The organism is Mesosutterella faecium (genome assembly GCF_022809315.2).
Taxonomy (GTDB): domain Bacteria; phylum Pseudomonadota; class Gammaproteobacteria; order Burkholderiales; family Burkholderiaceae_F; genus Mesosutterella; species Mesosutterella faecium.
Map to the genome: position 1 here is coordinate 337911 of NZ_JAKZJU020000001.1, position 110117 is coordinate 448027.

Annotated in this window: 114 protein-coding genes, 5 tRNA genes, 3 rRNA genes and 1 other RNA gene (2 of these 123 cut by a window edge); 20 read left to right on the plus strand and 103 right to left on the minus strand. The window is 60.1% G+C overall.

The genetic code is table 11. The features are described 5' to 3' along the window. From murD to rnpB, 8 genes are all read right to left on the minus strand, one after another. On the minus strand, positions 1–369 hold the 5' portion of the coding sequence (gene murD, locus MUN46_RS01560; protein WP_243375861.1) for a UDP-N-acetylmuramoyl-L-alanine--D-glutamate ligase. 1074 nt of this gene lie to the left of the window's left edge; 369 of the gene's 1443 nt are visible here — the first part of the coding sequence; its start codon is at positions 367–369; its stop codon lies off the left edge, out of view. Positions 370–404: 35 nt separating this feature from the next. Further along, a complete protein-coding gene (gene mraY / locus MUN46_RS01565) occupies positions 405–1559 on the minus strand; it encodes a phospho-N-acetylmuramoyl-pentapeptide-transferase (protein ID WP_237978988.1) in 1155 nt (384 codons plus the stop codon). Between the two features lie 8 nt (positions 1560–1567). Then, on the minus strand, positions 1568–2971 hold the full coding sequence (locus tag MUN46_RS01570) for a UDP-N-acetylmuramoyl-tripeptide--D-alanyl-D-alanine ligase (protein WP_243375863.1): 1404 nt from the start codon (positions 2969–2971) through the stop codon (positions 1568–1570). Continuing rightward, positions 2968–4485: a UDP-N-acetylmuramoyl-L-alanyl-D-glutamate--2,6-diaminopimelate ligase gene (locus tag MUN46_RS01575; RefSeq protein ID WP_243375865.1), complete on the minus strand. Its 1518-nt coding sequence runs from the start codon at positions 4483–4485 to the stop codon at positions 2968–2970. Before MUN46_RS01575 ends, MUN46_RS01570 begins: the two co-directional genes overlap by 4 nt. Positions 4486–4516: 31 nt before the next feature. Beyond that, positions 4517–6412 (minus strand): peptidoglycan D,D-transpeptidase FtsI family protein, encoded by a 1896-nt coding sequence (locus MUN46_RS01580; RefSeq protein ID WP_243375867.1) that lies wholly within the window; start codon positions 6410–6412, stop codon positions 4517–4519. Then, a complete protein-coding gene (locus MUN46_RS01585; protein ID WP_243375868.1) occupies positions 6405–6731 on the minus strand; it encodes a hypothetical protein in 327 nt (108 codons plus the stop codon). Before MUN46_RS01585 ends, MUN46_RS01580 begins: the two co-directional genes overlap by 8 nt. Then, positions 6728–7735, minus strand: coding sequence for a 16S rRNA (cytosine(1402)-N(4))-methyltransferase RsmH (gene rsmH, locus MUN46_RS01590; RefSeq protein WP_243375869.1), 1008 nt, complete (start codon positions 7733–7735; stop codon positions 6728–6730). The genes MUN46_RS01585 and rsmH overlap by 4 nt, the downstream gene beginning before the upstream one ends. Before the next feature lie 402 nt (positions 7736–8137). Beyond that, positions 8138–8448: RNase P RNA component class A (rnpB, locus tag MUN46_RS01595), an RNA gene on the minus strand. A 106-nt stretch (positions 8449–8554) separates the two neighbouring features. Between rnpB and MUN46_RS01600 the strand changes: the two genes are divergently transcribed. From MUN46_RS01600 to MUN46_RS01610, 3 genes are all read left to right on the plus strand, one after another. Continuing rightward, entirely contained in the window at positions 8555–9712 is a 1158-nt protein-coding gene (locus MUN46_RS01600; RefSeq protein WP_243375870.1) for a hypothetical protein, read from the plus strand. Between the two features lie 107 nt (positions 9713–9819). Beyond that, positions 9820–11109, plus strand: a complete 1290-nt coding sequence (gene hemL, locus MUN46_RS01605; RefSeq protein WP_243375871.1) for a glutamate-1-semialdehyde 2,1-aminomutase — start codon at positions 9820–9822, stop codon at positions 11107–11109. Positions 11110–11146: 37 nt separating this feature from the next. Continuing rightward, positions 11147–13309, plus strand: a complete 2163-nt coding sequence (locus MUN46_RS01610) for a protein-disulfide reductase DsbD family protein (protein WP_243375872.1) — start codon at positions 11147–11149, stop codon at positions 13307–13309. On the opposite strand, the gene dacB is transcribed toward MUN46_RS01610, so the two are convergent. Then, positions 13213–14724, minus strand: coding sequence for a D-alanyl-D-alanine carboxypeptidase/D-alanyl-D-alanine endopeptidase (gene dacB / locus MUN46_RS01615; protein ID WP_243375873.1), 1512 nt, complete (start codon positions 14722–14724; stop codon positions 13213–13215). The two genes, MUN46_RS01610 and dacB, sit on opposite strands and share 97 nt — an antisense overlap. A 215-nt stretch (positions 14725–14939) precedes the next feature. On the opposite strand from dacB, the gene MUN46_RS01620 reads away from it, so the two are divergent. After that, positions 14940–15227: a co-chaperone GroES gene (locus MUN46_RS01620; RefSeq protein WP_237978978.1), complete on the plus strand. Its 288-nt coding sequence runs from the start codon at positions 14940–14942 to the stop codon at positions 15225–15227. Between the two features lie 47 nt (positions 15228–15274). Continuing rightward, on the plus strand, positions 15275–16909 hold the full coding sequence (gene groL, locus MUN46_RS01625) for a chaperonin GroEL (protein ID WP_243375874.1): 1635 nt from the start codon (positions 15275–15277) through the stop codon (positions 16907–16909). 129 nt (positions 16910–17038) lie between these two features. Here groL and MUN46_RS01630 read toward each other — a convergent pair whose 3' ends face one another. Next, positions 17039–17632, minus strand: a complete 594-nt coding sequence (locus tag MUN46_RS01630) for a thioredoxin fold domain-containing protein (protein ID WP_243375875.1) — start codon at positions 17630–17632, stop codon at positions 17039–17041. Between the two features lie 162 nt (positions 17633–17794). Here MUN46_RS01630 and pyrF point away from each other — a divergent pair, with 162 nt between their 5' ends. Next, positions 17795–18622 (plus strand): orotidine-5'-phosphate decarboxylase, encoded by an 828-nt coding sequence (gene pyrF / locus MUN46_RS01635; protein ID WP_243375876.1) that lies wholly within the window; start codon positions 17795–17797, stop codon positions 18620–18622. 20 nt (positions 18623–18642) lie between these two features. Here the strand turns inward: pyrF and MUN46_RS01640 are convergent, their stop codons facing one another. The 12 genes from MUN46_RS01640 to tyrS form a co-directional block, all read right to left on the minus strand. Continuing rightward, a complete protein-coding gene (locus MUN46_RS01640) occupies positions 18643–19968 on the minus strand; it encodes a hemolysin family protein (RefSeq protein WP_243375877.1) in 1326 nt (441 codons plus the stop codon). Between the two features lie 43 nt (positions 19969–20011). Then, positions 20012–20521, minus strand: coding sequence for a CinA family protein (locus MUN46_RS01645; RefSeq protein WP_243375878.1), 510 nt, complete (start codon positions 20519–20521; stop codon positions 20012–20014). A gap of 32 nt (positions 20522–20553) precedes the next feature. Continuing rightward, positions 20554–21123: a phosphatidylglycerophosphatase A family protein gene (locus tag MUN46_RS01650; RefSeq protein ID WP_243375879.1), complete on the minus strand. Its 570-nt coding sequence runs from the start codon at positions 21121–21123 to the stop codon at positions 20554–20556. 26 nt (positions 21124–21149) lie between these two features. Then, on the minus strand, positions 21150–22166 hold the full coding sequence (gene thiL / locus MUN46_RS01655) for a thiamine-phosphate kinase (RefSeq protein ID WP_243375880.1): 1017 nt from the start codon (positions 22164–22166) through the stop codon (positions 21150–21152). 36 nt (positions 22167–22202) lie between these two features. Next, entirely contained in the window at positions 22203–22733 is a 531-nt protein-coding gene (nusB, locus tag MUN46_RS01660; protein WP_243375881.1) for a transcription antitermination factor NusB, read from the minus strand. A 2-nt stretch (positions 22734–22735) separates the two neighbouring features. Then, entirely contained in the window at positions 22736–23242 is a 507-nt protein-coding gene (gene ribH, locus MUN46_RS01665; protein WP_243375882.1) for a 6,7-dimethyl-8-ribityllumazine synthase, read from the minus strand. Between the two features lie 155 nt (positions 23243–23397). Further along, a complete protein-coding gene (locus tag MUN46_RS01670; RefSeq protein ID WP_243375883.1) occupies positions 23398–24015 on the minus strand; it encodes a riboflavin synthase in 618 nt (205 codons plus the stop codon). Next, positions 24015–25118 carry a bifunctional diaminohydroxyphosphoribosylaminopyrimidine deaminase/5-amino-6-(5-phosphoribosylamino)uracil reductase RibD gene (ribD, locus tag MUN46_RS01675; protein WP_243375884.1) on the minus strand — a complete coding sequence of 368 codons (1104 nt, stop codon included), beginning with the start codon at positions 25116–25118 and terminating at the stop codon, positions 24015–24017. The genes MUN46_RS01670 and ribD overlap by 1 nt, the downstream gene beginning before the upstream one ends. Next, complete coding sequence (nrdR, locus tag MUN46_RS01680; protein ID WP_243375885.1) at positions 25118–25585, minus strand: transcriptional regulator NrdR; 468 nt, start codon at positions 25583–25585, stop codon at positions 25118–25120. Before nrdR ends, ribD begins: the two co-directional genes overlap by 1 nt. Positions 25586–25744: 159 nt before the next feature. Then, the gene (gene glyA / locus MUN46_RS01685; RefSeq protein WP_243375886.1) at positions 25745–27004 is read right to left on the minus strand and encodes a serine hydroxymethyltransferase; all 1260 of its coding nucleotides are present in this window, start codon (positions 27002–27004) and stop codon (positions 25745–25747) included. Positions 27005–27138: 134 nt separating this feature from the next. Beyond that, entirely contained in the window at positions 27139–27585 is a 447-nt protein-coding gene (dtd, locus tag MUN46_RS01690) for a D-aminoacyl-tRNA deacylase (protein ID WP_243375887.1), read from the minus strand. A 24-nt stretch (positions 27586–27609) separates the two neighbouring features. Next, complete coding sequence (gene tyrS / locus MUN46_RS01695) at positions 27610–28875, minus strand: tyrosine--tRNA ligase (RefSeq protein WP_243375888.1); 1266 nt, start codon at positions 28873–28875, stop codon at positions 27610–27612. A 193-nt stretch (positions 28876–29068) separates the two neighbouring features. Here tyrS and MUN46_RS01700 point away from each other — a divergent pair, with 193 nt between their 5' ends. Then, positions 29069–30508: a M23 family metallopeptidase gene (locus MUN46_RS01700; protein ID WP_243375889.1), complete on the plus strand. Its 1440-nt coding sequence runs from the start codon at positions 29069–29071 to the stop codon at positions 30506–30508. Between the two features lie 115 nt (positions 30509–30623). Continuing rightward, entirely contained in the window at positions 30624–31769 is a 1146-nt protein-coding gene (locus MUN46_RS01705; RefSeq protein ID WP_243375890.1) for an anhydro-N-acetylmuramic acid kinase, read from the plus strand. Positions 31770–31814: 45 nt separating this feature from the next. Here MUN46_RS01705 and erpA read toward each other — a convergent pair whose 3' ends face one another. From erpA to MUN46_RS01725, 4 genes are all read right to left on the minus strand, one after another. Next, positions 31815–32204: an iron-sulfur cluster insertion protein ErpA gene (gene erpA, locus MUN46_RS01710; protein ID WP_237979084.1), complete on the minus strand. Its 390-nt coding sequence runs from the start codon at positions 32202–32204 to the stop codon at positions 31815–31817. A 282-nt stretch (positions 32205–32486) separates the two neighbouring features. After that, positions 32487–32879 (minus strand): 30S ribosomal protein S9, encoded by a 393-nt coding sequence (gene rpsI / locus MUN46_RS01715; protein WP_237978960.1) that lies wholly within the window; start codon positions 32877–32879, stop codon positions 32487–32489. 9 nt (positions 32880–32888) lie between these two features. Then, a complete protein-coding gene (gene rplM / locus MUN46_RS01720) occupies positions 32889–33317 on the minus strand; it encodes a 50S ribosomal protein L13 (protein WP_237978959.1) in 429 nt (142 codons plus the stop codon). A 280-nt stretch (positions 33318–33597) separates the two neighbouring features. Further along, complete coding sequence (locus tag MUN46_RS01725) at positions 33598–34200, minus strand: hypothetical protein (RefSeq protein ID WP_285230531.1); 603 nt, start codon at positions 34198–34200, stop codon at positions 33598–33600. 223 nt (positions 34201–34423) lie between these two features. Between MUN46_RS01725 and MUN46_RS01730 the strand changes: the two genes are divergently transcribed. Continuing rightward, positions 34424–34729, plus strand: coding sequence for an HPF/RaiA family ribosome-associated protein (locus tag MUN46_RS01730; protein WP_237978957.1), 306 nt, complete (start codon positions 34424–34426; stop codon positions 34727–34729). A gap of 139 nt (positions 34730–34868) precedes the next feature. Here MUN46_RS01730 and MUN46_RS01735 read toward each other — a convergent pair. The 3 genes from MUN46_RS01735 to MUN46_RS01745 form a co-directional block, all read right to left on the minus strand. Further along, positions 34869–34944, minus strand: a tRNA-Glu gene (locus tag MUN46_RS01735). 37 nt (positions 34945–34981) lie between these two features. Next, positions 34982–35057: transfer RNA gene (locus MUN46_RS01740), tRNA-Ala, on the minus strand. 119 nt (positions 35058–35176) lie between these two features. Then, positions 35177–35252, minus strand: a tRNA-Ala gene (locus tag MUN46_RS01745). Positions 35253–35564: 312 nt separating this feature from the next. Here MUN46_RS01745 and uvrA point away from each other — a divergent pair. After that, positions 35565–41225 (plus strand): excinuclease ABC subunit UvrA, encoded by a 5661-nt coding sequence (uvrA, locus tag MUN46_RS01750; RefSeq protein WP_243375892.1) that lies wholly within the window; start codon positions 35565–35567, stop codon positions 41223–41225. A 77-nt stretch (positions 41226–41302) separates the two neighbouring features. On the opposite strand, the gene MUN46_RS01755 is transcribed toward uvrA, so the two are convergent. From MUN46_RS01755 to trpE, 13 genes are all read right to left on the minus strand, one after another. Continuing rightward, on the minus strand, positions 41303–42727 hold the full coding sequence (locus MUN46_RS01755) for a mechanosensitive ion channel family protein (protein WP_243375893.1): 1425 nt from the start codon (positions 42725–42727) through the stop codon (positions 41303–41305). A 41-nt stretch (positions 42728–42768) separates the two neighbouring features. Next, the gene (lptG, locus tag MUN46_RS01760) at positions 42769–43908 is read right to left on the minus strand and encodes an LPS export ABC transporter permease LptG (protein ID WP_243375894.1); all 1140 of its coding nucleotides are present in this window, start codon (positions 43906–43908) and stop codon (positions 42769–42771) included. A 10-nt stretch (positions 43909–43918) separates the two neighbouring features. Continuing rightward, positions 43919–45037, minus strand: coding sequence for an LPS export ABC transporter permease LptF (lptF, locus tag MUN46_RS01765; protein ID WP_243375895.1), 1119 nt, complete (start codon positions 45035–45037; stop codon positions 43919–43921). A gap of 407 nt (positions 45038–45444) precedes the next feature. After that, positions 45445–45559, minus strand: a 5S ribosomal RNA gene (gene rrf, locus MUN46_RS01770). Positions 45560–45718: 159 nt separating this feature from the next. Beyond that, positions 45719–48604 (minus strand): 23S ribosomal RNA (locus tag MUN46_RS01775). A gap of 268 nt (positions 48605–48872) precedes the next feature. Then, positions 48873–50405, minus strand: a 16S ribosomal RNA gene (locus tag MUN46_RS01780). The 16S, 23S and 5S rRNA genes sit together here, the layout of an rRNA operon. Positions 50406–50605: 200 nt before the next feature. Then, on the minus strand, positions 50606–50731 hold the full coding sequence (locus MUN46_RS01785) for a hypothetical protein (RefSeq protein WP_285230532.1): 126 nt from the start codon (positions 50729–50731) through the stop codon (positions 50606–50608). Between the two features lie 29 nt (positions 50732–50760). Next, positions 50761–51456, minus strand: coding sequence for a uracil-DNA glycosylase (locus MUN46_RS01790; protein WP_243375987.1), 696 nt, complete (start codon positions 51454–51456; stop codon positions 50761–50763). Beyond that, positions 51443–52246, minus strand: a complete 804-nt coding sequence (trpC, locus tag MUN46_RS01795) for an indole-3-glycerol phosphate synthase TrpC (protein ID WP_243375988.1) — start codon at positions 52244–52246, stop codon at positions 51443–51445. The genes MUN46_RS01790 and trpC overlap by 14 nt, the downstream gene beginning before the upstream one ends. 30 nt (positions 52247–52276) lie before the next feature. After that, positions 52277–53329 (minus strand): anthranilate phosphoribosyltransferase, encoded by a 1053-nt coding sequence (gene trpD / locus MUN46_RS01800; protein ID WP_243375989.1) that lies wholly within the window; start codon positions 53327–53329, stop codon positions 52277–52279. Between the two features lie 28 nt (positions 53330–53357). Then, a complete protein-coding gene (locus tag MUN46_RS01805; RefSeq protein ID WP_237978716.1) occupies positions 53358–53819 on the minus strand; it encodes a lysozyme inhibitor LprI family protein in 462 nt (153 codons plus the stop codon). Between the two features lie 3 nt (positions 53820–53822). Further along, positions 53823–54392, minus strand: a complete 570-nt coding sequence (locus MUN46_RS01810) for an anthranilate synthase component II (RefSeq protein ID WP_243375990.1) — start codon at positions 54390–54392, stop codon at positions 53823–53825. Positions 54393–54401: 9 nt separating this feature from the next. Beyond that, complete coding sequence (gene trpE, locus MUN46_RS01815) at positions 54402–55895, minus strand: anthranilate synthase component I (RefSeq protein WP_243375991.1); 1494 nt, start codon at positions 55893–55895, stop codon at positions 54402–54404. A 507-nt stretch (positions 55896–56402) separates the two neighbouring features. On the opposite strand from trpE, the gene MUN46_RS01820 reads away from it, so the two are divergent. After that, positions 56403–57803: an ISNCY family transposase gene (locus tag MUN46_RS01820; protein ID WP_285230533.1), complete on the plus strand. Its 1401-nt coding sequence runs from the start codon at positions 56403–56405 to the stop codon at positions 57801–57803. A 189-nt stretch (positions 57804–57992) separates the two neighbouring features. On the opposite strand, the gene MUN46_RS01825 is transcribed toward MUN46_RS01820, so the two are convergent. Both MUN46_RS01825 and rpe read right to left on the minus strand, forming a co-directional pair. Next, entirely contained in the window at positions 57993–58691 is a 699-nt protein-coding gene (locus MUN46_RS01825) for an HAD-IA family hydrolase (protein WP_285230534.1), read from the minus strand. 3 nt (positions 58692–58694) lie between these two features. Beyond that, on the minus strand, positions 58695–59387 hold the full coding sequence (gene rpe, locus MUN46_RS01830; protein ID WP_243375993.1) for a ribulose-phosphate 3-epimerase: 693 nt from the start codon (positions 59385–59387) through the stop codon (positions 58695–58697). 98 nt (positions 59388–59485) lie between these two features. Between rpe and mltA the strand changes: the two genes are divergently transcribed. Both mltA and MUN46_RS01840 read left to right on the plus strand, forming a co-directional pair. Further along, positions 59486–60682, plus strand: a complete 1197-nt coding sequence (gene mltA / locus MUN46_RS01835; protein ID WP_243375994.1) for a murein transglycosylase A — start codon at positions 59486–59488, stop codon at positions 60680–60682. Positions 60683–60913: 231 nt separating this feature from the next. Beyond that, a tRNA-Phe gene (locus MUN46_RS01840) sits at positions 60914–60989 on the plus strand. Between the two features lie 98 nt (positions 60990–61087). Here the strand turns inward: MUN46_RS01840 and prmC are convergent. From prmC to MUN46_RS01885, 9 genes are all read right to left on the minus strand, one after another. Then, entirely contained in the window at positions 61088–61945 is an 858-nt protein-coding gene (gene prmC / locus MUN46_RS01845) for a peptide chain release factor N(5)-glutamine methyltransferase (RefSeq protein WP_243375995.1), read from the minus strand. 12 nt (positions 61946–61957) lie between these two features. Further along, on the minus strand, positions 61958–63043 hold the full coding sequence (gene prfA / locus MUN46_RS01850; protein WP_243376098.1) for a peptide chain release factor 1: 1086 nt from the start codon (positions 63041–63043) through the stop codon (positions 61958–61960). A gap of 51 nt (positions 63044–63094) precedes the next feature. Then, positions 63095–64396, minus strand: a complete 1302-nt coding sequence (hemA, locus tag MUN46_RS01855) for a glutamyl-tRNA reductase (RefSeq protein ID WP_243375996.1) — start codon at positions 64394–64396, stop codon at positions 63095–63097. Positions 64397–64630: 234 nt separating this feature from the next. Beyond that, entirely contained in the window at positions 64631–66118 is a 1488-nt protein-coding gene (locus tag MUN46_RS01860; protein ID WP_243375997.1) for a glutamate synthase subunit beta, read from the minus strand. A gap of 14 nt (positions 66119–66132) precedes the next feature. Next, positions 66133–70809, minus strand: coding sequence for a glutamate synthase-related protein (locus MUN46_RS01865; protein ID WP_243375998.1), 4677 nt, complete (start codon positions 70807–70809; stop codon positions 66133–66135). A 183-nt stretch (positions 70810–70992) separates the two neighbouring features. Continuing rightward, positions 70993–71679 (minus strand): transposase, encoded by a 687-nt coding sequence (locus MUN46_RS01870; protein WP_285230535.1) that lies wholly within the window; start codon positions 71677–71679, stop codon positions 70993–70995. A 113-nt stretch (positions 71680–71792) separates the two neighbouring features. Further along, positions 71793–71868: transfer RNA gene (locus MUN46_RS01875), tRNA-Thr, on the minus strand. A gap of 20 nt (positions 71869–71888) precedes the next feature. Next, the gene (locus MUN46_RS01880) at positions 71889–72290 is read right to left on the minus strand and encodes a stringent starvation protein B (RefSeq protein ID WP_243376000.1); all 402 of its coding nucleotides are present in this window, start codon (positions 72288–72290) and stop codon (positions 71889–71891) included. Between the two features lies 1 nt (position 72291). After that, a complete protein-coding gene (locus MUN46_RS01885; protein WP_243376001.1) occupies positions 72292–72897 on the minus strand; it encodes a glutathione S-transferase N-terminal domain-containing protein in 606 nt (201 codons plus the stop codon). A gap of 191 nt (positions 72898–73088) precedes the next feature. Between MUN46_RS01885 and mscL the strand changes: the two genes are divergently transcribed. Next, on the plus strand, positions 73089–73538 hold the full coding sequence (gene mscL, locus MUN46_RS01890) for a large conductance mechanosensitive channel protein MscL (RefSeq protein WP_243376002.1): 450 nt from the start codon (positions 73089–73091) through the stop codon (positions 73536–73538). A gap of 36 nt (positions 73539–73574) precedes the next feature. Here mscL and MUN46_RS01895 read toward each other — a convergent pair whose 3' ends face one another. Beyond that, a complete protein-coding gene (locus MUN46_RS01895) occupies positions 73575–74687 on the minus strand; it encodes a S1C family serine protease (protein WP_243376003.1) in 1113 nt (370 codons plus the stop codon). A 14-nt stretch (positions 74688–74701) separates the two neighbouring features. Here MUN46_RS01895 and MUN46_RS01900 point away from each other — a divergent pair, with 14 nt between their 5' ends. Continuing rightward, positions 74702–75451 (plus strand): Nif3-like dinuclear metal center hexameric protein, encoded by a 750-nt coding sequence (locus MUN46_RS01900; RefSeq protein WP_243376004.1) that lies wholly within the window; start codon positions 74702–74704, stop codon positions 75449–75451. A 49-nt stretch (positions 75452–75500) separates the two neighbouring features. On the opposite strand, the gene tatC is transcribed toward MUN46_RS01900, so the two are convergent. The 23 genes from tatC to MUN46_RS02015 all read right to left on the minus strand — a co-directional run bounded on the left by tatC (position 75501) and on the right by MUN46_RS02015 (position 91485). Then, positions 75501–76340, minus strand: coding sequence for a twin-arginine translocase subunit TatC (gene tatC, locus MUN46_RS01905; protein ID WP_243376005.1), 840 nt, complete (start codon positions 76338–76340; stop codon positions 75501–75503). Between the two features lie 9 nt (positions 76341–76349). Then, positions 76350–77000, minus strand: a complete 651-nt coding sequence (gene tatB, locus MUN46_RS01910) for a Sec-independent protein translocase protein TatB (RefSeq protein ID WP_243376006.1) — start codon at positions 76998–77000, stop codon at positions 76350–76352. Between the two features lie 85 nt (positions 77001–77085). Further along, entirely contained in the window at positions 77086–77334 is a 249-nt protein-coding gene (gene tatA, locus MUN46_RS01915; protein ID WP_243376007.1) for a Sec-independent protein translocase subunit TatA, read from the minus strand. A 12-nt stretch (positions 77335–77346) separates the two neighbouring features. Continuing rightward, a complete protein-coding gene (locus MUN46_RS01920) occupies positions 77347–77691 on the minus strand; it encodes a histidine triad nucleotide-binding protein (protein ID WP_243376008.1) in 345 nt (114 codons plus the stop codon). Positions 77692–77712: 21 nt separating this feature from the next. Next, a complete protein-coding gene (locus MUN46_RS01925) occupies positions 77713–78060 on the minus strand; it encodes a phosphoribosyl-ATP diphosphatase (protein WP_237978746.1) in 348 nt (115 codons plus the stop codon). 2 nt (positions 78061–78062) lie between these two features. After that, positions 78063–78473 carry a phosphoribosyl-AMP cyclohydrolase gene (gene hisI, locus MUN46_RS01930; protein WP_243376009.1) on the minus strand — a complete coding sequence of 137 codons (411 nt, stop codon included), beginning with the start codon at positions 78471–78473 and terminating at the stop codon, positions 78063–78065. After that, complete coding sequence (gene hisF / locus MUN46_RS01935) at positions 78470–79249, minus strand: imidazole glycerol phosphate synthase subunit HisF (RefSeq protein ID WP_243376010.1); 780 nt, start codon at positions 79247–79249, stop codon at positions 78470–78472. The genes hisI and hisF overlap by 4 nt, the downstream gene beginning before the upstream one ends. A 25-nt stretch (positions 79250–79274) precedes the next feature. Beyond that, the gene (gene hisA, locus MUN46_RS01940) at positions 79275–80051 is read right to left on the minus strand and encodes a 1-(5-phosphoribosyl)-5-[(5-phosphoribosylamino)methylideneamino]imidazole-4-carboxamide isomerase (RefSeq protein WP_285230536.1); all 777 of its coding nucleotides are present in this window, start codon (positions 80049–80051) and stop codon (positions 79275–79277) included. Between the two features lie 31 nt (positions 80052–80082). Continuing rightward, complete coding sequence (gene hisH / locus MUN46_RS01945; RefSeq protein ID WP_243376012.1) at positions 80083–80724, minus strand: imidazole glycerol phosphate synthase subunit HisH; 642 nt, start codon at positions 80722–80724, stop codon at positions 80083–80085. Further along, positions 80721–81317 carry an imidazoleglycerol-phosphate dehydratase HisB gene (gene hisB / locus MUN46_RS01950; protein WP_243376013.1) on the minus strand — a complete coding sequence of 199 codons (597 nt, stop codon included), beginning with the start codon at positions 81315–81317 and terminating at the stop codon, positions 80721–80723. The genes hisH and hisB overlap by 4 nt, the downstream gene beginning before the upstream one ends. A 78-nt stretch (positions 81318–81395) precedes the next feature. Continuing rightward, entirely contained in the window at positions 81396–82691 is a 1296-nt protein-coding gene (hisD, locus tag MUN46_RS01955; RefSeq protein WP_243376014.1) for a histidinol dehydrogenase, read from the minus strand. Further along, the gene (hisG, locus tag MUN46_RS01960) at positions 82684–83325 is read right to left on the minus strand and encodes an ATP phosphoribosyltransferase (RefSeq protein ID WP_243376015.1); all 642 of its coding nucleotides are present in this window, start codon (positions 83323–83325) and stop codon (positions 82684–82686) included. The genes hisD and hisG overlap by 8 nt, the downstream gene beginning before the upstream one ends. Then, the gene (murA, locus tag MUN46_RS01965; protein WP_243376016.1) at positions 83322–84575 is read right to left on the minus strand and encodes a UDP-N-acetylglucosamine 1-carboxyvinyltransferase; all 1254 of its coding nucleotides are present in this window, start codon (positions 84573–84575) and stop codon (positions 83322–83324) included. The genes hisG and murA overlap by 4 nt, the downstream gene beginning before the upstream one ends. Before the next feature lie 99 nt (positions 84576–84674). Next, positions 84675–84962 carry an STAS domain-containing protein gene (locus MUN46_RS01970; RefSeq protein ID WP_243376017.1) on the minus strand — a complete coding sequence of 96 codons (288 nt, stop codon included), beginning with the start codon at positions 84960–84962 and terminating at the stop codon, positions 84675–84677. Positions 84963–84970: 8 nt separating this feature from the next. Beyond that, entirely contained in the window at positions 84971–85606 is a 636-nt protein-coding gene (locus MUN46_RS01975) for an MlaC/ttg2D family ABC transporter substrate-binding protein (RefSeq protein ID WP_243376018.1), read from the minus strand. 27 nt (positions 85607–85633) lie between these two features. Further along, positions 85634–86410 carry an MlaA family lipoprotein gene (locus MUN46_RS01980; protein WP_243376019.1) on the minus strand — a complete coding sequence of 259 codons (777 nt, stop codon included), beginning with the start codon at positions 86408–86410 and terminating at the stop codon, positions 85634–85636. Continuing rightward, positions 86407–86901 carry an outer membrane lipid asymmetry maintenance protein MlaD gene (gene mlaD, locus MUN46_RS01985; RefSeq protein WP_243376020.1) on the minus strand — a complete coding sequence of 165 codons (495 nt, stop codon included), beginning with the start codon at positions 86899–86901 and terminating at the stop codon, positions 86407–86409. Before mlaD ends, MUN46_RS01980 begins: the two co-directional genes overlap by 4 nt. Positions 86902–86921: 20 nt before the next feature. Continuing rightward, the gene (gene mlaE / locus MUN46_RS01990) at positions 86922–87707 is read right to left on the minus strand and encodes a lipid asymmetry maintenance ABC transporter permease subunit MlaE (RefSeq protein ID WP_243376021.1); all 786 of its coding nucleotides are present in this window, start codon (positions 87705–87707) and stop codon (positions 86922–86924) included. Then, positions 87704–88504 (minus strand): ABC transporter ATP-binding protein, encoded by an 801-nt coding sequence (locus MUN46_RS01995; RefSeq protein WP_243376022.1) that lies wholly within the window; start codon positions 88502–88504, stop codon positions 87704–87706. The genes mlaE and MUN46_RS01995 overlap by 4 nt, the downstream gene beginning before the upstream one ends. A 136-nt stretch (positions 88505–88640) precedes the next feature. After that, positions 88641–89147, minus strand: coding sequence for an acyl-CoA thioesterase (locus MUN46_RS02000; RefSeq protein ID WP_243376023.1), 507 nt, complete (start codon positions 89145–89147; stop codon positions 88641–88643). A 17-nt stretch (positions 89148–89164) separates the two neighbouring features. Further along, the gene (locus MUN46_RS02005; RefSeq protein ID WP_243376024.1) at positions 89165–89854 is read right to left on the minus strand and encodes a transposase; all 690 of its coding nucleotides are present in this window, start codon (positions 89852–89854) and stop codon (positions 89165–89167) included. Positions 89855–89867: 13 nt separating this feature from the next. Next, positions 89868–90953, minus strand: coding sequence for a 3-dehydroquinate synthase (aroB, locus tag MUN46_RS02010; protein ID WP_243376025.1), 1086 nt, complete (start codon positions 90951–90953; stop codon positions 89868–89870). Next, entirely contained in the window at positions 90946–91485 is a 540-nt protein-coding gene (locus MUN46_RS02015; protein WP_243376026.1) for a shikimate kinase, read from the minus strand. The genes aroB and MUN46_RS02015 overlap by 8 nt, the downstream gene beginning before the upstream one ends. A gap of 239 nt (positions 91486–91724) precedes the next feature. Here MUN46_RS02015 and MUN46_RS02020 point away from each other — a divergent pair, with 239 nt between their 5' ends. Next, positions 91725–94067: a penicillin-binding protein 1A gene (locus tag MUN46_RS02020; RefSeq protein WP_243376027.1), complete on the plus strand. Its 2343-nt coding sequence runs from the start codon at positions 91725–91727 to the stop codon at positions 94065–94067. Here the strand turns inward: MUN46_RS02020 and cyaY are convergent. Continuing rightward, positions 94042–94380, minus strand: a complete 339-nt coding sequence (gene cyaY, locus MUN46_RS02025; RefSeq protein WP_285230537.1) for an iron donor protein CyaY — start codon at positions 94378–94380, stop codon at positions 94042–94044. The genes MUN46_RS02020 and cyaY overlap by 26 nt on opposite strands. A gap of 1 nt (position 94381) precedes the next feature. On the opposite strand from cyaY, the gene lptM reads away from it, so the two are divergent. The 4 genes from lptM (at position 94382) to hemB (ending at position 97702) form a co-directional block, all read left to right on the plus strand. Then, complete coding sequence (lptM, locus tag MUN46_RS11770; protein WP_422732588.1) at positions 94382–94612, plus strand: LPS translocon maturation chaperone LptM; 231 nt, start codon at positions 94382–94384, stop codon at positions 94610–94612. A gap of 19 nt (positions 94613–94631) precedes the next feature. Beyond that, positions 94632–95930: a diaminopimelate decarboxylase gene (gene lysA / locus MUN46_RS02030; RefSeq protein WP_243376029.1), complete on the plus strand. Its 1299-nt coding sequence runs from the start codon at positions 94632–94634 to the stop codon at positions 95928–95930. A 39-nt stretch (positions 95931–95969) separates the two neighbouring features. After that, complete coding sequence (yihA, locus tag MUN46_RS02035; RefSeq protein ID WP_243376030.1) at positions 95970–96602, plus strand: ribosome biogenesis GTP-binding protein YihA/YsxC; 633 nt, start codon at positions 95970–95972, stop codon at positions 96600–96602. An 86-nt stretch (positions 96603–96688) separates the two neighbouring features. Beyond that, on the plus strand, positions 96689–97702 hold the full coding sequence (hemB, locus tag MUN46_RS02040; RefSeq protein ID WP_243376031.1) for a porphobilinogen synthase: 1014 nt from the start codon (positions 96689–96691) through the stop codon (positions 97700–97702). 58 nt (positions 97703–97760) lie between these two features. Here the strand turns inward: hemB and MUN46_RS02045 are convergent, their stop codons facing one another. The 25 genes from MUN46_RS02045 to rplB all read right to left on the minus strand — a co-directional run. Beyond that, the gene (locus MUN46_RS02045) at positions 97761–98156 is read right to left on the minus strand and encodes an RNA-binding S4 domain-containing protein (RefSeq protein ID WP_243376032.1); all 396 of its coding nucleotides are present in this window, start codon (positions 98154–98156) and stop codon (positions 97761–97763) included. A gap of 105 nt (positions 98157–98261) precedes the next feature. Further along, on the minus strand, positions 98262–98672 hold the full coding sequence (rplQ, locus tag MUN46_RS02050) for a 50S ribosomal protein L17 (RefSeq protein WP_237978776.1): 411 nt from the start codon (positions 98670–98672) through the stop codon (positions 98262–98264). 157 nt (positions 98673–98829) lie between these two features. Beyond that, positions 98830–99837 (minus strand): DNA-directed RNA polymerase subunit alpha, encoded by a 1008-nt coding sequence (locus tag MUN46_RS02055; protein WP_243376033.1) that lies wholly within the window; start codon positions 99835–99837, stop codon positions 98830–98832. A 164-nt stretch (positions 99838–100001) separates the two neighbouring features. Beyond that, positions 100002–100628, minus strand: coding sequence for a 30S ribosomal protein S4 (rpsD, locus tag MUN46_RS02060; protein WP_237978778.1), 627 nt, complete (start codon positions 100626–100628; stop codon positions 100002–100004). Between the two features lie 90 nt (positions 100629–100718). Continuing rightward, entirely contained in the window at positions 100719–101141 is a 423-nt protein-coding gene (gene rpsK / locus MUN46_RS02065; RefSeq protein WP_237978779.1) for a 30S ribosomal protein S11, read from the minus strand. A gap of 14 nt (positions 101142–101155) precedes the next feature. Further along, positions 101156–101521, minus strand: a complete 366-nt coding sequence (rpsM, locus tag MUN46_RS02070) for a 30S ribosomal protein S13 (protein WP_237978780.1) — start codon at positions 101519–101521, stop codon at positions 101156–101158. Positions 101522–101538: 17 nt separating this feature from the next. Further along, positions 101539–101652, minus strand: coding sequence for a 50S ribosomal protein L36 (gene rpmJ, locus MUN46_RS02075; RefSeq protein WP_237978782.1), 114 nt, complete (start codon positions 101650–101652; stop codon positions 101539–101541). A 201-nt stretch (positions 101653–101853) separates the two neighbouring features. Next, entirely contained in the window at positions 101854–103179 is a 1326-nt protein-coding gene (gene secY, locus MUN46_RS02080) for a preprotein translocase subunit SecY (RefSeq protein WP_243376034.1), read from the minus strand. A 22-nt stretch (positions 103180–103201) separates the two neighbouring features. Then, positions 103202–103642, minus strand: coding sequence for a 50S ribosomal protein L15 (rplO, locus tag MUN46_RS02085; protein ID WP_237978784.1), 441 nt, complete (start codon positions 103640–103642; stop codon positions 103202–103204). A gap of 14 nt (positions 103643–103656) precedes the next feature. Further along, a complete protein-coding gene (gene rpmD, locus MUN46_RS02090; protein ID WP_237978785.1) occupies positions 103657–103839 on the minus strand; it encodes a 50S ribosomal protein L30 in 183 nt (60 codons plus the stop codon). Between the two features lie 16 nt (positions 103840–103855). After that, complete coding sequence (gene rpsE / locus MUN46_RS02095) at positions 103856–104368, minus strand: 30S ribosomal protein S5 (protein WP_237978787.1); 513 nt, start codon at positions 104366–104368, stop codon at positions 103856–103858. A 14-nt stretch (positions 104369–104382) separates the two neighbouring features. After that, positions 104383–104751: a 50S ribosomal protein L18 gene (gene rplR, locus MUN46_RS02100; RefSeq protein WP_237978789.1), complete on the minus strand. Its 369-nt coding sequence runs from the start codon at positions 104749–104751 to the stop codon at positions 104383–104385. An 11-nt stretch (positions 104752–104762) separates the two neighbouring features. Then, positions 104763–105296: a 50S ribosomal protein L6 gene (gene rplF / locus MUN46_RS02105; protein ID WP_243376035.1), complete on the minus strand. Its 534-nt coding sequence runs from the start codon at positions 105294–105296 to the stop codon at positions 104763–104765. Positions 105297–105309: 13 nt separating this feature from the next. Next, positions 105310–105705: a 30S ribosomal protein S8 gene (gene rpsH / locus MUN46_RS02110; RefSeq protein ID WP_243376036.1), complete on the minus strand. Its 396-nt coding sequence runs from the start codon at positions 105703–105705 to the stop codon at positions 105310–105312. Positions 105706–105721: 16 nt separating this feature from the next. After that, positions 105722–106027 carry a 30S ribosomal protein S14 gene (rpsN, locus tag MUN46_RS02115; RefSeq protein WP_237978794.1) on the minus strand — a complete coding sequence of 102 codons (306 nt, stop codon included), beginning with the start codon at positions 106025–106027 and terminating at the stop codon, positions 105722–105724. 12 nt (positions 106028–106039) lie between these two features. Next, positions 106040–106579, minus strand: a complete 540-nt coding sequence (rplE, locus tag MUN46_RS02120) for a 50S ribosomal protein L5 (protein ID WP_243376037.1) — start codon at positions 106577–106579, stop codon at positions 106040–106042. 9 nt (positions 106580–106588) lie between these two features. Continuing rightward, positions 106589–106906 carry a 50S ribosomal protein L24 gene (rplX, locus tag MUN46_RS02125; RefSeq protein WP_243376038.1) on the minus strand — a complete coding sequence of 106 codons (318 nt, stop codon included), beginning with the start codon at positions 106904–106906 and terminating at the stop codon, positions 106589–106591. A gap of 10 nt (positions 106907–106916) precedes the next feature. Beyond that, a complete protein-coding gene (gene rplN, locus MUN46_RS02130; protein WP_237978798.1) occupies positions 106917–107285 on the minus strand; it encodes a 50S ribosomal protein L14 in 369 nt (122 codons plus the stop codon). A gap of 495 nt (positions 107286–107780) precedes the next feature. Beyond that, positions 107781–108056: a 30S ribosomal protein S17 gene (gene rpsQ / locus MUN46_RS02135; RefSeq protein WP_243376039.1), complete on the minus strand. Its 276-nt coding sequence runs from the start codon at positions 108054–108056 to the stop codon at positions 107781–107783. Further along, the gene (gene rpmC, locus MUN46_RS02140) at positions 108056–108247 is read right to left on the minus strand and encodes a 50S ribosomal protein L29 (protein WP_243376040.1); all 192 of its coding nucleotides are present in this window, start codon (positions 108245–108247) and stop codon (positions 108056–108058) included. Before rpmC ends, rpsQ begins: the two co-directional genes overlap by 1 nt. Positions 108248–108257: 10 nt before the next feature. Further along, positions 108258–108674, minus strand: coding sequence for a 50S ribosomal protein L16 (gene rplP, locus MUN46_RS02145; RefSeq protein WP_237978803.1), 417 nt, complete (start codon positions 108672–108674; stop codon positions 108258–108260). 3 nt (positions 108675–108677) lie between these two features. Further along, entirely contained in the window at positions 108678–109451 is a 774-nt protein-coding gene (gene rpsC, locus MUN46_RS02150) for a 30S ribosomal protein S3 (RefSeq protein WP_237978804.1), read from the minus strand. Between the two features lie 9 nt (positions 109452–109460). After that, complete coding sequence (gene rplV, locus MUN46_RS02155; protein WP_237978805.1) at positions 109461–109802, minus strand: 50S ribosomal protein L22; 342 nt, start codon at positions 109800–109802, stop codon at positions 109461–109463. 10 nt (positions 109803–109812) lie between these two features. Then, entirely contained in the window at positions 109813–110094 is a 282-nt protein-coding gene (gene rpsS / locus MUN46_RS02160; protein ID WP_237978806.1) for a 30S ribosomal protein S19, read from the minus strand. 10 nt (positions 110095–110104) lie between these two features. Then, positions 110105–110117, minus strand: the final stretch of a protein-coding gene (rplB, locus tag MUN46_RS02165; protein ID WP_237978807.1) for a 50S ribosomal protein L2. It continues 815 nt past the right edge of the window; the window shows 13 of its 828 coding nt (coding positions 816–828); its start codon lies off the right edge, out of view; the stop codon is at positions 110105–110107.

A 110117-nucleotide genomic window follows, 5' to 3' on the forward strand; every position in this document is an offset into this window, starting at 1 on the left:
CGTCACGCCGATCACGCAGGGGCTGTAGCCGCGCTGCCCGCGCAGCCTCTCGAGCTCCCGGGCGAAAAGCTCGATCTCGCCCACGACCTCGATGCCGCGCTCCCGCGCAGCCTTCACCACGGGGGCCGCGGCGGAAAACCGCGGCGAGAGCCCGGGCGAAATCACGACGAGCTGCGCCCCGTCAAGGCCGGCCGGGTCCATCGGGCTTGAAAACTTCGCCGAGGGCGCCTCCGAGCGCAGCCTGTCGAGCAGCGGCGGCTGCCGCCTCGTGTCCTGCACCAGCACGTCAAAACCCCGCCCGGCCAGGTACAGGGCGGCGTTAAAGCCGGAGGAGCCCAGTCCGAAAACCACAGCCTTTTGAGTTGACATAGCCTTATCCCTTCATCAGATCCCGCTGCGGGAGATCAGCGGATTTTAAGCGTTGTGAGGCCGATCAGAACAAGAATGATCGTGATGATCCAGAAGCGCACCACCACCTGCGTTTCCGCCCAGCCCTTCAGCTCGAAGTGATGGTGCAGCGGGGCCATGAGGAACACCCGCTTGCCGTGCGTGAGCCTGAAGTACGTGGTCTGGATGATGACCGAGAGCGTCTCCACGACGAAAATCCCGCCCATGATCGCCAGCACCAGCTCCTGGCGCACGATCACCGCGATGCAGCCGAGAGCGCCGCCGAGCGCGAGCGCGCCCACGTCGCCCATGAACATCTGGGCCGGATGGGCGTTGAACCAGAGGAACGCGAGCCCCGCGCCGGCCATCGCCCCGCAGAAAACGACAAGCTCGCCGGCTCCCGGAATGTAGTGGAAAAGCAGGTACTCGGCGAAATCGGGCCGTCCCAGCGCATAGGCGAAGATGCCGAGCGCGCCGCCCACCATCACGCAGGGAAGGATCGCGAGGCCGTCAAGCCCGTCGGTCAGGTTCACGGCATTGCTCGTGCCCACGATGACGAAATACGTGAGCACGACGAAGCCGAACACGCCGAACGGGAAGGAGATCTGCTTGAAAAACGGAATCGTGAAGTCGAGCCTGCCGCTGTAGGGCAGCGTAAAGCCCGAGCGGAGCCAGTCCCAGAGCATCGAGAAGGCCGAGGAGCCCGAGGGGGCCTCGATCGCGAAGGCGAGGTAGACCGCCACGAGGATGCCGATGAGCGACTGCCAGCCGAACTTTTCCCGGGCGCTCATGCCGTGGGGATCGTGGTGCACCACCTTGCGGTAGTCGTCCGTCCAGCCGATCCAGCCGTAGCCGAGCGTCACGAGAAGCACCACCCAGATGTAGCGGTTCGACAGGTCAATCCACAGCAGCGTCGAAATGGTCATCGAGGCAAGGATCAGGATGCCGCCCATCGTGGGCGTCCCGTCCTTTTTCAGGTGGGTCTTCGGCCCGTCGGTGCGCACCGCCTGGCCGAAATGCAGCTTCTTGAGCTCGCGGATCGTGTAGGGGCCGAAGGCCAGCCCTATCGCGAGCGCCGTCAGCGTCGCGAGCACCGCCCTGAGCGACAGGTAGTCGAAGACTGCAAAGGCCCGGACGCTGCCGGAGAGCCAGTGGAAAAGGTAAAGAAGCATGTCAGAACTCAGTTCGTTGTTTGGTCAGAGCGGCATCCGCCTTCCTGCAGCGCCTTCACAATCCGGTCGAAGTGCATGAAATTGGACGCTTTCACGAGCACCGTGCCGCCCTTCATGGCGGAGACCTCCTCCTGCGCCTGCCGCTGCAGCTCGCCGAAGCCCGCGAAATGCCGCGCCCCGGGGCCGAAGGCCCGGGCCGCGCAGGCCATCAGCTCCCCGCAGCAGAGCATTTTCTGCACCCCGCTTTCTGCGGCGAAGCGCCCGATTTCCTCGTGGTACTCGGCGCCGCGGGAGCCCACCTCGCCCATGTCCCCCGCGATGAGCACGCGGGGAGCGGGAGCGCCGGCGAGCACGCGGATCGCCGCGCGCATCGAGTCGGGGTTCGCATTATAAGTGTCGTCGATCAGGAGCACTCCCGAGGGCAGCACCGTCCTCACGCCGCGGCGGGCGACGGGCCGGAACCGGCGCAGCCCCTCGGCCACCGCCTCCAGCGGAATGCCCGCGGCAAGCGCGCAGGCCGCGGCCGCGCAGGCGTTGCGGCCATTGTGCGCGCCCGCGATCGCGAGCCGCACCATCAGGTCGCCCGCGGGGGTTTTCATGCGCACCTCCGTGCTCGAGGCCATGGAGAAGACTTCCGCCGTCACGTCCGCCGCGACGCCGGGCTGGGTCGCGAAGGTCATCGTGCGCCGCCCCGCAGCGTCCCTGCACCAGATGCCGGCGCAGGCGTCGTCGGCCGGGAAGACCGCCACGCCGTCCTCCGGCAGGGCCTCGATCGCCCGGCCGTTCTCGACGGCCGTTGCCTCCACGTTCGGCAGAAACTCCTGATGCTCGCGCTGGGCGTTGTTGACCAGCGCGACCGTCGGGGCGATCTCCGCGGCGAGCTCGGCCATCTCGCCCACATGGCTCATCCCCGCCTCAACCACGGCGGCCCGGTGGGTGCGGCGCAGCCGCCACAGGGTGATCGGCACGCCCACGGCGTTGTTGAAGTTGCCCTCGGTGGCAAGGCTGCCCTGCGCGCCGAAAGCCGCGCGAAGGACAGAGGCGATCATCTGGGTCGTCGTGGTCTTGCCGTTGCTGCCCGACACGAGGATCACCGGAATCTGAAACCGGCGCCTCCAGGCCGCCGCCGACTCGGTGAAGGCGCGCCCGACGTCGGGCACGACGATCTGGGGCGCGTCCGAGCCCTGCACGGGGCGGGAGACCAGAACCGCGGCCGCGCCCCTGCCGAGCGCATCCCCCGCGAAGTCCGTGCCGTCGAAGCGCTCGCCGCGCAGCCCCGCGAAAAGTTCTCCGGGCCGCACTGTCCTCGCATCCGTCGAGACGCCCGTCACCCTGACCGAGCCGTCGCCCAGAAGCTTCGCGCCGGCGATCGTGGCCGCGATTTCCGCTGCCGAAATCAACTCTTCACTCATTTCTGTTCCTTGTTCCTGCGGGCGGTCCGGGCGCATTCCCCGAAGGCCCGTTCAAGCGCCTCCGCATCGGAGAAGTGATGCCTCACGCCCCGCACTTCCTGATAGGTTTCATGGCCCTTGCCCGCCACGAGGATCACATCCTCGGGGGCGGCCTCGGACACCGCCGTCTGAATCGCCTCCGCCCGGTCGAGGATGATGCGGGGGCCGCCCGCTCCGGCGGCCACGGCCTGCGCGATGGCCAGCGGGTCCTCAAAGCGCGGATTGTCCGTCGTGACGATGACCCGGTCGGCGCCGGCGGCCGCCGAGCGTCCCATGAGGGGGCGCTTGCCGTGGTCGCGGTTGCCGCCCGCGCCGACGACGATCCAGAGCCTGCCGCCGCGGGCGCGGGCCACCGGCCGCAGCGTCTCCAGGGCCTTGTCGATCGCGTCAGGCGTATGGCAGTAGTCGACCACGCCCAGCGGCATCCCCGGAGCGCACACCTGCTGCAGGCGCCCCGGCGGCGGCAGCAGCTCCCCGAGCAGCGCCGCGACCTGCTCCGCCCCGGCCGCTCCGGAGGCGAGCACCACGCCCGCGGCGCCCAGCAGGTTGTCCACGTTGAACAGGCCGAGCGCCCTCGCCTGCACCGGGTACTGCCTGCCCTTCCAGGCGAGGCGGAACGACACGCCCGAAGCCCCGACTTCAACGTCCCGGGCCTCCAGCGCCTCGCAGCCCTCGGGCACGGCCGTGCCCCGCGAGGTCGCCGCAATGGTGCGCACCCCGTGCGCGAGCGCCGTGCGGCACATCCGGGCCCCCGCCGGATCGTCGATGTTCACCACCGCGGCCTCCAGCTCCGGCCGCTCGAAAAGCAGCGCCTTCGCGTCCTCGTAGGCCTGCATGGTCTTGTGGTAATCGAGGTGGTCGCGGGTGAGATTGGTGAAAAGGGCCCAGCGGATCCGCGTCCCGTCCAGCCGTCCCTGCGCCAGGCCGATCGAGCTCGCCTCGATCGCAAAGGCCCGGGCCCCGTCGAGCGCGGCCGCATGGAGCAGGCGCTGGATGGTCACCGGGTCGGGCGTGGTGAGGGGCACCGCGGAATAGGAGCGCCCCGCCATGCTGCAGCCTATGGTGCCGAGCACCGCGCAGGGCTGTCCGAGCCGCGTGAAGAGCTCGCCCATCCACTGGCTCGTTGTCGTCTTGCCGTTGGTGCCGGTCACCGCCGCTCCCGAAAGGCGGCGCGAAGGCTCCCCGTAATAAGCCGAGGCGAACGCGCCCAGCGAGGCGGCCAGCCCCCTCACCGCGAGGCTGGGGACGGCATCGGGCGGCTGGAACCCCTGCGCGCCCTGCGAATCGTAGAGCACGGCGCCCGCGCCCGCGTCCGCCGCGGCCTGCATGAAGCGCCGGCCGTCGGCCGACAGCCCGGGAACCGCGAGGAACACGTCGCCCCTTGCGACGCGCCTTGAATCCAGCTCGAGCTGCGCGTCGGCGGCAGCCTTTTGCTTCAACCACTGAAGGGCTTCGCCCAGCGTTGCCTCAGACATTGGCTTTCTGAATCCTCTTGACTTTGACATTTCAGCGCGCAGACGGCGCCGCGCCGCCCTGGCGGGGCCTGCGGCCTCCGGCAAGCTCAACGCCGCGCCCGGAGTCTGCGTTTTTCGCGAACACGACCCCCTGAAGGGTGTCAGGCTGGTCGGGCGCCACGTGCAGCGTGGTGAGCACTCCCTCGGCGATCTGCGCGAACACAGGGCCCGCCACGACGCCGCCCACATGGCCGCCTTCCGTCGGATCATCGATCATGACGGCGATGATCACCCGCGGGTTGGAAGCCGGGACGATGCCGATGAAGTCGGAGACGTAGCGGTGCACGTACTGGCCGTTCTGAATCTTGTAGGCCGTCCCCGTCTTGCCTGCGACCGAGTAGCCCGGAACCCGGGCCCGGGTCGCGGTGCCGCCCGACTCGAGCACGCCCATCATCATGCCGCGCATCTGGTGCGCGGTCTTCGGCTTGTAGACCTGAACGCCCTCGGCCGCCCGCCCGGTCTTGAAGAGGGTGAGCGGAATCACGTCGCCGTTGCGGGCGAAGGCCGTGTAGGCCCGCACGAGCTGCACCAGGGAAACGGCCACGCCGTGGCCGTAGGAGATGGTCGCCTGCTCGATCGGCTGCCAGTTCCTGCCGTTGCGCAGAATGCCGGCGGCCGCGCCGGGGAAGCCCACGTCGGGCGCAGTGCCGAACCCGAGGTCGCGGTACATCTTGTACATCACCTCGCGGTTCACCTTGAACGAAATCTTGGTGGTGCCGATGTTGGAGGACTTCGCGATCACCTGCCGCACGGAAATCCGCCCGTAGTTGTGGGTGTCGCTGATCGTGCGGTTGCCGATCGTGAAGCGCCCGGGCGAGGTGTCGATGATCGTGTCGGGAGTGACCACGCCCATGTCGAGGCCCTTGGCGACCGCAAAGGGCTTCATCGTGGAGCCGGGCTCGAACACGTCGGTGAGCGCGCGGTTTCTCATGCGCTCGAAGGTGACCGTGCGGCGCTCGTTCGGATCGTAGGTCGGGATGTTGGCGAGGGCGAGGATCTCGCCCGTGCGCACGTCGGCCACTATCGCCGCCCCGGCCTTCGCCTTGTGGGCGGCCACCGACTTGGAAAGCGCATCAAACGTGAGGTACTGGATGCGCGAGTCAATCGACAGCTCAATGTCCTTGCCGGACACCGGCTCGCGCAGCCAGGCGTCCTCCACGACCCGGCCCAGGCGGTCGCGGATCACGCGCCGGCGGCCCGACTCTCCGGTGAGCACCTTGTCGCGCGCGAGCTCAATGCCCTCCTGGCCCTTCTCCTCCAGGTTGGTGTAGCCGACGACATGGGCGGAGACCTGCCCGTCGGGGTACTGGCGCCTCATCTCGTCGGACACGTGCACGCCGGGGATCCTGCATTCCTTCACCTGGTTGGCCACGCTCACGTCCACCTGCCGGTGCAGGTACACGAAGCTCTTGCTGCGCCGCACGGCAATCCTCGCCATGATCTCCGAGGGCTTCATGTCGAGCAGCTTCCCGAGCTTCGCAATCTGCTCCGGAGTGGCGGCCGCGGCCTCCGAGGGCACGACCCAGACCGACCGGGCGGGCATGGTCGAGGCGAGCACGATGCCGTTGCGGTCGAGGATCTGCCCTCTCGGCGCGGGCACGGACAGCGTCCGGGCGAACCGCACCTCGCCCTGCCGCAGCAGGAAGTCGGTCGAGATGCCGCCCTGGAGCCAGAACGCGCGCAGCACCAGCACGCACAGCGCCGCAGAAATGATGCCGAGCGCGATGTAGGAGCGCACCGGCTGGATCTGAACCGCAAGCAACGGATCCTGCCCGGGGGCGGCCCGCCGGCCCTTGATCGGAACGCCCTCCAGGCGCCACCAGCGCTTGAAGCGGACGATGAGCCGCCTGGCCAGGCGTCTCGCGGTTTTTCTGAGCCACTCATTCATGATTCAGCCCCCCGCTTTCCTTCACCGCCGGCAGCTCCTTGTACTCGAGCGTCACCGTGTTGCGGCTCGTCGCGGGCTGCAGCCCCGACTTCGCAGCCTCGGTGGCGATGTAGCCGGGCAGGGCCGCGCGCGAAATCTCCATATAAAGATCCGTCGCGTCGTCGTTGAGCCGCTTGCTCTCGTTTTGCAGCCGCTCGATCTGCGCGGTGAGCGACCGGACCCTGCTCTGGCTCGTGACAAGAGAGATGCCGCTCAGGAAGAGGACGGCGGCCCCCGCCAGCGTCACGACCGTGATGACCCTGAAGCGCCCTTCCCTCATCTGCTTCCTCCCGGCGCCTTCTCCGGATCCCTCCAGGGCTCGGCGCTGCGCTCGCCCACCCGCAGCGTCGCCGAGCGGGCCCGGGGGTTCGCCGCGCATTCGGCCTCGCCGGGACGGATGCGGCGCACCCGCTCGAACAGCGGACTCGGAAGGTCCGACTGCCGCAGCGGCAGCCTCGGGTCGAGCTCCCTTTCGGGATGCTCGGCCGCCTCGAAAAATCTTTTCACGATCCGGTCCTCGAGCGAGTGGAAGCTGATCACCGCGAGCCGCCCGCCCGGCGCGAGCAGCTCCCCGGCCTGCCGCAGCGCCTCGCTCAGCTCGTCAAGCTCTCCGTTGATCCTGATGCGTATCGCCTGGAAGGTCCGGGTGGCCGGATGCTGCGCGCTGTCGCTGCGGCTTCTCGGCACCGCCCCCTCCACGATCGAGGCGAGCCTGAAGGTCGTGTCGACGGGCGCCTTCGCGCGCTCGGCGACGATCGCGCGGGCGATGCGCCTCGCGTAGCGCTCCTCGCCGTAGCGGGAAATCGTCTCGGCAAGCTCCTGCTCCTTCACGCCGGCGAGCCACTGCGCCGCCGTCATGCCGCAGGAGGTGTCCATGCGCATGTCGAGGGGGCCGTCGCTGCGGAAGGAAAAACCGCGCGATGCGTCGTCGATCTGCGGAGAGGAAACCCCGATGTCCATCATGATGCCGCTCACGGAGCCGGGCGCAACGCCGCGGGCCGCCAGCTCGCCGCTCATGCGGGAAAAGGGGGCATGAATGATCCTGAAGCGGGGATCCGCGATCGAGGCGGCGGCTGCCACTGCCTCGGGGTCGCGGTCAAAGGCGAAAAGCCTGCCGGCAGGGGAAAGCCTCGCGAGAATGCGGCGCGTGTGCCCGCCGCGCCCGAAGGTGGCGTCCACATAAAGGCCGTCGGCCTTCCACACCAGCTCCCGCGGGGTTTCCTCCGCCAGGACCGGCCGATGGACGAACTCTTTCGAGCCTGCCTGATGAACTGCGCTTTCCAAAACCTGTCCCGCCTGTCTGTTAAAAAATGTCCGGGGGCGGCCGCGGGGGAGCGCCTTCCCCTTCAACGCCGGAAGGCTCCCTTGGCGCAACGTCCTGCGGCTGGAGCAAAATCGTACCGCGAATATTAAACGAGTTTGTCCAGTTGAAAAAGTTTAAATGAAAATATATCAGGAACCCGCTGAAAACGGGGGTTTGCCCGCCCCGGCGCTAATTCCCGGAGATTTTCCGCGCATGAGGAAAAACAGCGGGAAAAAGATTTTCACGAAGAGCCGAAAAGGCGGAAGCGCCATAAAATTTCATTTTAAAATCATTGGGATTTGATTTTATGGAAAATAGGCGGCCCTTTTCCCCCGTCGGCCAAAATATGAACGCCGCCGGGCCCGCCTCAGCGATGGATAAGAACACGGAGTTTCTCTATAAGCCGGATTTTGTTCCGGGTCGCCCCGGTGACGGCCATTCGTCTTGTCCCGGCCTCGCGGCCGGGCTCTAGCCACTTACCCGCAGCCTCGCCGGACAGGGTCACCGGCTGCCTATTTAGTGTTGCTTCCCGTAGAGATTGCCCGTTTCACCCGAACTGAATCGGCTCGTCTCTGCTGCTCTGATCCGCGCCTCGCGGCGGGCAGCCGTTAGCTGCTACGGTGTCCTGTGAAGTCCGGACTTTCCTCGGGCGGGGGCCGCTGGGCCGCCCGTCCACGGCCGTCCGAGAAACTCCGTGCGGAGGGACACTATAAGAAGAAATCCCAAAAGAAGCAACCGCTCCGCCGGGACGCTGGCATACAATACCTTTTTGATCTGCCGTTTGTCCTGTCTGCCAGCAAATGTTTCCAGCAAAAAAACTGATCCCTCTTGCCGTACTCTCCAGTCTGTGCGCGGCCGCTTCCGCCGAGGGCCTCGCGGCCAGGGCGCTGTCCGCGATCAGCGAAACCACGCCCGCCGGCCTTGTCGACGATTCCGAACGCGAGCCGGGAGCCGCCGGCTGGTTCAAATCCGTGGGCCGCGGCTTCGGCAGGCTCGTCGACCGGGGCGACACCCATCTCGTGCTGCCCCTGTACACGGAGCATCCGCGCTGGGACTACTCCAACCGCAGCCAGGAGAATGCCTATCCCTTCGGCGGCGGCTTCGCCCGCAGCATGATCGACAGCCGGGGCAACGAAAGGCTCGCCTACGCGATCGTCTTCTCCGACTCCCACTACAAGCCCGAGCCCTTCCTGGGCTACGCCTGGCTGTCCCGCTGGAACGTGGGCCGGACGGGGCTGCATGTCGGCGCGGGCTACCTCGCGGGGCTGACCTTCCGCGCGGACTACATGTGGCTGCCCATCCCCGCGCCCCTGCCCCTCGTCAACGTCGGCACGAAGAACGTCGGGGCCTACATGACCTACATCCCGTTCTCCAACGTCTTTTTCTTTTTCTCCACCATCGCGATCGACAGCCGCTCGTCCAGGGAGATGCCCCTCACGCCGAAAAGCGTCTGGTTCAACCGCAGCAACCTTGTTTACGGCGGCGCCTCCTGGGTGCACAACGACCTGGGCAGCCCGGACGGCATGACGATGAGCTCCGATGCGGGGTGGAACGCGGGCGTGCGCCACTACTTCGACCGCCACTGGGCGGCCGACCTCGGCGTGATACGGTCCCGGCACAACACTTACTGGTACGGCGACAAGCGCTACAAGTGGGACATGACCCAGGTCAATCTCTTCGGCCAGTACCACGCCGATGCCACTGACGCCCTGCGCGTCTTCGCCGGCCTGGGGCTCGGCTACGCCAGCCTGCACCGCGACGGGCTCACGAAACATTCCGTCCATCCGGCCATGCAGGTGGGATTTACGTGGGCCTTCAGCCGCGAGTTCCACCTGACCGGCAGCATGACGACCGCTTTCCCGCGCTTTCACCACATCGACGACGAGGTGGCCACAGGCAAGGCGACGGCCCGGCCCGCGCCGACCTCGTTCAATCTCTCGCTCGGGAAAACGTTCTGAGAGGCAGCCCCCGGGGCCTCGCGCTCCCGCCGGCTCTTTTATTAAAATACCGGGATCCCGGCTTGAGCCGGGATCCTTTTCTTTTTCTCACTCAGAAGACTATTTCCATGGATCGCAATGATGAGCTTTTCGAACGCGCGCAGCGTTCCATCCCCGGCGGCGTCAACTCGCCCGTCCGCGCCTTCCGCTCGGTAGGCGGCTCTCCGCGCTTTATGCAGAAGGCCTCCGGGCCCTTCATGTGGGATGTGACCGGAAAGAAGTACATCGACTACATCCTGTCCTGGGGCCCCATGATCCTCGGCCACGGCAACCCGGAGGTCCTGCGGGCGGTCCATGAGGCGTGCGACCGCGGGCTGACCTTCGGAACGGCGACGGAGCCCGAAATCCTGATCGCCGAGGAGATCCGCAAGCTCGTCCCCTCCATCGAGACCGTCCGCCTCGCCTCCTCCGGCACAGAGGCCGGCATGAGCGCCATCCGGCTCGCCTGCGGCTTCACGGGCCGCAGCAAGGTGATCAAGTTCGAGGGGTGCTACCACGGGCATTCCGACCGCCTGCTCGTCAAGGCGGGCAGCGGCATGCTCACCTTCGGGCACCCGAGCTCGGCCGGCATCCCCGCCGGGGTCACCGCCGACACGATCGTCCTCGAATACAACAATCCCCAGCAGCTCGAGGACACCTTCAGGAGCTGCGGCAGCGAGATCGCCTGCGTGATCGTCGAGGCCGTGGGCGGCAACATGAACATGGTGAAGGGCTCGCCCGAGTTCATCCATGCGATCCGCGACCTGTGCACCCGGTACGGCGCCGTGATGATCGTCGACGAGGTCATGACCGGATTCCGCGTCGCGCTGGGCGGCGCGCAGTCGGTCTACGGCGTGAAGCCCGACCTCACCATGCTGGGCAAGGTGGTGGGCGGCGGCATGCCCGTTTCCGCCTTCGGCGGGCGCCGGGACATCATGAACATGGTGGCCCCGCTCGGCCCCGTCTACCAGGCGGGCACGCTGTCCGGGAACCCGGTTGCCGTCGCGGCCGGCCTGGCCACGCTCAAGCTCGTCCAGGCCCCCGGCTTCTACGACCGGCTCACCTCCATTTCCCGCAGGCTCACCGAAGGCCTCACCGAGGCCGCGAGAAGCGAGGGCGTTCCGTTCTGCGCCGACTACTGCGGCGGCATGTTCGGCCTTTACTTCCTGCCGAAAGTGCCCACGCGCTTCTCTGAAGTCACCCGGGCCGACACCGCAGCCTTCGGCCGCTGGTTCCACCACATGCTCGACGCCGGCTGCTATTTCGCGCCCTCCACTTATGAAGCAGGCTTTGTCTCCATCGCCCACACGGACAAGGAGATCAGCCACACCATCGAGGCGGCCCGCGAGGCCTTCGCCGCGCTCAAGGCCGGCCGGTAAGCCGCCGGGCCGTCCCGGACGGGGAGGAAGACAGGAAATGAAGGGACTGCCCGCTGCCTTTGCCGCACTTGCGCTGGCCGCATCCTTGTCTGCCGCGGCCTCAGGCGTATTCCAGCACCAGCAGCCCGCCGCAGGCGCGCCGCCATCAGCCGCGGCGCAGGCGGCGCCTGCCGCCGCCCCGGAGGCGGCGGTCCGCGTGAGGCTGCTTGCGGACCGAACCGCGGCGCAGCCGGGCCGCCCCCTGCAGCTTGCCGTGGAGCTGCGGCACGCTCCGGGCTGGCACACCTACTGGAAAAACCCCGGCGAAGCAGGCGCCCCGACCGAGTTCGCCTGGAGCCTGCCCTCCGGGTGGCGCGTCTCCGGGCCCCGCTGGCCCGCTCCCGAGCCGCGCACGGACCAGGGCATCACGAGCTACACGGTCTCAGGTCGCGCGCTCTATCCGTTTGAGGCCTTCGTGCCGGCAGGCGCGGAGGGCCAGGCGAAGCTCTCCGTGCACGTGTCCTGGATCGCCTGCCGGGAGCAGTGCGTCCCGGGCGAAGCGAGCGCCTCGCTCACGCTGCCGCTGTCCGCCTCGGGCTCTGCCTCGGCAGACGCCCGCGCCATCGGGCAGGCGCTTGAAGCCTCGCCCCGCCCTCTGAAGGACGGCGTGAGCGCCGCCGCGGGACAAGGCGTCGTGCTTCTCACGGCGGAAAACGGCCTGCGGCCGCAGCAGTTCATTCCCGAGCAGCCGGGACTGCTCGACGAGACGAAGGCCCAGGTCAGGGACGCCGCCGGCGGAAAGGCCCGGCTCGCCCTCTGGCTGTCCCCGAAGCTCAAGAGCGGGCCCGGCCGCATCTCCGGCGTGCTCTTTGCCGAAGACAGCGAGGGCAGCCGCCGCCCCTTCGCCCTCGACGTCACGCCCGCGGCCCTGCCGCCCGGGGCGCAGCTGCCGAAGCCGGCGCCCGTCGTGCAGGCGCCCCCCGCAGGGGGCGCCCCCGGCGGGGAGGCCTCAAGGCTCACCCTCGCCTCCGCGGCCCTCTTCGCAGCCCTGGGCGGCCTCATTCTCAATCTGATGCCCTGCGTCTTTCCGGTCCTGTCGCTGAAGATGCTCGGCCTTGTCCGCGCCTCGGGCGAGCGCAGGCTCCTGCCCCACGGGCTCGCCTTCACCGCCGGGGTGCTGCTCTCCATGGCGGCGCTGTCGGCGCTGCTGCTTGCGCTCAAGGCCATGGGCTCGGAAATCGGCTGGGGCTTCCAGCTTCAGAACCCCCTGGTCGTGCTCCTGCTCGCCCTCCTTTTCTGGGCCATCACGCTCAATCTCGCCGGCCTTTACGAATTCACCTTCGGTTCCCGCGCGGCCGGCGCGGTGGCTTCGAAAGCCCCAGCGCGCGGCGTCGCGGGCAGCTTCTTCACCGGCATCCTCGCCGTGGTGGTCGCCAGCCCCTGCACGGCCCCGTTCATGGGGGCGGCGGTCGGCTTCGCGCTCGCCCAGCCGGGCGCGGTCTCGATCATCGTGTTTCTTTCCCTCGGGCTTGGCATGTCGCTGCCCTGGCTGCTGCTCACCCTTTTCCCCGGGTGGACGCGCCGGCTGCCGCGGCCCGGGGCCTGGATGGTAACGCTGCGCCGCGTGATGGCCGTCCCCGTCGGGCTGGCCGCCCTGTGGCTGCTGTGGGTGCTGAGCCGGCAGGTTTCCCTGACGGGGCTTGCCTGCGCTGCGGCGGCCCTGCTGCTTGCGGGGCTCGCGCTGCTGCTTCTGGGGCTTTCGCAGCGCGGCCGCAGGGGCGCCCGCTACTGGAGCACCTTCCCGCTGGCCGCCGCCGCGGCCCTGGTCGTTGCAGTCGGCGCCGGACGCTTCAACGCGGCCTCTTCCGAGGCCGCTCAGGGCTGGAAGGCCTGGTCGCCGGAGGCGGTGCAGGAGGCCCTCTCCTCGGGCTCGCCCGTCTTCGTCGACTTCACCGCCGCATGGTGCGTCACCTGCCAGGTGAACCAGGCGGCCGTCGTCAACACCCGCGAGGCCCGGCAGCTGTTCGCCCGCTACGGCTATGCGCGGCTGGCGGCGGACTGGACCAGCCGGGATGAGAAAATTTCGCGGGAGCTCAGCCGCTACGGGCGCAGCGGCGTTCCCCTTTATCTTGTTATTTCAAGAGACGGGCGGGTGGAGGTGCTGCCGGAGCTGCTCACCCCCGAGGCGCTCGCCGCCGCGCTGAAGCGGGGAGCCTCCTGATCGGCCCGCCCGCTGGCGAAATAGGCAAGGAAGGCGTCGATCGCGGGCTTTCCCGCCGCGGCCCGGGGCGAATCGATCACCGCGCAGAGCGCGTAGGGGATTCCGCCGCGCGAGCGCACGTATCCCGCCGCGCTCCGCACGCCGCTCAGGTACCCGGTCTTGATGCGCGCGGTGCCGGCGGGCACAGGCCGCCTTCTCATCGTGCCGTCCAGCCCCGCAATGGGCAGCGACGACAAAAACTCGGGCTCCCAGGGGGAGCGGTACGCCGCCGCGAGCGCCAGCGCGATCTGACGCGCTGAAGCCCGGGTCCGCCTCGACAGCCCCGAGCCGTTGTCCGGCACGAGCCCCGCAGTGTCGATGCCCAGCCCCTCAAGCCGGCCCAGCAGCCTCTGCCTCGAGGCCCTGAGGGTCGCGCCCCCGGGCTCGTCTGCGGACAGCAGTAGAAAGAGGCTTCTCGCCATCGGGTTGATGGAGCCCTTGTTCGTCGCCTTGATGAGATCGGCGAGGCTCTCCGAGGACAGGCTCAGCAGCTCCCGCTGCCCCTCGGGGATCCGCCCCGTTGACAGCCGCCCCGTCCAGCTCCCTCCCGCCTCGCTCCAGAGCGACCGGAAAAGCGCCTCGTCGAAACGATCCGCCGAAGCCTCCGGAAACGGCACCATGCTCCAGACCTGCGTCCCGCAGGCTGCAGGATAGGAGCCTTCAAAGCGCAGCTCCCCGCCGGCGGAGCGCGGCCGCAGGGCCGTGCCGATATTGGAAGGGCACGGGGCGTCCGCGTCAAGCGCCACGGCGGCCGGCGTGCTGTAGCCCGCCAGAGAAAAGTCCGCGATCACCCGGGCCTGCCCCGAGGCCGCGTCCGGGACGAACGTGAAGGAAAGCGACTGGAGCGCCAGCGCAAGGGCGTCGGGCCCCTGGTTGTAGGGCCGGTCCGGCCGGCCGTCGAAAGCCGAAGGATCGACGGGCGGCTCGGCGAAGACGGAACGGTCCACCACCACCGGTCCGTCGATGCTGCGCACCCCCAGCCGTCTCAGTTTCAGCAGAGCCTCCCTGAAGGCGGGAACCGGCAGCCACGGGGCTCCCGAGGCGCGGATGTAGAGCGCCCCCACGCTCCCCCGGCTGTCCGGCCCGGAGGGAGCGTAGAAAACGGTTTTCCAGGATGCGGCCGGCCCGTAGCGGTCCAGCGCCGCGGCCGTGGTGAGGATTTTGAAGACAGAGGCCGGCGGCACGGGCTGCCTGTCGTTCCACCCGAGCCCGCTGCCTCCCGGCCCGAGCGGCACCGCCGCCGCGTGGAATTCCTCCGGGCTCAGGCCGGCCCGCTGCACGGCCGCCCGCACCTCCGCGGGCAGCTCCTCCGCTGCCGCTCCGGCCAGGGCGAGGGACAGGAGAATCAGTGCGGATACTTTTTGTAACAATTTCATTTCCGGCTTCTTTTGCTCGAAAAATAAATAACTTACCCGCCACCCGCCGCAGCAGGGGGCTGGCATCAGTTTAACGGCGCGCCTTGAAATCGGCACCTCAGGCCCCATATAGGGGGATAAGCAGATCCGGTGCTGTCACGGCGCATGAATTCTGCTTCTTAATTTCGTAAGGGAGCGATCAGGCTCCTTTTCAAGTTTCAATGGAGAAAGTGAAAATGAACATCCGTCCTTTGCATGACCGCGTGATTGTCAAGCGCCTGCCTGCCGAGCGCACGACCGCTTCGGGCATCGTCATTCCTGACACGGCCGGTGACAAGCCCGACCAGGGCGAAGTGATCGCCGTCGGCCCCGGCCGCCGCGACGAGCAGGGCAAGATCATCCCGATGGGCGTGAAGGTTGGCGACACCGTGCTTTTCGGCAAGTACTCCGGCCAGTCCGTCAAAGTGGGCGGTGATGAGCTTCTCGTGATGCGCGAAGACGACATCATGGGCGTCATCGACTGATTTCATTTATTCCCTTTTCACAAAGTTTTTAACTGGAGATTCACGACATGGCTAAGAAAGTTTTGTTTGGGAATGACGCCCGCGCGCTGATGGTGCAGGGCATCAACACCCTTGCGAACGCTGTCAAGGTGACCCTCGGGCCGAAGGGCCGCAATGTGGTCCTCGAGCGCTCCTTCGGCGGCCCCACCGTCACGAAGGACGGCGTTTCCGTTGCGAAGGAGATCGAGCTTAAGGACAAGTTCGAGAACATGGGCGCCCAGATGGTGAAGGAAGTCGCCTCCAAGACCTCCGACAACGCCGGCGACGGCACCACCACCGCCACCGTTCTCGCCCAGTCGATCGTTGACGAGGGCATGAAGTATGTGGCTGCCGGCATGAACCCGATGGATCTGAAGCGCGGCATCGACAAGGCTGTGGCCGCGGCGATTGAAGCCCTCAAGGGAATCTCCCGTCCGACCACGACTTCCAAGGAAATCGCCCAGGTGGGCGCCATTTCCGCCAACTCCGACACGGAAATCGGCCAGATCATCGCTGAAGCGATGGACAAGGTCGGCAAGGAAGGCGTGATCACCGTTGAGGACGGCAAGTCCCTCAGCAACGAACTCGATGTCGTCGAAGGCATGCAGTTCGACCGCGGCTACCTGAGCCCCTACTTCATCAACAACCCCGACAAGCAGGCTGCGATTTTTGAGAACCCGTTCATCCTGCTGCACGACAAGAAGATCAGCAACATCCGCGAGCTTCTGCCGGTTCTCGAGCAGGTGGCCAAAGCCGGCCGTCCGCTCGTGATCATTGCCGAAGACGTGGACGGCGAGGCTCTGGCCACCCTGGTGGTCAACTCGCTGCGCGGCGTGCTGAAGGTTGCCGCCGTCAAGGCCCCGGGCTTCGGCGACCGCAGGAAGGCGATGCTCGAAGACATCGCCATCCTGACCGGCGGACAGGTCATCTCCTCCGAGCTCGGCCTGCAGCTTGAAAAGACCACGCTCGCCCAGCTCGGCTCCGCGAAGCGCGTCGAGATCAACAAGGAAAATACGACGATCATCGACGGCGCCGGCGCTGCCGACAAGATCGAGGAGCGCGTGAAGAACATCCGCACCCAGATCGATGCCGCCACTTCCGACTACGACCGCGAGAAGCTCCAGGAGCGCGTGGCCAAGCTCGCCGGCGGCGTTGCCCTGATCAAGGTCGGCGCTGCGACTGAAGTCGAAATGAAGGAAAAGAAGGCCCGCGTCGAAGACGCTCTGCATGCGACCCGCGCTGCCGTTGAGGAAGGCGTCGTGGCCGGCGGCGGCGTTGCGCTGATCCGCGCGAAGCAGGCGATCGCCGACAAGCTCACCGGCGACAACGACGAGCAGAATGCGGGCATCCGCATCGTGCTGCGCGCCATGGAAGAGCCGATGCGCCAGATCGTGGCGAACGCCGGCGAGGAGCCCTCTGTGGTCGTCAACAAGGTGGCTGACGGCAAGGGCAACTTCGGCTACAACGCCCAGACCGGCACCTACGGCGACATGATCGAAATGGGCGTGCTCGATCCGACGAAGGTGACCCGCACCGCCCTGCAGAACGCGGCTTCCGTCGCCTCCCTCATCCTCACGACCGACTGCATGGTCGCGGAGCTCCCGGAAGAAAAGCCGGCGGCCCCGGCTGCCGGCGGAATGGGCGGAATGGGCGGAATGATGTAATTCCGGCCTAGCCTCATTCAGGCAAGCCTCAGAAGACGAAGGCGGGGCTTCCCTTTCACAGGGAAGCCCCGCCTTTTTTCATCTGCGGCGGAGGCGCTGCGGCCCGGGGCGCCGCGCAGGGCTGCGCGGCTACAGATCGCAGACCTTCTTCAGGTCCTCCGTCGTCATGCCCGAATAGATGGCGCGGTACTCTCCGGCCCTGGTCTTGAACACGCCGTAAGGAACCGTCCTCGTGCCGTTGCGGCGGACGATCTTGGAGTTGTTCCAAACCTGCGCGCGGATCTTCTCCGGAAGCTTCCAGACCTCCTTCTGGTCCACCGGCAGCCCTCTGAATTCCTTGTCATGGAAATGCTCCTCGTGCTCGACGAACTTTTTCCATGGATCGGCGGCGGCGAGAATCATCGTGCCCTGGGGCTCCGAATTGATATTGAGAACCGCCACAGGGCACCAGACGAACTTGATGCGGTCATTGAGGGGGATGGTCGCGCGGTAGAGCTTTTCGCACCAGGGGCACTGGGAATCAAACGCGATATAGGCTGCGGGACGCCCTTCGGGGCCCGGAGAGACAGCGCCGCTGCCTTTTTCAGCCAGCTCGTTGAACATTCCCTCCCCGTACCATTCCAGCGGCACCTTGGGCCAGACTTTTTTCTTCTCCTCCGCGGCCATTGCGGCAGGAGCGGCGACGGCAAGGGCCGCGGCCGCGATGAATTCTCGACGCTGCATCTCTTTCTCCGTTTCTCTCTCGCAAAACCTGATGCTGAAAAACAAGGTCTGTTTTCAACTTTAACAGATATGCGCCGAGCGCAGATCCCCGTCTGCCGGCGTTGTAACATAACGCTACACAATCTAACTAACGCGGCTTTATCCGACTGACGAGTGCGAGAAATGAAATTCACCGAGATGCTTGAACAGCGCTGGCGCGATGCCGACTCCATGCTCTGCGTGGGGCTGGATCCCAACCCCGACCGCATGCCGGCCTCAGTGCAGGGCCGGGTCGGAGACTTCTGCCGGGCAATCGTCGAGGCCACCGCAGACCTCGTCTGCGCCTTCAAGCCCCAGATCGCCTATTTCGCCGCGATGCGGGCGCTGCCGGAGCTCGAGGAGCTGATCGCCTACATACATGAACGCCATCCGGGCATCCCCGTCATCCTCGATGCGAAGCGGGGGGACATTGGCTCGACGGCAAAGGCCTACGCGCGGGAGGCCTTCGAGATCTACGGCGCGGACGCCGTCACGGTCTCGCCCTACATGGGCTTCGACACGGTCGAGCCCTATCTGGAATACGAGGACCGCGGGGTGATCCTGCTTTGCCGGACTTCCAATCCCGGCGGGCGCGACATTGAAATGCTGCAGGCCGGCGGGCGCCGCGTCTTCGAGCACGTCGCCGCGATGGCCGCCCAGGCCTGGAAGGACCACGACCAGCTCGGTCTCGTGGTCGGCGCGACCTTTCCCGAAGAGATGGCCGGAGTCCGCGCGATTGCGCCGGGCATGCCCTTCCTCGTGCCCGGCATCGGGGCCCAGGGGGGAGACATTCTCGCCGCAGTCAGGGCGGGGCTCGACCGAAACGGCCGCGGAATGATCATCAACTCGAGCCGGGCGGTGATTTATGCCGGCAGCGGACCGGATTTCGCCCAGGCGGCCCGCCGCAAGGCGGCGGAAACCCGGGACGCCATCCGCAGGGCCCGGAGCGCGGTGCTCGGGACCCGGAGCTGAGCCTGCGCCTTGCGTCCCTCTCAGGCCGAGGGCGCGGGAGCCTGCCCGGCCCCCTTGCCCAGCGGCGTGGCGAGCACTTTGTCGATCCTTCGGCCGTCCATATCCACGACCTCAAGACGCCATCCCTCCCACTCGATGGCGTCGCCCACCTTCGGCAGCTTTCCCAGAAGCAGCATCACCATGCCGGCGAGCGTGCTGTAGCGGTCGTCGTCCTCCTCGGGCACGTCCTTCAGAGCGAGCCGGTCCTTCAGGTCCGGGATGGAAATGATCCCGTCGAGCAGCCACGACCCGTCCGGCCTTTCCACCGCCCACTGGTCGTCCGTCTTCTCCGGCTTGAACTGCCCGGCTATCGCCTCCAGAACATCGCGGGGCGTCACGATGCCCTGGATCTCGCCGTATTCGTTCACCACGAGGGAGAGCGGCGCATCCGTCCTGCGGAACTGCTCGAGCAGCTCCTTGCCGGTCAGCGTCTCCGGCACGTAGTTGGCCGGGACCAGCGCCTCGCTGAAATTGAGCCTGCCCGTCTGCAGAATCTGCTTCATCAGCTTCGGAGTCGAGCAGATGCCCTTCACGTCGTCAAGTGACCCGCTGGCCACCACCAGCCTCGAGCGCTGGGAGGTCAGAATTTTGTCGATGTTCATCTGCTGGGGATCTTCGAGATTAATCCACTCGATTTCGCTGCGGGGGGTCATGAGCGAGTTCACCTGCCTGTCGTCGAGGCGAAACACGTTGATCACCATGTCGCGCTCCTGCTGGTCGATCACCCCTGTCTGCTGGCCCTGCTCGATCACGGCGTTGATCTCGTCCTCGGTCACCGAGGGGGCGGCAGCCCGGTTGCCAAGCAGATGGCGCAGCAGCCAGTTGGTGGTGGCGGCCAGCAGCTTAATGAAGGGGGCGCCTATGATTTCATGAGCGCGCAGAATGCCGACCGACTTCTCCATGATGAGCTCGGGGGCCATCTGCCCGATCCGCTTGGGGAAAAGCTCGCCGAAGATGATGGAAAAATACGTGATGAGGGCCACCGCTATGACCAGGCTCACCCAGCGGGAATAAGCCGCGTCCAGCCCCAGATAGGTCAGAACCGAGGCTATGGGGCCTGCCACGGCGGACTCGCCGATGATGCCCAGGAGAATGCCGATCACCGTAATGCCGGCCTGCATCGTCGACAGGGCCACGGTGGGGTTGTCCAGCATCCGGAGCGTGTCCGCGGCCTTTTTGTCGCCGTCCTCAGCAAGAGGCTCGAGCCTGGCCCGGCGGCATGCGACCAGCGCAGTTTCCGTCATGGCGTAAAAGCCGTTCAAAAGAATCAGAATGCACAGTAATACGATGCTGATGAAGTCTGACATAGATCCCTGCCGGGGGATCTCCCCGGTCCGGTGAATTCCAAAATCAACGTTCCCCGCGGCCCTTCAGGAGTGCGATCAGTCCTGCGATGGCCGCCTCAACGGTCTGCAGCCGCACCGACTCGCGCCCCCCGTCAAAATGACGGGTCTCGGTCCGAACGACGATGTGCCCCTGCTCGCGAAGGCCCCATCCGAAGCATACGGTTCCAACGGGCCTGCCGGGCTCGGCTCCTCCCGGGCCGGCGATGCCGGTGACCGCGGCGGAGCAGTCCGCTCCGCTTTTTGCCACGGCTCCGCGGGCCATCGCCGCGGCCACCGCCTCGGAGACCACGCCTTCGCGCTGCACAAGCTCCGGCTCTACGCCCAGCATCTCGTGCTTGGCGCGCACAGAGTACGTCACATACCCGCGGTCCAGCCACTCGCTCGATCCGGCCACCTCGGTGATGGCGTAAGCAATGCCGCCCGCCGTGCAGGACTCTGCCGTCGCGATCTTGACCCCGGCGGCCCTGGCGGCCCGGCCCAGTTCCTGCGCGAGGCCGTAAATTTTCTGATTCATGGTCTGCTCCCTCTTTTTCCCGGCCGCTTTGCTTAACCCGAAGCCGTCCATCTCAGGCAGAATTCTCCCCAGCCCAGCCAGGACAAGGCCTGCAGGGCGGCCAGCGCCCACAGGGCGGCGAAAACGTCGTCCAGCATGACGCCAAGCCCGGAATGCATGCGACGGTCAATGCCGGAGGCCGGGGGGAGCTTCACAATGTCAAAAACGCGAAAGGCAAGGAAACCGGCCAGCGTCCAGAAAATTCCCGCCGGCAGGACTGCGAGCAGCAGCCACACTGCGGCAACCTCATCGATCACGATGGCCCCCGCATCCTGAACGCCGAGATCCTCGCCGGTGCGGCCGGCCGCCCACACGCCGCAGAAAAAAGCCGCCGCGCCAGGCAGCAGGAGCCCCGCCCCTGACAGCAGGCCTTCAAAGCAAAAGAAGCTCAGGGCCGCAGCGAGGGATCCCCAGGTGCCGGGACCGGGCCTCATGACGCCCGCGCCGAAAAAAAGCGCAATGGCGTGCGCAGGCGAAGAAAAGCAGAACCGCAGGCCCGGACGAACCCGGTAAGCCGGGTTCGAGTCCGAATATTTCCTAAAAATGCGCGGAGGGTTTCTCATACGGGAAATCGTCTCTGGCGTTCCTGTCAGGCAAAGTGGTCAAATCCCGCGCTTTTCAACACGACGGCCCGCCGGTGGCCGTCATAGACGGTCAAAGCGCCGTCGCCCTGCTGAGACTCGGCAAGGATCCTGCCGACCCGGGTGACCAGGGTGTCGGAGCGGATGCCTGCCTCGAAGATTTCGCGGCGCCGGTCCGCAGGAGCCGTGAACACCAGCTCGTAGTCATCCCCTCCGGACAGAGCCGCCTCCTGCTGCTGCTCGAGCGGCAGCGACTGGAGGGCTTCCGAGCGGGGCAGGCTGTCCCACTCGATTTCAGCCTTCACGTGCGAGCGCTCGAGAATATGGGAAAGGTCCTGCTCGAAGCCGTCTGAAACGTCGATCGCCGCAGTCGCTATCGGCAGCAGCAGCCTGCCCAGCGCATTGCGGGGCTCGGGCCGCTCCATCCTCCGGCGCATAAGCTTGAAGGCTGCGGGTGCCGCAGCCCAGTGGCCCCAGCGGTATTTAAGAGCCGCATAGGCGTCTCCCAAAGTGCCGGAGACCCAGATGTCGTCGCCCGGCCTTGCCCCGCCCCGCGTCAGTCCCATGCCCGGGGGCAGCTCCCCAAGGGCGGTCACGGAAAAAACGGCCGGTGAATGCGCGGTGGCGGAGGGGTTTTGCAGCGGAGTGCGCACGGTGTCCCCGCCCAGCAGGGCGCAGCCGCTCGCCTCGGACAGCTCCCTCAGACCGGAGGAAAAAGCCTCGAGCCATTTCTCGTCTTTGTCCGGCAGCCCGATGGACAGGAAAAAAGCTCTGGGCACGGCGCCTGCGGCTGCAAGGTCCGACAGGTTGACGGCAAGCGTCTTATAGCCTATGTCCCTGGGATCCGCATCCGGCAGGAAATGGGTTCCCACCGCAAGCATGTCCATCGTGACGGCGATCCGGCTCGTGCCCAGGTCGATGATGGCGCAGTCATCCCCCACGCCCTTGCAGAACCAGGGGCCGTTCGCGCTTCCCTGGGAGAAAAAACGGTCAATGATGGAAAACTCTCCATCAGGCGATGGCATCTGAAATACACCTCCTCAAAGGCGCAGTCCGCCTCTTCAGGATTCCGGCCTGCGGCCATCGCGGCCGCGGGCCGTCTCGTCCGGACGAATCTCCCGCGCCACTTTGTCAAGCACGCCGTTGACGAACTTATAGCCGCCCTCGGCTGAGCCGAACTGCTTGGCGAGTTCGACCATTTCATTAATAACGACCATATAGGCGGTTTCCGGATGGTGGGCGAGCTCCGCCGTCCCCAGCAGGAGAATGGCGTGCTCCACGGTGCTCACCTGCTTGAGGGGCCGGCTGATGTGGCGGGAAATAATCTTCTCAAGCCCCTCGCGGTCCGAAATCGCATCCTTCAGCAGCGAACGGAAAAGCTCCTGATCGCAGGCGTCGAATTCCTCGGGGGTGAGGTCGCCGCTTTCCGTGTCTTCCTGGTTGATGAGTGACGGCACGACCAGCGCAACCGCTTCCGGAGAACTCAGCGGGTTCACGATCCATTCATAGAGACCGAGCAGGGCGAAGCGCCTGGCGAAGCTTCTCGCCCGCATGCCGCCCTGGCCCGCAGGGGCCTGTTTATTCTTTTCCATATTCACTCTTCCGGGGCGGCTTCAGTCTTGGCTTCATCCCCTTCCGTAACCTCGGGGAACTCTGCCGCCAGATTCGCCATCTCAACCGCAACCTGCGCGCAGGCCTTGGCCTTGCTCTCGATGCGGTCCTGGCACTGCTCGTCATCCTCGGTGGTGAGGATGCCGTTCGCTATCGGGATATCCCAGTCGAGGGCCACCCGCGAAATGCCCGCCGCCGATTCGTTGGAGACAAGCTCAAAATGATAGGTCTCTCCGCGGATGACCGCGCCGAAGGCAATGAGTGCGTCATACTCTTCGGTCATCGCAAGCTTCTGCAGCGCAAACGGAACCTCCAGGGCGCCCGGCACGTGGCAGACCGTGATGTCTTCCTCAGCCACGCCCAGCCGCTTGAGCTCCTCGAGGCAGTAGCCGTACTCCTCCCGGCCCGCATACTCATTGAAGCGGGCGATCACAATGCCGATGCGCAGACCCGTTCCATCCAGATTCTGGGCAATTTCATCGACTGCCATTGCAGACTCCTTTTTGTAACTTCATAGCGCCGGGAAAGAGACTGTTCCTCAGTCCGTTTCCCCGGCCCTGTACTATCTGATATTCTAGCCCAGGCCCGGTCCCGTTCCGGCGGAAATTCCGGCGCGGCGCCGTCCTTTCCCCGGCTTCCCGCTTCTCAGAGCAGCTCGTCCCCGTCGCGCAGCTCGAGGCCGCGCTGAACGTACCGGGCGATGACATCCACCTCAAGGTTCACCATGCTCTGGGGCTTGAGCAGCTTCAGCGTCGTCACCTCCATCGTGTGGGGGATGAGATTGATTGAAAAGCGCGGCCCCACCGCTGTGTCCTCCACGGTATTGACCGTGAGCGAAACGCCGTTGACCGCGATGGATCCCTTGTAGGCGATGCAGGGTGCCATTTTCTTCGGAGCGAGAATGACCAGCCGGTAGCTCTCGGCCACCCTGTCCATGGAAATGACCTCTCCGATCCCGTCCACGTGACCGGTCACCAGGTGTCCGTCGACGCGGTCGCCCAGACGCATGGCCTTTTCGAGGTTAACCGGCCCGAAGGTATCCAGCCCCGTCGTCTTGGAGAGCGATTCCGCAGACACGTCGATCTTGAACCAGTCCCCGCCTTTTTCAACGACAGTCATGCAGGCGCCGTTCACCGCGATGGACTCTCCAACCTGAACCTGATCCAGGCCGAGCTTCGGCGCATCGATGGTCAGCCTCAGCCCGTCACCCAGCTTCTCGGGCTCGCGCACCATGCCAACTGCCTGAATAATTCCTGTAAACATCAGTTTTTCCTCAAATCAATGCGTAAATCTTCCCCCAGTCGGGCTACGGAATGATACGACCACTTCTCGGCCTGGGACAGGGACTGGTACGGACCCAGATCCCACAGGCCGCGCCCGCGCCCGATCAGCATCGGGGAAACATAAAGGACGATCTCATCGACCAGCCCGGCCCGCAGGAGCGCGGCATTGAGCACGGAGCCCGCCTCCACGAGAAGATCGTTGACCTCCCGGCGCCCCAGCTCCGCCAAAAGCTTCCGCAGATCCACTCTCCCGTCGGCTCCCGGCAGCGAGACGACCTCCGCGCCCCGGGCCCGCAGAGCGGCGGCGCGGATGCCGCCGGCAGAGGCGCAGGCCACCAGACAGCCGCCCTCACCGATCACTCTGGCCGCCTCCGGCATGCGAAGCTGCGAGTCGGCAACCACCCGCAGCGGCTGGCGCACGCTGGCCGGATCCCGGCCCGCCGGCCGTACGGTGAGACGGCAGTCATCAGCAAGAACAGTTCCTATACCCGTGAGGACGGCACCGGACTCGCTGCGAAGCCTCTGGACATCCGCTCTGGAAGCCTCGCCCGTAATCCACTGGCTCTGTCCGTTTTCAAGCGCCGTGCGCCCGTCAATGGAAGCCCCGGCCTTCAGCTTCACCCAGGGCGTGCCGCGGGTCATGCGCGTGAAAAACCCGCGGTTGCTCTCCCAGGCTTCCTTCTGCAGCACATTGCGTTCGGTCGGAATGCCTGCGGCTTCGAGCATGGCAAGGCCTTTGCCCGCAACGAGCGGATTCGGGTCGGTCATCGCCGCAACAACGCGGCCCACCCGGTGATCTATGAGAGCTTTCGCGCACGGGGGCGTGCGGCCGTAGTGCGAACAGGGCTCGAGCGTGACGTACACCGTGGCGCCGGCTACATCCGCGCCGCGGCCTGCCGCATCCTGAAGGGCCTCGATTTCGGCGTGATGGCCTCCGGCCTTCTGGGTATAGCCTCTGCCGATTACGACGCCGTTCTTGACAATCACGCATCCCACGGACGGGTTGGGAGGCGCGATCGCGCGTCCCCGCGCCGAAAGCTCCAGCGCCATGCGCATGAAGCGCAGATCCGATTCTTCTGCCATCAGTGCTTGTCTCCCTTGCCCTCGGTTGCTTCTCGGAGCAGCTCCACAAAAGCCTCGGGCTTCTCTACATTGAAATAAACCGAGGCGAACCGGATGTAGGCCACGGAATCGAGCCGCCGCAGCTCATCGAGCACGTAAAGCCCCACTTTCTCGCTCTTGACCTCGCGCTCTCCGAGAGCCATCAGGCGCTGCTCGATGCTGCTGACCGCCTCATCGATTTTCTCGAGAGGCACCGGACGCTTGCGCAGGGCCAGCATCATGGACGCCCGCAGCTTCTTCGCGTCAAACTCCGTACGCGCGCCGCCCTTTTTGATGATGGCCGGCAAGGCGAGCTCCACCCTTTCATAAGTCGTAAAGCGCTTGCCGCAGTTCGGGCACTTCCTGCGGCGGCGGATAGCCCAGCCCTCTTCCGAAGACCGGGAATCTATCACCTGGGTTTCATTGCTGTGGCAAAAGGGACAACGCATGCTTTAGAACTCCCCCTGCTTTTACCGCAGGGACGGCCGCAGATGCGAAGCAAGGCGCGCCGCCTTTTCCCTGGCCGCCCGCCCTGCATCGAACTGCCGCTTTCGTATGCGAGGCCCGAAGCGGCGGTTTCCGCCCCGGCCTCTTCCTGTGAAAAGAACTTATTTCCTATAAACAGGGAAGGCGTGCGTCAGTTCCGCCACCTGAGCCTTCACCTGCTCGAGCACGGCCGCGTCTTCTGGGTGGTCCAGCAGGGTGACGATCAGGTCAGCCACCTTGCGGACTTCGGCCTCCTTGAAGCCGCGGGTCGTCATGGCAGGAGTTCCGAGGCGGATGCCGGAGGTAACGAACGGCTTTTCCGGGTCATGGGGAATGGCGTTCTTGTTGGCGGTCATGTGCCCGGCCTCCAGCAGAGCCTGGGCGGCCTTCCCCGTAATGTGCTTCGGGCGGAGGTCCACCAGCATCACGTGGCTTTCCGTCCGTCCGGACACAATGCGCAGTCCCTTCTTCACCAGCTCGTCGGCCATCGCCGCGGCGTTCTTCACGACCTGTTCGCCCCAGAGGCGGTATTCAGGCTTCAGCGCCTCTCCAAGGGCCACAGCCTTCGCCGCGATCACATGCATCAGGGGACCGCCCTGGATGCCGGGGAACACGGCCGAATTAATCTTCTTTTCCAGCTCCGGACGGCAGAAAATAATGCCGCCGCGGGGCCCGCGCAGCGTCTTGTGCGTGGTCGTCGTGACAATATCAGCATACGGGAAGGGGCTCGGATAAACCCCTGCGGCGATAATGCCCGCGTAATGGGCCATGTCGACCATGAGCAGGGCTCCAACCTTGTGGGCGATGTCGGCGAAGCGCTTGAAATCGATCTTCAGGGAGAAAGCCGAAGCCCCGGCGATAATGAGCTTGGGCTTGTTCTCCTGAGCGAGGCGCTCCACCTGCTCGTAATCGATGTCCTCTTTCTCATTCAGCCCGTAGGGAACGCAATGGAAATACCGGCCGGAGAAATTAAGGTGCATGCCGTGCGAGAGATGCCCGCCGGCATCCAGCGACATCCCCATGAAGCAGTCGCCCGGCTCGAGCGTGGCGAAAAGAACCGCCATATTGGCCTGTGCGCCGGAGTGCGGCTGCACGTTCACCGCCATCTCGACCCCGGCCGGCTCGCAAAAGAGCTTGCGGGCGCGCTCCTGAGCGATGCGCTCCACCACGTCGACGTTTTCACAGCCGCCGTAGTAACGCTTGCCGGGATAGCCTTCGGCGTATTTGTTCGTGAGCTGAGAGCCCTGCGCAAGCATGACTGCAGGAGAAGTGTAGTTTTCGCTCGCGATGAGCTCAATGTAGTCTTCCTGGCGCTTGTTTTCCGCGTCGATGGCCGCCCAGACCTCCGGGTCGCTCACGGCAAGGGTTGTTGGCTGATACATGTAGAAAGCCTCTTGTAAAAAAGCCGAAGTCAGAAAAAAACAACTCAGCCCCGGTGACCGGGGCCGCGTCTCGTACAGCAATGATTATACGGACTCGGCGGGCCGCGCCATGGGCGCGGATGATCCTGCTGCGGCTAAGCCTTCGCCTGAAGCATCAGGGTGACCGGGCCGTCATTCAAAAGCTCGACCTCCATATGAGCCCCGAACCGGCCTGTCTGAACTGACGGAATGCCCTCGCGGGATAGCGCCTTGACATACAGCTCGTACAGCCGCCGCCCGTCCTCAGGGTCGGCAGCAGGCGCAAAGCTCGGACGATTCCCCGAGCTGGTGTCCGCTGCCAGGGTGAATTGGGAAACGACCAGAGCCTCGCCGCCCACATCGAGCAGGCTGCGGTTCATTTTGCCGGCGTCGTCTGCAAAGATCCGCAGCCTGGCGGTCTTTCGTGCCAGCTTTGCAGCGAGCTCCGGAGTATCACCGCGCTCAGCGCAGAAAAAAACCAGCAGGCCGCACCTGCAGCTGCCCGTCACCGAGCCCTGCACCCGCACGGCGGCGCGATTCACCCGCTGCAGCAAAGCCAGCATCCCTACGGCTCCCGCTGCCGGCTCTCAGCGAACCGTGACGCGCGCCCACTTGCGCTTTCCGACCTGGACGACGAGCGTCTCGCCGGCCTTTGCGCGGACGGTCCTGTCAGTCACCTTCTCGCCGTTGACCTTCACGCCTCCCTGGTCGATGTTCCGGTTCCCCTCCGTCGTGGAGGCGACAAGTCCCGCCTCTTTCAGCAGCCGTCCAAGAGTCAGGGATCCGTCCGGAGCCGACACCGTGACCGCCGGAATTTCATCGGGCATCTCCCCGCCCTTAAAGCGCCTGGAGAATTCCTCATCAGCGGCCTTTGCCGCCTCCTCTCCGTGGAAGCGGGCAACGATCTCGCGGGCGAGCTCAGCCTTGGCGTCGCGCGGATTGCGCTTCCCCTGCCGGCATTCATCCTTGATTTTCGCAATCTCAGCGTTGCTCTTGAGCGAGAGCAGGTCGTACCAGTTCCACATCAGATCATCGGAGATGGACATCACCTTGCCGAACATGCTGTCGGCGGACTCCGTGATGCCGATGTAATTGTGCTTCGACTTGCTCATCTTGTTGACGCCGTCAAGGCCGACCAGCAGCGGCATCGTCAGAATGCACTGAGGCTCCTGACCGTACTGGCGCTGAAGCTCGCGGCCCACGATCAGGTTGAAGCGCTGGTCCGACCCGCCAAGCTCCAGGTCGGCCTTGAGGGCCACGGAATCGTACCCCTGCATCAGCGGATACAGCAGCTCATGCATGGCGATGGGCAGATTCTGTGAAAAGCGCTTGGCGAAGTCATCACGCTCCAGCAGCCGGGCGAGCGTATAGCGCGAAGCCAGCTTGATGAGCCCCACGGACCCCAGCGCGTTGCTCCACTCGGAGTTGTATCTGACCTCGGTTTTGGCCGGGTCCAGCACGCGTCCGGCCTGATCGAGGTAAGTCTCCGCATTTTCCTTGATCTGTTCAAAAGACAGCGGCGGGCGGGTGACGTTGCGCCCCGAAGGATCTCCGATCGAGGCGGTGAAGTCCCCGACCAGGAAAATCACCGTGTGCCCGAGATCCTGCAGCTGGCGCAGCTTGTTGAGCACCACCGTATGGCCGAGGTGGATGTCCGGCGCGGTCGGATCCAGCCCAAGCTTGCAGCGCAGCGGTTTTCCGGTGACGCGTGAGCGGGCCAGCTTCTGCAGCAGCTCGTCTTCAATCAGCAGCGTGTCGGCCCCCCGCTTGATCAGCGCGAGGGCCTCCCGATCCTGATCCGTCACTTCGTACTTCTCGGCCTGCGGCGTCTTCTTCTGTGTTTCTTCTTCCATCGATAGTCCCAACCGTTACGATCTCCTCAGCGCCCAGCCTCCCGGGCAAAAGCCTGCCGGAATCAAAATAAATTGTTCTGCATTATCTTACAAAAATGTAAAAAAAAGTTTTAGCGCACGGATTTGGGGACGGCTGAATCATCCCAATTGTTATACTTTAAGGATTCCTTAACCCTTCAATTCTTTTCTCTGCATGTTCAGGCCCCACTTACTGCTGTCTAAGCTCAATGGCGCTGCGGCGTGCCTGCTGCGCGGCGTCGAGCGCCTGATGCAGAGGCTGCCGCTGCACAGTCCCGGCTGGTCCCGCAACCAGATTGCAATAGCCGCTGCCGTGGCTGCGCTTCCTCTGTCCGCCGCCCTGGCCACCATTGCGGTAACCGCGGACGACCTTCACCCTGCCGAAGAAGCGGCGGCAAGCTCGCCTGCCAGCAACGGGCTGCACCACACGACCCTGACGGTGAATCCCGCCGAAACAACGGCGTCACTGCTTGCGAGGCTGGGAATTTCCGACCCCGAGCTGCAGCGCTTCATCTATTCGAACGCCGACGCGTCCGTCTTCGCCTATCCTGCCCAAGGGCTTCTGGCGGAAGCCGACGTCAACCCGGACGGCACCGTCTCCAGGCTGTCGCTCTACCTTGAGCGGGGCCGGCTCGGGCAGCGCCGCGTGACCATCGGCCGCTCCTCCGGAGGCTTCACGGTGAGCAGCGCCCCCTTTGAGTGGAAGGTCCGCACTTTCGCCGCCACCGTCACCGTCGACAGCGGAGCGCAGGAAGCGGCTGAAAGGGCCGGCATCCCGGAGGATATTGCCCAGGACGCGGCTTCTGTGCCATATAAGACCGGCAAGCTTCTGTCACTTGCCCGCAAGGGGGACAGCATTTCATACGCCTACGAAACCCGGTCCATCGGTGACCAGACCGTCGGCCCAGGGCGTCTTCTTGCCGTTTCCCTCACGCACGGCGGCCTCTCCATTCCGCTGTTCTGGTTCGACGACGGCACGCCGCAGGGCGGCTTTTACTTCGCGGACGGGAAAACCGCCCGCCTGTCCTTCCGGCGCTTTCCGCTCAATGCCTTCCGCATGACCTCGGGCTTCAGCGCCGGGCGCCGTCATCCAGTGCTCGGACGCGTGCGGCCGCATCTCGGAGTTGACCTCGCCGCGCCCAGGGGAGCGCCCGTCTACGCTGTAGCCGATGGCATCGTGAAAGCTGCCGACAGGTCTCTGAGCGGCTACGGCAACCGCATTGACATCAGCCACGGAGGCGGGATCATGACCCGCTACGGGCATTTGAGCGGGTATGCGCGCGGCATTCAGCCGGGCAAGGCCGTAACCCGCGGGCAGCTGATCGGCTACTGCGGCTCCTCCGGCCTCGCCACCGGTCCGCATGTGCATTTCGAATTCCATGTGAACGACAAGCCGGTGGATCCGTCTGCAGTCGCGCTGCCCGGAGGAACCGATCTGCCGTCGAGATACCTGTCAGCGGCCAGGCCCAGAATCGCGTCGATCGCTCAGGCCTTCGATCGGCAGGAAAAGGCCGTGGCGTCCGCCGCCGGCCGGGCCGTGCCTGCAGCGGAAATCTCCGGCGCAGCTTCAGCCGTTGCCTCCTCAGGAGCAAAAGCTCCGGAACGCAAAGGCTGAACGCTTCCCTCTCTGCTTCCAAAAAGGACTGTCCGGTCCATGTTAAGATACTTGAGCGATCCGGGGTAAACCCGGATCGTTTCGCCTACAGCAAAAGAAGGAGCAGCCCTTGTTCATGCCGCAGATCGATTCCGCTCTGTGCATCGGCCTGATGTCCGGCACCAGCCTCGACGGAGCAGACGCTGTGGCCGTCGATTTCAGCCAGGGCGATCCTGTGTTCCGGGGAAGGGCCCACGAGCCGTTCGCCCCGGATCTGCGGCAGGCGCTGCTCGAACTTTGCAGTCCGGGCGCCAACGAGCTGGAGCGGGCCGGCCTGGCCTCCCTCGCCTTGGCCGAGGTCTATGCCCGTGCCGTGGACAAACTGCTCTCACAGACGCGCATTTCCCGTGACCGGATTCTGGCGCTCGGCGCGCACGGTCAGACGGTTCGCCATGTCCCTCAGCGCCACTTCTCAATTCAGCTCAACAACCCTGCAAGGCTCGCAGAGCTCACCGGCATTGACGTCATCGCCGATTTCCGGAGCGCGGATCTCGCCGCCGGAGGACAGGGAGCTCCGCTTGTCCCGGCCTTCCACCAAAAAGTCTTCCAATCGGAAACAGCCAACAGGTGCATTGTGAATATCGGGGGCATCGCCAATATCACGGTACTGCCCTCGAAAGCCTCAGGGAAGACCGTGTTTGGGTTCGACTGCGGACCGGGCAACATTCTGATGGACCACTGGTGCCAGCTCCGAACTGGCAGACCTTATGATGAGGACGGCGCCTGGGCTGCCAGCGGACTCGCGCAGCCCGATCTGCTGAATCGAATGCTCGCAGATCCTTTCTTTGCGGCCGCACCGCCGAAAAGCACGGGGCGCGAGCTTTTCAACATGGAGTGGCTACGCGGGCACATCGCGCAGTGCGGCCGTTCGCTCAGAAACCGCGACATTCAGGCCACACTGCTCGCGCTGACAGCGCGGGGAATCGCAAATGCGGTGACGGCTTACTGCCCGGAGACCGAGGAGATTTACCTTTGCGGCGGAGGAGCCCTCAACGGTGCGCTTGCGCGGGAAATCGCTGTCCTTATGCCAACAAGGACCATCGCTAGAACCGATGAGCTCGGGGTCCGAGCCATGGACGTTGAAGGAATGGCTTTCGCCTGGCTTGCCTATGCCTGGGTCAGGGGAGAGGCCGGCAACTGCCCAGACGTGACAGGCGCTGCCGGGCCGAGGCGGCTTGGCGCCCTGTATCCCGCCCCAAGATCGCTTCGCCGGGCCCCCTGAAGAAAACCTTCGCGCCCCCCGAAGAAGCCGCGGGGACAGAAACACTTAGACGCTGAAAGACGACCCGCATCCGCACGTTGTGGTAGCGTTCGGATTTTTAATGACAAACTGCTTCCCGTCCAGATCATCTTTGAAATCGACGGAGGCGCCCACGAGGTACTGATAGCTCATGGAGTCGACGAGGAAGGTGACGCCGTCCTTTTCAATGCGCGTGTCATCGTCTTCCGCCTTTTCGACAAACTCAAAGCCGTACTGGAAGCCGGCGCATCCACCGCCCTGCACAAAAATCCTCAGCATCAGGTTGATGCCGGGATTCCGCTTCTTTTCGTCTTCCAGAAGCCCCTTCACTGCCTGCACGGCGGCATCGCTGAACTGGATGGGGTCGGGCAGAGTGCCGAACTCTGGAACTGTTTCCGCTTTTTTCTCAGCGGTCATTGCTTCAGCCATAGTTAATCCTGTTTATGTGTCGGGCCTGACGTATGCCTCATGGTACCCCCGTTTAAAAACGGCAGCAGGACCGATCAGGCCACGCAGCACCTCTCTTTTTCAGTAAGACACGCATCATAGCAGACTGCTTCGGCACTCATGAGGCGGTCACCGTCCGCGGGAAAAGGCCGCTCCAGCAGAAAGCTAAAAAAAAGCACACCGTTTTGGGGTGTGCTTCCGCGGCTCGCCTTTCCGTCGCAGAACATCGCGGCGGAAAGAGCGGCTGGCTGATTAGCGCTTGGAGAACTGCTTGGCGCGGCGGGCCTTGCGAAGACCGACTTTCTTACGCTCCACTTCACGAGCGTCGCGGGTCACCAGGCCGGCCTTGGAAAGGACGGGCTTGAGACCAGCGTCATAGTCGATGAGCGCGCGGGTGATGCCGTGACGGATAGCGCCGGCCTGACCCGTTTCGCCGCCGCCCTGCACATTCACCATGATGTCAAAGGCTTCCTTGTTGTCAGTCAGCACGAGCGGCTGACGAACAATCATGATGCTGGTTTCACGATGGAAGAACTGCTCGATATCGCGGTCATTGATGACGATCTTGCCGGTGCCCTTCTTCATGAACACGCGGGCGACGGAGCTCTTGCGACGGCCAGTGCCGTAGTTGTAATTTCCGATCATCGTTCAACCTCAGATATCCAGAACCTTGGGCTGCTGCGCGGTGTGCGGATGCTCAGCGCCAGCATAGACATGCAGCTTCTTGATCATGGCATAGCCAAGCGGGCCGTGGGGAAGCATTCCCTTGACAGCCTTTTCAAGCACGCGCCCCGGATGCATTTCCTGCATCTGGCGATAGCTCATGTCGTAGATGCCGCCCGGGATCATGGTGTGGCGATAGTAGCGCTTGTCTTCAAATTTGGAGCCGGTCACAACCAGCTTGTCAGCATTGATAACGACAATGTAGTCGCCCGTGTCAACGTGGGGCGTGTATTCCGGCTTGTGCTTGCCACGCAAGCGCAGCGCGATTTCGGCAGCGAGGCGGCCGAGCACCTTGCCAGTAGCGTCGATGACGTACCAGTCGCGCTTAACCTCTTGCGGCTTTGCCGTGAAGGTCTTCATTTGCGATTCACCTTTTTAAAGCCGCACGGCATGGCGTCCGCACGGCATCAATAAAAAATTCATATCCCTTTCGGGAATGTTCAACTGGAAAGCATCCGGCATCAGCGAGGATGTTGCAACATCCCGCGCCGGCAGTGCTTTCATTACTCCGACTGAATGGTCGGGCCGGGCAAGTGGAATTGGGGCAAGCACACGTCCCTGGCGACAGTCAGGGTGCGCATTTTACAATAAAAAAGCGCTGCTTGTCCACCTCACGGCTGAAACTGCCTTAGAGCGCCTGTTACAGGGCCTTGGGAGCTTCTTCGTCCTGCGGCAGGGGCTCTTCGGCCTCGTCTTCAGAACCCTCGCGGGCACCGGCATCAGCCTCTTCTTCAGAAGGAGCAGCGGCTTCAGCAGCCTGATCCGATTCCTGGTCTGCCTCGAGACCCCCTTCCGGGATGGCCTTGCCCTCAGGCTGAGCCTCTTCGGGAGCCTTCACGCGGCGGGTGAGCGCAATCACCAGGCGCAGGGCTTCGTTCACATCCTTGGCGGTCGGAAAGAAAGCTGCGACCTCGGCATCGATCTTGACAATCTGCCGCTTGCTGTAGTCCTCGCGGTCCTGGTAACGATTCTCGTTGAAAGCGCGGGCGCGGGGGCCGGTCTTGGTGCTGTAGCGGTCCCGGTTGAAACGGGGACGGTCATCGCCAAAGCGGCGGCCGCCGAAGCGCGGACGGTCATCGCCGAAACGGCGGTTGTCATCAAAACGGTCAAAGCGCGGACGATCATCGCCGAAGCGGCGGTCTCCGCCAAAACGGCGGTCGCTGCGCTCAGAATTCCATTCGCGGCGTCCGCCAAAGCTTTCACGGTGCGACTCACGAGCTTCCCAAGGTTTCCGATCCATCATTTTTGATCCTTTTCCATGTTGCGGATTAAATTTCAATTTCTTGCCGAATATTCCGGCGAGATTCCAGAATTTATAGTTTTTTGGTTAAAAAATTGCGCTAAATTTCATCGCGCAGGCTACACTTGTGTTAGAGATGCACTGAAAGTTTCATCTCTTCGACGCCTGGCCCGGCATCCCGGTTCAGGCCAAAAGTTCAGCATCATAACAATAAGGAGGTTTGTATATGCTCCAGACGCCTCAAGTAGTTTTCCACGGCATTTCCCGTTCTCCTGCAGTTGAGGCTGCAATCAACGAAAAAGCCGAGGCTCTGACAAAATTTGACAGCCGCTTGGGCTCTGTCAGGGCCACCATCTCTCAAGACGGCCACCAGACCACTAGCCTTTTCAACGTTCGCCTTGACTTCGTGACCTCAGGCAAAAATGTAGTCATCAATCGTCAGGGCACCGACGTGATCGCCGCCTTGAATGAAGCGTTCGACAAGGCGGAACGCTCTATTAAGGAAGAAGCCGCGAAACTCCGTCAGCCGTAACACAATCCTCTGATTTTCTCAATTTCAGCCGCTTTCTTTCGGGAAGCGGCTGATTTTTTAACTAACCAATGCAAGTACAAAAAAAGGAGCCTTCAGGCTCCCGTTCACACTACAAGCCCTGCGCGGGCAGCCGTTTCTGTGGCGTCCCCAAGCAGATTCGAACTGCTGTACCGACCGTGAAAGGGTCGTGTCCTAGGCCACTAGACGATGGGGACCACTTCCATACTTCTTGACACAGACACTACAGAAATTTGGTGGAGGTAAACGGGATCGAACCGTTGACCTCTTGCATGCCATGCAAGCGCTCTCCCAGCTGAGCTATACCCCCAAAAGAGTTTGGAATATTAGCAGAGAAAACTAAAAAACGCAAACCTCTGCTCCATCCACTGTTCCTGCATCCGGCCGGAGAAAAAAAACCATCCGGCAAGGATGGGATTCTGAGAAGTCTGGTGGAGGTAAACGGGATCGAACCGTTGACCTCTTGCATGCCATGCAAGCGCTCTCCCAGCTGAGCTATACCCCCAGAGACGGAGAGGCATTATATTTGTTTGAATCAAGAAAAGCAAGTCTTCAAAGAAAAAATTTTTCTTCTCTCCCTGCTGCACGCTTCCAGCCGCAGGCGAGCCAGCGGCTGGAAGCGCGGCAGATGCTTTTGAAAGGCAGAGAATAAAGCAATGCAGGACGATGCCAGCGGCAGGATCGCACGCTGACCGTGTGGGCGCAAAAAAATACGGTCTGCAAAATTTCTGCCCTCTCCTCATGGCTTCTTTACGCATTGTTTATCCTTATCAAGCAAAGAGAAAAACATCCAGCCTTCACCTCAGAACAAAACAAAGTGTCAAACTCCAATCTTCCCGCTCTCGCTCAGCCGAAAATTCGGATTCGAGGCGCAAAACAAAACAACCTGAAGAACGTTTCCGTCGACCTTGACCTCGGACAGCTCACCGTCGTAACAGGAGTTTCCGGCTCCGGGAAAAGTTCTTTGGTTTTCGACACGCTTTACGCCGAAGGCCAGCGCCGGTACATAGAAACACTCAGCCCTTACGCAAGGCAGTTCCTGGACAGGATGGACCGCCCCCGCGTTGACGCCATCGAAGGCGTGCCTCCGGCCATTGCCATTGACCAGACGAATCCGGTCCGAACGTCTCGCTCGACGGTCGGCACCATGACGGAGCTCAACGACCACATCAAGCTGCTGTTTGCCAAATGCGCCTCGCTGTACTGCCCCCGCTGCGGCAAAAAGATAGAGAAGGAGAACCCCGAATCCATCTGGGAAAAAATCCAGAAATACTCCGCCGCTTTAGGCGATCCCAGGCTTCTGATCAACTTCACATCCCAGATTCCCCGTCGCTTCGGGCTGAACAAGGCGCTGAGTGCCCTGTCAGCCCAGGGCTTCACGCACATCTACCGGCAGACTTCCTCCGCTTCCGGCTGGGATCTTGAGGTCACGGCAGACCGTTTCCGGGCCGGGCGCGCTGAAGCCTCGCGCGCCATTGAAGCCATTGAGCAGGCCCTGAAGCTTGGCAAGGGAAAACTGACCGTAAGGGCGCTCGCGGCAGATGGCAAAGAGGCCGCCCAGTGGCGCTTCTCCCAGGACTTCGGATGCGCGGACTGCGGGCTCAGCTTCGCCCCCGCTCTGCCTTCGACCTTCAGCTTCAATTCCCCGCTGGGCGCCTGCCCCACCTGCAGAGGCTTTGGAAGAGTCATCGGCGTAGATTTCGGCCTGGTAGTGCCCAATCCCCGGCTTTCATTGGAAGAGCACGCCATCAAGCCCTGGAGCACTCCGTCTTTTGCAGAGTGCCAGCAGGATCTGCTGCGGTACGCCCGCAAGGCCGGCATACCCACTAACGTTCCTTTCGAGGATCTCACGCCGGACGACCGCTGGTGGATCCTCGAGGGCAGCCCCGATTGGACGGGAGACTGGGAACACCAGTGGTACGGCGTCCGGCACTTCTTTGAATGGCTCGAAACGAAATCGTACAAAATGCACATCAGAGTGCTTTTGTCCCGATACAGAAGCTACACCGTGTGCCCGGACTGCAATGGCTCTAGGCTCAGGCCTGAGGCATTATTCTGGCGCCTTGGGTCCTGCGCAAACGCTGACGCGGCACTCAAGCCTCAAGGCGATGAGCCCGAAATCAAGCGCTTCCGTCCCAAGGGCGTCACCATCCCCCAGCCCCTTTTTGACAATCTGCCGGGGCTCACTGTTCATGATCTAATGCGGCTGCCCCTGGTCCGGCTGCGGCGGTTTTTTGACAGTTTTGCCTCTGAACAGTCCCTGCCCCCGGAAGCGCTGCCTGTTCTGAAGGAAATTCAGACGAGGATCCGTTACCTGTGTGACGTCGGCGTAGGGTACCTGGATTTGGATCGGCAGAGCCGGACCCTGTCCGGAGGGGAAGTGCAGCGCCTTAACCTAACAACCGCTCTTGGCACCTCCCTGGTGAATTCCCTGTTTGTTCTTGATGAACCCTCCATCGGCCTGCATCCCCGCGACATGGACCGCCTTAACTCCATCATGCGCAGTCTGACGGCGGCGGGCAACACGCTGGTCATAGTTGAGCACGACCCTCAGGTCATGCTCAAGGCAGACCGCATTATCGACATGGGGCCCGGGGCTGGCGAAAAGGGGGGAACCATCGACTTTTCCGGCACGCCGGCGGAAATTTTCGCTTCCAATACGCAAACCGGCCTGTATCTGTCCGGGAAAAAGAAAATCATTCATAAAGCCGGCCGAAAGCCGGACATGACGCACTGCCTCTCTCTGAAAGGAGTGCGTGCCAACAACCTTCGCAACATTGCCGTATCCATTCCCCTGCACTGCCTGACCTGCGTCACGGGCGTGTCGGGTTCCGGAAAATCCACCCTCATTCAGGATGTTCTGGTTCCCGCTATCAACAAGCTGAAAGGGCTGCCTTCGGAAACTCCCGGAAAGTTTGACTCCCTGGAGGGCGTTGACCTCATCGACGGAGTGGACTTTGTAGATCAGTCGCCGATTGGCAAAACCTCGCGGTCCAATCCAGTGAGCTATGTCGGGGCGTTCGATCCTATCCGCAAGCTGTTCGTCAAAACAGACGTGGCCCGGCTCCAGGGATGGACGGCAAGCACTTTCAGCTTCAATTCCGGAGACGGCCGCTGCCCGACCTGCATGGGATCCGGCTATGAGCATGTGGAGATGCAGTTCCTTTCCGACGTCTACCTCCAGTGCCCTGACTGCAAGGGGCGGCGCTACCGGGACGAAGTCCTGCAGGCAAAGCTGGAAAGAAACGGCCGCAAAGCCTCCATTGCAGACGTGCTGGACATGACGGTCACCGAGGCCTGCGCCTTTTTCTCACAGGATCTGGAAATCCTCTCCCTCCTTCGCCCTCTCATCGACGTTGGACTTGATTACCTGAAGCTCGGGCAGCCGGTCCCCTCCCTGTCGGGAGGCGAAGCGCAGCGGCTTAAGCTCGCAGGCTTCCTGGCCGAAGCGCTACAGCGCCCCGCCAGGCCCCGCAATTCCGGGGAAAAGCCCAAAGGTAGACTTCTTGTTTTTGATGAACCCACGACGGGGCTGCATTTTTCTGATATAGACAAACTGCTTGCAGCGCTAAGGAAAATTATCGACGCCGGACATTCAGCACTCGTTGTAGAACACAATCTTGACGTCATTGCCAACGCGGACTGGATCATCGACCTAGGCCCCGAAGGCGGCGATGCGGGTGGCCGCGTCGTGGCTGCCGGTACGGTCCCGGACATCGAAGCCTGCGGTGAGTCCTATACCGGGCAGGCCCTGTTGTCCTACCGCCAGGCCATTGAGTCCGGCCGACCCTTTGCGCAGAACTTCACCCGCACGCCTCCGGTCGCCTCGCTCAGCCCTCAGTCCCGCGGAAAAGCGCGGGCCCTCAAAGGCCAGATCAGCGTGGTTAACGCACGCGAGCACAATCTGAAGAACCTCACTGTCAATATTCCGCGCGATAAATTTACGGTTGTGACCGGGTTGTCCGGATCAGGCAAATCCACGCTGGCCTTTGACATCGTCTTTAAGGAAGGACAAAGGCGCTATCTGGAATCGCTCAACGCTTATGCGCGTTCCATCGTCCAGCCTGCGGCAAGAGCAGATGTGGACGCCGTGCTGGGAATACCGCCCACGGTGGCCATTGAACAGAGAACCTCCCGCGGAGGCCGCAAATCCACCGTCGCCACGATGACGGAGATTTACCATTTCCTGCGCCTCCTGTTCATGAAGCTGGGAACGCAGTACTGCCCGAACTGCGGCATTGAGGTCCGCCCGCAGTCTCCGGCCGCCATAGTTGAAGCGGTCAGGAAATCGTCTCGAAACTCGAGAATCATGATCCTGGCCCCCCTTGTTTCCCATCGGAAGGGAATTTACACAGAGCTGGCCAAGTGGGCTGACAAACACGGCTACAAGGAACTGCGCGTAGACGGCAAGCTGGCCGACACCCGCAAATTCCCCAAACTGGCCCGGTATGCAGAACACTCTATTGAACTGCCCGTGGCAGAACTGGAAGTGACGGAGAAAACACTTCCGGAACTCAAAGCTCATATCGCCACGGCCATCACGCTGGGAAAGGGCATCGTAGGCATATTGAGGCTCGATGCCATCCCCGCCGCAGGCAAGCTCCCTGAAATGGAGGTGTTCTCAACCAAACGAGCCTGTCCTTCCTGCGGCATGAGCTTTCCTGATCTCGATCCCAGGCTGTTCTCCTACAACAGCAAAATGGGCTGGTGCCCGACCTGTTTTGGAACCGGAGTTCTCCTGAAAGGATTCGATGCCAGTCAGACTGGCGAGGAACAGGCTTGGGCCTCTGAAGCCGGGGAGCCTGAAACGATATGTCCGGACTGCCACGGACTGCGGCTAAATAAAATTGCCCTGTCAGTCAAGTTCTCGGGGCACAGCATCAGTGATCTTTGCCGCATGACCGTGGATGAAGCCATCGGTTTCTTCAAGAGCCTGCGGCTTTCTGAACACGACGCAACCATTGCAAGCGACATTCTCAAGGAACTCACCTCCCGTCTGTCTTTCCTCTCGAAGGTGGGCTTGGGCTATCTGTCGCTGGACCGGGCCTCTCCCACGCTGTCCGGGGGCGAAGCCCAGCGCATCAGACTCGCTTCCCAGCTGGGCTCGAACCTGCGCGGCGTCTGCTATGTACTGGATGAGCCTACGATCGGGCTCCATCCACGAGACAACGGAATACTGCTGGACGCCATCGGCGCCTTGTCAAAGAAAGGCAACACGCTGCTCGTCGTCGAGCACGACGAGGACACCATCCGAAGAGCCGACCATATCATCGACATCGGCCCCGGCGCCGGCAGCGAGGGGGGAACCCTGGTTGCCGAAGGATCCGTTCGCGACATCATCAAAGCCCCGAAGTCCGTGACCGGGCAGATGCTGGCGCATCCGCATCTGCACTTGCTGTCGCCGCGCCGGCCGTTCAATCCTTCCAAAGATCCATGCCTCACGCTTGTCGGGGCCCGACTGCACAACCTGCAGGTAGACCGCGTCTGCTTCCCATTGAACCGGCTTACTGTCATAACAGGCGTTTCGGGCTCAGGAAAATCCAGCCTCTGCAGAGACGTGTTGCTGCACAATCTGCAGGCGGCCATTGCTGGCAAAGGGAAAAATTCCACTCCCTCATGGCAGGGCTGTCAGGGCATTGAAAACTGGGAAAGCGTCGGGCGGGTTCTCGAAGTTGACCAGACGCCCATAGGAAAAACGCCTCGTTCCTGCCCCGCCACCTATGTCGGCATTTGGGACGCGATCCGTAAAATCCTTGCCGGATCCAATCTTGCCAAGGAGAGAGGGTATACGGCGAGCCGCTTTTCTTTCAACACCAAAGGCGGACGATGCGAGACTTGTGCTGGTCAGGGGCTGAGAACCATTGAGATGAGTTTCCTACCAGAGGTCAAGGTTATCTGCGAGGACTGCGGGGGCAAGCGCTTCAATGAACAGACCCTGGAGGTGCTCTGGAAAGGCAAAAGCGCGGGGGACATTCTGCAGATGTCCGTCAGGGACGCCGCGGAGTTTTTCGCATCGACACCTGCCATCGCGCGCCCCCTGAAGCTGCTTGACTCGGTGGGGCTAGGCTATCTGACGCTGGGCCAGCCTTCGCCGACGCTCTCAGGCGGGGAAGCTCAGCGCATCAAGCTCGTCGCGGAACTCTCAAAAGTGCGAGAAACTGCAGCGGCAGCCCGCCAGGACAAAACTGGAGATCTCTACGTCCTTGATGAGCCTACCGTGGGCCTACACATGGCCGATGTGCAGAAACTCGTCAACGTCCTTCACAGGCTTGTCGATGCCGGCAATACCGTCATAGTCATAGAGCACAACCTTGACGTCATGGCTGAGGCCGACTGGATCATTGACATGGGGCCGGAAGGCGGGAGTGCCGGTGGTCATGTTGTAGCAACAGGAACCCCCCTCGAAGTCAGCGTTGCCGGCACTGCGACAGGAAAGGTGCTGTCTGAATTCATGAAACAGCACGCCAAAAAAGCCTGACCTCAGTGTTTTCCGCACGACCGCGCCTTTTCCCATGAGGGCCGGGCGTGCGAAAAAGGCGGCCCGCCACGGAGCTCTCAGGATTGAGCCGCGGGTTTCGCCTCGCTTTCCTGAATGCTCGCGAGAACTGCAGCCAGAGTCTCGGCGCTCATGTACTTCCCGGCCCCGTCCCTCACATGAAGATCGACCTGCGGGAACGGCACTTCGATGCCCTCCTCGGAGTAGCGCTTCAGAACATTGATCAGAATCTGCGTCCTGAGGCCGACCGTTCCGTCCCCGATATTCGACACCCAGACTCCCGCCTCCAAATTAACCGCGCTGTCGCCCAGATTGGTAATACCGGTCCAGCCTCTTTTGGTCTTGATCACTCGATCGGGCTTGTTAGCTTCCTCGCGAAGAATATCCAAGGCCTTGTTCAGGTCGCTGCCGTAAGCGACTGACACTTTAATCACCGCAACACTGGCGTTGTCTGTGTGGTAGTAATTCTTTACTGAGCTGGTGACAAACGTTTCGTTAGGGACAATATTGTCGACCCCGTTCCAGTCATTGACAACGGTATAGCGGGTGTTTATTTCCGTTATTTTTCCTTTGAACCCGCCGATCTCCACAAAATCTCCAATTTTGACGGATCGATCCAGCAAAATAATGAAGCCGGAAATGTAGTTGCTTGCAATTTTCTGCAGACCGAAGCCAACGCCAACGCCCAGCGCTCCACCAAAGACTGAAAGCACAGTCAGATCAATGCCCACAGAACTCATGGCGATCAAGACCGCCGCCACCATCAGCACCCAGCGGCAGATCCGGCCCAGGACGACTTTCAGATTCGGGGCCATCGTCGCCGAACGCCGGAAGGCCTCGTCTATCAGGTTGGCAAGCCAGTTAGCCACACCCAAAGTCAGCAGTACGGACACCAGACCGGAGAAAGCAGTCCAGAGGGTGAGGTTCTCCTTCCCGATTGGGATGGACTGCGTCTCCATGAAATGGATGACTGCCGGAAGAACCCCGGCAAATTCAAGCGCCACCAGAATCCAGAACACCCAGGTGATGACCTTGGTGAGCGCCGGGGTCACCAGTTTTTCGCCCAACATGCCACGCAGTGCGTAAAGCAGCAGCCTTAGCAGGGCGAAGCCATAAAAAACAAGATAGCCAAGTTGAGCGAAAACCAGCGAGCTGTGGCTCGACACCAGCCCGGCATGTTCTATCAGCCAGACAAGGAGCCAAAGAGTCGAGGCTGCGATGAGAGAAAAAGACAAATGGCTCGAGATGTCGATCAAGTATCTCCTGATCCGGCTGTGCCAGGACTCATCTGACTTGGAGGGACTGTGACAGAATGCCCAGGCATTGAATCGGCGGCTGAGAAACCAGGCAACGGCAATGGCAACGACAAACGCAGCCAGCTGCCAGACATACTCCGTTTTCCAGCCGCCGACAATGGCTTCCTCAATATTGTCAAGCAACACCGTGGTCTGGGCGAGCTCGGAAAGAGGCGAATTTTCAGACATCTGCTGCAAGCCTTTTAATGGGGAAAAAACAAAGGTGACTTCTATCGATGCTCAACCCGCCACACGGCGCAGGCTGCCAGCAGAAGCACTACGGCAGGCGGGAAGAGAGCCGCCAGCACGGGCGGCAGCGTGCTTGCACCGCCCAAGTACGAGAACAGGCTGTTGAGAGCGTAAAACAGAATTCCGATCATCACGCCGAGGAAAATTTTGATGGAAACCCCTCCGGCGCGGGCACTCAGATACGCGAAAGGCATGGAGAGCGCAAGCATAACGAAAATGGAAAGCGGATAAAACGCCTTTTTCCAAAACGCGATCTCATATCGTCCTGTTTCTTCTTTATTGCTCCTTAAATGCTGGAGATAGGACCAAAGATCCGCCATGGACATAGACTCCGGCGCATCGGCCACCATTACGCTTAAGATGTTGGGTTCGAGCGACGTCCTCAAAGGCAGGGTTGATTCGTGATTTAGCAGAATCTTCGACGGCGCATCGGTTTCCGAATTCCGGTTTAAGGTTGGCAGCCTGAAAATGGTGGCATTCTTAAGAATCCATTCCTTGCCGTTATAGCTTCCTTCCGAAGCTTCAATCATTCGCACCAGCTCGTCATTGGAGTTGAACTCGAACACCCGCCAGCCTTTTGCCGACTTCGCCCGCCCGGAGTCAAGGCTTTTGACGTTAACATACCTCACCCCGAGCGTTTCGCGATTTTTTCCAAGAATCTGATCTCTGGCCCATACGCCCGATCTGTACGATTCCGAAGTTATGGACTTGTTGTTAATAACCACCTGTACGTCCTTATTAAAGCGGTCGGCCATAGGCGCGATTAACTCGCCTAAAAGATACGTCAGGGTGACAAAAATAACGGCCGGCACGGCCAAGGCCTTTGCAAAGCCTACAGGGCTCAGTCCCGCAACCCGCAGAATCGTGAATTCGGAAGTTGAGGCCCAGCGGCTGAGGGTGTACACCGCGCCCAGCAGCACGGCGATTGGCATCACCTCATACAGTCGGGATGGAATTTCGAGCGCTGTGATCAGAAAAGCCTGCGCCAAACTGTAGCGCGTTCCGATCTTTCCCACCTGGGCAATCAGGTCAAAGAAAAGGAACAGCCCAATGAGGGCCAGCAGAACAAGCGCTGTCGCCAGAAAAATCTGAGCTGTCAAATGGCGTGTAATAACTCGCATTCTCTAAACCTTATTTACCACGAGTCCGCCAATAACCAATGGACAGCTGAGGCGGCAACCAACGTTGAAACCAAATCCTGCGAATAAAAAGAACTGTAGTTATCAGTAACACGGCTCCATGGACTGCCAGCATTCCCTGCACCCAAGTCAGTCGAGAGTTGGTGATCATTGTCTGCACTGCTGACACGGAATTTAGGTAGAGGATGTAAATCAAGACCGCAACGACAAGATTAAGTGAGCGGCCGGCCCTGGGGTTAGAGAAAGAAAGCGGTATCGCCAGCAGCGCGAGATTTAGCGCGACGAAAGGCCAGGACAGCCGCCAGAAGAGCTGCCCCATGTTCTTTGGATCCTGCCGATTCTTCCAGAGCTCGTCCGTAGTGAGAGCCTGGGCCTTGTTGACGGACAAAGCCTGATCCGGCTTGATGTCGAGACGGATGCCGTATTTATCAAACTCGGTAATTTGAAAAGAAGGATTCTGCGCTGGAACGACGTAGCGACGGCCGCTTTTTAATTCAACATAGCGGTCGCCCGCGTCGTTCGTCATCAGGCGACCTTCCCTCGCCACCACGATTGTTCTTTTATCACCGCGGTTTTCAGAAACAAAAATCCCTTTTACAAACTCCTGATCCTCGTCAGCCTGCTCTATGAAAAAAACCCGCTTGCCGCCCTGGGATTCAATGAACTGCCCTGATGCGACTTTTGCCGTATCGTCCCTCTGGCTGAACTGGGATTTATTCATCTCCATCTGGTTGCGCGCCCATGGGGCCAGAACCAGCGAAACCAATGCGGTCAAAAGAACAATAGGAATAGAAAAGCGGAGGACCGGTCTGAGCCAAGCCAAGAGCGACAGCCCGCCGGAAGAGAACCAGACCACCATTTCGTTCTGTTGCCAGCTGCGAATCAATGCGATCAGAATGGCAATGAACAGGGACATGGCCAAAAGTGGCGCAAGGTAAGTCAGCGCTGAATACAGAACAATTTGAAGAATCGAGCCCTGATCGTAAGAACCGCTGTTCACCCTTGCCAGAATTCGAACCAGCGCAACGGTCAACACGATCGAGAAAAGAACAGTGAATACTCCCCCGGCTGTATTCGTAAACTCTGAAACCAGCGAACGTTTGAATATCATAAAAACATCTTCCTGAAGCCAGCCGGGGAACACAGCGTGAAACCGCCAGATTTGAGATTGTAGAACAAACTTTCCGAACACTGAGGGCTGGCGCGCAAAGAGAAGAAACAATTTATTAATCGGGCGTCATTCATTCCCGCGGCTCTTCCCTGGGGAATGCGCCAGAGAAGACACCGCCAAAAGCTGAGTTTTTATTTCCTTGGATCTCGCCTGCCGCCTATGGCCGCAGGCTCAGAGATGACACGGAGGCTTAATTCAAATTTCGCCTCCTGACACTCCCAGCCTCAGGCTACCTGCCTTGAGCCCCCCGCCAGAGGTTCGAGGTTTAGAAAGCAGAGGTCCGCATTTGATGAGCGGAATAAGGAAAAGCCCCTCCGGACGAACGTCCGGAGGGGCTTGATGGAGGAGCCTGACGGTGACCTACTTTCACCAGAAATACAACTGACTATCATCGGCGCGAAGGCGTTTCACTGTCCTGTTCGGAATGGGAAGGAGTGGGGCCGCCCTGCTATGGCCGTCAGGCAAAGGCTTTGGCTCCTGTCTGCGGAAATGATTCCGAGGCACGAACCGAATGGCTTTCGGAAGGAATGAGACTTTCGAGGGCGCGATCGCTTTTTCTTCACGCCTTGCTTTTCCCTTTTCAAAACCTCTGCAGCTTCTTTCTTCAAGCAGCACGGTTATAGGATCAAGCCGCACGGGCAATTAGTACTGGTTAGCTCCACGCCTCGCGGCGCTTCCACACCCAGCCTATCAACGTCCTGGTCTAGAACGACCCTTCAGTGAGGTCAAGCCTCAGGGAAGACTCATCTTCAGGCAAGTTTCCCGCTTAGATGCTTTCAGCGGTTATCTCTTCCGCACGTAGCTACCCGGCAATGCGACTGGCGTCACAACCGGTACACCAGAGGTGCGTCCACTCCGGTCCTCTCGTACTAGGAGCAGCCCCTGTCAATCTTCCAGCGCCCGCGGTAGATAGGGACCAAACTGTCTCACGACGTTTTAAACCCAGCTCACGTACCTCTTTAAATGGCGAACAGCCATACCCTTGGGACCGGCTACAGCCCCAGGATGAGATGAGCCGACATCGAGGTGCCAAACACCGCCGTCGATATGAACTCTTGGGCGGTATCAGCCTGTTATCCCCAGAGTACCTTTTATCCGTTGAGCGATGGCCCTTCCATTCAGTGCCACCGGATCACTATGACCTGCTTTCGCATCTGCTCGACTTGTAGGTCTCGCAGTCAGGCACGCTTCTCCCATTGCAGTATCCGCACGATTTCCGACCGTGCTTAGCGTACCTTCGCACTCCTCCGTTACCCTTTAGGAGGAGACCGCCCCAGTCAAACTGCCCACCATGCACGGTCCCCGGCCAGGTTTACTGGCTTAGGTTAGAACCTCAAACAAATCAGGGCGGTATTTCAACGTCGGCTCCAAGCGGACTAGCATCCGCTTTTCACAGCCTCCCGCCTATCCTACACAGATCGGTTCAAAGTCCAATGCAAAGCTGCAGTTAAGGTTCATGGGGTCTTTCCGTCTAGCCGCGGGGAGATTGCATCATCACAAACATTTCAATTTCACTGAGTCTCGGGAGGAGACAGTGTGGCCATCATTATGCCATTCGTGCAGGTCGGAACTTGCCCGACAAGGAATTTCGCTACCTTAGGACCGTTATAGTTACGGCCGCCGTTTACTGGGACTTCGATCAGAGGCTTGCACCTCATCAATTAATCTTCCAGCACCGGGCAGGCATCACGCCCTATACGTCGACTTTCATCTTTGCAGAGCGCTGTGTTTTTAGTAAACAGTTGCAGCCACCGATTCTCTGAGGCCCCTTCGCCCTCAGGGTTTCTCTCCCTTCAAGCTACCAGGGCACACCTTATTCCGAAGTTACGGTGTCAATTTGCCGAGTTCCTTCTCCCGAGTTCTCTCAAGCGCCTGAGCATATTCAGCTCACCCACCTGTGTCGGTTTACGGTACGGTCGGCGTTGAACTGAAGCTTAGAGGGTTTTCCTGGAAGCGCTTCAAGTGGCTTCGCCTTCATAAAGAAGGCCCGATTCTTCGTCCTGGATATCCGACAGCGGATTTGCCTGCTGCCATCCATCGCTCGAAAGCCGGGACGTCCAACACCCGGTCCACTCTGGCTGCTCCGTCACCCCATCGCATTCAACGCCGGTTCAGGAATATTGACCTGATTCCCATCAGCTACGCTTCTCAGCCTGGCCTTAGGGACCGACTCACCCTGCTCCGATGAACGTAGAGCAGGAAACCTTGGGTTTGCGGCGAGCGGGCTTTTCACCCGCTTTATCGTTACTCATGTCAGCATTCGCACTTCTGATACCTCCAGCAGTCCTTGCGGACCACCTTCGCGGGCTTACAGAACGCTCCCCTACCACTCCGCGCTTAACGCGCGAAATCCGCAGCTTCGGTTATCGGCTTAGCCCCGTTACATCTTCCGCGCGGAAGGACTCGATCAGTGAGCTATTACGCTTTCTTTGAAGGATGGCTGCTTCTAAGCCAACTTCCTGACTGTTTTAGCCTTTCCACTTCGTTTTCCACTTAGCCGGTATTAGGGACCTTAGCTGGCGGTCTGGGTTGATTCCCTTTTGAGTCCGGACGTTAGCACCCGGTGCTCTGTCTCCCGTGCGAAGCTTCGCGGTATTCGGAGTTTGCCATAGTTTGGTAAGACGCCATGTCCCCCTAGCTATAACAGTGCTCTACCCCCGCGAGCTCGTGCACGAGGCACTACCTCAATAGTTTTCGGGGAGAACCAGCTATCTCCAGATTTGTTAAGCCTTTCACCCCTAACCACAGCTCATCCTCTGGTTTTGCAACACCAGTAGGTTCGGCCCTCCAGTGTGTGTTACCACACCTTCAGCCTGGCCATGGTTAGCTCATCTGGTTTCGGGTCTATGCCGTGCGACTCATTCGCCCTGTTCGGACTCGCTTTCGCTACGCCTTCCCTATCCGGTTAAGCTTGCCACACAACATAAGTCGCTGACCCATTATGCAAAAGGTACGCAGTCACTCCTTGCGGAGCTCCTACTGTTTGTATGCATGCGGTTTCAGAATCTGTTTCACTCCCCTCCCGGGGTTCTTTTCGCCTTTCCTTCACAGTACTTGTTCGCTATCGGTCGATCACTAGTATTTAGCCTTGGAGGATGGTCCCCCCGTCTTCAGCCAGGGTTTCACGTGCCCCGGCCTACTTTTCGAATCCTCAGTACCTTGTCGACGGTTCCCGTACGGGGCTGTCACCCTCTGCGGCGGACCTTTCCAGGTCCTTCCGGTGTCGTCTTCAATATCGAATTCAGGCTGCTGCGCTTTCGCTCGCCGCTACTGGCGCAATCTCGGTTGATTTCTTTTCCTGAAGCTACTGAGATGTTTCAGTTCGCCTCGTTCGCCTCCGAGGGCTATGTATTCACCCCCGGATCAGGCTAAAGCCTGGAGTTCCCTCATTCGGACATCTCAGGATCAATGCTCGTTGTCAGCTCCCCTGAGCTTTTCGCAGACTGCCGCGTCCTTCATCGCCTGTGATCGCCAAGGCATCCACCACATGCACTTAGTCGCTTGATCCTATAACCCTGCCGCCTTTTGCCGGCACGGGCTTCAAGTGACCTGTAACGTGTCGCTGTTCTCTTGAATCTGCTTCGGTTTCTACTTGGAGAAACTTGCAATTCGTGAATGCAATCACAACCCATGTTCCAAACTGCCGCTGGAAACCTCATCAATCTCCAGCTGTTTGAAACTTTCTCATTCCTTCCTAATTGTTAAAGAACTGATCCTTCGTCTTGCAACGAACGATAAGCGTGGGCTCTGACTTCTGAAAGCCTTTGCTCTCTTAAAAGGAGGTGATCCAGCCGCACCTTCCGGTACTGCTACCTTGTTACGACTTCACCCCAGTCATGGAACCCACCGTGGTCGTCGTCCTCCTTGCGGTTGGACAAACGCCTTCTGGCGAACCCCACTCCCATGGTGTGACGGGCGGTGTGTACAAGACCCGGGAACGTATTCACCGCGGCATGCTGATCCGCGATTACTAGCGATTCCGACTTCGTGCAGTCGAGTTGCAGACTGCAGTCCGGACTACGATCGGTTTTCTGGGATTTGCTCCGCCTCCTGGCTTAGCTGCCCTCTGTTCCGACCATTGTATGACGTGTGAGGCCCTAGCCGTAAGGGCCATGACGACTTGACGTCATCCCCATCCTCCTCCGGTTTGTCACCGGCGGTCTCATCAGAGTGCTCTTGCGTAGCAACTGATGACAAGGGTTGCGCTCGTTGCGGGACTTGACCCAACATCTCACGACACGAGCTGACGACAGCCATGCAGCACCTGTGTTCAGGCTCCCTTGCGGGCACCCCGGACTTTCATCCGGGTTCCTGACATGTCAAGGCTAGGTAAGGTTTTACGCGTTGCGTCGGATTAATCCACATCATCCACCGCTTGTGCGGGTCCCCGTCAATTCCTTTGAGTTTTAATCTTGCGACCGTACTTCCCAGGCGGTCAGCTTCACGCGTTGGCTTGGTTACCCAGAAATTGCTTTCCGAACAATCAGCTGACATCGTTTAGGGCGTGGACTACCAGGGTATCTAATCCTGTTTGCTCCCCACGCTTTCGTGCATGAGCGTCAGTCATGTCCCAGAGGGCTGCCTTCGCCATCGGTGTTCTTCCGCATATCTACGCATTTCACTGCTACACGCGGAATTCCACCCTCCTCTGACAGACTCCAGCCGTGCAGTCACAAATGCAGTTCCCAGGTTAAGCCCGGGGATTTCACATCTGTCTTGCACAGCCGCCTGCGCACCCTTTACGCCCAGTAATTCCGATTAACGCTTGCACCCTGCGTATTACCGCGGCTGCTGGCACGTAGTTAGCCGGTGCTTATTCTTCAGGTACCGTCATCAAAACCGGTTGTTCGCCGGTTCCTTTTCGTCCCTGACAAAAGCGGTTTACAATCCGAAGACCTTCATCCCGCACGCGGCATTGCTGGATCAGGGTTGCCCCCATTGTCCAAAATTCCCCACTGCTGCCTCCCGTAGGAGTCTGGGCCGTGTCTCAGTCCCAATGTGGCTGGTCGTCCTCTCAGACCAGCTACTGATCGTCGCCTTGGTAAGCTTTTACCCCACCAACCAGCTAATCAGATATCAGCCGCTCCTGTCGCGTGAGGCCTTGCGGTCCCCCACTTTCACCCTCGGGTCTTATGCGGTATTAGCTGATCTTTCGACCAGTTATCCCCCACAACAGGACACGTTCCGATACATTACTCACCCGTTCGCCACTCGCCGGCAGGAGCAAGCTCCCCCGCTGCCGTTCGACTTGCATGTGTAAGGCATGCCGCCAGCGTTCAATCTGAGCCAGGATCAAACTCTTGAGTTCAATCACTGCTGTTACTGCTGCCCTGTTTCCAGGGCGTCGCGCTCAAAATCATCGACTGGTGATGCGAAAGCCTCTTTCGAAGCTTCCTATCTTCCATTCGTTTCTTCGAGCACCTGATTTCTTTTGAGCGGAACTCCCGAAGGAATCCCTGAGGCTCTCAAAAACCAGATGCCCACGCTTATCGGTTCGTTGTTCAGTTTTTAAAGATCACTGCGCTTTAAGCGGCGCAGATCATCATTATGCATCATCAATTTCGAAATGTCAAATATTTTTTCCTGCATCTTTCTGCGGCCGCCCCGTCTGATGCCTGAGGCTGCCTGCGTCATGGAAAAAGCCTCTAGGAAATCAGGGAGATTCAAGATGCGTCTACCCAGTTGACCGGCAAGCGGCCGTGCCGGGTCAGCCACTCATTTGCCTTTCGAAAATGCCCGCAGCCAATGAAAGGCACCGGAGGCCTGTTAGCTGAAAGCGGGGAGGGATGGTTGCACTTAAGAATCAAATGATCATGGCCCGACGCCACAATCAGTTTCTCTTTTTTTTGGGCGGCGGCGCCCCACAGCAAGAAAACCTTCGGAGCACTATCTCGCGCCAGCGCATCAATGACCTGGTCAGTCAGAATTTCCCAGCCCCTGCCGGCATGGCTCCCTGCCCTCCCCTCCTCTACGGTCAAAACCGCATTCTGAAGAAAAACTCCTTGCAAAGCCCAGAATGACAGGTCTCCGGATACCGGACACTGATCAGAGTATTCGCGGCGAAGTTCCTTAAAAATATTTTTAAGGGAAGGCGGAACAGGGCACTTGGCAGACACGGAAAAAGCCAGCCCCTGAGCCTGCCCCCTCTCATGATAGGGATCCTGCCCCATGATGACGACCTTCACGGCATCACGCGGCGTCAGTTCGAAAGCCCTAAACGGGGTCGGAGGGTAGATGACGGCTCCCTGCTCTGATCTTTCCTTTAAGAACCTCTCCAGCCTGAGGCCCGGCTCTGAAAGAAAAAAATTTTTTAAAAGAGGCTCCCACCCGTTGGCTGAGCACCCTTCAGGCCACAGCATAAAAAAGCTCCCTCAGCCCGGCCCCGGGGTCAGCTTTCCGCATAAAGGCTTCCCCAACCAAAAAAGATCGGATTCCGATCTGCCTGAGCCTTGACACATCGGCCCTGTCGTGGATTCCACTTTCACTGACAAGCCATCGGTCCGAAGGCACCAGCTGCTTGAGACGCACCGTCGTCTCGAGACTCACCTCGAAAGTATCCAGATTCCTGTTGTTGATGCCAATCAGGGCACGGGGAATTTCCAGTGCCCTTCCCAGTTCCTCCTCGTCGTGAGACTCAACGAGAACGTCAAGGCCCTGTTCTTCAGCGGCCTGCGCCATCTCGCTGAGCTGCGCGGAAGACAAGGCGGCGGCGATCAAAAGCACGGCATCCGCCCCCCAGGCCCGGGCCTCGAGGATCTGATAAGGATCTGACAGAAAATCCTTCCGCAGTATCGGCAGTGATGAACACGCCCGCACCTGCATCAGAACTTCACTTGATCCAAGGAAATATCCCTCTTCGGTGAGCACCGACAAACAGGCCGCACCGTTCCTTTCATAGGACTTGGCAATTTCCTGCGGGTTGAACTTCGGACGAATCAGCCCTTTTGACGGGCTCGCTTTTTTGATCTCTGCGATGACAGAGCAGCCGCTCAAGGACGCCTTCTCTGCCAAAGCTTTAGAAAAAGCATGCCGGGGCCTGACAGGCAGTTCCTCAATCTGCCGCAGCAGCTGCGCTTCGGGCACTGCACTTTTGCTTTCCTGCAGCCGAAGTTCCTTTTCTTTCCAGATCGTTTTCAATATTCCCTGCATGCCGGCCCCTTAGTTCATTGCCGCTAACAATTAATACCTAACCGGAGGTTCGGTCCCGGCAAGCTCGTTTGTTTTCGCGACATATGCGCGCATTTTTTCCAAAGCGGCCCCGCTGTCGACAGCTTCCCGGGCCTTTTGAATTCCTACGGCAATGGAAGGAACTATGCCTGCCGTATAAAGCCCGACGCCCGAGTTGAAAATCACCACTGTCTTTGCCGGGGTGTTTTCGCCATGAAGGACGTCCAGCATCATTTTTACAGACTCTTCGGGGCTGTTGACCTGGAGATGGCGGACAGAGCTCATCGGCAGGTTGAAGTCTTCCGGATGGATGTCGTATTCACGAATCTTCCCGTCGATTAATTCGCCAATCATGGTTTTAGCACCAAGACTGACCTCATCCATTCCATCGCAACCGTAGACAACCAAAGCGCGCCGCAGTCCCAAGTCTTTCAAAACCCGTACGCAAATGCCCACTAGATCCTGATGGAACACGCCCAACATTTCGCAGCCGGCATTTGCAGGGTTGGTCAGAGGCCCCAGAATATTGAAAATCGTCCTGACTCCCAACTCCTTACGGACGGGAGCCGCGTACTTCATGGCCGCATGATGCAGCGGAGCAAACATAAATCCCGTGCCCGTCTCCTCGATGCACTGCGCGATCTGCTCGGGGGTGAGCATGATGTTTCCGCCGAGAGCCTTCAGCGCATCCGCAGCCCCAGACTTCGAGGAAACAGACCCGCCGCCGTGCTTGGCAACCCGTCCGCCAGCTGCAGCGATGACAAACATCGAGGTCGTGGAAATATTGAACGTTTTCGCCCCGTCTCCGCCAGTCCCCACAATGTCCAAAAGCGTTTCCGAGTTCTTGACTACCACTTTCTTGGAGAGCTGGCGCATTACTTTTGCCGCCGCCGTAATCTCACCGATCGTCTCTTTTTTTACCCTCAGGCCGATTGTTAGACCAGCAATCTGCGCCGGAGTCAGTTTCCCGGTCATGAGCTCCATCCAGATCTGAGTCATTTCATCCGGGAATATTTCCCTGTGCTCAACCGTTCTCTGAATGGCCTCTGAGATAGTAATAGTCATTTTTACCTCGCAGTTAAGAGTTTAAAGATCACTGATTATTGCCCGAAGAACCGGGGGAGAACCGCAGAAAACTACTCAGGGCCCCGATCCGCGTATGCAAAAGGTTAATCCGGCAGGCAATCATCTGATTCCCCGCTCCGGTTCCACTGCCCATCATCGCACTTTCGAAACCGCACTCCTTCTTGGCGTAGAGTTCGAATGCGCTGTTCGCTGAGCTGAGCATCGATGTCAAACCGCCCGCACGCTTGTGCTTTTTCTGCCCGGCTCCATAGGGCTGGCCCTCGCGGTCAGACAGCTGCGCAGACAGCTTCTCAAGGATTTCCTCGTATTCGCGCTGGGTTTGGTCCAACTCCTTTTGAAGGCACTGGCGGACCTGAACCCGATTTTCCGCATTCTTGTAGCACTCAGACAATGCCTCTGCTTGGACAGATGCGGACACCAGCATTAAAAATGATGCACTCGCGCAAAATGCACATTTTCCAAACGCCATTTTCTAAATCCTTACATCAAGGAAATTCTTGAGCATCTCCATCCCATGTTCCGTAGCGATGGACTCCGGATGGAACTGAACGCCCTGGATATCGTATTTCTTGTGGCGAACCCCCATGATCTCTCCGTCCGAGGATGTTGCCGTCACCTGAAGGCAGGGAGGAAGCGCATGAGGATCGATCACCAGCGAATGGTATCTTGCAACCGAAATACCCTGCGGCAGCCCTTTGAAAACGCCCTCGTTGGTATGTTGGATGACATCAGTCTTGCCGTGCATCACGCGACCGGCGAGCGAAATTCTTCCCCCGAAGACCTCGCCAATCGCCTGGTGCCCGAGGCACACCCCCAGAATTGGCAGTTTGCCTGCGAAATATTTGATCGCCGATTCCGAGATGCCTGCATTTTTGGGGACGCTGGGACCCGGAGAAATGCACAAATAATCCGGCTTGAGGCGTTCAATTTCTTCAAGCGATGTTTCATCGTTCCTAAATACCCTGACGTCCTGCCCCAGCTTTCCAAAATACTGGACGAGGTTATAGGTAAAGCTGTCGTAATTGTCGATCATGACCAGCATGGCGTTCTCCTAAATTGCCTGTTCCAGCCCGTCTTCAACCATCTCTGCCGCCCTCAAAACGGCCCTAGCCTTGGTTTCAGTTTCCATGTACTCATTTTCCGGAATGGAATCTGCGACTATGCCTGCAGCCGCCTGCGCATACAGCATCTTGTTTTTGATAATGGCTGTGCGAATGGCAATGCACATATCCATGTCCCCGGCATAGGAAAAGTAACCGACGGCTCCGCCGTAAATGCCGCGCCGAACGGGTTCGAGCTCATCGATAATTTCCATGGCCCGGATCTTGGGGGCACCGGTGAGCGTACCGGCGGGAAATGAAGCCTTAAAGACATCAAAATTTGACAGCCCCGGGCGAAGACGTCCTTCGACCTCGCTGACAAGGTGCTGAATGTGGCTGTATTTTTCTACGACAAACTTATCCGGGACATTGACCGAACCAATTTCCGCGATGCGTCCAATATCGTTGCGGGCCAAGTCGATGAGCATCAGATGCTCGGCTTTCTCCTTGGGGTCAGTCTTCAGATCATTTTCAAATTTCTGGTCCTGCTGCGGCGTCAGCCCCCTCCTGCGCGACCCCGCTATGGGGCGAATGTACACTTTCCGAGTGCCATCCGGCTCTCCTTCGCTTCGAACCAGAATTTCAGGAGAAGCGCCAACAATATGGAAGTCGCCAAAATCGTAATAGTACATATAAGGCGAAGGATTCAGAGAACGCAGCGCCCTGTAAAGGGATATCGGCTCATTGGCAAATTTTCTGGCGATCCTTTGCCCGATCTGAACCTGCATTACCTCCCCCTGAGCGATATATTCCTTAGCCTTTTGAACCGCGGCTAGATAATCCTTTTTTGCAAACTCCCGGATTTCCGCCTGGCGCACACCAGGCCCCACATACGGATTTTCAGTCGCCCTGTGCAGTTTCTGCCGGAGTTCCCGCAGACGGTTTACGCCCCTGGAATAAGCTTCTGGCTGATTGGGATCGACATGGATGATCATGTAAATACGGCCGGAGATATTGTCAACCACCGCTATTTCTTCTGTCAGAAGAAGCACGATATCCGGAACACCCAGGTCATCCTTCTTGGGCGCCCCCAGCTTCTTTTCAATCAGACGAACCGTGTCGTAGCCCAGATACCCCACGAGTCCGCCGCTGAATCTCGGGAGACCGGGGCGCGGGGCTACTTTAAAGCGATGGAAGTACTTCTCAATGGCTTCCAGAGGGTTGCCGTCCAGCACTTCGATGACTTTCCCATCCTCAACGACGCGGGCCCTCGAATCCTCTCCGTTGATCCTTACTTCAATTCTCCGGCGGGCCGGCAGACCTATGAATGAGTAGCGCGCAAACCGCTCGCCTCCTGCCACTGATTCCAGCAGAAAGCTGTTGGGCCGGTCAGCCAGTTTTCTGTAAATAGACAAAGGGGTGTCCAGGTCGGCTAGGCACTCCGCAACCAGGGGAATACGGTTGTAGCCTTCTGAGGCCAGGGCTTTGAATTCAGATTCGAGCATAGGGTACTCCTGCTAAATCGTCTGCCCCTGTCCCGGCGAGCCCGGGGCCCGCCTTGGTAAAAAATCAATAAGGAGCAAACAAAAGAAATACGGAAAACAAGGGAATTCCCCGGAAAACACGCAGGGAATTGATACGGCAGAAGCTTAGAGACGCCAAGACCATGCCCCCCGGGTGTGCAGACGGATCGACGCTGCCACCCGGCTGATGCTTTCAAATGAAACCGCAAACATCAACATGATCTAGCCAAAGAAAAGGATGAGAGAGGATCAGCGCTGCATCTGTTTCAACGCTTCACCAATGTTGTCAAATATAGCACTAAAACCATTTTCGGAGGCCCACCTGTCTATGGGTGTTAGAGCAACGCGATAATGTCACGGAAAACTACGGGACTATGTCATGGTCCGGCAACGCGACTCTGTCATAAGCCGGCAATCTGCATGACAGCCCCCGGCAAAGCGATTTTGTCACACAATCACTTCAGAGAGCCTGTTTTTTAGGAGTCGCACATGAAAAACTCGCTTCCTGAAAGAGCCCCGAAGTCCCAGACCGGCACAGAGGAGATTTTCGAACAGGTCGCCTACGGCCTGCTCTCGGTGCCGGAGGCAGCCAAAGCGATGAAGCTGAGCATTCGCCAGTTCTATCGCAGGCTGGCCGCCTGGAAAAGGGGCGAAGCCGCAGATCCGCCCCATGGCAACAAAGGGCGGCCCCCGAGCAACCGCCTGCCAGACGATATTCGTTTAAAAATCATAGAACTGGCAGTTACAAAATATCAGGATTTCCCTCCGACGCTCCTGACTCAGTACCTTGTGAAAAACGAAGGGATCAAAGTGTCGAAGGAAACTGTTCGAAAGATTCTGAGAGAACTCAGCCCTCAGGCCTCAGAGCAGGGGCTCAGAAGAGCCGGTCATTTTCTGAGGCGCAGAAGGTCAAGGTTCGGCGAGCTGGTTCAGATCGACGGCAGCCCGCACAGATGGTTCGGCCCCGGTCAGAAAGAGTGCTCATTAATCGCGTTCATTGACGATGCGACCGGCAGAATCGCCGCTGCCGGGTTCTTTCCCTCGGAGACCGCGGCGGGCTATATGACCGTGCTGCTCCAATACATCAGGGCGCACGGAATCCCCCTTGCGCTATACAGCGATCGGCACGGCACTTTCCGCGCGTTGGCTCAGGGCCGGTCCAAAAATGTAGAGGGCACACAGTTTCAGAGAGTCTGCGACAAGCTTCAGATCGAGCAGATATTCGCTCAGAGCCCGCAGGCAAAAGGCCGGATAGAACGCCTGTTCAAGACGCTGCAGGGGCGCTGGCCGCATGAGTTCAGGGTCATGGGAATCGAAGACATGGCCACCGCCAATCAGCGCATGGACGAACTGATCAGGGATTTCAATCAGCGGTTTGGAATCGACCCAAGAGAACCCCTGAGCGCAAACTGTGCGGTGGCTGAAGAAAGTATGCCCGAGATTGAACGCATATGCGCCTGGTGGCACGAACGCGTTCTGAGCAAATCTCTGAGCGTCTCCTTCGGGGGGTCGATCCTGCAGCTCAAGAATGCGAGCGCTCGGAAGTTTGAGCTGATGGGCAAGAAAGTCAGCGTCATCGAGTACCCGGATGGCCGTGCGCCGGAAATGGTCTACCGGGATGCACGGGGCAAAGAACATCTGCTCTGCTTTGAAGCCCGGAAAAGAAAAACGCTCGAGCGCACGGAATACCTTGAGTCATCGAAGACCATAGACGCATGCCTGGATCGAATCATTGAGAAGGAAGATTTGCGACCCAACGGCTTCGTCATGAAGCTGGAATGCGAAATGGCTGAAGCGAAGCAACGGCAGGCCCAGAGAAAAGAGCGTGACCAAAAGGCCCGTGAACTCGAAGAAAAGCTGAAGCAGCGGAAAAACAGATCTGGCAAATAATGAAATCAACACAGGCTCTCAGAAGATCTTTTTTCCCAACCTGCCCACAGCCCGCACGGGCTTCAGCCCATTTGAGGCGAGCGCCCGACAGAGCGTGGGCAGGGTGTTCTCCATGAAGACGATAAAGGGCCCCAGGGGGCTCTCAATTTCTGTCTTTGGCGGAGAATTTTTGGTGTCATAATCGCTTTGCTAGGGTGTGACATAGTCCCGTTGTGCTGGCATGTGACATTTTCCCTTTGCTCTAACAGCCCACCTGTCTATGGGCACGCCCTCGTTATAGCCGGTTCTGACCAGAACGGACTGCATTCCCGCAGCTCTGGCGGCCAAAGCGTCATTTCGGGAATCGCCGAACATGGCGCATTGCCCCGCAGGAACGCCCAGCCTACGGGAAGCCAAAAGAAGCATGTCCGGTGCGGGTTTCGGGGAGAGCCCGCCGTCAGGAGAGATTCGCAAATTTTCCGGGAAAAACCCTTCCAGTTCTGTTTTTTTAAGAACGTCTCCAATCAGAGCACCAGCCTTGTTTGTCACCAAAGCAAGCGGAATGCCGTCTGCCCGTAAGGCAGCCAGCGACTCTTTTACCGTAGGCATCAGCCGGGTATGCGCGTTTCCGGAAACGGAAAGTGCGTTCACATAGTCCCTTGTGAATTTCTGTATCTCTTCCTCCCCCGCCCCCGGCAGCCTCGCTTGAAGAACCCGCTGAGCTAGATTGACCACTCCTTTCCCGATATAGCGGCCGACCTCCTCCTCGCTCATCGAGGCCAGATGCCATTTCCTGAGAACCTGCTCGATTCCAAAATGCAGATCCGGCAGCGAATCCACCAGAGTTCCATCTAGATCAAACAAAATGGCTTCGATTTTTTCTAAAGACTGCACGCTCACGAACAGCACCTTTTAAATCCCCGATTTACCAATTTCGTCGCGCATGCTCCGCATAGCCTGCCGATAGCCGTCCTTGCCCTTCTGTCCGAATATGGCCGACCCTGCAACAAAAGTATCCGCACCGGCCGCGGCGATGCCGGCAATGTTTGCGACTTTGACGCCTCCGTCGACCTCCAGGCGGATCATGTGCCCTGTCTCACTTTCATGCTGATTCAGGACTTTTCTTGCTGCCTTTATTTTCGAAAGGCAGGAGGGGATAAACTTCTGCCCACCAAAGCCCGGATTGACGCTCATGAGAAGAACCATATCCACTTTATTCAGCACATAGTCCAGACAGGAAAGAGGGGTCGCAGGGTTAAGGGCGAGCCCTGCATGAATTCCAAAGGAGCGGATCAGCTGAAGCGTGCGGTCTATATGCCTGCACGCCTCAGCATGAAAAGTAATCCAATTGGCGCCCGCCTCGGCAAAGGAACCAACCAGCGCATCGACAGGCTCGACCATGAGGTGCACATCGATGTCAACCGAAGTGTAGGGACGGATTGCTTTTAAGACGCAGGGACCGATGGTTAAATTAGGAACAAAATGGTTGTCCATCACATCAAAATGAATCCAGTCAGCTCCTGCTTCCACGACGTCTTTGACTTCCTCCCCCAGCCGGGCGAAATCTGCCGACAGGAGAGAAGGGGCTATGAAAATTTTTTTCATCCGCTTTTCCTTTCGTTAAAGGGTATTGTTATTTTAAAAGACCCCCGAGGTTTTCTTTTGCACCCTTTTCTTGCTTTGTTTATATAAAAGAGACTATCGTGAACTTTCAGCCGCTTCGCTGGATTCCGTCCTTCGTTCTGGCCGGCATCGCCAGCCTCGCACTTTTCGGCTGCCAGAGCGTTCAGCCGCCCTCAGCCCAGCGCAACCGCGTCAGTCACATGCCCCGGTTTGAGCCCGCCTCCTTCTCTGATTTCCAGCAGGTTTCGGCAAAAGACTGGGAAAATGCAAAGAGATCTTTCCAGTCTTCCTGCGCGTTGCCAGGATTCAGACAGTCTTCGCTCTGGGGACAAAGCTGCGCTTCTTTAGAGAATCAGAGCTCTGCGCTGGACTTCTTTTCCAACAGCTTCACAATCTGGAAAATTCTGGATGAAAAACACACGGACGGCGCCTCTTCTTTGTCAGCTACAGGTTTACTCACCGGCTATTACGAACCTGTCCTGAAAGCCTCGCTGAAACGGACGGCTCAGTACTCCTGGCCGGTCCTCTCTACTCCTCCGGACCTGATAGATGTTGACCTAGCCACTTTGTACCCCGAATTGAAAGGAAAAAGAGTCCGGGGAAAACTTTCCGGCCGCAGGCTCATCCCCTATGACGACCGGCATTCCATTGACGAGCGAAGAGATCTTTACCCATATGCGATCGCCTGGCTGTCAGATCCGATTGACCAGCTTTTTCTGCAGATTCAGGGATCCGGCCAGCTTCAGATTCCTGGGAGAGGGGTTATCCGAGTCACTTACGCTGACCAAAACGGCCATCCATACAAAGCCGTGGCGCAATGGCTCATCAGGAAGGGATACATCACTCCCAAAGAGGCATCCATGCAGGCCATCAGGGCCTGGGCCAAGAACAATCCAGGAGAAATCCGCAGCCTGCTTGATTACAACCCCAGCTATGTATTTTTCAGGCAGGACTTAACCGCCCGGCCTGGCCAAGGGCCCCGCGGAGCACAGGGCGTCCCGCTGACACCCCTGGCCTCCGTCGCGGTCGACCGCAGCATATGGAAATATGGGAGTCCGTTCATTCTTCAAGTGAGCCAGAGTTCTCCGGACATTCACTTTGTAAGGCCGGTCATAGCCCAGGATACTGGAGGAGCCATCAGAGGCATTCTCCGCTTCGATTATTTCTGGGGCTCAGGCGACAAGGCGGGGGACATGGCCGGAAGGCAAAAAAGCCAAGTCTCCGCTTGGATTCTGGTTCCCCGTGGCCACCGGCCGGAAGAGCTTCTCCGGCCCTGAGCCGGGACGGCCCAGATATAAACTCCAGAGATGGGCGCCCCTTGGCAGCACTTTTTCATAGCAAATCAGACACCCACGCTCTGCGGAACTGGGCCGCCAGTCCGTCTTTGAAGCTGTCAACCTACTTAGTTTTTTGAGGAATCGGGGATTGGCATTCAAGAAATCGCACTAGAGGCTCAAATAAAATTGGATTTTTATGAAAAACTGTGCTAGGATATTATCCTCTCGCGTGGTCAGGTAGCTCAGTCGGTAGAGCAACGGACTGAAAATCCGTGTGTCGACGGTTCGATTCCGCCCCTGACCACCACCTATGCAAAAGAGCGCCATGCGATTCAATCGCTTGGCGCTTTTTTTTTGGCTTAATTAACTTAGCCTGATGAATTTAATTGTTTTCAAGCCTATTTCTCACTCATGCCGTCCTTCCTGTCTGGCATCCTTCGAAAGCAACTTAGGAACCTGACGCAGTTCTCCTAAAGTAACCCGATCGTATCCTCCGAGATCCTTTAAAGTTCTTACGTCCGAGAACCCCGCCTCGGAAAACAGCCTCCGGCAGGGAGCGCCCTGATCAAAGCCATGCTCTACGGCCAGCCAACCGCATGAGGAAAGAAATCTCGGAGCCTTGTGAATGATCTCCGTCAGGTCATCCATCCCCTTCGGTCCGCTTACAAGCGCACCTTTCGGTTCATAGCTGAGATCTGCCAAATAAGGGCTTGCTTCCGCAACATACGGCGGGTTTGAAACAATAAGCTCAAAGCGGCTCCCTTCAGGGATTTGGTCAAACCACCGGCTCTTGAAAAAAAGAACGTCTGTTCCTGCGGCGTTGCCTGCGGCCACCCGCAGGGCAGGCTCGGAAATGTCGCAGCCCGTCACCCGGGCCGAAGGATTTTCCCTCGCAATGGTCACGGCTATGCAACCGCTCCCGGTCCCCAAATCCAGCACTCGGGGCGATTTGAACGGCTCCAGGATATGAAGTGCTGTTTCCACCAGCAGCTCCGTATCGGGCCGGGGGATCAGAACATCGGGCGTGACTTTAAAAGCCCTGCCAAAAAACTCCTGCTCTCCCGCGATATAGGCGTAAGGCTCGCCTTTAAGCCTTCGTTGAACTACCAGCCGGTAGGCCTGCTCCTGCGAAGCGGAAAGTTCCATCTCCGGGTGAGCAATTAATTTTTCAACGGGCACGCCGAGGACATAGGCGAGGAGTAACCGGGCCTCAAAGCGGCCTAGCCTGGAGCCAGCTTCCTGAAGAAGGCAGCCTGCCTGCATAGTGTCCGGCCCTTAGCTCTGGCGCCCGGCCATCTCGGAGAGCAGCTTGGCCTGATGTTCCGTAATCAGAGCCGAAATAATCTCATCCAAATCGCCGTCCATGATCTGATCGAGCTTATACAGCGTCAAGTTAATCCGGTGATCCGTAACTCGTCCCTGCGGGAAGTTATAAGTTCTGATCCTTTCAGAACGATCCCCGGACCCTATCAGGCTCTTGCGTTCTGAGGCTTCCGCCTCCTGCTGTTCTGCCACTTTTTTAGCGTAAAGCCGAGCGGCGAGCACCTGCATCGCCCGCTCCTTGTTCTGCCTCTGGCTTCGCTCGTCCTGACATTCCACGACCAAGCCGGTGGGAAGGTGGGTTATGCGGACCGCAGAGTCAGTTTTCTGCACATGCTGGCCACCCGCCCCCGAAGCCCGGTACACATCGATTCTCAGCTCCGAGGGATCTATTTTTACAGCCTCCACCTCGTCGAGCTCCGGCAGCACGGCGACTGTGCACGCAGAGGTGTGGATCCGTCCCTGGGACTCCGTCACAGGCACTCGCTGCACCCGGTGGCCGCCGGATTCAAATTTGAGCTTCGAGTAGGCTCCCCTGCCAATAACGCGGACAATGACCTCCTTGTAGCCTCCCAGATCGCTTTCATTCTTAGAGACTATTTCAGTTTTCCAGCCCTGTCGCTCGGCGTAACGCAGATACATGCGAAGAAGATCACCTGCAAAAAGAGCCGACTCATCCCCGCCGGTGCCTGCCCGGATTTCCAAGAAAATATTCCGATGGTCGTTGGGATCGGTCGGAAGAAGCAGCACTTTCAACTCGCTTTCCAATTCCGCCAGCCGCTTCTTGCCTGCGAGAAGCTCTTCCTGAGCCAGAGCCTTCATATCCGGGTCGGACAGCATCTCCTCGCAGTCGGAAACCTGCTGCTCCACTTTCTGGTACTCGCGCGCTTTCTGCGCCACAGGCTCGATTTCCGCCCTTTCCTGGGAGAGCGCACGATACTTGTCTATGTCGCTGCAGACTTCGGGAGACGACAGCATCGCGTCTATCTCTTCCAGCCTCCTGTCCAGAGCCCTCAGCCTGGCTCGCATTGATTCGTTCATCATGAGGAGTCTTACCGTCAAAAAAGAGGTTGGGATTTAAATCCCCAAAACTCAGGAAGCGCCGTTTTCGGACCTGGGCAGATAGAACTCCCGGAGAATTCCTGCCGCCTTGGCTCGCTCCGCCGGCGGCAGCCCGCCCCCGTCGCGCAAAAGCACAGTGGGGGAATGCAGGAACTTTCGCGTCAGCGCCCTGGAGAGCTCCTCCAGCACAGTTTCAGCTTCCACCCCGGCGGCCAGTCTTTGACGAGCCTTCTGCAGTGCTTCCTGACGAAGCTGCTCTCCCCTGCCGCGCAGAGCGCGGATTTCAGGGACGGCCTCACGCGTGGCAAGCCAGGCCTCAAAATCCCTGACACGCATTTCAATAATGGCCTCCGCCTGCGAAACCGCCACGCGGCGGCTCTCCTTGCCGTAGGCCACGACTTTTCCCAGATCATCGACCGTATAGAGGTAGACATCCTCCAGATTCGAGACCTCCGGCTCCACATCACGGGGAACAGCCAGATCGATGATCAGAATCGGGCGGTGCCTGCGCTGGGCGACAGCGCGCTGGATCATACCCAGGCCGATAATCGGCAGGGCCGATGCTGTGCAGGTGACGATGATGTCAAAATCCGAGATGATGTCAGGCAGGGACTTGAGCTCAGCCGCCTCGGCCTGAAAGCGCCGCGCAAGCGCTGCGCCTCGGTCAAGGGTGCGGTTGGCAATCACAACTCTGGCGGGATGCTGCGCACAGAAATGAGCGGCGCACAGCTCAATCATCTCTCCAGCACCGACAAACAGAATCTTTTCCTTGGAAAGATCGCCAAACAGCTGGGAGGCCATCCGGACTCCGGCCGCGGCGAGTGAAACCGAGTTGGAACCAATGGCGGTCGCAGTGCGCACTTCCTTAGCAGCTGCAAAGGTGCAGTCAAACAAATGTCCCAGCATCAGGCCGATCGCCTTCGCCTGCCTTGCCTCCCTCCAGGCTTTTTTGATCTGGCCGACAATCTGAGTCTCGCCAAGCACCATGGAGTCAAGTCCGCTCGCGACCCTGAAGGCGTGTCTTGCCACATCGGCCTGCCGAAACTGATAAGTGTGGGGAAGGAGTTCCCGAAGGCTGAGTCCCTTCATATCCGCAACAAAGGGAACCAGCTTTTGGGCAGCCAGGGATGCGTCCTCAGCCGAAAAGAAAAATTCTGTTCGGTTGCAGGTCGAAAGAATCATCGCCTCCTTTACGGCGCCTTCAATTTTCGGAGCGAACGCATCCAGCACGGCTGGAAGCGCCTGCGCTATTTCCTCCGATGTAAAGGAGACGGACTCCCGAACAGCGAGCGGGGCTGTTTTATGGTTTAAACCTATGGCTAAGAGTTGCATTGCAGAATTTTCCCAGGCTCTTGCTAAAGAGCCCGGGGAGGGTCATATATCTTCTTTATTCAGGGCCAAGCGGCTTTTTCTTCTGTTAAGAAAAGCAGACCACGATTATATGATCCTTTCCAAATGCCTCCGTGCCCATGCGAGCTAGTGGCTTTTATACACCTCTTTTCTGATTTTACTATTATAAATGAGAGATTCTTAAAATCTAAATCAAAAACAATAAATTACCTCTCATCAGTCTTCCAGGAAGGACTCTCCCATCAAATACTTGTCCACGGCTTTCGCAGCATGGCGACCTTCCGCAATCGCCCTGACCACCAGGCTCTGCCCCCTTCGCATGTCTCCGGCCACGAAGACCTTGGGCACATTCGTCTGATAAGCCGAGGCCCCGGCAGCGGCAGCGCGTGCGTTTCCCCTGAGATCCTTCTCCACTCCGAAAGCGTCCAGCACTTCTGCGCTCGGATGCACGAATCCCATGGCTAGAAACGCAGCCTGGACGGGGATTTCCACTTCGGTGCCAGGCTTCTCCTTGAACACCCGGCGCCCCGTCACCGCATCATGCGACCACTCGAGCTGAACCGCCTTGACCGCGCGGAGATGGCCTTTTTTATCGCCCAGGAATTCCTTGGTGCCGAAACACCAGCGGCGCTCGCATCCCTCCTCATGGAAAGCCGAGGTCCGAAGAATCCTCGGCCAATCCGGCCAGACCGCAAACCGATCCGCTTTTTCAGGCGGCTCGGGATTGATTTCAACCTGCATGACGGAACGGGCGCCCTGCCTGTGCGCAGTGCCCACCACGTCGGCCCCGGTGTCACCGCCGCCGATGACGATGACATCCTGATCCTTAACGCTGATTTTTGACTTTCCTTCTCCTGAGACCTCCCGGTTGCAGGCCTGCAGAAGCTCCAGAGCAAAATGCACTCCCTGAAGCTTGCGGCCCGGAACATCGAGATCGCGTGGCACCTCGGACCCGCCGCAAAGGACGACCGCGTCATAGGCATTAATAAGATCTGATGCCGCTATTTTCTTCTTGGCCTTGGAGCCAACGCCCGGAGAAAAACGGTCGGATCCCACCGCAGTGGAGACCACAAACTTCACGCCTTCTGCCTTCATCTGTTCGAGTCTGCGGTCCAGCACCGACTTGGAAAGCTTGAAATCCGGGATTCCAAACCTGAGGAGCCCGCCCGGGCGTTCGTTTTTTTCGTAAACGGTCACATCGTGCCCGGCTCTCGCCAGCTGCTGGGCGCAGGCGAGGCCGGAAGGCCCTGATCCGACGACAGCCACTTTTTTGCCGCTTTTCTCTCTGGGAATCAGGGGCACAACCCAGCCCTCTTTCCATGCGCGCTCCACAATGGCATTCTCAATGGCCTGGATGGTCACGCTGGAATCTTTTGCGAACCCCAGGGAGCAGGACCCCTCGCACAAAGCCGGACAGACCCGGCTGGTGAATTCTGGGAAATTATTGGTGCTCGCCAGGCAGAGCCAGGCCTGCTTCCAGTCGCCGCGCCTGACATCGTCATTGAACTCGGGAGCCAGGTTGTGAACAGGGCAGGCCTGCGCACAGAAAGGCGTGCCGCACTCCATGCAGCGTTCGGCCTGCTCGATGGCTTTTTGCGGGGACAGCGTATGCCGGAACTCGCTCCAGCGCACAATCCGCTTCTCGACAGGATCCTCGGCCCGCTCTTCTCTCGCTATTTCCATAAAGCCGCGATTATTTATCATTTTTAAGGCTCCTTTCAGTGGATGAGGCCGGCTTGAAGCACTTTGCGGTACTCAAGGGGGAATATCTTGACGAATCTCGCCCTAGAAACCTGCCAGTTGTCCAGAAGCTCCTTGGCCCTTGCGCTGCCCGTATATCTGTAGTGGCTGGCGATCAGCTCGTGGAGAAGCTCCTCGTCCGTGCGGCCCTGGTGCCACAGGGCGCGGCTTTCATTTCTCTCCTGCTCGGCCGAGGAGGGCACGCGCTCGAGCATGACCGAGGCCGAATTGCAGCGTCTTTCGAAGTCCCCCTTGTCGTCGTAGACGTATGCGATTCCTCCGCTCATGCCCGCAGCGAAATTCCTACCTGTTTCCCCGAGCACGACTACCGTCCCGCCGGTCATGTATTCACATCCGTGGTCCCCGCAGCCCTCGACCACCGCCGAGGCACCGGAAAGCCTGACTGCGAAACGCTCGCCAACCACGCCGTTGAAGTACGCTTCGCCGGAGGTCGCGCCATAAAGCGTCGTGTTGCCCGCAATGACGTTTTCCGCACCGCGGCCGTGAAATTCGTCTGTACACTCCACGATGATTCTTCCCCCGCACAGCCCCTTGCCCACGTAGTCGTTGGCCTCGCCCTTCAGGTCGAGAGTAATGCCGGGAACAAGGAAAGCCCCCAGGCTCTGCCCCGCGCTGCCGTGCAGTTCAACATGGATAGTGTCATCGGGCAGTCCCTCCTTCCCGTACCTGAGAGCGACCTGGCTTGACAGCAGGGTGCCGCAGGTGCGGTTGACATTGTGGACATTGAGGGACATGCGCACCTTCTCGCCTTTTTCCAGGGCCGGCTTCGCAAGACGTATCAGCTCCCAGTCGAGACTCTTCTCCAGCCCGTGGTTCTGGACGGTGCTGTTGCGCCGCTCCTTCGGACTGGAAACCTCAGGCTCATAGAGCACTCTCGAGCAGTCGATCTTCGAGGCCTTGCCGCCCGCATCTGCGCGCTGCACCAGACAGTCTGCGCGTCCGATCATATCGTCGAAACGGCGGAAGCCGAGCGAGGCCATCAGCTCGCGCACCTCTTCGGCCACGAAGTGGAAATAATTCACCAGGTGCTCGGGCTTTCCGTGGAAGAGCGCGCGCAGTTCCGGATCCTGAGTTGCTATGCCGGCCGGGCAGGTGTTCAGGTGGCATTTGCGCATCATCATGCAGCCCAGAACCACCAGTGGGGCCGTGGCGAACCCGAATTCATCGGCGCCTAGCAGCGCTCCTATAACAACATCGCGGCCAGTCTTGATCTGCCCGTCAACCTGAATGCGGACACGGCTGCGCAGGCGATTCACCACCAGCGTCTGCTGCGTCTCGGACAGGCCGATCTCCCAGGGAGTCCCAGCGTGCTTGACTGAAGACAGGGGACTGGCGCCTGTGCCGCCGTCATGTCCGGAAATCACGATGTGGTCCGCTTTGGCCTTGGCTACACCGGCGGCGATGGTCCCCACGCCAGATTCGCTGACCAGCTTCACGGAGATGGAGGCCTTCGGGTTGGCGTTCTTCAGGTCGTGGATAAGCTGGGCCAGATCCTCGATGGAGTAAATGTCATGGTGCGGAGGCGGCGAAATAAGGCCGACGCCCGGCACCGAGTAGCGGAGCTTTGCAATATAGGGGCTCACTTTTTTGCCGGGGAGATGCCCGCCTTCGCCCGGCTTGGCCCCCTGGGCCATCTTGATCTGGATCTGGTCTGCTGACAGCAGGTACGTCTCCGTCACGCCAAACCGGGCCGAGGCCACCTGCTTGATCCGGGAGCGCAGGGAGTCTCCCTTTTTCAGATCAAGCCGTCCGGCAACGACGTCCTTGCCCAGGATATCGGCCAGCGTCATGCCGTCTTCGATGCCCGAGCTGCCCGTGCGCAGTTCCCTCTCGTAGCGCTTTTCATCCTCGCCGCCTTCACCAGTGTTGCTTTTCCCGCCGATGCGGTTCATGGCAACGGCGAGAGCCGCGTGCGCCTCCGCGGAGATAGAGCCCAGAGACATGGCCCCGGTTGCAAAACGCTTGACGATTTCATCCGCACTTTCCACCTCCGAGAGCGGCACGGCCGCCTCCGGCTTCAGCTTAAAGTCAAAAAGCCCGCGAATCGTCATGTGCCTTTTGCTCTGATCGTTGATGATCTGGGCGTATTCACGGTACCGGCCGTAATCGTTGAAGCGGGCGGCTCTCTGCAGGGCGCCGATGGCCTGGGGCGTCCACATGTGCTCCTCGCCCCTCGGCCTCCAGGCGTACTCTCCCCCGTCATCGAGCTGGAGGTTCATCGAAGGCGCCCGATGGAACGCCTCGTGATGCATGTTCACAGCCTCCTGCATGACATCGAAAAGGCCCAGACCGCCGATCGAGGAACGGGTTCCCTTGAAATACCGGTCCATCAGCTCCTGGGACAGCCCGATCGCCTCAAAGATCTGCGCGCCTCGATAACTCATGTAAGTGGAGATGCCCATTTTGGCCATGATTTTCGTCAGTCCCTGGTCAAGGGCATAAATGTAGTTCTCCACCGCTTTTTCACCGGTCAGGCCACCATGCGCGGAGCCGTCTCCGTAATAATCACGAAGCGTTTCAATAGCCAGGTACGGATGAACGGCTTCGGCTCCGAAACCGGCCAGGAGAGCGAAATGGTGCGTTTCTCTGGCACTTCCGGTTTCGACCACAATGCCCGTCTGAGTACGCAGCCCCGCCTTGATCAGGTGCTGGTGCAACGCGCTGGTGGCCAGCAGCGCGGGCACTGCCACCATCTTCTCATCAACTCCGCGGTCCGAGACGATGAGAATGTTAAAGCCGCTGCGGACGGCGTCCACGGCCTTCGCGCACAGGCTGGCAAGATGGGCCTCCACCCCGGCCGCGCCCCACTCCACCGGATAGCACAGCGACAGGCGGCAGGAACGGAACTTTCCGGCCGTGTATCTGGAAATTTGATTGATCTTCTCCATCTCCCCGTCGTTGAGAATCGGCTGGTTCACCACCAGGCGGCGCGGCGGATTCACGTTATTGATGTCGAGAAGATCGGGCTTGGGTCCGATGAAGCTGATCAGGGAAGTCACCATCTCTTCCCGAATCGGGTCGATCGGCGGATTGGTCACCTGAGCGAAAAGCTGCTTGAAGTACTGGTAAAAGGACTGGCTGCGCGACGACAGCACCGGCAGTGAAGTATCGTCGCCCATCGATCCCAGGGGCTCCTTGCGCTCCTCGGCCATGGGACACATCAGAACCTTCAGGTCTTCGGCAGTGTAGCCGAACGCCTGCTGCTCGCGGACAAGGGGAATCTTGCGCAGGTGCGGTAGCTTTTTCGGCTCCTCAATGGCCGACAGCTTGATGTTGATTTTCTGGGTCCACTCCTCGTAGGGATGCGCACCCGCGAGCTGTTTTTTGACTTCCTCGTCGCTGATGATCCTTCCAAGCCCGGTGTCAATCAGGAGCATCTTGCCCGGATGCAGCTTCTGCTTGCTCCGAATCCTTGAGTCCGGCACCGGGATGACTCCCGCCTCGGAGGCGAGGATGACGTAGTCGTCGTCGGTCTCCACATAACGGGCCGGCCTCAGGCCATTGCGGTCGAGAGTCGCGCCAATTCTCACTCCGTCGGTGAAGGCGATGACGGCCGGTCCGTCCCAGGGCTCCATGATGGCGGCGTTGTACTCGTAGAGGGCCCGCTTTTCGGGCTCCATGTCCTTTTCCGCTCTTTCCCAGGCCTCAGGGATCAGCATCATCACGGCATGCGGCAGAGAGTAGCCGCACATCACCAGCAGCTCCAGCGCGTTGTCGAGGCAGGCCGTGTCGCTCTGTCCTTCATAAATCAGCGGCGAGAGTTTTTTTAAGTCCTCGTCCGAGAGAACGGCGCTCTTCATCCCTTCTCGGGCCCTGATCCAGTTGAAGTTGCCCTTGACCGTGTTGATCTCGCCGTTGTGGGCGATGTAACGGTAGGGATGGGCGAGCTCCCAGCTCGGGAAAGTGTTGGTCGAAAACCTCTGGTGGACCAGCGCGATGGCGCTCTTGCACAGAGGATTGGCGAGATCCCGGTAGTAAACCCCCACCTGATCGGCCAGCAGCAGCCCCTTGTAAACCACGGTTCTCGTGCTCATGGACGGCACAAAATACTCGTGCCCGTGCGTGAGCTTGAGCGCCTGGATTTTGTGGCTCGCGCTTTTGCGAATGACATAAAGGCGCCGCTCGAGAGCCTCCTGCACCATCACGTCCGGGCCTCGGCCGATGAAAATCTGACGGATGACAGGCTCGCTCGCCTTCACCGTCGGGGAGGTCGGCATCTCGTGGTCGACCGGCACCTCGCGCCACCCGATGACCACCTGGCCCTCGGCACGCACGGCCCGCTCAAGCTCTTCTTCGCAGGCTCGGCGGCTGGCCGGCTCCCTGGGCAGGAAAATCATGCCGACCCCGTACTCTCCCGGCGGAGGCAGAGTGATGCCCAGCTGTCCGAATTCCGCCCTGAAAAGTTCATCGGGGATCTGAATCATGATGCCGGCGCCGTCCCCGCACAGGGGATCGGCCCCGACGGCCCCGCGGTGATCCAGGTTGTGCAGGATCTTCAGCCCCTGTTCGATCGTGCGGTGCGTCGCAACTCCCTTGATGCTTGCGACAAAGCCCACGCCGCAGGAGTCATGTTCATATGCCGGGGAATAAAGCCCCTTTTCTGCAGCCACGCGGGCCGCCTCTGCCTTTTTCATCGTTGTCTCCCTGCGCTGTTTTCGAACACCAAGGGCGTTCCGCGCTGATGGAATTCATTTTTGCCGCAGAGGCAGGGGATTCGCAACGACGTCGCCCCCTTGATATGTCCCTAATTTAAAATAATTGTGAAATAACTTGCTCTATAATAAGGGACATATCATATTTGTCGTAGAGACACCATCTTACCGCCGAGGCCTCCGCGGCCGGCCCGGCTTCCTGCCGGTCGGAACCCTGTCGCGAGGAACACCGCTCGAATCCATCCATTCCTTCGTACCAAAGGGGCGGCCCAGGCGGGTGGCGCAGCGCAGCTCGTCCAGCCATCTGCCGGACTCCGCCTTCATAAGAAAGTCCTGATATCTAGCCTGACGGTCGAACGGCGTGTTGCCCAAATCCCACCAGGATCTCGGAGTTTCGACATCAATCGCACCGGGAGTTCCCATCACACGGGCCGAGCAGCTCGACCAGCGGTAGTCCCACGGCCGTTCGCATATGCCCTGAAAGCAGGCCAGAGCGTCTACAAACCTCATCGCCCTCAGCTCCCAAGACGAGTCAATGGGACAGCTGTAATACCTGCCGGTCCACGGAGACCCGGTCAGGCGGTGCCGCTGGTTGTACTGCGGGACCCAGCGGCGGCCAAGGCCCTGCATCAGCAGGGCGAGAGCGCCTTTTTCGCGGGGCCGGACCAGCAGGTGCACGGAATCCGGCAGCAGGGACCATGAGAGAAGACTGACTTCCCGTTCTCTTGCTTCTTCCGAGAGCGCATGGAGCAGCATCACACAGTCGGCCTCGTCGAAAAAAACCGTCTGCCGCCCCCTGAGAGCTACATGATGGATTTCGCCCACCAGCTCTAAACGCGCCATTCTTGCCATGGAGGCCTCGGAAATAAAAAAACACCGAGGCGCCGCCCCGCAGCGATGCCTCAGTGCCTTCGTCCCTGCCCGAACAGCCGCACCGTTTCAGAGATGGGACCCCGTCAATAACCTGGTGCCCGTTGTCTGACTCGAACAGACGACCTTTCGCTTACAAGGCGAGTGCACTACCAACTGTGCTAAACGGGCAGGTATGGAACTATACCCGATTATTTGATTTTTTGTATGTTCAGCCGCTTCCCGCTCCCCGTCCGGGCGGGCTGAGCGTCAGCCGCGGGCTTGTAGTCCAGACAGAAGCCCGCCTCGGGACACTCGGCGGGATAAGCCGCTATCACGGCGCGGACCGGAACCCTGATTTCGCTAGCCTGCATTCCGAATCGCGCCGCAAAAGTGATCTCTTCATTGCCAAAGTCGGCGTTGTGAGCCGCCGCGGAAGAGACGTTCAGAACGATCTGTCCATCCCGAACGTACTCGCGCGGAACCTGCACGCCGTCGTCGACTTGGATGACAAGATAGGGACGCAGGCCATTGTCCTCGCACCACTGGACCATGGCCCGGATCAGGTAGGGCTTCAACGGGACTGCAGGGTGGAAATCGCTTGTATCGTTCATATCAGCGACGCATCACTTTTTCTGAAGGGGTCATGGACTCCATGAAAGCGGGCCGGGAGAACACTCTCTCCGCATAAATCTGGATCGCCTTCGCCGTCTTGGGCAGCTCGATCTTGTAGTAGTCAAGCCTCCAGAGAAGAGGGGCTATGCAGATGTCGAGCATGGAGAAATCCTCTCCAAGGAAATACTTGTTCTTGGAGAGGTGGCCGGAAAACTGCTGCAGCTGGTTGGCGATGCTCCTTCTGGCGACCGCCTTGTCTTTCTCGGCCGAGGCATGGTTCTCCAGGACGCGCACGGGCTGATAGAGCTCGCGCTCAAACCCGTAGAGGAACATGCGGGTGCGGGCGCGCGTGATGGGATCCGGCGGCATGAGCTGAGGATGAGGAAACCGCTCATCAATGTATTCGTCAATGACGTTGGCTTCATAAAGGATAAGGTCCCTCTCACTGAGGACAGGCACCGTCCCGTACGGAGTCATGGCCTTGACTTCGGGCGGGATGTTGAACATGTCCACATCGCGAATCTCGAAGTCCATGCCCTTCTCGAAGAGAACAAAGCGGCAGCGATGAGAAAAAGGATCCGTTGTGCCAGAATACAATACCATCATATGATGCTGTTTCCCCGATTGAAGAAAAGCCTTGTTCCTTTTAGTCAAGGAGAAAGACTTATGGTTCAGAAAACGGCTGTACGCCGTTTTTGATTTTAAAATAGCTATTTTAGAACTTTCAGCAAAGTGCCGCCAAAGCCAGCCCTTAGCGCAGCTCCGGCATCTGTTCTCATCAACCTAAAGGTACCACGATGGGCTTTTTAAAAGAATTCCAGGCCTTCATCTCCAAAGGCAATGTCATGGATCTGGCTGTCGGCGTCATCATCGGCGGCGCTTTCAACCAAATTGTCTCGAGCCTTGTGAAGGACATCATCAACCCGGTGGTGGGCTTCATCATCGGCAAACCGGATTTCCACAACCTGTTCTGGGTCATGAAGATGCCCGACGGCTACACCGGGCCCCAGACCTACGAGGCCCTCACCAAGGCCGGCGCCACCGTGTTCGGCTACGGCGCCTTCCTGACGGCGGTGATCCAGTTCCTCCTCCTGTCCCTGGTCATCTTCTTCATCATCAAGTCGATGAACACGATGCGCGAGAGACTCGAGCGCAAGCAGCCCCCCGCCCCGTCTGCCCCGGCGCCGGTTCCCGAAGACATCCAGCTGCTGCGGGAAATCCGCGACCTGATGAAGAAAAACGGCTGATTTTCCATCTCTCCCGGCCGTGCCGGGAGAGACGCCTCACTTGCTCTTCAGGGGAGGCCGCTCCTGCAGCGTCACCTGAGTCCTCCATTTCTTCCCGCCCCGATAGAACATCACCTCGACGGTCCGCCCGGGCTTGATGGCCGACACCTGCCGCATCATGGCCGCCACATCCGTGACCGGCTGCCCGTCCACCGACGTGATCAGATCCCCCTCGCGTATCCCGGAGGCCCACGCCGCCGCATCCTTCTTCACTACGGCGACCAGCACCCCCTGGCGTCCGCCCAGCTTCAGCTTGTCCGCAATTTCAGGCGTAAGGGCCTGAGGCACCAGCCCCAGGTACCCGCGCCGGACCCTGCCGCTCTTCATGAGGGCCGGCAGCACCTCGTTCACCAGCCGGGTGGGAATCGCAAAGCCAATGCCAACGGAGGTCCCCGCATTCATGTCGGGGGAAAAAATCGCGGTGTTGATCCCGATGAGCTGACCGGAAGAGTTGATGAGGGCCCCTCCCGAGTTGCCGCGGTTGATGGCAGCGTCCGTCTGAATAAAGTCCTCGAAGCTGTTCAGGCCGAGACTGTGCCGCCCAAGTGCGGAAACAATGCCCATGGTGACCGTCTGTCCGACGTTGAAGGGATTGCCGATGGCCAGCACAACGTCCCCCACCTCCAGGGTGTCGCTCGAGCCGAACTCAATGGGCGAGAGATCCTGCGCATCAACCTTGAGGAGCGCCAGGTCCGTCTCAGGGTCTATGCCCATCCTCCGGGCCTGGAACTCCCTGCCGTCATGCAGTGCAACAGAGATATCCGTCAGGTCTTCTATAACATGATTGTTGGTGAGGATGAAGCCGTTTCTGCTCACAACGACCCCAGAACCCAGGGGAGTAGCGCCGGAGGAGCGGGGAATGCCTGCCGGGTTCGTTCCGGCCGTATCCTCGTCTTCCTCGACGGCCTGCGTCGTATAGATGTTGACGACGGCTGGAGCTGCTTTTTTAACCGCTTCCGAGTAGGAAAGCACGGTCCCGCTCTCCCGCATGACCGGCAGGCTGGCAGCGTCAGGTCTGCCGTGGAAATGCTCCCACAAAACAACCGCCAGGCCGACCCCCGCGCAGACGGTGACCGTTTGGGCGAAAATAAGCCACAGGCGCTTCAACATAGAGGACTCTTTCCATGCAGACCCAGATGCTGGTTGACAAGCTCAACTCGCTGCTTGAAACCGAACGCTTCCATGATTATGCCCCCAACGGGCTGCAGGTCGAGGGCAGGAAGGAGACCGTCCGAATTATAACCGGCGTCACGGCCTGCCAGGCTCTGCTTGACGCCGCTGTCAGCCGGCAGGCTGACGCTGTGCTCGTTCACCACGGCTGGTTCTGGAAAAATGAAAGCCCCTGCATCACCGGCATCAGACGCAGGCGCATCCAAACCGCCCTGCAAAACGGGCTGAATCTGATCGCCTACCACCTCCCGCTCGACGCCCACCCCGCCCTCGGAAACAACGCGAGGCTGGCGGAAGTTCTGGGCATTCGGCCCACCGGCCAGTGGGGAGAGATGAGCCTCGGCTGGAAAGGCGTTTTAAAGAGCGGCCCGATGACGGCCTCCGGCTTTGCCTCCTTGGCAGCCGAAAAGCTTGCCAGGAAGCCCCTTCTCGCAGGTGATCCCGACCGAATGGTTCAAACGGTCTGCTGGTGCACGGGCGCCGCGCAAGGCTTCTTTGAGGAAGCTGCTGCTCAGGGCGCCGATCTGTACCTGTCCGGAGAAATCTCAGAGCAGACATTCCACCAGGCGAGGGAATCCGGTGTCCCGTATCTTGCCTGCGGACACCATGCGACGGAGCGCTTCGGCATCCAGGCTTTGGGCGGGTGGATTCGGGAAAACCTCGGGCTCGAGGTGGAATTCATCGACATCGACAACCCCGTTTAGGGGGCTGCGGCCGAATCCAGCGGTCCCGGGCGGAATTCGCCGCGCGGCCTCACTTCCCGGCCCCGGCTTCCTTTTCGCGCTTCTCGAGCTCTGCGATTTCCTCGCGCTCCTGCTCCATGAACGGCTTCGGATTCTTTTTACCAAAAATCTGGACAAGCCAGATGCCCGCCTGATAAAGAATCACAAGCGGCAGCGCCAGCAGGATCTGGGAAAGGACATCCGGAGGAGTGAAGATCGCCGCGAGCACAAAAGCTCCGACGACAACATAAGGGCGGGCCTTTTTCAGGGCCTGCAGCGAAGCGATGCCCACATGGTTGAGCACCATGACGATAATGGGCACCTCAAACGTCACCCCGAAGGCGAAAAAGAGGGTCAGCACAAAGCTGAAGTATGAATCAATGTCCGGGGCGAAATTGACCGACTCCGGGGAGAACTGGGCAATAAAGCGGAAAACAAATCGGAAAACAACGAAATAGCAGTAAACGATGCCCGCTGCGAACATCGCAACAGAAGAAACCAGAACCGGCAGAACCAGGCGCTTTTCCTGGCGGTACAGCGCAGGCGCCACATAAGCCCAGGCCTGATAAAGCACATAAGGCAGAGCGATCAGGAAGGCGACGAAAAGCGTCACCTTCAGCGGCACCAGAAACGGCGCGACGACGCCCGTTGACAGCAGTTTCGTTCCCTGCGGCAGCGCGACCATCAGCGGCATGGACAGGGCGTCAAACAGCTGCTTCATGAAGGGGGAAAGGATGAAAAAGACGATGATGATGGCCAGCATCGACTTGACCAGCCTGTTCCGCAGCTCGATCAGATGCTCGACGAGAGGCTGCTCGTTCCTCGGATCGTCTGGGGCTTCAATCGGAAGGTTTTCTTTTTTTTCGCTCATGGCATCTTTTTAGCGATAAATGCGGGGGCGGTTCGAACGGGCTCGCGGGGCATACCTGCGGTTGTTGCCCACGAACTGATGCCGGCTCATTTTCAGTTTTTCCCGAAGGTTTTCCACCTCCGCTGCCAGCTCGTCAACCGAGGGGCCGGAAATGTAGCGCTTTTCGAAGACATGCGGCTCCTGGGTCGTGTAGGAATCCGAATCATCGTTCCAAGAGAAATCGCTGCTGTCATAGGACTCGCCGGCGCCAGACCCGGAAGAGCTCTCCGCATCCGAAGAGCCGCCTGCCGCATCATCGGAAAAAGAGTCGATGCTCGTCGCCACCTTGCCAGAAGTGTCTTCGAGCGCCTTCTCCGCCTCCGTCATGTTTTTCTGGGCTTCCCCCGCAACTGAGTCGACATTTTTTTCAATGTCCTTGGCCGCGTTCTGAACCGTGGAATTCAGATCGGAAGCCACTTTCTGAGCGTCATCCTTTATTTTCTTCAGCTCAGAGAGCTCGGTTTCGCGATCTATGTCTTCCTTCATCTGCTGAACAAAACGCTGAGCCTTGCCAATCCACTGCCCGGCCGTTTTGGCAACCTCTGGCAGCTTCTCCGGCCCAAGCACGACCAATCCCACGACGCCGCAGACAACAAGTTCGCTAAAGCCAAAATCAAACATAGATGCCTAAAAATAAAAGAAGACGCCCCCGTGCGGCCCCATGGAAAGGGGGTACGGGGGGCAACGTCCGGCCAGCCCGACGAAATCAGGCCTGCTTGTCTTTCGCTGCGGCTTCGGCTTTCGCCGCCTCAGACTTCGCCGCCTCGGGTTTTGCCGCGGCTTCGCTCTTGGCAGCAGTCTTTTTGTCGTCTTCGGTGGCTTCGCTCATGCCTTCCTTAAAGCCCTTGATGGCGCCGCCCAGATCCTTGCCCATGTTCTTGAGCTTGCCGGTGCCGAACACCAGAACAACGATGGCAAGAACAATCAGCCAATGCCAGATGGAAAGAGAACCCATGATATTTAGCTCCTATGCCTGCTTCCAAGGACGGGGTCCGCCCAGAACATGGACATGCAGATGAGGTACTTCCTGACCGCCGTCGCGGCCTGTATTAATGACCACCCTGAAGCCGTTCCTGCACCCCAGGTCCAGGGCAAGCTTTCGGGCGAGACTTAGCATTTTACCCAAAAGCGCGCTGTCTTCGGAAGTGGTTTCCGCCAAAGAGGTGATATGGCGCTTGGGAATGATCAGAAAATGAACGGGGGCATGAGGATTAATGTCATAGAAAGCAAACAGTTCCTCATCCTCATAAATCTTTTTGCTCGGGATTTCGCCGCGGGCTATTTTGCAGAACAGGCAGTCCTCATTAGACATAAGCAGTCTCCCTTTGAAATTCTATCGGGCTTTGCGGCTGGCCTTTTCAACCAGGCCGGAAACGCCCTCCCTGCGGGCCAGCTCCGCAACAACATCCTCGGGGCGCAGCCCATAGCAGGACAGCGCCACCATGGAGTGGAACCACAGATCTGCCACTTCATACACCAGGTGGCTTTTGTCGCCGGAGCCATTGGCCACGTCCTTGGCAGCCATGATGACCTCCGAAGCTTCCTCGCCGATTTTCTTCAGCATGCCGTCGGGCGCCTTGGAAAACAGCTGCGCCACATAGCTTTTCGACGGGTCCGCGCCATGCCGCGAGTCAATTGTATCCGCGATTTCTTCCAGTACGCCCGAGCAGTCCCTGTTCATCGTTACTCTCCCTTCGGCCTGTGATGGTACATCTCTTCCGGGTCCTTGAGCACCGGCGAGTCTTCAACCCACCGCAGGCCCCCGTCCTGCTCGGCCAGCCTGCGGAAAAAGCAGCTCGCATGCCCGGTGTGGCAGGCCACGCCTCCAACCTGCTCAATCTCATACACCAGAGCGTCGCCGTCGCAGTCCAGATAAATGCCGAACACGTTCTGAACATTGCCGCTTTCCTCGCCCTTGCGCCACAGCCGCGAGCGGGAGCGGGAATAATACACGCCACGGCGGGTTCTCGCTGTTTCCTCAACAGCCTGCCGGTCAGCCCAGGCGAGCATCATGACGCGGCCGCTTGCGCGCTCCTGAGCAATGACCGGCACCAGACCGCGGGAATCAAAGCGAATGTCGTCAAGCCAGCTCATTCCCGGGCCTCCTCCGCCGGCAGGCGCATGCAGATGCCGCGGGAAGCCATGTAGCGCTTCGCCTCTTCGATGGTGTATTCGCCAAAATGGAATATGGACGCCGCAAGCACGGCATCGGCGCCGCCCTTCAGCACGGCATCGGCAAGATGGCTGAGATTGCCCGCGCCACCCGAGGCGATCACGGGGATGTCAACGGCCTCGCTCACCGCCCGCGTCAGGGGCAGGTCGAATCCCGCCTTCGTTCCGTCGGCGTCCATGCTGGTCAGAAGGATTTCTCCGGCCCCGAGGCCCTGCACGCGCTGCGCCCACTGCACGGCGTCCAGCCCAGTCGGCTTTCTGCCGCCGTGGGTGTAGACCTCCCAGCGCCCGTCGGCCGTCTTCTTCGCGTCGATAGCGCAGACGATGCACTGGCTGCCGTACAGGGCCGCGGACTCGCCGATCAAATCCGGATTTAGGACGCCTGCCGTGTTAATGGAAATTTTATCGGCGCCGGCGTTCAGCAGCCGCCTGATGTCCTCCACGCGGCGCACGCCTCCTCCCACCGTCAGGGGGATGAAGACCTGAGAGGCCACCCCCTCAATGACCGAGAGGATGATATCCCTCGCATCAGAACTGGCCGTGATGTCCAGAAAGGTCAGTTCGTCTGCCCCTTCCCTGTCATACCGGCGCGCAATTTCAACTGGATCGCCGGCATCCCGGAGATCCACAAAATTGGTGCCCTTCACCACCCTTCCGGCGGTGACGTCCAGGCAGGGAATTATTCGTTTTGCCAGCATGGCACACTCCCCGGCGGGCTGTCGATCAAAGCTTGTCGTCGTCTGACACGGGGCCGCCGCCCGTGACGTAGTTCAGCGCTTCCCTGAAGTCGAGCGTCCCCTCGTACAGCGCCTTGCCGAGGATGACCCCGGAGACGCCGTCGGCCTCCGCCTCCATCAGCGACACCACGTCGCCAATGTCTCTCACGCCTCCCGAGGCGATGACTGGCACTGAGGTCGCTGCAGCGAGCCTTCTCGTCGCCTCCACGTTGACCCCGCACAGCATCCCGTCTCTTGAGATGTCGGTGTACAGGAAGAAGGCCGGCCCAAGGTCCGCGAATTTCCGTGCGATCTCAAGAACGTCCACGCGGGAGGTCTTCTTCCACCCGTCGGTCGCCACCCTCCCGTCGCGGGCGTCCAGCGAGACGATGATGGCGTCCTGGAAAGCGCTGCAGGCATTGGCAAGGAAACCCGGCTGCTTGATGGCGGCGGTTCCGATCACCGCGTAGCGCAGCCCCTCGTCCAGGTAGCCCTCGATCGTATCGAGGTCCCGCAGCCCGCCCCCCAGGTCAATTTCCATAAGGCCGCCGTAGGAGCGGAGGATCTCGTTGATCACGTCCCGGTTGGCAGAGCGGCCGCTGCGGGCGCCGTCCAGATCCACCAGGTGCAGTCTTTTTGCCCCCATCTCAGCCCAGCGATAAGCCATTTCAACCGGGTTTTGGGAATAAACCGTGATGTCTTTGTCCAAATTGCCCTGTTTCAGGCGGACGCAGGCGCCGTCCTTGATATCGATGGCAGGGATGAGGTCAAGCACTTTTTTCACCTTCAGAGGTAAGAGTCAGAGGAAGGAAAGACTAAGGATTCCATTGGAGGAAATTCGAATAAAGCCGCAGGCCGTTCCCTGCGCTTTTTTCCGGATGAAACTGGGTTGCAAAGACGTTGTCCCTCGCCACCGCGCTGGCGTAAGGCAGGCCGTAGACCGTCATGCCGGCGATGAGGCGGATGTCCTCCGGACTGACGAAGTAGCTGTGCACGAGATAAAACCAGGCTCCGTCCTCGATGCCGGCCCACAGGGGATGGGCTGCGGCCTGGTAAACCCGGTTCCATCCCATTTCGGGGACCTTCAGCCTCTCGCCCGTCGACAGCCGCATGGCGGAAGCCGGAAAGCGGATCACCCGCCCGGGCAGAATGCCCAGCCCCTGGGCATGATCTTCCTCGCTTTCCCTGAACAGCATCTGCATTCCAATGCAGACCGCAAAAACCGGCTTGGAGGCCAGGGCCGAGCGGACGGCATCCTCCAGACCTGAGGCCTTAAGGTGCCTCATGCAGTCGCCCATGGCCCCCTGGCCCGGCAGCACGATGCGGTCCGCGCTTTCCACTTCCTTCGGGTCTGAAGAGACCTTCACTTCATCCCCGGACTGCGCGACGGCCTCCAGAGCCTTAGAGACCGACCTCAGGTTGCCGCTGCCGTAGTCGACGACGATGATTTTTCTCATAACAAACCTTTTGTGGATGGAATTATCCCCTTCATGCGCGGATCGGGCTCCACCGCCATCCGAAGCGCCCGACCGAAGGCCTTGAAGATGCTCTCGGCCTGGTGATGGGCGTTTTCGCCGCGCAGGTTGTCGACATGCAGCGTCACCATGGCATGGTTGGCAAAGCCCTGGAAGAACTCGCGCACAAGCTGGGTATCAAGTCCGCCGATGCTGGGAGCGGTGAAGGCGGCTTCGAAGACAAGGCCGGGCCTGCCCGAGAGATCCAGAACCACTCGCGAGAGCGATTCGTCCAGCGGCACATAGGCGAACCCATAGCGCCTGACCCCTTTTTTGTCGCCCAGGGCGGAGGCCAGGACGTCTCCCAGAGCGATGCCCACGTCTTCGACCGTGTGGTGGCCATCCACGTGAAGGTCGCCCTTTGCATGAACCTTCAGATCGACCAGCCCGTGGCGGGCGACCTGTTCCAGCATGTGATCAAAAAAGCCGATGCCCGTCTGGATGTCCGATTTCCCGGTCCCATCCAGGTCAAGGCGCACGCAGACTTCGGTTTCCCGCGTTTTCCTGGTCAGTTCCCCTGATCTGGTCGGATTCATGTAGAGTCTCCCCCTCTCTTTGCCGTTTCGCGTTCCGCCCGCCGCAGGGCCGGGACGGAACGCTGCCGCTGCCGGCCCTTACTTTTTCAGACGATAGCAGGCGCTGGTCGCGTGAGCAATCAGGTGTTCGCCGCGCGCCAGCACGTCAGCGATCGGAGCGAGAACCTGCGCGCCCTGCTCCGAAACGCGGATGATGCTCGTGCGCTTCAGGAAGTCATAAACCCCGAGCGGCGAAGAGAAACGGGCCGTTCTGGAGGTCGGGAGCACATGGTTGGGACCGGCGCAGTAATCCCCGAGCGCCTCGACGGACCAGCGGCCCAGAAAGATGGCGCCGGCATGCCGGAGATGGTCAACCCACTTCTCGGGGTTTTCAGTGGAGATCTCAAGGTGTTCCGGAGAAATGGTGTCCGCCACCCGGCAGGCCTCTTCAAGATCGCGGGTCACGATGATGGCGCCGCGGTTGGCAAGGCTCTTCTCGATGATCGCCTTGCGGGGCATGGTCGGCAGAAGACGGTCAATGGACCTGGAAACCTCCTCGGCGAAGGCCGCGTCCGGCGTGAGCAGAATCGCCTGGGCCAGCTCGTCGTGCTCGGCCTGGGAGAACAGGTCCATGGCGATCCAGTCGGCCGGAGTCTTTCCGTCGCAGATCACCAGAATTTCAGAGGGGCCGGCGATCATGTCAATGCCGACGCGGCCGAACACATACCTCTTGGCGGCAGCCACGTAGGCGTTGCCCGGCCCGACGATCTTGTCCACGGCCTCGAGCGTCTTCGTGCCATAGGCGAGAGCGGCGATAGCCTGCGCCCCGCCAATCGTAAAGGCCCGGGAAACGCCGGCAAGATACGCGGCGGCCAGGACCAGCTGGCTGCGCTCGCCACCCGGGGTCGGAAACACCATCTCGATGCGGGGAACGCCCGCCACGTGGGCCGGCATGGCATTCATCAGCACGGAGGAAGGATACGCTGCCTTGCCGCCGGGGACATAAAGGCCCACGGAGTCAACGGCACGGATCCTCTGGCCTAGCACGTCGCCCGCCTCGTCGGTGATGGTCCAGCCCTTTTCCAGCTGGTGCTCATGGAACACGCGGATCCTGCGGGCGGCCGTTTCGATCGCGTTCTTTTGATCCGGCGGAAGGCTGTCGAAGGCCGCCTTCATTTCCTCGCGGCTGACAATAGCCTCGCTCATGTCCTTCAGGTTCAGGCGGTCAAAGCGGTTCGTGTACTCAAGAACGGCCTCGTCGCCCCGCCGCGCAACGTCCTGCACAATCGCCTCGGCCCTGCGGGTGATCTCCGGGTCCACTGAAGCGTCCCGGGCCACCAGCGTCGAGAACCTGGCCTCAAAGTCTTTGTCTGTTGTCGAAAGTTTCCTAATCATTCTTTTTTGCCTTACGGATATTTTCAATAATCGGTGACAGTTCGGCCTTCTTCAGGCCCATGGAAATCTGATTCACGATCAGCCTGGAGCTGATCGGGGCGATCACCCTCACCTCGCGCATGTTGTTGGCCCGCAGAGTCGCCCCCGTAGCCACAATGTCCACGATGGCGTCGGCCAGGCCAGCGATGGGGGCAAGCTCCATGGAGCCGTAGAGCTTGATCAGATCCACATGAACGCCCTGGCGCGCGAAGTAATCACGAGCCCACTTCATGAATTTGGTCGCGATGCGGATCCTCCCGCCGGAGCGCACCAGCCTTTCGTAGTCAAAGCCGTTCGGGGCGGCCACGCTCATCCTGCACCTGGCGATCTGCAGGTCGACCGGAATAAACAGGCCGTTGCCGCCGTGCTCGTAGAGCGTATCCCATCCGCACACGCCCAGGTCCGCAGCTCCGTACTGAACGTAGGTGGGCACATCCGTCGCGCGGATCACCACAATCCTCAGGTCAGGACGGTTCGTCGCGATCATAAGCTTGCGGCTTTTTTCCGGATCCTCGGCCGGGAAAATGCCGGCAGCCGCAAGGAAAGGCAGCGCCTCCTGATAAATGCGGCCTTTGGCCAGCGCCATCGTGATCATTCAGACAGTCTCCTGATATTCGCCCCCAGGGCGCTCAACTTCACCTCCATCCGATCATAACCGCGATCAAGATGATAAATGCGGTGGACGTCAGACTCCCCCTCGGCCGCCAACGCAGCAATGACCAGTGAAGCCGAAGCCCTGAGGTCCGTCGCCATGAGCTCCGCCCCCTCAAGCCTGCGCACGCCGTTCACAACTGCCGTATGCCCTTCGACCTGAATGTCCGCCCCCAGGCGCTGAAGCTCAGGAACGTGCATGAAGCGGTTTTCGAAAATAGTCTCCGTGATGTGCGAAGTGCCCTCGGCAATGCAGTCCATTGCCATGAACTGCGCCTGCATGTCCGTCGGGAAGCCGGGATGCGGCTCGGTTCTGACCGAGACGGCCAGGGGGCGCCTGTCCATCCGGATCCTGATCCAGTCCTCGCCAGTGCTGACTTCCGCTCCGGCCGCCCGCAGCTTATCGAGCACGACGGTCATGTCCGCGGGGCGGGCCGCAGAGAGGAGGACATCACCTCTGGTCGCCACGGCCGCCACGGCGAATGTGCCCGCCTCGATCCGGTCCGAAACGACGGTGTGCTCCGCGCCGTGAAGCGCCGGCTGCCCCTCAATCACGATTCGCGAGGTACCGTCCCCCGTGATTCTGGCCCCCATCGCCCGCAGGCAGTTAGCCAGATCGACCACTTCCGGCTCCCTGGCCGCGTTCTCAATGATGGTCTCCCCCTCGGCGAGAACAGCCGCCATCATGATGTTTTCCGTTCCGGTGACGGTCACCATGTCGGTCACTATCTTGCAGCCTTTCAGCCTCTTGCTCTGCAGGTCCACAAAACCGTGGTCTATCTCAACCTCCGCCCCCATGCGGCGGAGGGCCTGGATGTGCTGATCGACGGGGCGCGCCCCGATGGCGCAGCCGCCCGGCAGGGACACTCTCGCCGAACCGAACCGGGTGGCCAGCGGGCAGAGCACCAGAATGGAGGCGCGCATGGTCTTCACCAGCTCATAGGGCGCGACCGTGCTGCGGATGTCCGACGCCTGAAGTATGACGTCCTCGCCCTCGCGCCGGCACCGGACCCCCATGCCGGCCAGAAGCCGAAGCATGGTCCTCACGTCGGCCAGATCGGGCACGTTGTGCAGGATCAGATCTTCCGGAGTAAGAAGGCAGGCTGCCAGAATCGGCAGGGCCGCGTTCTTGGCCCCCGAAATCTTAACCGTCCCGCAAAGGCGGCTGCCGCCAATGATCTTCAGCTTTTCCATAACCAACCCAAGTTGTGTTTCCGCAGCCCGGTCCGGACCGCCTTAAGTTTATGCGCGCCTTGCCCGCGGGAAGGACGCGCGCCGCTGCTCCCGAGTTTCTCAGGCCGCTTCAGTTCCGCTCGCCTGCGGCTGCGGATCCAGCAGCTCTTCAACCTCATAGAGCCTGCACAGATCCAGTATTCCGGCCGGAAGCGCCTTCACGCGAAACGGCACGCCGGCCTTCTGGCAGCCCCGCTTCCAGTGCAGCAGACAGGCGACCGCCGAAGAATCCCCGCGCTGGACGCCGGAAAAGTCGAAATCCCCGTCTCCGGCCGCAATGGCAGCGTCACCGGCAGCAATCACCGGCTGAACATTCTTCAGCGTAACGAACGATTCCTTAATTTTCATACGCCATATTACTGTTTGCGGTTAAGCGCGGAATTCTTGTCGTTCATGGAGGCGATCAGAGCGGGAATGCCGCCGTTGGCAAGGATGCTGCCGAACTGGGAATGATAATTCTGTACCAGCCAGATGCCGCTCACATTGACATCGATGATCTGCCAGCCGTTCGCACCCTTGGCCAGCCTGTAGCCTACATCGACCGGCTTTTCCGTCTTGGAGACCAGCCGCGTGCGCACGATCGGGGTGGCGCCGGCGGCGCCCCTGCCGGGCACGAGTTCAGCCCGGTAGTCCTTCACACCGCTGAAGGCCCCGGAATAAACTCTTGTGAGCAGATTCCTGAACCCATCCTCGAGCTGCCTGCGCTGATCGGCGGAAGCCTGGCGCCACTGGGGTCCGACCGCCGTGCGCGTCATGCGCGGAAAATCGACGACCGGGAGAATCCTGTTGGACACGAAGGTCCTGATGCGCGCAGGATCCTCTTTCTTCAGAGCCGGGTCCCTGCGGATGTCCGCAAGCACCTGGTTCATCATTCCGACGACCCAGGCCGACGGGTCAGCGTCGGAAGACGACGCGGCCTGAACCCTCAGAGAGACGAGGCCGAGTAAGGAAACGGGCAGAATCTCCGCCACAAATCTGCGTCTAGAAATCATAGTTCCAGCATCCTTTCTTCAAAACTCTTACTTCGCGGCCGGGGCGGAAGCCTCCGGCTGCGCTGGAGCCGGGGAGTCGCCCGGATCTTCAGCAAAAGTGTCTTCCGGCGGCTCGCCGTCGTAGACCAGGCTGCGGCGATACTGCAGGTAACCGTCGCGCGTCTGGGTGTACGGATCGACGGCTGTGTCGAGAACCTCGTCCATATCCAGAAGCCTCGTGCGCGTGTCAATGACGTCCACGCCCCAGACCGCCCAGCCCGCCCAGTCGGGATCCACCCATGTCTGTATGGAGGAGGCCCAGTTGACGCCCTTGCCCACGGTATCGCGAACCGTCGAGGGCCCGAGGAACGGAATGACGAAATAGGGACCGTTGCCGATGCCCCAGTAGCCAAGCGTCTGACCGAAATCCTCGGGCTTCGGGGTGAGGTCGCCCATGCTGGCCACATCAAAGCAGCCCAGCAGCCCGAATGTCGAATTCACCACAAAGCGCATGAAGGATACGAACGCATTGTTGCCCTTGCCCTGCAGCGCGTTATTGAGCACGTTGCGCGGCTCGGTCAGGTTGTCCATCATATTGCTGATGCAGCTGCGCACAGGCTTCGGCGTCACCGTTTCATAGCCCTTGGCCACCGGGCGCATGAAGTACTTGTCAAAGCCCTGGTTGAACGCAAAGGTCTGGCGGTTCATGGTTTCCCAGGGATCCGCCGGATTTTCCCCGGAATTTGCCGGCACGCTGGCGCACCCGCCCGCCATCAGGGCTGCGGCCAGCGCACCGGCGACAGCCAAACGTTTAAGCGATCTCATTTCGCAGCCTCCTGATCAGGGGAGCCCCCCTTCTTTTCAGCCGTGTTGAACAGAAACTGACTGATCAGGTTCTCCAGGACAATGGAGGACTGCGTCTGCTGGATCCGGTCGTTGTTTTTCAGGTTGCTCTCCTCCGAACCGGCCTCCAGGCCGATGTACTTCTCACCGAGAAGGCCTGCCGTAAGGATTTTGGCCGAGGTGTCGGAAGGGAATTTGTAGTTGCTGTAGATATCCAGCTTTACAACGGCCTGAAACGTCTGCGGATCCAGCGAAATCGATTTCACCCGCCCGACGTTGACCCCCGCGCTGCTTACGGAAGCACGCGGCTTGAGCCCTCCGGCATTGTCAAAGACCGCCGTCACTTCATAGGTTTTCTGCCCGAAGTTGAGAGAAAGCATATTGCCGGCCTTCAGGGCCAGAAACAGCAGAGCCGCTATGCCCAGCAATACAAAAACGCCCACCAGCAAATCCGTTTTCCTGCTTTGTTCCATTTTTTCATCCGCTATATTCTTCAGGCGAACATGAGCGCCGTCATGATAAAGTCAAATCCAAGAATCATCAGCGACGAGACAATCACCGTTCTCGTTGTCGCGAGCGATACTCCGGCAGGCGTTGCGCGCGAAGTGAACCCCTGGAAAAGAGCCACCAGCCCGACAATCACCCCGAACACGACGCTCTTGATGAAACCGTTGCCAATGTCCTCAAAGAGGTCGACCGAGGTCTGCATGTGCGACCAGAAGGCGCCTGCGTCAGAGCCTATGAGGACGACCCCTACCAGCCATCCTCCCAGAATGCCTACCGCGTTGAAAATCAGGGTAAGGATCGGCACGGAGATCGTCGTGGCGAGGAAGCGCGGCGCCAACACCCGCTGGACAGGGTCCACGCCCATCATTTCCATGGCCGAGAGCTGCTCGCCGGACCTCATGAGCCCTATCTCGGCTGTGAGCGACGTGCCGGCCCGGCCGGCAAACAGAAGCGCAGTCACGACCGGCCCAAGCTCTCTGATCAGCGCGAGCGCGACTAGCACGCCCAAGGCCTCCTCACTGCCGTAGGTGACCAGGATGTCATAGCCTTGGAGCCCCAGGACGGCCCCGATGAAAAACCCGGAAATGGCAATAATCAGCAGGGAACGATTCCCCACAAAGAAAATCTGCTGAGCAAGCAGCGGCAGCCGCCGCAGCGAAGCCGGGCAGCTCCTGAGCACGAGCCAGGTGAACCTTCCGAAGCGGCCTGCGTAGAGAACTTGATTCACGACCCAGGCGCCCAGAGACGCGATTTTTTCGGCCAGAGCGTTCATGCCTGCACCCCGAAATCTTCAGCAATCGAACGGGTCGTGGGATAGTGGAAAGCCACGGGTCCGTCGGGCAGACCGTTGAGGAACTGCCGCACAAAGGGATCCTTCGAGCGGAAAAGCTCTTCGGGAGACCCCTGGGCCGCTACCTTACGGTTGGAAATCATGTAAATGTAGTCTGCAATATCGAAAGTCGTCTTCACATCATGGGTGACCACGACGCTGGTGGCGTGCAGCGCCGTATTGAGCCGCTTGATCAGGCGCGCCGTCACGCCCATGGAGATCGGATCCAGTCCGGTAAAGGGCTCGTCGTACAAAATCAGCTCCGGGTCGAGCGCGATCGTGCGGGCGAGCGCCACGCGCCGGGCCATGCCGCCGGATATCTCGGAGGGCATCAGCCGGGCGGCTCCGCGCAGCCCGACCGCGTTGAGCTTCATCAGCACAAGGTCATGGATGGTCTCTTCATCGAGCCCCGTGTCCTCGCGCATGGGAAACGCCACGTTATCGAAAACCGAAAGATCAGTGAAAAGGGCGCCGAACTGGAAAAGCATGCCCATTCTTTTGCGCAGGGCGAAAAGGCCGTCCCTGCTCTGGGCGTGAATATCGACGCCTCCCAGATACACGTGCCCCTTCTGCGGACGCAGCAGGCCGCCGATCAGCTTGAGGAGAGTGGTCTTTCCCATCCCCGAGCCGCCCATCACCGCAACGACCTTCCCCTTCCCAAAGGAGAGGGAAACGTCATCCAATATGACTCTGGCCCCGAAGCCGAAAGTCATATGGTCTACTTTTAAGAATTCTTCCATCTGGCAAAAATTAAACCCGAACAGCTCTTTGCCGGCCCTCTTTCGAAAAACAGGAACACTGAACGAACGTTCATTTTGGGATAAAAAGCATTATCGCACAAGAGCAGCCGCCGACAGCCCCCTTCAGGGCGGCTTTTCAAGCCGCCGGGCCCTGCTCGCAGGCCGGCAGGCCCAGCTCCCTCGGAATCCACTTGACAGGTCTGGAGATGCCCAGCTCTTTCAGCCGGGGGTCATCGGGCGCAACCACATCGAAGGCCTTCAGCAGGCTTTCGGGAACGGCGCATACTTTTTTTGTAACAAAGTCAATATGAGCCCACTCCGTCGCCGCGAGCGTGACCAGCTTGCCGCGGCGGGCGAATGCATACCTTCTGAGTGACACAGGTCCCGCCACAGCCGAGATCCAGGTGTACAGGACCAGCTCATCGCCCAGCAGCGCCGGCCTCAGGTACTCAATCCAGTGCTCACGGGCCACCCAGACGTGCTTCTCGCGCAGATAGCGCTCCTGGGGCCAGCCCAGAGCCGCGGAGTGCTCTATGGCGAGGTCCTCCATCCAGCGCAGGTACTCTTTGTTGTTGACATGCCCCAGCACGTCAATCGACGCCTCGGTCACTCTCAATGTCTTGGAAAAAATGCTGCTGCACATATGTCAGGGTTTCCTTCTCATTGCTTCTCGCGGCGGGGACGTCCCTGCCGCCTTGCGGGACGGCGCCTGCCGTCCTCCACCGGGAGGCTTCGCACAAACGGCTCCTCTCCGGCCGGCCAGCCGCGCCTGGCCTGCTTCTCCAGATACCTTCCAAACCACTCCCTCTGAGGCGTTGCGCACATCTGCCTATAGCGCCGGGCGCGCTCCTGGGGCGAGTCGCCCAGCGCCCAGAGCACGGGCGAGTCGCTCAGAAATGCGTCTACCCTTGTGCCCGTATGGTGGGCATAGCTCGACCAGACATACTGTCCGGGCTGCAGGACGAAGCCGAGCCTGACGGGAAGCTCCTCCAGATACCTGCAGGCCTCAAGCTCCCAGGCCGGATCCAGAACGCAGGACCTGAAGCGCCCGCCCCAGATGGTGCCCGAATGCAGGTAGCGCGCGTTAAACCATCGGACATAGCGCCTGGAAAGCTCCTGCATGAAATGGCTCAGCGCCAAAGAGGTCTCCGGACAGAGCAGCAGGTGCGCCCCTGCGGGCAGCAGGACGTAGCCGCGCACGGCGACGCCGGAACTTTCCGAACACCGGCGGACGGATTCCAAATAATACAGGTAATCCTCGTCGCTCCTGAAGACATCGAGCCTGCCCGCCCCCTTCTGAACCACCAGGTGGGGCAGGCCGGCAATTGTGCAGCGCGTCAGCCTTGCCATGAATCTCCCCGCCCTATGGCCGGTAGCCGCCCCAGAGCAGCGTCTGCCGCAGCAGTTCCATAGGAGCCTCCTCGACGGTCGTGCGCCCGATGCCGTGAAGGACAACAAACCGGATGTGCCCGCCTGCACTCTTCTTGTCTCCTTTCATGCAGGCAATGGCAGCCTCAAGCGGCAGTCCCTCGATTCTTACCGGAAGTCCCGCTGAGCGCACGGCCTCCGTCACTCTCCCGAGTTCTTCCGGTGTAAGGTACCCAAGCCTCCTGGACAGATCGGCAGCGAGCACGAGTCCGCAGCCGACGGCCTCACCGTGCAGCCACGTACCGAACCCGGCCAGCTTCTCGATGGCGTGGCCGAAAGTGTGCCCAAGATTGAGCGTGGCTCGTATTCCCGACTCCTTCTCATCGCGCGAGACAATGCCGGCCTTCAGTTCGCACGACCCGGCGATGACCTCCGCAAGGACCTCGTGGTCGAGCCTGCGGATCGCCGCCATATTCCGGAACACCATGTCGAAATAGGCGGCATCGCCCAAAAGCCCGTGCTTGATGATCTCTCCCAGCCCTGCTGAGACCTCGCGTGCGGGCAGCGTCTCCAGCGTCTGCGTATCGGCCACCACGAGAGAGGGCTGGTGAAAGCAGCCGATAAGGTTCTTTCCCGCGGGGAGGTTGACTCCGGTCTTCCCTCCCACGGAACTGTCCACCTGAGCGAGCAGCGTCGTCGGGAACTGGACGAAGCGGATGCCACGCATCCAAATGGCCGCCGCGAACCCGGCGATGTCGCCGACTACGCCGCCGCCCAGGGCGCATATCACGGAGCGCCGGTCAGCCCCCGCGGCCGCCAGCCCGTCAAGAACTTTCTGCACCGAGCTGAAATTCTTAAAACGCTCGCCGTCCGGAAGGATGACCGAAGAGACCGGGGCGATGCCCCGGCAGGAGGCGGCCAGCCGCTCCAGATACAGCGGCTGCACTGTCTCGTTGGTGACTATCACGATCCGGGTGGGGTTGAGCTTTCCCACCCAGGCCCCGGCCTGCTCAAGAAGCCCCGGTCCCGTCAGAATGGGGTAGCTGCGGGCCCCCAGATTGACCTCTGTTGTCTTAACCATGAATGTCCTCGCTCAGTAGCCTGCCCACACGGGGGTGCGCCAGGATCCGCGCCGCCAGGGCGGCGGGCGACCCCTCTGCGCTCCGAAAGCTGATGTCCGAAGTGGCGCAGTACAAGGGATGCCTCGCCTCAAGCAGACTTCTCACCCTTTCCTCTTTATTATCTCCTGCCAGTTTCGGGCGTCCGGTGCATCCCCGGGTGCGGGCGAGCACCGTCTCTGCGGACACCCTGAGATAAACGACCAGGCCCGTCTCCGAGAGGATCCGCCTGTTTTCCTCGGACAGGATCACGCCACCGCCGGTTGAAACCACAAGACGGTCCCTCACCGACAGACGCCGGAGGAGATCAGTCTCCATCCTGCGGAATCCCGCCTCGCCAAGAAGCTCGAAAATCCTGGGAATGCTGAGGCCTCTTTCCTGCTCTATCTGGCGGTCCATGTCAACCCATGGCCAGCCGGTTTTCTCGGCCAGGATCCTGCCCACGGTAGATTTCCCAGCCCCCATCATCCCCACCAAATAAATGATCTTTCCCATTTCTGATCCGGCGTTGCACCCTATGCGCATTAGAGCATAACTCACCGAGAGGCTTCTCCCCGCCGCCGGAAATCTGCTCCGGGAGGCGATCCGCGTTTCAAAACCGCTAAAATGAAGAAACTTCAACAACCCCGTCTGAAGCTGACGCCGCCCAGGCAATCGCTATGCCGGCAGAAGCAGCCGGGCGGTTTCACCATCCGGAACCGCAGGCATCAGCCATACCGGGAGAACAGGTTTCTATGCTTCCTTCGAAGATCCAGGGTCAATCTCCTGTCAAAAAACGCAGCATCGGCAGGATTCTGGGCTGGCTGTGCGCCATCGGCGCCGCCTGCGCCGCGAGCGGCATGCTGCTGTTTACCTTTCTGTTCGCCATTGTCTACGCCCAGCTGCCGGACATGACGGAAATGCGCTCCTATTCTCCGAAGCTGCCGCTCAAGATATGGTCCTCCGACAACCAGCTGCTGGCAGAATACGGTGAAGAGCGCCGGGACTATGTTCCGATCGACGAACTGCCCAAGCATGTCAAGCTGGCCATTCTGGCCGCCGAAGACTCAGACTTTTACGAACACTCGGGCGTGGATCTCTCTGGCATTGGACGGGCCCTCATCAGCAACATTCTTTCGGGACACAAGGGGCAGGGCGGATCCACCATCACCATGCAGGTCGCGCGCAACTGCTTTCTCTCTTCCGAGAAAAGCTACATGAGAAAGCTCTATGAAATCGCCATCGCGACCAAGCTCGAACACGAACTCACCAAGGACCAGATTCTGGAAATCTACGTGAACCAGATTTATCTCGGCCAGCGGGCCTACGGCTTTGGATCGGCCGCGAGGACGTATTTCGGGCGGCCGCTGAAAGAGCTGAGCATCGGGGAAGCTGCAACGCTGGCCGGACTGCCGGTGGCGCCCTCGGCCTACAACCCCGTTGTCAACAACCGGCGGGCCACCATGCGCCGCAACTACGTGCTCGGGCGGATGGCGGCCCTCGGGTTCATTTCCGAGCAGAAGCGGCAGGAAGAGCAGGCCAAGCCGGTCTATGTGCAGGATGCCGTGGCTGACGCCGTGGCCGGCAAACGCTCCCTCAAGATCCATGCTGAATATGCGACAGAGCTCGCCCGGCAGCTGGTTTACGACATTTTCAAGGACGACGCCTACACAAGGGGCCTCAACGTCTATCTCACCATCAGCAGCAAGGACCAGCAGGCCGCCTATTCAGCCGTGCGCTCGAACATCGCCTCCTTTGACAAGGCCCGCGGCTACAGGGGCGCCGAAGGCCAGATCCGCCTTCCGGCCAGCCTCGACGAGCAGGCCAAAACCATCAAGCAGGCCCTGCACGCCGCCGCCTCCAGCCCCAACCTGCTTCCTGCCATTGTTCTGAGCACATCGCCCTCCATCAGGGCGGCCATCTCCAATGGCGAAACCGTTACGCTGGACCGGGCCTCAAACACATTCGCCGGGAAATTCCTCAAGGCAAAGCCCGATGATCCGGCCGGGCTGCGTCCCGGAGCCCTCATCAGGATCACACGCACCTCGGGCGGCTGGACGCTCTCACAGATTCCTCAGGTTCAGACCGGCTTCATGGCCGCAGACTTCCGCACTGGTGCGGTCCGGGCGCTGGTCGGAGGGTTTGACTACGACCTCAACATGTTCAATCACGTAACGCAGGCCTGGAGGCAGCCCGGCTCATCGTTCAAGCCGTTCATTTACTCCGCCTCGCTGGAGAAGGGATTTACGCCCAACACCATCCTTCAGGACTCGCCTTTCTATCTGGACGCCAAGAAAAACGGCGGCCAGGCCTGGTCCCCCAAAAATTATTCGGGGAAATTCGAGGGGCCGATGCCTCTGCACAGGGCGCTGGAAAAATCCCAGAACATTCCTGTGATCCGCGTCATGAACGCCATAGGCCCCAAGTACGCCCAGGAGTTCCTGGCCCGCTTCGGCTTCCCGGCCTCACGGCACTCACCGACCCTCTCCACCGCCCTCGGTTCGGGCACCGTCACCATCTGGCAAATGGTGGAGGCATACTCGATTTTCGCCAACGGCGGCTACCGCGTGCAGCCCTACCTGATTGACAAGATCGTGGACGAAAGCGGCCGCACCATCATGACGGAGGAAAACCGCGAGGCCGGCGACGAATCCATCCGCGCCATTCCTGCCCGCAACGCCTTCGTGATGTCAACGCTTCTCAATGACGTCGCCCGCAGGGGAACTGCCGCGCGGGCCGGCGCTGCGCTTGGCCGTCCCGACGTGGGCGCCAAGACCGGAACCTCCAACGACTCCAACGACGCCTGGTTCGCGGGCTTCGCCGGCAATCAGGTCGCCGTGGGCTGGATGGGTTACGATCAGCTGCGCTCTCTCGGCAGCAAGGCAACCGGAGGCGTGCTCATGCAGCCTGTCTGGATCAGCTATATGCAGACCGCGGTGCGCGGGCAGCCGATATACAATCGGATGCCGCCCGGCGGCGTTGAGCAGCGGGCGGGCGAATGGTGCTACTCGGAGGTGAGCGACGGCACGCATGCCGAGAGCTCTACCCCCGTCTCTTCGGGAGACGATCCCGTCAGCTCCCTGCTGAAGCTTTTTTAGGAGACCTGGAGAAGCGCACCTCCTCGCCGGCGAGCTGGCTGGCCGCCGAGGCAAGAACCTCCCAGAACTCCCGTCCCTCGGAGTCTTCCCACCGCTCGCCGTGAAGCGAGAAGTGGAACCCTCCGGAGCGGCGGGAGGCGAGCCAGACCTGCTGCGTAGGCGTCTGGAGGTTTATGACGATCTGCTCCCCGCTGTCGAATTCGATGGTCAGGACGTTGCCGTTGCGGTCGCAGTCCGCCATTGACAGTTCAGGAGCGTCTTCAACTTCGGAGAGCAGCGATTCCGCTTTTTCTATAAAAAGAGTCTGATTCATGATGAAAAACAGGTTCCTACGTGCCTCGATCATTGTAAGTCTTTCATGCTGCGCGCTTCTGACCGGCTGCGGGCTGAAGTCCGGGCTTTACATGCCGGCTCCCGCACACCGTTCGTCTGCCGCCGGTTCTGCCCAGAACCCGCAGGCCCGGCAGGCGCCCGGCGCCGCCGTTCGGGATCAGACCTCTTCGGACGAACACGCCGCCTCCGGCGCTGCCGCTGAAAACAAATAACCGATAACTGTCAAAAAACATGACCGATACCTTGCAGACACAGATCCCTTCCCTGCCAGACGGCGTGTCCTTCGCCTACAGAGGGGATGCCCTTTACTGCGAAGACCTTCCCGTTTCAGAGCTTGCGTCCCGCTACGGGACGCCGCTGTACGTCTATGGGCAAAAAGCCATCCGGACGGCCTATCAGGAATACGACCAGGCCTTCGGAGAGCACCCGCACAGCATCATGTACTCCGTGAAGGCCAATTCCAATCTGGCCATCGTAAATCTGCTTGCGCGGCTCGGCGCAGGCTTCGATGTTGTCTCGGGCGGGGAGCTGCTGCGCGTGATTGCAGCCGGCGCCGAACCCTCCCGGGTTGTCTTCTCCGGGGTCGGGAAAACGGACGCCGAAATCACCCTCGCCCTGCAGAAAGGCATTCGCTGCTTCAACATAGAAAGCATCCCCGAGCTTGAGCAGATCGCGTCCATCGCGAGGAAGATGGGCCGGCGGGCCCCGGTGTCCGTCCGCGTCAACCCGAACGTCGATGCCAAAACCCATCCCTACATTTCCACGGGCCTCCGGAACAACAAATTCGGAGTGGCCTACGAGCAGACCCTGCCCCTTTACCGGCACGCGGCAGCCCTGCCTGAGATTGAAATCACGGGCATCGACTGCCACATCGGCAGCCAGATCACCGAGCTCTCGCCTTTCAAGGACGCGGGAGAAAAAATCCTGGACCTGGTCGCGAAGCTGGCCGAGGAGGGCATCGTCCTGAGGCACATCGACTTCGGGGGCGGCCTGGGAGTCCGGTACAAAGATGAGACGCCCCCCAGCAGAAAAGCCTTCATAGAGACTCTCCTCGGCATGCTGGAGCGCCGGGGCATGAGCCGCCTCGACTGCCTCATCGAGCCGGGAAGATCGATCGTGGCCAACGCCGGCATACTGGTCTGCTCAGTCATCAGGGACAAAACGGGGGAAACCAAAAATTTCGCTGTAGTGGACGCTGCGATGAACGATATGGGCCGACCCATGTTCTATCAGGCCTGGATGGGGGTCGTGCCTGTCAAAATTCGCAGGGGCGATTCCCGCTGCTATGACGTCGTAGGCCCCATCTGCGAGTCCGGAGACTGGCTGGCCAGGCAAAGGACGCTGTGCATCAGGCAGGGTGATCTGCTCGCCGTCACCTCGGCCGGAGCTTACGGCATGTCGATGAGCTCAAACTACAACACCCGGCCCAGGGCGGCCGAAGTGCTGGTCAGCGGAGAGCAGGCTTTCTGCATCCGGGAGCGGGAAAAGCCGGAAGACCTATGGAGGCTGGAGCATATTCCCCAGCCCTGAGGATTTTTTCTCTTCCTTCTTTTTTGGCAGGACGACAAAGTGAGCATCTACGAATCAGCCCGGTTTCTAACCTCCTCGAGCAGCATCAGCGGCCTTCCGGCGGCTTCGCTGCCCGAGATAGCCTTTGCGGGCCGTTCCAACGCCGGCAAGTCCACCACCATCAACGTTCTCACCCGCCAGGGCAAGCTCGCCTACGCCTCCAAGACGCCGGGACGCACGCAGCTGATCAATTTTTTTGAATTGGCACGCAAGGATCCTGCGAGCCACGAGCGCATCCCCCTGGGCTACCTCGTCGACCTCCCTGGCTACGGATTTGCCAAAGCTACGGAACAGGTCCGCTCGTCATGGTCGGATCTGGTCGGCGGCTATATTGATTCCCGCAGCTCGCTGATCGGTGTCGTCCTCGTGATGGACGCGCGCCGCCCGTTCATGCCGTCCGATGAATGGGTGATCAGTTTCCTTGCCAAGCGCCCCACCATGCGCATGGCGTGGCTGCTCAACAAGGCTGATCAATTAAGAACGGTTTCAGAACGCTGTGCTTTAATTCGCAGAGTCAGGGAACGCGCGGCGGAATTCGCCAACCCGGTTTCCGTCCAGCTGTTTTCGGGCCTGAAAAAAACAGGGGCCGAAGAGCTTCGCTCGACGCTGGACTCCTGGCTGGGCATCGGCTGACTCCATTTTCATCTCCGCCGCGGCCGGCTTGGGGAAGTTCTCCCCTCCCCTCCGCTGCCCTGAGTTTTTTATTAGAGGCTTTATCCATGCAAACGCTTGGTCAGTTTCCGATGGTGCGCATGCGCCGCAATCGTCATGACGACTTTTCCAGAAGGCTGGTAAGGGAGACGACGCTGTCCCCGAACGACCTGATCCTTCCTGTCTTCGTTGAAGAAGGGCAGAACCGCCGCGATCCCGTCCCGTCCATGCCCGGCGTGTGCCGGCTCTCTATTGACCAGCTGCTTGAGGTCTGCGAAGAGATGGTCGCCCTGGGCATTCCCATGGTCGCCCTGTTCCCGCATATCGAGCAGAATTTGAAGGCCCCGGACGGACGCGAAGCCCACAACCCCGACGGCCTCATTCCTCGCGCCGTCAAGGCGATCAAAGCCAAATTCCCGCAGCTTGGCGTCATGACGGACGTCGCTCTCGACCCCTACACCACGCACGGCCAGGACGGGCTGATCGACAGCACGGGCTTTATCCTCAACGACGAGACAGTCGAGCAGCTGATTCTCCAGGCCCTCTGCCAGGCCCGGGCCGGCGCCGACGTCGTCGCCCCGTCCGACATGATGGACGGACGCATTGGTGCCATTCGCAAGGCGCTGGAGGACGACGGACGGATTTACACCCGCATCATGGCCTATTCCGCGAAATACGCGTCTTCCTACTACGGCCCCTTCCGCGACGCCGTCGGTTCGTCCTCGAACCTGGGACGCTCAAACAAGGACGTCTACCAGCAGGATCCTGCCAACGGCAACGAAGCGCTGTGGGAAGTCGGCTATGACCTGGCCGAGGGCGCCGACATGGTGATGGTGAAACCCGGCATTCCCTATCTGGACGTGCTTTGGAGAGTGAAGGAAGAGTTCAAGGCCCCGACTTTCCTCTATCACGTCTCCGGCGAATACGCCATGCTGAAATTCGCCGCGGCGGCCGGCGCCATCGACGAAAAGAAGATCACGATGGAAACCATGATCTGCGCCAAGCGTGCTGGAGCCGACGGCATCCTCACGTACTGCTCGCTTGACGTGGCCCGCTGGCTCAAGGAGGGCTACGAGTACTAACTCCGCACCTTGAAACTCCCGCCCTGCCGCGGCAGGGCGGACCCGTGCCGGTCTTCTCTCACCGACCGGCCTTAAACGCCCGCAGGCGCCTGCCCTCGCGCTTTGTGGGGCGGCCGCCCCTGATGGAGCGGGCCGGCTCCGCCGCCAGCTTCAGTATTTCCTTCCTGTGCTTTCTTAATTCACGGCTGGACTCTGTCTCCTCGTAAAGCTTCGAGGCTTCTGAGGCCGAACCCCGTTTGCCGCTCAGTCCGGTGACACGCACCTCCATCAGCTCCTCGCCCCGGCGGATCGACAGCAGCATGCCGGGCCTGACCTCCCTGGAAGACTTCAGCCTCTCGCCCTCGCAGGTCACGCGCCCGGTGGCTATGGCATCCTGAGCAAGAGACCTTGTCTTGAAAAACCGCGCGGCCCAGAGCCATTTGTCGAGCCGTACCTCTTCTGCTTCTTTCTGCATTTGCGACCCTAAGAAAAAGCGGATCCTGCCGTTTAAACAGAATCCGCTTCATCAGCTGCCGGCGCCAGGCGCAGCTGAAAGCCGCACCCGGCGGGAAGCCCTTGCTTACTCAGCCTTCTTGGCCTCAGCCTTTTCCTCAACAGGCTCGGCCTTCGGGGCGGCCTTCTCGGTGAGCTCCATATAAGCGAGGGGAGCGTTGTCGCCCACGCGGAAGCCCATCTTGAGGATGCGGGTGTAGCCGCCGTTGCGCTTGGCAAAACGCGGCCCGATTTCGTCAAACAGCTTGGTGACGGTCGCACGGTCGCGCAGGCGGTTGAAAGCGAGGCGGCGGTTGGCAACGGAGGGATTCTTGCCGAGAGTGATCAGGGGCTCGACAATGCGGCGAAGCTCCTTGGCCTTCGGAAGAGTCGTCTTGATGGCTTCGTGCTGAAGCAGGGAGACGGCCATGTTGCGGAACATGGCAAGGCGGTGGGAGCTGGTGCGGTTAAGCTTGCGAAGACCTAAACGATGACGCATTTTAATTCCTATATTTTCTTTGAAAGTCGAAAAACGACGCTGTACCCGACTCTTCTATCCCCCGAAGGGGCGGACGGGTTGTGAACGCCTGTGCTGCGCGCACAAAGCAAGGGCGGAGATTACTCTCTTTTCCTGCTTTGTGCAAATAAAACAAAAGTTAACGCTCAAGTCCCTGCGGCGGCCAGTTTTCCAGCTTCATGCCGAGGGTAAGACCGTGAGCTGCAAGAACCTCCTTGATTTCGTTGAGGGACTTGCGGCCGAGGTTCGGCGTCTTGAGCAACTCATTTTCCGTGCGCTGAATCAGATCGCCGATGTAGTAGATGTTCTCGGCCTTCAGGCAGTTGGCGGAGCGCACTGTCAGCTCGAGGTCATCGACCGGACGCATGAGGATCGGGTCAAGCGGCGGCGGATTGCTGGCGCCGGCTTCTTCCACAACAGCCTCATTCTTGTCGGCGGCTTCGGTCGTGATGGAGCCGAAGACGGAGAGCTGGTCCTGCAGGATCCTCACAGCTTCGCGGAGTGCGTCCTCGGGCGTAATCACGCCGTTGGTCACGATCTCGAGCGCGAGCTTGTCGAGGTCGGTCCTCTGGCCGACGCGGGCGGAGCTCACCTGATAGGCGACGCGCAGAATCGGGCTGAAGGAAGCGTCCATGATCAGGCGGCCGATCTGCTGGCGGGAGTGATCGTCCTCAAAAGCACGAACATTGCCAGGCTGATAGCCGCGTCCTTTTTCAACCTTCACCTGCATTTCCAGGCGGCCGCCCGAGAGATGGGCGATGACATGGTCAGGATTCTGGATCGTCACGTCATGCGGCAGCTCGAAATCCGCCGCGGTAACCACCGTATTGCCTTCCTTGCGGAGCATCAGGGAGACTTCGTCGCGGCCCTCGAGCTTGAAGATGACGCCCTTCAGGTTCAGCAGGATGTCGACGACGTCTTCCATGACGCCTTCAATCTGGGAGTACTCGTGGACGATGCCCGTGATCTGGGCTTCAGTAGGAGCGTACCCGACCATGGAGGCGAGGAGAATGCGGCGCAGGGCATTGCCCAGCGTGTGGCCATAGCCGCGTTCAAAAGGCTCCAGTGTGATGACGGCCCTGTTAGGGTTTTTCTCATCGACCGCAACGTCAATCGTGTTGGGCTTGAGAAGTTCAGCGTTGAACATTGGTTGACTATCCTATTCAATACCCTCGGCTCGTTACACCGATAAGGCTGATGGAGGTCAGGGGCTGAGTGAAAAAACGCGGACAGCGCCCCAGTTGGTCCATCCGCGTCTGAAAATTGTAACTGGCCGATTCCCCGCTGGGGAACCGGTCAGATGCAGCCTGATTAACGAGAATAAAGTTCAACGATCAGAGCTTCGTTGACCTCAGGGTTGAACTCTTCGCGCTCAGGCAGGTTCTTGAAGGTGCCTTCAAACTTCTTGGCATCGACGGAAACCCAGCCGGGGAAGCCGTTCTGGGTAGCCAGTTCAAGAGCCTCGGCGATGCGGGCCTGCTTGCGGGCCTTCTCGCGGACGGAGACGACGTCCCCGGCTTTCACCAGGGCGGAAGGAATATCGACGCGCTGTCCGTTGACAGCGATCGCACCGTGGTTCACCAGCTGGCGGGCTTCTGCACGGGTGGATGCAAAGCCCATACGGTAAACCACATTGTCAAGGCGGCTCTCAAGGAGCAGCATAAGGTTTGTACCAGTGTTGCCACGCCGGGCTTCAGCGGTCTTGAAAATGCGGCGGAACTGGCGCTCAAGGATGCCGTACATGCGCTTGACCTTCTGCTTTTCGCGAAGCTGGGTGCCGTAGTCGGACATCCTGGCGCCGGAAATCTTGCCGTGCTGGCCCGGTTTGGTTTCGGCGTCCTTAACTTTCGAGTCGAAGGAACGGCGAGCGCTCTTCAGGTTGAGATCACAACCCTCACGACGCGCGAGCTTGAGCTTGGGACCGAGATAACGTGCCATTTAAATTAGCCTCTCTTATCCTGCGGAATCACTCCGCATTCAGTCTTTTCTCCCGGTTGATGGAGAAAGGACACGGAAATGTTGTTGATGTTAAACGCGGCGGCGCTTCGAAGGACGCACACCGTTGTGCGGGATCGGAGTCACGTCCTGAATGGAGGTGACGCGGATGCCCACGGAGTTCAGGGCGCGGATGGAGCTCTCGCGGCCGGGGCCGGGCCCGGTGACCTGAACGTCGACGCTCTTAAGGCCGAATTCAAGGGCAGCGCGGGCAGCCTGTTCGCTGGCCACCTGAGCGGCAAACGAAGTGGACTTGCGCGAGCCTTTGAAGCCCTGGGCGCCGGAAGAAGACGCCGAGATGACGTTCCCCTGACGATCGGTGATGGAAATAATCGTGTTGTTGAAGGACGCGTGGATGTGCGCGACGCCTTCCGTCACGACCTTGCGGACCTTCTTGCGGCCGCGGGCGGCAGAAGCGGATCCTGCGGCTTTCTTATTGGTAGTTGTGCCAGCCATTCTTTACCTCGAAATTACTTCTTGAGCGTGACACCAACCTTGCGCGGTCCCTTGCGGGTGCGGGCGTTGGTGCGAGTACGCTGACCACGGACCGGAAGCCCACGGCGATGACGCATGCCGCGATAGGTCCCCAGGTCGATCAGACGCTTGATCGAAAGCTGAATTTCACGACGGAGGTCACCCTCAACGGTGAACTTGGAAACCGCATCGCGGATCTTCTCAAGCTCTTCATCATTGAGGTCTTTGACCAACTTATCCTGCGGAACACCGCAGGCATCACAGATGTCGCCAGCGCGGGTGCGGCCGATGCCATAAATGGCGGTCAACCCGATGACGGCATGCTGATTCGGCGGAATATTAATACCGGCGATACGAGCCATTTTTTTTCCTTACCTCTTTAGCCTTGACGCTGCTTGTGACGCGGATCGCTGCAGATCACGCGCAAAACACCCTTGCGCTTGACGATCTTGCAGTTGCGGCACATCTTTTTAACCGAAGCTGCTACCTTCATTTTCATCTCCAGCCATGCCGCTCAGCGGCATGGGTTCTGATGCTCTAGACAAGAAGGAGGGAGCATATACCATTTTCGGGATTTGCACAACCGGATTGACCAAAAAAATGGTCTCACCGGCTGCGCAATCCTGAGCCATGGAGCCCGGTCCACCCTGTCGCGGCTTTTGCAGAAAGCCGCCGGCACCGTATTATGCCGGGGTCAAAGTCCCCGGCCAAAGCCTTGGAAGTTTGTCTTCCTCAGCAAACTTTCGTACTGCTGTGACATCAGGTAAGCCTGAACCTGAGTCATGAAGTCCATCGCCACCACCACAACGATGAGCAGCGACGTGCCGCCAAAATAGAACGGAACGTTGAACTTCAGGTTCAGGAATTCAGGAACCAGACACACAAACACCAGGTAAATCGCACCACTCAGCGTGAGCCTCTGGAGGATCCGATCGACATACTTCGCCGTCTGGTCCCCAGGACGGATGCCGGGAATAAACGCCCCGCCCTTCTTCAGATTTTCCGCCGTCTCCTTCGGATTGAAGACAAGAGCCGTGTAGAAGTAGGCGAAAAACACGATCAGCGCAGCATAAAGCAGCGTGTAGATCGGCTGTCCCGGCGATAGCGAAGCGGCAAGGTCGCGCAGCCAGCGGTTGGAGTCGCTGGCCGTCATCCAGCCGGCCACCGTCGCAGGAAACAGAATCAGGGAAGAGGCGAAAATCGGCGGAATCACGTTGGCCATGTTTATCTTCAGGGGAAGGTAGGTCGACTGCCCCCCGACGATATTCCGGCCAATCTGGCGCCGCGCATAATTCACCGTAATACGACGCTGCGCCCTCTCCATGAACACCACGAAGGCGGTCACGAGAAGGACTACGGCGATCACGAAGATAGCCGCGAGCGGGCTGATGGCTCCGGTGCTCACCAGCGACATCAGGCCGGACGCCGCATTGGGAAGCCCCGCGACGATACCGGCGAAGATGATGATGGAGATGCCGTTGCCAAGCCCTCTTTCCGTAATCTGCTCGCCCAGCCACATCAGGAACATAGTCCCCGTCACCAGCGAGACCACGCAGGTGAACTGGAAGACCGGACCCGGATTGATGACCAGGCCCGGCTGGGTCTGCAGTGCCACGGAAATGCCCAGGGCCTGAAACAGGCCCAGGAACAGAGTCGTATAGCGAGTGTACTGAGTGATTTTTCTGCGGCCGGACTCTCCCTCTTTTCTCAGCGCTTCAAGGGAGGGCATCACATAGGACAGCATCTGCAGAATAATGGCTGCAGAAATGTACGGCATGATGCCCAGGGCAAAAAGCGAAAAACGAGAGAGCGCCCCGCCGGAGAACATGTTGAACAGCCCGAGAATGCCGCCCTGCTGCTGATTGAACAGCTGCTGGAGCATATCAGGGTCAATGCCCGGAACCGGAATGTGAGCTCCGATCCGGTAGACGATCAGAGCAAAGGCAAGGAACAGCAGACGGCGCTTGAGGTCGCCGTACTTGCTTCCGCTCTGCTCTTTTTTGTTTCGGCTGTACGCCACGTTCTACCTCACTGAAGAAAGATTACTCTGCAGCGACGACCGTGCCGCCGGCAGCCTCGATGGCCGCCTTGGCGCCTTTGGTCACGCTCAGCCCCCGGACCGTCACCTTGCGGGTGATCTTGCCGGACAGGATGACGCGGGCTTCAGCGGTGAGCGGCGACACGACATTCGCCTTCTTCAGAACAAGCAGATCGATCTCGTCAACCGGGAGCTTCTCAAGGTCGCTCAGGCGGACTTCCTCCACATACTTGTGGGTAAGGGAGGTGAAGCCGCGCTTCGGCAGACGGCGGTAGATCGGCATCTGGCCGCCTTCGAAACCCACCTTGTGGAAGCCGCCAGCACGGGACTTCTGGCCCTTGTGACCACGAGTAGCGGTCTTGCCCATGCCGGAGCCAACGCCGCGGCCGACACGGCGGACCGCAGACTTGGAACCCTCAGCGGGCTTAATCGTATTCAAACGCATTTTTTATCCTCAGATCATTCAGCACGCACAAGGTAGGAAACCTTGTTGATCATGCCGCGCACGGCAGGCGTGTCTTCGAGCTCGCGGGTCTGGCGGATCTTCTTCAGGCCCAGGCCGAGAACCGTCTTGCGGTGGTCAGCCTTGCAGCCGATCGGGCTGCGAACCAGAGTGACCTTAACAGTCTTCTTGTCAGCCATTTAATCTTCTCCAAACTTAGCCAACAAGATCCTCGACCTTCTTGCCGCGCTTGGCAGCAATCTCGGCCGGAGAACGCATGTTGCTCAGAGCATCAAAAGTCGCGCGAACCATGTTGTAGGGGTTCGCAGAGCCATAGGACTTGGCAAACACGTCGGTGATGCCAATGGCGTTGCAGATGGCGCGCATCGGGCCGCCGGCGATAATGCCGGTACCTTCAGGAGCCGGACGCAGCATCACGGTGGAAGCGCCGTGGTGGCCGGTGACGACGTGATAGACGGTCCCGTGGTTGAGCGGGAACTTCTTCATGTCGTGACGGGCGCGGTCCATGGCCTTCTGAACAGCGGCCGGAACCTCGCGGGACTTGCCCTTGCCCATGCCGACGCGGCCCTCGCCGTCGCCGACGACCGTCAGGGCGGCGAATGCAAGAATACGGCCGCCCTTAACGACCTTGGTCACGCGGTTGACCGCAATCATCTTCTCGCGGTAGTTGTCTTCAGCAGCCGCGTTTTTTCCTTGAAACTTAGCCATAGTTGCCCACGTCCTTAGAACTTGAGGCCGGCTTCACGAGCGGCCTCGGCCAGCGCAGCAACGCGGCCGTGATAACGGTAACCGGAACGATCGAAGGCGCAGCTTTCAATTCCGGCCTTCTTCGCCTTCTCGGCAATGCGGGTGCCCACGATCTTGGCGGCGTTCACATTGCCGCCGTGGCCCTTCACGCTCGCGAGCTGAGCGCGAACCTCGGGCTCCACCGTAGAGGCAGACACGAGCACACGGCTTCCGTCAGCGCTGATGATGCTCGCGTAAATGTGCAGATTGGAACGATAGACCGTCAGGCGGTTCACCTTCTGCAGCTTGATGCGGGCACGCGTGGCACGCGCGCGACGCAGACGGCTTTCTTTTTTATTGATCATATCCGTCTCTCTTACTTCTTCTTGGTTTCTTTAATGATGACAACTTCATTCTCGTACCGAATGCCCTTGCCCTTGTAGGGTTCCGGCTTGCGGTAGGAGCGAACATCAGCAGCGACCTGCCCGATCAGCTGCTTGTCAGCACCAGAAATAACAATGGAGGTCGGGGTCGGGGTCTTCACGACCACGCCGGCCGGCATTTCATGCACCACGGGATGGGAGAAGCCGAGCGACAGATTGAGCTTGTTGCCCTGGGCCTGCGCACGGTAGCCCACGCCAACCAGCGTGAGGGTCTTCGTGTAGCCTTCGGAAACTCCCTTGTTCATGGAACGCACGATGGCGGTCATGGTGCCGGAGTTCTGATTGGCTTCGCGAGAATCGTCCTTGGCGGAGAACTTCAGGCTGCTGCCTTCCTGAACAATGTCCACGCGGGGAAGGATGTGGGTGGAAACTTCACCGACCTTGCCCTTGAGGGTGATGCTATCGGCAGTGACCTTGCACTCGACGCCGGAGGAAAGGACGACCGGAACTTTTGCAATTCGCGACATTCTCTTCCTCCAATTAAGCGACGTAGCACAGGACTTCACCGCCGACGCCGGCGGCGCGGGCCGCACGATCCGTCATCACGCCCTTCGGGGTGGAGACGATCGCAACGCCCAGGCCGTTCATGACCTGCGGGATATCCTGATGGTTCTTGTAGACACGGAGTCCGGGACGGGAAACGCGTTCAATGCGTTCGATCACAGGACGGCCGGAATAATACTTCAGGCCGATGCGGAGTTCGGACTTGCCATCCTTGGCGCTAACAGTAAAACCGTCGATATAGCCTTCGTCTTTCAAGACCTTGGCAATGGCCACCTTCAGCTTGGAGGAGGGCATCACCACTTCCGTCTTGTCGACAATCTGCCCGTTACGGATGCGGGTCAGCATATCGGCGATCGGATCACTCATGCTCATTGTGTAATCTCCTCGCTTACCAGCTGGCCTTGACCAGGCCAGGAATATCGCCGCGCATCGCGGCATCACGGATCATGGAACGGGACAGGCCGAATTTGCGGAACGTTCCGCGGGGACGGCCAGTCAGAGCGCAGCGGTTGCGCAGACGAACCGGGCTTGCATTGCGGGGCAGAGCCTGCAACTGCGCGCGGGCTTCCATCCGCTCTTCCATCGTGCGAGTGGAGTCGTTGATAATCGCCTTGAGAGCAGCGCGCTTGGCCGCGAACTTAGCGACAGTCGCTTCACGCTTCTTTTCGCGATTGATAACTGCGAGTTTAGCCATTTGACACCTGCCTCAATTGCGGAACGGGAAATTAAAGCCGGCGAGAAGAGCCTTGCCTTCTTCGTCCGTCTTAGCCGTCGTAGTAATACTGATGTTCATGCCGCGGATCGCATCGATCTTGTCGTATTCGATTTCCGGGAAGATGATCTGCTCGCGCAGGCCGATGTTGTAGTTGCCGCGGCCGTCGAACGCCTTGCCGGAAACGCCGCGGAAGTCGCGCACGCGCGGGAAAGCGATGGTAACGAGGCGATCAAGGAAGTCGTACATGCGGTCGCCGCGCAGCGTCACCATGCAACCAATCGGCATGCCTTCACGGATCTTGAAGTTAGCGATGGCCTTGCGGGTATACGTCACGATCGGCTTCTGACCGGCAATCTTGGTCATGTCGCCGACGGCGTTTTCAATGATCTTCTTGTCATTAACAGCTTCACCGACACCCATGTTCAGGGTGATCTTGGTGATGCGGGGCACTTCCATAATGGACTTGTAGCCGAACTTCTTGGTGAGCTCGGGAACAATCTTTTCGGAGTACAGAGTATGGAAACGAGACATCACGACTCCTTAAGCCTTGGCGCCGACAACAGAACCGTCCTTGAACACACGGACTTTCTTGCCGTCAACGATCTTGAAAGACACGCGTTCACCCTTCTTGGTGGCGGGGTTGAACAGCATGACATTGCTCTGGTCGATCGGCATCGTCTTCTCAACAATGCCGCCAGGCTGGTTGATCATGGGGTTCGGGCGGACGTGCTTCTTGACGACGTTGACGCCCTCGACGACCACATGGCGGTCATCGACGCGGGAAACCACGGTACCCTTGGTGCCCTTGAACTTGCCGGTGGTAACGATGACTTCGTCACCTTTACGGATACGCTGCATCGTTATCTCCTTAGATCACTTCAGGAGCCAGGGACACGATCTTCATGAACTGCTCGGTGCGCAGCTCGCGCGTAACCGGCCCGAAGATACGAGTGCCAATCGGCTCTTTCTTGTTGTCGAGAAGAACGGCGGCATTCTTGTCAAAGCGAATGCAGGAGCCGTCCGGACGGCGAATGGCGGCGGCGGTGCGAACCACAACGGCGTCGTACACCTCGCCCTTCTTGACGCGGCCGCGCGGAGCCGCTTCCTTGACCGTGACTTTGATAATGTCACCAACGGTGGCATAGCGGCGCTTAGAGCCGCCGAGCACCTTGATACACATTACTGAACGGGCGCCGGTGTTGTCGGCGACGTCCAGTCGAGTTTGCATCTGAATCATGGCTACTTATTTATCCAACTTATGCCGCAAAAGCGGACAGTATTGGTCCCGTACGGGAGAAAGCTGAATCGTTCCGAGCCAGCCGGCTCGTGCGTTTTCAGCTGCTGAGCTGTCTTTCCCTGACAGGCTTGATTGCCAGCCCGGAAAAGCAGAGTTCAGGATTATGCCTCAAAATTAAAAGCTTTGCAACCCAAACCGCTCATGATTTTTCAACCAGGGACCGCGTTAACAAGGAGGGGCTCCCTCTGCGGAATTTCCTCCTCATCTCGGGTCTGCGGGTACCCCTTCCCGGCTTCTTCGCAGATGCCGGAAATGAGCAAGGCGCAGGGTGCCGCAGTATATCCGAAGTCGCAGTGAATTTCAACCGCCTGCTGCAAGACGGAGGGCGCGCATGGTTGTTCAGACCCGGCCGGCTCTGGCCTGACTGCAGCTGCCGCAATACAAAAGCCCCCGTCCTTTCGGGCGGGGGCTGCTGATTTGATCTTTTGGAAAAGATTAAATCTTCTGGGCCTTGGTCACGATACGGTCAAGCTTCCAGTGAACCGTCTTGGAAACAGGACGGGTCTCGGAAATCTGAACGGTATCGCCCTCGGCGGCTTCGTTGGCTTCGTCATGGACATGAACCTTGCGGCTCTTGATGACGTACTTGCCGTAGATCGGATGCTTGACGCGGCGCTCAACAAGCACCGTAATCGTCTTGTCCATCTTGTCGCTGAGCACCACACCAGTCAGCGAGTGGCCCTCGGACTTCTCAACTTTTTCTTCAGTCATTATTTAGCGGCCTTCTGAGCGAGAATCGTCTTGATACGGGCAATGTCGTGCCGCGTATTGCGAATCTGGTTGGTGTTATGAAGCTGCTGAGTGGCCTTCTGCAGGCGGAGCTTGAAAAGCGCCTGGTGGAGGTCAGTCAGTTCCTTCTTAAGAGCGGCCTCGTCGAGGCCCTTGAGTTCTTTAACGTCCATTGCCGTCTCCTTACATGCCGATCTGGCGAACAACGAACGTGGTCTTCACGGGCAGCTTGGCAGCCGCCAGAGCGAAGGCCTCACGGGCCACGGACTCGTCCACGCCGTCCATTTCATAAAGAACGCGACCCGGCTGAACCTGGGCCACCCAGTACTCGGGATCACCCTTGCCGTTGCCCATACGGACTTCCGCAGGCTTGGAAGAAATGGGCTTGTCCGGGAAAATGCGGATCCACACGCGACCGCCGCGCTTGATGTGGCGGCTGATCGCACGACGGGCTGCCTCAATCTGGCGAGCCGTAATGCGACCGCGCTCGAGCGTCTTCAGGCCGAAGTCGCCGAAGGCAACATTGGCGCCGCGCTGGGCCAGGCCGTTGTTGCGGCCCTTCTGGTCCTTGCGGTACTTTGTACGCTTAGGTTGCAGCATTGTTTATTCTCCGTCTTTGGCTGAAGCCGTAGCCTCAGCCTCGTTGTTGCGATGGCCGGCGCCGCGGCGGGCACCCGGACGAGCGGGGCGGTCGCCGTTGCGGCGGGCGCGATGCTCGCGCTCAGGAGCCGGCTCCATGGCCGTATCAACGCTGAGGTCGTCACCCTTGTAGATCCAGACCTTGACGCCGATCACGCCATACGTGGTGTGAGCCTCAGAGAAGCCGTAGTCGATGTTGGCGCGAAGGGTATGAAGCGGAACGCGGCCTTCGCGGTACCACTCGGTACGGGCGATCTCGGCGCCGTTCAGGCGGCCGGACGACATGATCTTGATGCCCTTGGCGCCAAGACGCATGGCATTCTGCATGGCGCGCTTCATGGCGCGGCGGAACATGATGCGCTTCTCGAGCTGCTGGGTGATCGACTCGGCGACGAGCACCGCGCAAAGCTCAGGACGGCGGATTTCTTCGATGTCGATGTGGACGGGAACGCCCATCATCTTCTGGACCTCAGCCTTCAGCACCTCAATGTCAGCGCCCTGCTTGCCGATCACGATGCCGGGACGGGCCGTGTAGATCGTAATGCGGGCGTTGTTGGCCGGACGCTCGATGAGGATGCGGCCGACGGAGGCGTTCTTCAGCTTCTTCTGAAGGAAGCTGCGAACCTTCAGGTCCTCAGCCAGAGTACGAGAAAAGTTGCGGCCAACCGCATACCAGCGGGACGTCCAGTTGCGCGTCACGGGCAGACGGAAGCCGGTGGGATTGATTTTCTGACCCATAATTCACCTTTACTTAGCTTTCGCGTCGCTGACAGTCACAAAAACGTGAGCCGTCTGCTTGCCAATACGGCAACCGCGGCCCTTCGCGCGAGCCTGGAAACGGCGCAGCGTGGAGGCCTTCTCGACGTAGATCTTGGACACATAAAGTTCATCAATATCCGCACCGAAATTGTGCTCGGCGTTTGCAATCGCAGACTCCAGAGCCTTGCGGATAATGACGGCAGCCTTCTTCTGGGTGAAAGCCAGAATGTTAAGGGCCTTGTCAACAGGCTTGCCGCGGACGAGGTCGGCAACGAGGCGGCCACGCTGGGCCGACAGGCGCACACCGCGAACAATAGCAGTAGTTTCCATCTTTTACCCCTTAGGCGCCTGCCTTTTTATCGGCAGAAAGCGCGTGACCATGGAAGGTCCTCGTCATGGCGAACTCGCCCAGCTTGTGGCCAACCATATTCTCATTGATATAAACCGGAACGTGCTGACGGCCGTTGTGCACGGCAATCGTCAGACCGATCATTTCCGGAACGATGGTAGAACGACGGGACCAGGTCTTCAGCGGCCGCTTGTCGCGGGTTTCCTGGGCCTTTTCAACCTTTTTCATCAGGGAAGCGTCAACAAACGGTCCCTTTTTGAGTGAACGAGACATTCACGCCCCCTTATTTGCGATAG

Bases quoted from the DNA above. Each gene is read 5' to 3' on its own strand.
- MUN46_RS01725 (WP_285230531.1), bottom strand. From the start codon at position 34,200: ATGATGGATCGGAAACCTTGGGAAGCTCGTGAGTCGCACCGTGAAAGC.
- hisI (WP_243376009.1), bottom strand. From the start codon at position 78,473: ATGAGCTGGCTTGACGACATTCGCTTTGATTCCCGCGGTCTGGTGCCG.
- rpsE (WP_237978787.1), bottom strand. From the start codon at position 104,368: ATGGCTAAGTTTCAAGGAAAAAACGCGGCTGCTGAAGACAACTACCGC.
- ribH (WP_243375882.1), bottom strand. From the start codon at position 23,242: ATGGCAGTCGATGAAATTGCCCAGAATCTGGATGGAACGGGTCTGCGC.
- rpmC (WP_243376040.1), bottom strand. From the start codon at position 108,247: ATGGACGTTAAAGAACTCAAGGGCCTCGACGAGGCCGCTCTTAAGAAG.
- hisB (WP_243376013.1), bottom strand. From the start codon at position 81,317: ATGAATCCGACCAGATCAGGGGAACTGACCAGGAAAACGCGGGAAACC.
- cyaY (WP_285230537.1), bottom strand. From the start codon at position 94,380: ATGAATCAGACTCTTTTTATAGAAAAAGCGGAATCGCTGCTCTCCGAA.
- rpmD (WP_237978785.1), bottom strand. From the start codon at position 103,839: ATGGCTGACAAGAAGACTGTTAAGGTCACTCTGGTTCGCAGCCCGATC.
- rplO (WP_237978784.1), bottom strand. From the start codon at position 103,642: ATGCGTTTGAATACGATTAAGCCCGCTGAGGGTTCCAAGTCTGCGGTC.
- rpsI (WP_237978960.1), bottom strand. From the start codon at position 32,879: ATGATCGGAAATTACAACTACGGCACTGGCCGTCGCAAGAGCTCCGTC.
- aroB (WP_243376025.1), bottom strand. From the start codon at position 90,953: ATGGTTAAGACAACAGAGGTCAATCTGGGGGCCCGCAGCTACCCCATT.
- MUN46_RS01865 (WP_243375998.1), bottom strand. From the start codon at position 70,809: ATGAAAAAGGCAGAGGCGGCCCGCGTGGCTGCAGAAAAGGGGCTTTAT.
- MUN46_RS01920 (WP_243376008.1), bottom strand. From the start codon at position 77,691: ATGTCTAATGAGGACTGCCTGTTCTGCAAAATAGCCCGCGGCGAAATC.
- MUN46_RS01870 (WP_285230535.1), bottom strand. From the start codon at position 71,679: ATGGCAAGAATGGCGCGTTTAGAGCTGGTGGGCGAAATCCATCATGTA.
- rpsD (WP_237978778.1), bottom strand. From the start codon at position 100,628: ATGGCACGTTATCTCGGTCCCAAGCTCAAGCTCGCGCGTCGTGAGGGT.
- MUN46_RS01650 (WP_243375879.1), bottom strand. From the start codon at position 21,123: ATGAGAAACCCTCCGCGCATTTTTAGGAAATATTCGGACTCGAACCCG.
- MUN46_RS02055 (WP_243376033.1), bottom strand. From the start codon at position 99,837: ATGTTCAACGCTGAACTTCTCAAGCCCAACACGATTGACGTTGCGGTC.
- MUN46_RS01610 (WP_243375872.1), top strand. From the start codon at position 11,147: ATGAAGGGACTGCCCGCTGCCTTTGCCGCACTTGCGCTGGCCGCATCC.
- MUN46_RS01705 (WP_243375890.1), top strand. From the start codon at position 30,624: ATGCCGCAGATCGATTCCGCTCTGTGCATCGGCCTGATGTCCGGCACC.
- tatA (WP_243376007.1), bottom strand. From the start codon at position 77,334: ATGGGTTCTCTTTCCATCTGGCATTGGCTGATTGTTCTTGCCATCGTT.
- tyrS (WP_243375888.1), bottom strand. From the start codon at position 28,875: ATGGAAGAAGAAACACAGAAGAAGACGCCGCAGGCCGAGAAGTACGAA.
- rplQ (WP_237978776.1), bottom strand. From the start codon at position 98,672: ATGCGTCATCGTTTAGGTCTTCGCAAGCTTAACCGCACCAGCTCCCAC.
- rplE (WP_243376037.1), bottom strand. From the start codon at position 106,579: ATGTCTCGTTTCCATACTCTGTACTCCGAAAAGATTGTTCCCGAGCTC.
- lysA (WP_243376029.1), top strand. From the start codon at position 94,632: ATGACCGATACCTTGCAGACACAGATCCCTTCCCTGCCAGACGGCGTG.
- tatC (WP_243376005.1), bottom strand. From the start codon at position 76,340: ATGAGCGAAAAAAAAGAAAACCTTCCGATTGAAGCCCCAGACGATCCG.
- MUN46_RS01860 (WP_243375997.1), bottom strand. From the start codon at position 66,118: ATGATAAATAATCGCGGCTTTATGGAAATAGCGAGAGAAGAGCGGGCC.
- hemL (WP_243375871.1), top strand. From the start codon at position 9,820: ATGGATCGCAATGATGAGCTTTTCGAACGCGCGCAGCGTTCCATCCCC.
- dacB (WP_243375873.1), bottom strand. From the start codon at position 14,724: ATGAAATTGTTACAAAAAGTATCCGCACTGATTCTCCTGTCCCTCGCC.
- rpsQ (WP_243376039.1), bottom strand. From the start codon at position 108,056: ATGACTGAAGAAAAAGTTGAGAAGTCCGAGGGCCACTCGCTGACTGGT.
- MUN46_RS01880 (WP_243376000.1), bottom strand. From the start codon at position 72,290: ATGAACGATACAAGCGATTTCCACCCTGCAGTCCCGTTGAAGCCCTAC.
- rplP (WP_237978803.1), bottom strand. From the start codon at position 108,674: ATGCTGCAACCTAAGCGTACAAAGTACCGCAAGGACCAGAAGGGCCGC.
- MUN46_RS02000 (WP_243376023.1), bottom strand. From the start codon at position 89,147: ATGTGCAGCAGCATTTTTTCCAAGACATTGAGAGTGACCGAGGCGTCG.
- MUN46_RS01895 (WP_243376003.1), bottom strand. From the start codon at position 74,687: ATGTTGAAGCGCCTGTGGCTTATTTTCGCCCAAACGGTCACCGTCTGC.
- MUN46_RS01755 (WP_243375893.1), bottom strand. From the start codon at position 42,727: ATGTCTGAAAATTCGCCTCTTTCCGAGCTCGCCCAGACCACGGTGTTG.
- MUN46_RS01820 (WP_285230533.1), top strand. From the start codon at position 56,403: ATGAAAAACTCGCTTCCTGAAAGAGCCCCGAAGTCCCAGACCGGCACA.
- MUN46_RS01805 (WP_237978716.1), bottom strand. From the start codon at position 53,819: ATGGCGTTTGGAAAATGTGCATTTTGCGCGAGTGCATCATTTTTAATG.
- tatB (WP_243376006.1), bottom strand. From the start codon at position 77,000: ATGTTTGATTTTGGCTTTAGCGAACTTGTTGTCTGCGGCGTCGTGGGA.
- MUN46_RS01700 (WP_243375889.1), top strand. From the start codon at position 29,069: ATGTTCAGGCCCCACTTACTGCTGTCTAAGCTCAATGGCGCTGCGGCG.
- hisG (WP_243376015.1), bottom strand. From the start codon at position 83,325: ATGATCACGATGGCGCTGGCCAAAGGCCGCATTTATCAGGAGGCGCTG.
- MUN46_RS01730 (WP_237978957.1), top strand. From the start codon at position 34,424: ATGCTCCAGACGCCTCAAGTAGTTTTCCACGGCATTTCCCGTTCTCCT.
- rplM (WP_237978959.1), bottom strand. From the start codon at position 33,317: ATGAAGACCTTCACGGCAAAGCCGCAAGAGGTTAAGCGCGACTGGTAC.
- lptG (WP_243375894.1), bottom strand. From the start codon at position 43,908: ATGCGAGTTATTACACGCCATTTGACAGCTCAGATTTTTCTGGCGACA.
- MUN46_RS01810 (WP_243375990.1), bottom strand. From the start codon at position 54,392: ATGCTGGTCATGATCGACAATTACGACAGCTTTACCTATAACCTCGTC.
- murA (WP_243376016.1), bottom strand. From the start codon at position 84,575: ATGGAAAAGCTGAAGATCATTGGCGGCAGCCGCCTTTGCGGGACGGTT.
- hisF (WP_243376010.1), bottom strand. From the start codon at position 79,249: ATGCTGGCAAAACGAATAATTCCCTGCCTGGACGTCACCGCCGGAAGG.
- MUN46_RS01975 (WP_243376018.1), bottom strand. From the start codon at position 85,606: ATGATTTCTAGACGCAGATTTGTGGCGGAGATTCTGCCCGTTTCCTTA.
- MUN46_RS01600 (WP_243375870.1), top strand. From the start codon at position 8,555: ATGTTTCCAGCAAAAAAACTGATCCCTCTTGCCGTACTCTCCAGTCTG.
- hemB (WP_243376031.1), top strand. From the start codon at position 96,689: ATGCAAACGCTTGGTCAGTTTCCGATGGTGCGCATGCGCCGCAATCGT.
- mraY (WP_237978988.1), bottom strand. From the start codon at position 1,559: ATGCTTCTTTACCTTTTCCACTGGCTCTCCGGCAGCGTCCGGGCCTTT.
- mlaE (WP_243376021.1), bottom strand. From the start codon at position 87,707: ATGAACGCTCTGGCCGAAAAAATCGCGTCTCTGGGCGCCTGGGTCGTG.
- dtd (WP_243375887.1), bottom strand. From the start codon at position 27,585: ATGCTGGCTTTGCTGCAGCGGGTGAATCGCGCCGCCGTGCGGGTGCAG.
- lptF (WP_243375895.1), bottom strand. From the start codon at position 45,037: ATGATATTCAAACGTTCGCTGGTTTCAGAGTTTACGAATACAGCCGGG.
- MUN46_RS02020 (WP_243376027.1), top strand. From the start codon at position 91,725: ATGCTTCCTTCGAAGATCCAGGGTCAATCTCCTGTCAAAAAACGCAGC.
- groL (WP_243375874.1), top strand. From the start codon at position 15,275: ATGGCTAAGAAAGTTTTGTTTGGGAATGACGCCCGCGCGCTGATGGTG.
- MUN46_RS01645 (WP_243375878.1), bottom strand. From the start codon at position 20,521: ATGAATCAGAAAATTTACGGCCTCGCGCAGGAACTGGGCCGGGCCGCC.
- MUN46_RS01640 (WP_243375877.1), bottom strand. From the start codon at position 19,968: ATGTCAGACTTCATCAGCATCGTATTACTGTGCATTCTGATTCTTTTG.
- rplR (WP_237978789.1), bottom strand. From the start codon at position 104,751: ATGATCAATAAAAAAGAAAGCCGTCTGCGTCGCGCGCGTGCCACGCGT.
- nrdR (WP_243375885.1), bottom strand. From the start codon at position 25,585: ATGCGTTGTCCCTTTTGCCACAGCAATGAAACCCAGGTGATAGATTCC.
- nusB (WP_243375881.1), bottom strand. From the start codon at position 22,733: ATGGAAAAGAATAAACAGGCCCCTGCGGGCCAGGGCGGCATGCGGGCG.
- rpsN (WP_237978794.1), bottom strand. From the start codon at position 106,027: ATGGCTAAACTCGCAGTTATCAATCGCGAAAAGAAGCGTGAAGCGACT.
- glyA (WP_243375886.1), bottom strand. From the start codon at position 27,004: ATGTATCAGCCAACAACCCTTGCCGTGAGCGACCCGGAGGTCTGGGCG.
- mlaD (WP_243376020.1), bottom strand. From the start codon at position 86,901: ATGGAACAAAGCAGGAAAACGGATTTGCTGGTGGGCGTTTTTGTATTG.
- MUN46_RS01630 (WP_243375875.1), bottom strand. From the start codon at position 17,632: ATGCAGCGTCGAGAATTCATCGCGGCCGCGGCCCTTGCCGTCGCCGCT.
- rplF (WP_243376035.1), bottom strand. From the start codon at position 105,296: ATGTCGCGAATTGCAAAAGTTCCGGTCGTCCTTTCCTCCGGCGTCGAG.
- ribD (WP_243375884.1), bottom strand. From the start codon at position 25,118: ATGGCAGAAGAATCGGATCTGCGCTTCATGCGCATGGCGCTGGAGCTT.
- MUN46_RS01900 (WP_243376004.1), top strand. From the start codon at position 74,702: ATGCAGACCCAGATGCTGGTTGACAAGCTCAACTCGCTGCTTGAAACC.
- pyrF (WP_243375876.1), top strand. From the start codon at position 17,795: ATGAAATTCACCGAGATGCTTGAACAGCGCTGGCGCGATGCCGACTCC.
- MUN46_RS01980 (WP_243376019.1), bottom strand. From the start codon at position 86,410: ATGAGATCGCTTAAACGTTTGGCTGTCGCCGGTGCGCTGGCCGCAGCC.
- rpsC (WP_237978804.1), bottom strand. From the start codon at position 109,451: ATGGGTCAGAAAATCAATCCCACCGGCTTCCGTCTGCCCGTGACGCGC.
- MUN46_RS01580 (WP_243375867.1), bottom strand. From the start codon at position 6,412: ATGAATGAGTGGCTCAGAAAAACCGCGAGACGCCTGGCCAGGCGGCTC.
- erpA (WP_237979084.1), bottom strand. From the start codon at position 32,204: ATGACCGCTGAGAAAAAAGCGGAAACAGTTCCAGAGTTCGGCACTCTG.
- rpsM (WP_237978780.1), bottom strand. From the start codon at position 101,521: ATGGCTCGTATCGCCGGTATTAATATTCCGCCGAATCAGCATGCCGTC.
- rplN (WP_237978798.1), bottom strand. From the start codon at position 107,285: ATGATTCAGATGCAAACTCGACTGGACGTCGCCGACAACACCGGCGCC.
- mscL (WP_243376002.1), top strand. From the start codon at position 73,089: ATGGGCTTTTTAAAAGAATTCCAGGCCTTCATCTCCAAAGGCAATGTC.
- rpsS (WP_237978806.1), bottom strand. From the start codon at position 110,094: ATGTCTCGTTCACTCAAAAAGGGACCGTTTGTTGACGCTTCCCTGATG.
- rplX (WP_243376038.1), bottom strand. From the start codon at position 106,906: ATGCAGCGTATCCGTAAAGGTGACGAAGTCATCGTTACCACCGGCAAG.
- rplV (WP_237978805.1), bottom strand. From the start codon at position 109,802: ATGGAAACTACTGCTATTGTTCGCGGTGTGCGCCTGTCGGCCCAGCGT.
- prfA (WP_243376098.1), bottom strand. From the start codon at position 63,043: ATGAACGAATCAATGCGAGCCAGGCTGAGGGCTCTGGACAGGAGGCTG.
- MUN46_RS01620 (WP_237978978.1), top strand. From the start codon at position 14,940: ATGAACATCCGTCCTTTGCATGACCGCGTGATTGTCAAGCGCCTGCCT.
- rpsH (WP_243376036.1), bottom strand. From the start codon at position 105,705: ATGAGCATGAGTGATCCGATCGCCGATATGCTGACCCGCATCCGTAAC.
- hisD (WP_243376014.1), bottom strand. From the start codon at position 82,691: ATGATTAGGAAACTTTCGACAACAGACAAAGACTTTGAGGCCAGGTTC.
- rpe (WP_243375993.1), bottom strand. From the start codon at position 59,387: ATGAAAAAAATTTTCATAGCCCCTTCTCTCCTGTCGGCAGATTTCGCC.
- MUN46_RS01670 (WP_243375883.1), bottom strand. From the start codon at position 24,015: ATGTTTACAGGAATTATTCAGGCAGTTGGCATGGTGCGCGAGCCCGAG.
- trpE (WP_243375991.1), bottom strand. From the start codon at position 55,895: ATGCTCGAATCTGAATTCAAAGCCCTGGCCTCAGAAGGCTACAACCGT.
- rpsK (WP_237978779.1), bottom strand. From the start codon at position 101,141: ATGGCTGGCACAACTACCAATAAGAAAGCCGCAGGATCCGCTTCTGCC.
- MUN46_RS01970 (WP_243376017.1), bottom strand. From the start codon at position 84,962: ATGAAAATTAAGGAATCGTTCGTTACGCTGAAGAATGTTCAGCCGGTG.
- hisH (WP_243376012.1), bottom strand. From the start codon at position 80,724: ATGAGAAAAATCATCGTCGTCGACTACGGCAGCGGCAACCTGAGGTCG.
- thiL (WP_243375880.1), bottom strand. From the start codon at position 22,166: ATGCCATCGCCTGATGGAGAGTTTTCCATCATTGACCGTTTTTTCTCC.
- MUN46_RS02045 (WP_243376032.1), bottom strand. From the start codon at position 98,156: ATGCAGAAAGAAGCAGAAGAGGTACGGCTCGACAAATGGCTCTGGGCC.
- prmC (WP_243375995.1), bottom strand. From the start codon at position 61,945: ATGCAGGCAGGCTGCCTTCTTCAGGAAGCTGGCTCCAGGCTAGGCCGC.
- MUN46_RS01575 (WP_243375865.1), bottom strand. From the start codon at position 4,485: ATGTCTGAGGCAACGCTGGGCGAAGCCCTTCAGTGGTTGAAGCAAAAG.
- MUN46_RS01790 (WP_243375987.1), bottom strand. From the start codon at position 51,456: ATGCTGTGGCCTGAAGGGTGCTCAGCCAACGGGTGGGAGCCTCTTTTA.
- hemA (WP_243375996.1), bottom strand. From the start codon at position 64,396: ATGCAACTCTTAGCCATAGGTTTAAACCATAAAACAGCCCCGCTCGCT.
- rpmJ (WP_237978782.1), bottom strand. From the start codon at position 101,652: ATGAAGGTAGCAGCTTCGGTTAAAAAGATGTGCCGCAACTGCAAGATC.
- MUN46_RS01925 (WP_237978746.1), bottom strand. From the start codon at position 78,060: ATGAACAGGGACTGCTCGGGCGTACTGGAAGAAATCGCGGATACAATT.
- trpC (WP_243375988.1), bottom strand. From the start codon at position 52,246: ATGCAGGGAATATTGAAAACGATCTGGAAAGAAAAGGAACTTCGGCTG.
- trpD (WP_243375989.1), bottom strand. From the start codon at position 53,329: ATGACTATTACTATCTCAGAGGCCATTCAGAGAACGGTTGAGCACAGG.
- MUN46_RS01885 (WP_243376001.1), bottom strand. From the start codon at position 72,897: ATGATGGTATTGTATTCTGGCACAACGGATCCTTTTTCTCATCGCTGC.
- MUN46_RS01995 (WP_243376022.1), bottom strand. From the start codon at position 88,504: ATGGAAGAATTCTTAAAAGTAGACCATATGACTTTCGGCTTCGGGGCC.
- MUN46_RS01570 (WP_243375863.1), bottom strand. From the start codon at position 2,971: ATGAGTGAAGAGTTGATTTCGGCAGCGGAAATCGCGGCCACGATCGCC.
- MUN46_RS02015 (WP_243376026.1), bottom strand. From the start codon at position 91,485: ATGGGAAAGATCATTTATTTGGTGGGGATGATGGGGGCTGGGAAATCT.
- MUN46_RS02005 (WP_243376024.1), bottom strand. From the start codon at position 89,854: ATGGCAAGGCTGACGCGCTGCACAATTGCCGGCCTGCCCCACCTGGTG.
- MUN46_RS01585 (WP_243375868.1), bottom strand. From the start codon at position 6,731: ATGAGGGAAGGGCGCTTCAGGGTCATCACGGTCGTGACGCTGGCGGGG.
- lptM (WP_422732588.1), top strand. From the start codon at position 94,382: ATGAAAAACAGGTTCCTACGTGCCTCGATCATTGTAAGTCTTTCATGC.
- MUN46_RS01785 (WP_285230532.1), bottom strand. From the start codon at position 50,731: ATGACGCAGGCAGCCTCAGGCATCAGACGGGGCGGCCGCAGAAAGATG.